Below are 112,763 nucleotides of genomic sequence, written 5' to 3'. Positions count from 1 at the left end.
TCCACCGTCATGTCCAGCACGTCGGCGATGGTCTTGCCCTTGAACAGGATGTCCAGGGTCTCGCGATTGTAGCGCTGGCCCTTGCAGACGTCGCAGGTGACGTAGACGTCGGGCAGGAAGTGCATCTCGATCTTGATCAGGCCGTCGCCCTGGCAGGCCTCGCAGCGGCCGCCCTTGACGTTGAAGCTGAAGCGGCCGGGGCCGTAGCCGCGCGCCTTGCTCTCCGGCAGCTGGGCGAACCAGTCGCGGATCGGCCCGAAGGCGCCGGTATAGGTGGCCGGGTTCGAGCGCGGGGTGCGGCCGATCGGCGACTGGTCGATGTCGATGACCTTGTCGAAGTTCTCCAGCCCCTCGATCCGCTCGTGCGCGGCCGGGGCGTCGCTGGCGTTGTTCAGGCGGCGGGCGGCGGCTTTGTACAGGGTCTCGATCGTGAAGGTCGACTTGCCGCCGCCCGACACGCCGGTGATGCAGGTGAAGGTCCCCACCGGGATCTCGCCGGTGACATCCTTGAGGTTGTTGCCCTTGGCGCCGACGACCCGCAGCATCTTCTTCTTGCTGATCGGGCGGCGTTGTTCAGGCACCTCGATCTCGCGCACGCCGGTCAGGTACTGGCCGGTGATGCTGTTGGGATTGGCCATGATGTCGGCCGGCTTGCCCTCGGCGACGATCTCGCCGCCGTGCACGCCCGCCGCCGGACCCATGTCGATCACATAGTCGGCGGTGAGGATGGCCTCCTCGTCATGCTCGACCACCAGCACGGAATTGCCGAGGTCGCGCAGGCCCTGCAGCGACTGCAGCAGGCGGGTGTTGTCGCGCTGGTGCAGGCCGATCGACGGCTCGTCCAGCACGTAGAGCACGCCGGTCAGGCCGCTGCCGATCTGGCTGGCCAGGCGGATGCGCTGGCTTTCGCCGCCCGATAGGGTGCCCGAGCCGCGCGATAGGTTCAGATAGTCCAGGCCGACGTCGACCAGGAACCGCAGGCGGTCGTTGATCTCCTTCAGGATCCGCCGGGCGATCTCCATCTGCTTGTCGCTCAGGTGGCCTTCGAGCGCGGTGAACCAGTCGCGGGCCGGACGGATGGCCAGGTTCGAGACCGCGGCGATGTCCTGGCCATGGATCTTGACCGCCAGGGCTTCCGGCTTCAGGCGCTTGCCGTGGCAGACCTCGCACGGCGTGTCGGACTGGTAGCGGCCCAGCTCCTCGCGGACCCACGAGGAGTCCGTCTCGCGCCAGCGGCGCTCCAGGTTCGGCAGCACGCCCTCGAACGGCTTGGCCACCTCGTATTTGCGAGCGTTGTCGTCGTAGACGAACTTGATCTTCTCGCCCTTGGAGCCCTGCAGCACCACCTGGCGGGCGCTCTCGGGCAGCTTGTGCCAGGGCTCGTCCATCGAGAAGCCGTAGTGGCGGGCCAGGGCCTGCAGGGTCTGGGTGTAGAGCGGCGAAGGCCCCTTGGCCCACGGCGCGACGGCGCCCTTGTGAAGCGAACGGTCCTTGTCGGGGATCACCAGGTCGGCGTCGAAGGCCAGCTTGGCCCCCAGGCCGTCACAGGCCGGGCAGGCGCCCGCCGGGTTGTTGAACGAGAACAGTCGCGGCTCGATCTCGGCGATCGTGAAGCCGCTGACCGGGCAGGCGAAGCGTTCGGAGAACAGCAGCCGGCGCGGCTCCTTCTCGCCCTCCTCGACATTGGCCCACTCGGCCACGGCCAGGCCGTCGGCCAGGCGCAGGGCCTGCTCGATCGAGTCGGCCAGGCGCTGCTCCATGCCCGGCTTGGTGACGATGCGGTCCACCACCACGTCGATGTCGTGCTTGAACTTCTTGTCGAGGACCGGGGCGTCCTCGATCGGATAGAATTCGCCGTCGATCTTCAGCCGCTGGAAGCCGGCCTTCTGCCACTCGGCGATCTCCTTGCGGTATTCGCCCTTGCGGTCGCGGACGACGGGGGCCAGCAGGTAGAGGCGCGTGCCTTCCGGCAGGGCGGTGATCTTGTCGACCATCTGGCTGATGGTCTGGCTCTCGATCGGCAGGCCGGTGGCCGGCGAATAGGGCACGCCGACCCGCGCCCACAGCAGGCGCATGTAGTCGTGGATCTCGGTGACCGTGCCCACCGTCGAGCGCGGGTTGCGCGAGGTGGTCTTCTGCTCGATCGAGATGGCCGGGGACAGGCCCTCGATCAGGTCGACGTCCGGCTTGCTCATCAGCTCCAGGAACTGGCGGGCGTAGGCCGACAGGCTCTCGACGTAGCGGCGCTGGCCCTCGGCGTAGATGGTGTCGAACGCCAGCGAACTCTTGCCCGAGCCCGACAGGCCGGTCAGCACCACGAGCTCGCCCCGGGGGATGTCGACGCTGACGTCCTTGAGATTGTGCTCCCGCGCGCCGCGCACGCGGATGAAGTTCAGTTGTTCAGCCATGTTTTCCGGAACGCGTAGGGCCGTGGGAGGAGCCACGGCGAGACGGCTATATGTAGGGCTCAGACCGGCGATTAACACAAGAACAAGGTGCGAACAAATGTCGCGATGGCGGCAGGTGGCGGCGGACTGCTGACATCAGGTGTCAGCAGGGGCTACGGCCGACGCCGCCGCCAGGATCGGCCAGTGTCGCGAACCTGGACCGGCGTCGCCGTGGGCGGGGCTCGGCCGTAGCGCGGACGACGGCGTTCACCAACAATAAACCGCCTTTGGAAGCGCAACCTTCAGCACCTCTGGCGTCTATGGCGGAGGGGGTGCGCGTCGGGCGCGCCGGGCGAGGACGACGGGCGTGGCCAAGGCGGCGGCGAAGAATAATGCGAAGGCGCCCGCCAAGGGCAAGGCGGGCAAGGCCGCCCGCCAGCGCTCGGAGATCGACGACGTCATCACCCTGGTGGTCTGCGTCGCCTGCACGATCTGGGCCTTCAAGATCATCGTCGACCTGGGCGTGCTGAGCTTCTAGCCGGCGCGGTCGATCCGCGCGGCGTAGCAGCCGGGCTTGGCGTAGTGGGCGTGCAGATAGGCCACGCCCGGATCGGCCAGCATCCGCTCGATCACTGGCGCGGCCGCCTCGCCCTCGACCACGTCGGCGTCGCGCAGCATGCCCGCCGCGTCGAAGCCGCGCAGCGACAGCAGGCGGCGGCGCAGGGCCGGGGGCAGGGCGCCGGTGGTCGAGGTCGGCGCTTGCGCGGCCTCGCGCACATAGATGGCGTGGCGCGAGCGGAACGGGGTGTCTGCGGCCTGGTGCTCGTGGTTCAGCAGGATCAGGGTCTCGCCCGGCGCGGCGTCGTCCAGGGTGACGCGGCAGGGAAAGGCGAACGGGGCGTCGGCGACGACGCGAAGCACGCCCCGCTCGGCGAGGGTCGCGTCGTCGAGGGCGAACAGCGGCGCGAACGGCTCGATCGGCAGGCTGGAAACGGTGAAGGACATGGGGATCTCCTGGTCTGGAGGCCCGTTGTGACGCCGCTGCGGGGAGGTCGACACCCGATCCTTGCGGTTGCGTCGAAACTTGCCGAACGCTGGTCGTTCGCCTAGAACGACTGTGCCCGAAACCCCGGGCCAACCGATGGAGGCAGCCATGGACATTGCGATGGACGACCGTTTCGCCCTTCCCGCAAACCTGATCGTGGTTTCCCATGCCCGCCTTCATCACCCTGGATTCCGTTCGCGCCGACACGCCTGACGGCCGCGTTCTCTTCGACAACCTGAACCTGACGATCGGGGCCGAGCGCATCGGCCTGGTCGGCCGCAACGGCGTGGGCAAGTCCACGCTGCTGTCGCTGATCGCCGGGACCGCCGCGCCCGCTTCCGGAACGGTCAGCCGCGCCGGCGTGGTCGGGGTCTTGCCCCAGCTGCATGCGCCGCCGCCGGGCGCGCGCCTGGCCGACCTGCTGGGCGTCGGCCCCGCCTGGGACCGGCTGTGCCGCATCGAGGCGGAGGAGGGGACCCCGGAAACCCTCGAAGAGGACCTCATCGAGGCCGACTGGACCCTTCCGGGCCGCGTCGCCGCCGCCCTGGGCGAGGTCGGGCTGTCGCGCTGGGACGCCTCCTGCCCCGCCGCCAGCCTCAGCGGCGGCCAGATGACCCGGGCGGCCCTGGCCGGCCTGCTGGTCGCCGCCCCCGACATGATCCTGCTGGACGAGCCGACCAACAATCTCGACGCCGCCGGCCGCAGCCTGCTGGCCGACGTGCTGCGGCGCTGGAAGGGCGGGGCGGTGGTGGTCAGCCACGACCGGGCCCTGCTGCGCGGCATGGACGGCATCGTCGAGCTGTCCGGCCTGGGCGCGACCCGCTACGGCGGCGGCTACGACCTCTATGCCGAGCGCAAGGCCCAGGCCGTGGCCGCCGCCGAGCACGACCTGGAGGCGGCCGAACGCCAGGTGCGCCAGGCGGCCCGCGAGGCCCAGGTCGCCCGCGAGCGCAAGGCGCGCCGCGACGCCGCCGGCCGACGGTTCGCCGCCAGGGGCAGCGAGCCGAAGATCCTGCTGGGCGCCCAGGCCGAGCGGGCCGAGAACACCGGCGCGCGAGAGGACCGGCTGGCCGATCGCGCCGCCCAGGACGCGGCCCTGGCGCGCGAGGCTGCCGAGGCCCGGGTCGAGCGCCTGCGCCGCCTGGCCTTCGACCTGCCGTCCTGCGGCCTGCCGGCGGGACGGATCGTGCTGGAGTTCGATGGCGTGGGCTTCGCCTATCCGGACGGCCCACCGGTGCTGGCGGACCTGAGCTTCCGCCTGGTCGGGCCCGAGCGCGTGGCCCTGGTCGGCGGCAATGGGGCGGGCAAGTCGACCCTGATCCGGCTGGCGACCGGCGGCCTGGAACCCACGGCGGGCGCGGTCACGCGCGGCGTCCGGGCGGCCCTGCTGGACCAGCGGGCGGCGGTGCTGGACCAGACCCAGACCATCCTGGAGAACTTCCGCCGCCTGAACCCGGCCGCCGGCGCCAACGAGGCCCACGCCGCCCTGGCCCGGTTCCTGTTCCGCAACGTCGCCGCCCATCAGCCGGTCGCCACGCTGAGCGGCGGCGAGCGCCTGCGCGCGGCCCTGGCCTGCGTGCTGATGGCGGCCGACCCGCCCCAGCTGCTGGTCCTGGACGAGCCGACCAACCACCTGGACCTCGACTCCATCGAGGCGGTGGAAGGCGCCCTGGCCGGCTATGACGGCGCCCTGCTGATCGCCAGCCACGACGAGGACTTCCTCGACGCGGTGGGGGTGGAACGGCGGATCGCGCTGTAGCCGCTCACGTATGTGTCATGGTTTGTTGCTAATCACTCTCAACAGCAGCTATACGGCGCCATCTTCTGATTTGCCGGGGCGTCGATCATCATGCGGACCATCTCAGCCAACGGCCGTCGCGCCTCCGCCCTGGCCGGGCTCAGCCTGCTGGCCCTGGCCGCCGCGACCGCCGCTCGCGCCGAGGACAGCGCGGCCGCCACCGACGTCGACCAGCTGGTGGTCACCGCCGCCCGCACCATCCTGCCGGCCAGCGCCCTGCCGCTGACCGTCGACGTGATCGACTCCGAGGCCCTGACGCAGCAGGTCAGCATCGGCGGCTCGATCGTCGACGCGGTCTCGACCCTGTCGCCGTCGTTCTCGCCCACCCGCCAGAAGCTGTCGGGCGCCGGCGAGACCCTGCGCGGCCGCTCGCCGCTGTACGCCATCAACGGCATCCCGCAGTCGACCCCGATCCGCGACGGTTCGCGCGACGGCTACACGATCGACCCGTTCTTCATCGACCGGGTCGAGGTGATCTACGGCTCCAACGCCCTGCAGGGCGTCGGCGCCACGGGCGGCGTGGTCAACCAGGTCACCGTCGGTCCGCCGCGCTCGGACGGCGTCAGCGGCAAGGTCCTGACCCAGGTCACGGCCGGCCACGACCTGGGCGACAGCGTCGGCGGCAAGGTCGCCGGCCTCGTCGCCTGGCGCGGCGGCCCGTTCGACGCCACGGCCGGCGTCGCCTACGACGTGCGCGGCGCCTATTACGACGGCGACGGCCGGCGCCTGGGGATGGACAACACCCAGGGCGACGTCCAGGACTCCAAGGCCCTGTCGTTCTTCACCCGCCTGGGCTGGCAGCTGGGCGACAACACGCGGCTGGACGTGGTGGCCAACCGCTTCGAGCTGAAGGGCGACGGCGACTACGTCACCACCACGATCAGCAAGACCAATCCCGTCCCGGCGACCAACGGCAATCGGCTGACCCACCTGCCGACCACCAGCTTCCGCGGCGTCCAGCCCGGCGAGCCGGCCGCCAACCGGGTCGAGACGGTCTCGGCCTCCCTGACCAACAGCGACCTTCTGGGCGGCAACCTGATCGCCCAGCTGTTCTTCAACCGCTCGCGCGACACCTTCGGCGGCGACGTCAATCCCACGTTCCAGGACGCCAGCATCGCGCCGGACGGCACGCTGTTCGACCAGTCGTCGAATCGCTCGCGCAAGCTGGGTGCGCGGGTCAGCTACGAGCGGGCGATCCCGGGGATCAAGGGCCTGACCGGCACGCTCGGCCTGGACGCCATCAACGACCGCACCGAGCAACTGTTGATCGAGACCGGCCGCGCCTGGGTGCCGCCGACCAAGTTCCAGAGCGTCGCGCCGTTCGTGCAGGGCAATCTGTCGCTGTTCGACGACAAAGTGCACCTGGCCGGCGGGGTGCGCTTCGAGAACGTCGAGCTGAAGGTCGATGACTTCACCACCCTGGCCTTCTACGGCTCGCAAAAGGTCGGCGGCGGAAATCCCGACTTCAAGGCGACCCTGGCCAACGGCGGGGTCGTGGTCGAGCCGGTCCGGGGCCTGCGCCTCTATGGCAGCTACGCCGAGGGCTACACCGTCCCGGACGTCGGCCGGATCCTGCGGGGCATCAACGAGCCCGGCAAGGACGTCGACACCTATGTGAACATCGCGCCGATCGTGTCGAACAACCGCGAAGTCGGCGCCGAACTAAAGCGCGGGCCGTTCGATGCGAGCCTCAGCTACTTCTGGTCGGCCTCGAAGCTGGGCCAACTGCTGGTCCGGAACGCCGGCGCGGTGTTCGACGTCCAGCGCCAGCGGATCGAGATCGAGGGCCTGGAGGCCAACCTCAAGGCCCGTACGCCCGTGCCGGGCCTGGTCGTCTCGGCCGGCTACGCCCACCTGAAGGGCAGGACCGACACCAACAAGGACAACCGGGTCGACACCGACCTGGACGGCGCCAACATCTCGCCCGACCGCCTGAACCTGGCCGCCGACTACCAGGGCGACAAATGGGGCCTGCGCCTGCAGATCCAGTCCTACATCAAACGCGACATGCAGGACGCCCTCGTGAAGGACGACTTCACCGGCTACACCCTGGCCGACGCCTTCGTGCGCTACAAATTGCCGATGGGCGCGCTGTCGCTGGGGGTGCAGAACCTCTTCGACAGCCAGTACATCTCGTACCATTCCGACACCACGGCGCCGGCGATCGACCGCTATTTCGCCGGGCGCGGGCGGACCGCGACCCTGGGCTGGGAAGCGCGCTTCTGATGAAGGTCGTCCGGCAGATCCATCGCTGGACCGGCGGGCTGATCGGCCTGCTGCTGGCCCTGCTGGGCCTGACGGGAACCCTGCTGCTGCACGAGGACGCCTTCCTGCGCGCCACCGTGCCCCACGCCGCCGACGTCCAGCGCCAGGACGCCGCCACCCTGGGCGCGGCCGCGACGCGGATCTTCGGCGCCCAGGACCGCCCGCGCTCCATCGTGCTGGCGACCCAGCGGCTGGGCCTGCACAAGCTGGCCTATAAGGGCGAGCAGGGGGCCTATGCCGACCAGGACGGCGCGATCGTCCAGAGCTGGACCTCCAACTGGGCTCGGCCGGAGGTCTGGCTGTTCGACTTCCATCACCACCTGTTCAACGGCGACGCGGGCGAGGTCGTCGGCGGGATCGCCGGCCTGGCGGGGCTGGGCTTCGTCGCCACCGGCCTGTGGCTGTGGTGGCCGACCCGGCGGATGTTCCACGTCCGGCCCTGGCCGCGGATGATGAAGCGGGCGGCCATCGTCCACCATCACCGCGACCTGGGCGCGCTGGTGGCGCCGCTGCTGATCCTGTCCCTGACCACCGGGGCGGCGATGAACCTGAAATGGTTCTCCGACGCGATCCGCGCGCCGTTCTCCTCCGCCGCCACGATGAAGGCCGCCTCGGTGCCGCCGAAGATCAAGGGCGGCAAGCTGGCCAGGGACCTGGACTGGACGGCGGTGATCGCCCAGGCCCAGGCCCGCTATCCCGGCGCCGAGATCCGCACGATCGGCCTGCCGGCCAAGCCGGGCGGACTGATCAGCGTTCGGATGCGCCAGCAGGCCGAGTGGCTGCCCAACGGCCGCACCATGGCCTGGTTCGACCCGGCCACCGGCAGGATGGTCGCCGACCGCGACGCCCAGGCCCTGCCGCTGGGCTCGCGGATCGCCAACCTCGACTATCCGCTGCACGCCGCCAAGGTCGGCGGACTGCCCTACCGGCTGGTGATGACGGTGTCGGGCGTCGCCCTGACCCTGCTGGGCACGCTGGCGGTGGTGACGTTCTGGGGCAACCCGACGGGAAGCCTGAAGCGACGGAAGCGGGCGGTGAAGGCGGCGGCGCCAGCCGAGGCCTGACGCCCCCTCCGTCGGCTTCGCCGACACCTCCCCCGTTTCACGGGGGAGGAGAGACCGCGCCGACCTGCTCCTCACCCGCAACGCGGGGGAGGTGGCGCGATGCGGATACGCGTCGCGACGGAGGGGGCGTCCCTCCGCCTCGCCAAATCCTACGCCCGCTGGTTCAGCGTGATCGCGGTGCCGTTCTGCCGGTAGGCCGCGCCCTGGGCCCCAGGGCCGTACCCTGACGCGGTGGGGCGCTGTTCGGCGACTTCCGCGGCGATGGCGCGGACCAGGCCCTCGGTGACGGTCTTGGCGGCGGCCACCGCGCGGCCCTGGCGGGCCAGAACGGCGTCGAAGGCCTCGGTGGCGCGCACCAGGCGCTGGCGGCGCTGGAGCGCGGCCCCCGACACCAGGGCGACATTGCCGCGCACCCGGGTCGACTCGTGGCGATAGAGGTTGGCCAGCTTGGCCACCTCGTCGACATACTGCGCCGCCTCATGCGGACGGCGGGCCTCGAAGGCGGCCGACTGCCGGGCGATCAGGTCCGTCAGGCGCTCGGTCAGGATGATCAGCTGTTCGACGCGGTCGTCGCAATCGAGGGCGGTGAGGGCCATGGGCTACTCCTTCAGACCTTGCATCTTCAGCATTTCCTTCTGGACGGCGGCGGCCACGCCGATCCCGCCGGCCTTGGAGACCTGCTTGGCCATCTCCTCGGCCAGAAGGGACTTGAACATCTCCTCGCCGGTCCCGCCGCCGCCGATCTCCGGCGTCTTCATGCCGGCCGTCATCGACTGCATCATCACCGACAGGAACGAGGCCTCGAACTTCTGGGCCGTCTCGCGGATCTTGCCGCGCTTGAGCAGCTCGGCGGTCGAGGCGGCGGTCGGGCCGACGGTGTCGACGGCGGGGGCGGCGAGGGTGGAGACGCTCATCACATCACCTCGATGTCGGCTTGCAGGGCGCCCGAGGCCTTGATGGCCTGCAGGATCGAGATCATGTCGCGCGGGGTCACGCCCAGGGCGTTGAGGCCGCCGACCAGGCTCTTGAGCGAGGCGCCGCCGCCCAGGGTCAGCAGCTTGCGGCCCTTCTCCTCCTCGACGCTGACGGTCGATTGCGGGACGATGGCGGTGCGGCCCTGGCTGAACGGGGCCGGCTGGCTGACGGCCGGGCTCTCCTGGACCGAGATGGTCAGGTTGCCCTGGGCGATCGCCACCTGGCTGATGCGGACGTCGTCACCCATGACGATCACGCCGGCCACCTCGTCGATGATCACCTTGGCGGGGGCGTCGGGCTCGACCTCCAGGTTCTCGATGGCGGTCACGAAGCTGATCATGTCCATGCCGGCCGGCGGGCGGACCGCGACGATGGTCGGGTTCTGGGCCTGGGCGCAGTTGGCGAAGCGCTGGTTGATGGCGTCGGCGATGCGGCGCGAGGTGGTGAAGTCCGGGTTGCGCAGGGTCATGCGCAGCACGTCCATGCTCACCATCTGGAAGCCGGTCTCCTTCTCGATGATGCCGCCGGCGGCGATCCGGCCCGCGGTCGGCACGCCCTTGGTGACCGACGAGCCCGAGGCCCCGCCGGCCGAGACCGAACCGGTCTGCACCGAGCCCTGGGCCACCGCGTAGGTCTGGCCGTCGGCGCCCTGCAGCGAGGTGACCAGCAGGGTGCCGCCCAGCAGGCTCTTGGCGTCGCCCAGGGTCGAGACCGTGACGTCCATGCGCGCGCCCGTCGCGGCGAAGGCCGGCAGGTTGGCGGTGACCATGACGGCGGCGGTGTTCTTGGTGTTGAGGTTGCCGTCGCGGACGTTGACGCCCTGGCGCTCGAGCATGGCCTCCAGGCTCTGCTTGGTCATCGGGGCGTTGCGCAGGCTGTCGCCCGAACCGTTCAGGCCCACGACGATTCCGTAGCCGACCAGCTGGTTGTCGCGCACGCCCTCGAAGGCGACGATGTCCTTGATCCGCGACTTGGCGTCGGCGGGAGAGGCCACCAGGGCGACGGCGGCGAGGGCGAGGCCCAGAACGGAGGCAAAGAATGAACGAGACATGGCGATCCTGCGGCGGGGTGGCATCCCCGCGCTGCCCCATGCCAGATCCGGGCCAACCGTTCGTGGATGAAAAGTTCAATGAAATCAGTCACGGCGCGGCGATTTTCTGCCTGCGACATTCCGCTTCGGCAGATTCTGCCCGGCATTAACCATACCGCAAGCGCCGGCCCGCAAGATGTGGTTAACGGGGAGGGATGAATCCCTCGGATCGTCGTCGGAGCAGCGTTTCGTCATGAAGGTTTCCAGCACGGGAGGCGCGGGTGCGGTTGGCGCGTCACGGGCCAGACCGACGGGCGGCGGATCGGGCTTTTCCCTGCCTTCGGTCGGGGGCGCCAGCGCGGCGAGCGGCGTGGCCCAGGCGGGCGGCGTGGCCGGGGTCGGCTCGCTGGACGCCCTGCTGGCCCTGCAGGCCGACCTGGACCCGATGGAGCGCAAGCGCCGCGCGGTCAAGCGGGCCGGCGGCCTGCTGGACCTGCTGGACGCCCTGAAACTGGCCACCCTGGACGGCGAGGTCTCGACCGGCACGCTGTCGCGGCTGAAGAGCGCCGTCCGCGAGCATCGCGAGACCACCGACGATCCCAAGCTTGAGGCGATCCTCAACGAGATCGAGACCCGCGCGGCCGTCGAGGCGGCCAAGCTCGAGCAGGCGCGGCGGGGCTGAGATCACGAATGAGGCCCCCCGTTGAAGAACATTGTTCACCGACTATCCCCAGGATCGGGACATCCGTGCACGGTGCTGAACACGCCGCTCACGCGAGGTTCATTGAACCGGGCTATCGTTTTGGTATAAGCACCCCGCCTGACCTGGGCGGAGTTCATCGGGGCGTGAGGCGTTAATGCAAACGGCCACTGTTCTTAAGGTACCAGACTCGTACCGTCCTTCGGACGACGAGCCTTTCATGAACGAGCGTCAGCTTGAGTATTTCAAGCAGAAGCTCCTGGCATGGAAAGAGGAGATCCTTCGCGAATCTCGTGAAACGGTCTCCCATCTGCAAGCTGAAACTGAAAACCATGCCGACCTCGCCGATCGTGCGTCGTCGGAAACTGACCGGGCGTTGGAACTTCGCACCCGGGACCGTCAGAGAAAGCTCATCTCCAAGATCGACCAGGCGTTGCGCCGGGTCGAGGACGGTTCCTATGGCTACTGTGAAGAGACCGGCGAGCCGATCGGTTTGGCGAGACTGGACGCGCGGCCCACCGCGACGCTCAGCCTGGAAGCCCAGGAACGCCATGAACGCCGGGAACGGGTTCACCGCGACGACTGAGGGTCTTACCGACCTTCGACTTCGATGTGTTTCAAGCGGCCTCGCCCCACCCGGGCGAGGCCGCTTTCGTTTCTTCCTTCTCCCCTTGCGGGAGAAGGTGTCAGCGAAGCTGACGGATGAGGGGGCGAAGGCGAGGGCGACCGCGAACGGCGGCGGAAAGGTCTGAGAGACCCCTCCGACCTCCTTCGGAGGCCACCTTCTCCCGCAAGGGGAGAAGGAAACTCTACCACAGCGTCGCCGCCGCCCGTTCCGGCCAGGCCTTGTCGTAGGCCTCCCCGCCCTCGGCGTCCTGGCTCATCGCCGCCAGCATGGCGCCGGGCGTCGGCAGGGATCGGGAATCGACCTGAGCCTCCGCCGTCCACAGGCCCGACCGCACGATGGCCCGGGCGCACTGGAAATAGGCCTCGACCACGGTGACCACCAGGCAGGTGCGCGGCGCCTTGCCGTCGACCGCGAAGCTCGCCAGCAGACCGGGATCGGCGCTGATCACGGCGCGGCCGTTGACCCGGAAGGTCGTGCCCGAGCCGGGGATCAGGAACATCAGCGCCACGCGCGGGTCGCGGACCACGTTGCGCAGGCTGTCGATGCGGTTGTTGCCGCGCCGGTCGGGCAGGATCAGCGTCCGCTCGTCCTGGACGCGGACGAAGCCGGGCTGGTCGCCGCGCGGGCTGCAGTCCAGGCCCTCGGGGCCGACGGTGGCCAGGGCCAGGAACGGCGAGGCCTCGATCAGGGCGCGATAGTGCGGGGTGATGCGGTCGGCGACCTTGACGGTCGAGGCCGGGGCCGGGGCGGGCGTGTATAGCGCCTCGAGGGCTTCGAGCGTGTCGACGATCATGGGCGGCTCCCCCTGCGGACCGCCAGCATAGCCGCCGGCAGACGGGGGCGCCTAGGCGGCGCTCTGGACCATGGCGCAGGCCTCGGCCAGGCGGTGGGGCGAGATCGGCTTGTCGACCACGGCGCGGGTGCGCGCGCCCAGCTGGTCGGCGTTGCCGGTCACATAGACCACGGGGATCGGCCCCAGCCGGGCCAGGATCGCGGTGACGGCTTCCACGCCCGTGCCGCCGACGATGCGGTAATCGGCCGTGATCAGGTCAGGCGGACGCCGCAAGGCGCAGTCCAGCGCCTCCTGCGGGCTTTCCGCGATATCGAAGCTGTCGAATCCCTGCTCGCCAAGCAGGGCCTCGACCTCCATCGCGATGAGGATTTCATCCTCGATGATCAAAGCATGTCTGTGGGACATGAGCACTGCACGCCACCGCTTTTCAAAATCGTCCCTGGTTTTAGTAGAAACCTATGATTCTCTTCTGCGCTAACGGTTTTTATGGCTCAGCTTGTCTAAAATGTCGCAGGCTTGCTGTTGCGTCTTGTTCTCAGCGCGAAAGATCTTCCAGGTGTTGTGTGTGATCACAAAAAGAAGCGCAGAGTCTTGTCCGTTCTGAACCAAGTCAGGGATTAACCTTAGTTTGTAGAACGTCGTCCGATGGACGTTGGTCTCTTGCCTCTCCCTGCGGGATTTGCGCTATGCAGGGCCAAACACCCGGAGCCGCCCGCATGTCGCAAGACCCCCTGATCCTGACCGAGAAGCGCGGCCACGTCGCCATCCTCACCCTCAACCGGCCGGACGCCCTGAACGCCCTGGGCGCGCCCGGCGACGGCGACCAGGTCGCGGCGGCCTGCGAGGCGATCAACGACGACCAGGACATCCGCTGCGTGATCCTGACCGGCGCGGGCCGGGCCTTCTCGGCCGGCGGCGACGTCAAGGCGATGAAGGCGCGGGAAGGGGCGTTCGGCGGCAACGGCGTCAAGGTCCGCGACGGCTATCGCAAGAACATCCACCGCATCGTGCGGGCCATCTACGGCCTGGAGGTCCCGTCGATCGCGGCGGTCAACGGCGCGGCCATCGGCCTGGGCTGCGACGTGGCCTGCATGACCGACATCCGCATCGCCGCCGACACGGCGAAGTTCGGGGTGACCTTCCTGAAGCTGGGCCTGATCCCCGGCGACGGCGGGGCCTGGCTGATGCCGCGCACCATCGGCATGAGCCGCGCCGCCGAGCTGCTGTTCACCGGCGACGTGATCGACGCCGCCAAGGCGCAGGACTGGGGCCTGGTCAGCAAGGCCGTGCCGGCCGACACCCTGATGGACGAGGCCCTGGCCCTGGCGACCCGCATCGCCCAGCAGCCGCCCCACGCCCTGCGCATGGCCAAGAGCCTGCTCAAGCACGGCCAGACCGCCAGCTACGACACGCTGATGGAAATGAGCGCGGCGGCCCAGGCCATCGCCCACCACACCGACGACCACATGGAGGGCGTCGACGCCATCCTGGAGAAGCGCCAACCCAACTTCCGGGGGTCGTGATGGGCAAGGAGGCCAAGGGCGTCTGGGGGCAGCTCTCCGACGGCGAGAGCGACGGCAAGCTCCTGTGGGAGCCGCCCAAGCTGATCTTCCGCGGCGCCGTGCGCGGCATCTTCCAGGGCCACGCCCTGCGCGACCTGCGGGTCGAGGGCGACGACCTGGTGCTGACCGACGGCACGCGCTTCACGCTGGAGCCGGGCCAGGCGGCCAAGTGGCTGCACGCCATCCAGAACCCGCCCGGACGCCTGGACAAGCTGGGCGTCAAGGCCGGCCAGACCGTGGTGGTCGAGGGGATCGACGACGCCGAGTTCCTGGACGAGCTGTCGACCCGGGTCGAACCCGTCGAGGCCTGGGAGGACATCGACCTGCTGTTCCTGGGCGTCGAGGACCTGGCCGACTTCGACCGGCTCGAGGACCTAGTCGGCGGGCTAGGTCCCAAGGGCGCCCTCTGGATCGTCGCCCAGAAGGGCAAGGGCGCGCCGCTGAAGGACGTCGAGATCCTGGCCGCCGCCCGCGAGCAGGGCCTGGTCGACACCAAGGTCTGCGCCTTCTCCAAGACCCACACCGCGCTGCGCTTCGTGCGGCGCAAGGGCGGGGCGGCGGTGAAGGCCGCGCCGGTGGAGGAGGACGACGCGGGGTTCGACGAGGAGGGCTAGCGTCGGAACGGCCGGCTGGCGGCTTTCGACCCACGGCGAACATTCCCCATCGCAGCAATCTACGTTGAAATCTGAGTATTGGAGGCGTCGATGGATCTTGCCGATGAGCACTGGGCCGTCCTTCAAGGAGGCTATCGACGGCCCTATGACGTCAGGCCCGCGCTTCAACGGTTCACTGCGGGAGACATGGCTGTGTGGGAGGAGTTCTGGCAGGAGTTGCACCACCAGGGCGACGTTGGCGAAGCCTCCTACGCCGCAATCATCGAGATCGTGCGTGCCTATGCGACGCATGTCCGGCCAGATTGGAATGTCTTCGCGCTAGCGGCCACGGTCGAGGAGGCGCGGCATGGCGCCGGCAATCCTGCGCTGCCCGCCTGGCTGGCCGACGACTACGAGTCCGCGTGGAGGCAATTAGAGGTCCGTGCTTTGGCTGATTTTCCAGTAGCCAGTAACGACGAGTCGGTAAGCAGCATCCTGGCTGTGCTAGCCCTCGCTAAGGGGAAGCGGACGCTTGCTCGGATGGCCCTGCTCACCGAGGACGAACGCGAAGAGATGCTCGGCGAAGCTGGGTGGGGCTGAGCCACGACGCCCGATAACCACCGAGGCTGTGTGAGAACGCTTTTCGGACCATCAAGCGCCTTTGGCCGTGCCATCAAATGGCTGATCTGGCGCTCTGTCGCGCATAACGGCCGATCGGGACGCGAAAGCTGTCCTCCGCGAGAGGGCTCAGCCCTGTGTTTCCACACAGCCTCCACCCAATGCGGACTTTGTCACGCCGCCCACGTCTCCATTTCGTGGAGTGCTTGGAGTCCGGGATAGTCGCGTTTCTGAGGGTATCGCTGACGGTGATAGGCATCCCAATAGCTGGTTGCCCTCGCACGGAGCCTCTGCACGGTCTGCCGGTTCTCGCGGACGAAGTTTGCATAGACCGATTGATCCAGAACGGGGAGCGCGTCTCGGATGTCTTCGACGATCTCGATTACATATTCACCGAGCAACATGAGGACAAATGGCGCGACCCACGGGTTTTGGTGGTCGATTACCGACCGGACGGCGTGCTGACGTAGGTGGCCATCTGTTGCACGGGTAACGAGGCAGCGGGATGCCGGGTTGAGCTGGTCAAGCGCCTCGCTACCTGCGGACAGGCCGACGAAATGTAGTCGGCGAGGAATGGCGATCATCTGTCCCATAACATCGATGGCCTCAGATCGCTGCCGATAGGTATCGTCGACGAAAGGCGATAGCTCCGACGCAGCTTCATCCGCCAAAGAGGCTATGCCGAATGGAAACGCTTGAGATGCGGCCTTCTTGAACGGCCTAGGGGAAAGAGTATCCATAGCGCGGTTTATGTGGGCGGAAGCGAATGTCTGCAAACCGCCCCTTCTCCGACGTCCGAAACGTCCGCTTGGCGCAAGTCTCCATCCGCCTCGGATGGGTCACGCCTTAAAGCCTTGGTGGACGCCAGAGCAGGCTCGCCATCAAGGTTTCAAGGCGAGGCCTCGCCGCGGGCGAATGGCGGAAGGGGGCAAAGGCCTTTCCCTTTTTAGAACCGTCATTCCCGCCCTTGTGGCGGGAACCCCTTTGTCCGTCGCAGGTGCAGCGGTGTGGCGCGCCGGCGCGCCAAGGCGTCTCACCGTCGGCTGAACCAGGGGTTCCCGCCACAAGGGCGGGAATGACGGCGGGATTGGGGATGGGCGTGGCTGGATCCCCGTCGGCTCCGAGAAAAACTCCAACTCTTTCAACGCCCTGAGAATTCTTCAGCGTCACCGGTCCTCGGCGCCGAAACCGCCCGTATCCTTGACTCACCTCGTCGCGGGGAAGGGCGCATGGCCAGCGACCGATGCGGCGGCGGGGGGCGATCGAGCGGGTAGCTCCGTCGGCGGTGCTGTCCGCGTGCGTAAAGGACAGGACCAACCTTGCGTCTCTGGTGCCGGTCGGGCCTGTTATACAGATACGACGTGACGTAGGGGCCGGTTGAGCAGCAGGCGAGCGGTGAAAGGCTCGCGGTCCGGGATCGGGTGTCGTTGACCTGGCCCGCCCGTCGGAGGCTTCAAGGCGGCGAGGCCCGAACAGGGCTCAGCGCCGCAGGCTTCCGGATAACGACCGCGCGGAGCGATCTGGGCTTCGTCGAAACGGTTACTCTTCAAACACTCCGGACGTCGTCCGGCGCTCCGCGACCCTTTCCATCGACTCAGCGGGTTTCCGCGTGAGGACGAGAGATCGTGCCGGTGAACACTTGCCCCCACCTGGCGGCTTCGCCGCCTGTCCGCCCCCATAGGGGGCGGAGCCTACGCGGCGACCTTCGCCGCCGCCGGGGCGCGGACCTTGGAGAACTCCATCACCCCGTCGTCGACCTTGCCGTAGCGCAGGGCCACCAGGTCCAGGGCGTAGTTCTGGTGCACCTTCCAGGGCGTCTTGGCGCCCTGCCGGGGCAGGACGGCCAGGGCGCGCTGGACGTAGCCCGACGAGAAGTCCAGCCAGGGCTCGATCTCCATCTCGCCCTCGGGCAGGCGCGGGGTGCAGATCCGGGTTCCCGTGCGGTCCATGTGCTTGAGCAGGCGGCAGACATATTCGGCCGTCAGGTCGGCCTTCAGGGTCCAGCTGGCGTTGGTGTAGCCGAAGGTCGAGGCCAGGTTCGGCACGTCGCTGAACATCATGCCCTTGTAGCTGGTGGTCTCGTGCGGCGCGATCCTTCGCCCATCGACCACCATCTCCATCTCGCCCAGCAGCTGCATGCGCAGGCCCGTGGCGGTGACGATGATGTCGGCCTCGAGGGTCTTGCCGGACTTCAGCAGCAGGCCGGTTTGCGTGAAGGTCTCGATCTGGTCGGTGACCACCGAGCAGGTCCCGGCCTTGATCGAGTCGAACAGGTCGGCGTCGGGCACCAGGCACAGCCGCTGGTCCCAGGGATTGTAGCGCGGCGTGAAGTGGGTCTCGATGTCGTAGTCGGGGCCCAGGTGCTCGCGCACCAGGCCCAGCAGCTGCTGCTTGGTCTTTTCCGGCTTCCTGCGGGCGATCCGGAAGAACAGCATCTGCATGGCCACGTTCTTCCAGCGGGTGATGTTATAGGCGGTCATGGCCGGCAGTCTGGCGCGCAGCCAGTTGGCGATCCCGTCCTCGGCCGGGCGGGAGACCACATAGGTCGGCGAGCGCTGCAGCATGGTCACGTGGCCGGCGGTCCTGGCCATTTCCGGCACCAGCGTCACGGCCGTCGCGCCGCTGCCGATCACCACCACCGTCTTGCCGGCGTAGTCGAGGTCCTCGGGCCAGTGCTGCGGGTGGACCAGCCGGCCCCGATAGCGATCGACGCCCGGGAAGTCGGGCGTGTAGCCGGCGTCGTAGTTGTAGTAGCCGCTGCACATCGACAGGAAGCCGCAGGTGAGCTTCACCGTCCGGCCGTCGTGCTCGGCCTCGACGGTCCAGGTGGCGGTCTGCGACGACCAGCTGGCCCGCCGCACCTTGTGGCCGAAGCGGATGCGCGGGGTGATCCCGTTTTCGTCGGCGGTCTCGCGGACATAGCGCAGGATCGAGGGGCCGTCGGCGATGGCCTTGGCCTCGCGCCACGGCTTGAAGGCGTAGCCCAGGGTGTACATGTCGCTGTCCGACCGGATGCCGGGATAGCGGAACAGGTCCCAGGTGCCGCCGATCGCCCCCCGCGCCTCGAGGATGGCGTAGGTCTTGCCCGGGCAGTCGCGCTGCAGGTGATAGGCCGCGCCGACGCCCGACAGGCCCGCGCCCACGATCAGTACGTCGAAATGCTCGATGGCCATCGTGCTTCCACCCTGAAGTCCACCCGGTCCGGTGGTCCGGACGCTCGCTTATGTGAACATTGTTCACCAGCAAACGACCGTTTAGGCCATCCGTCAACCGCGGCGGCGTCGGAGGCGACGTCCGCGCCGCCCGGTTTTCATTGCAAACCTTCCTCGGCGGCGCGTATGCGCTATCGTCATGTCCCTGCGCGACTTCGGCGTGCTGGTCCTGGTCTGCCTGGTCTGGGCCTGCAACAACATCATCTCCAAGATCGTGGTCGCCCACTGGGGCGTGCCGCCGCTGTTCTATGCGGCGGTGCGCTTCGCCATCGTCGCGGCGGTGACCCTGCCGTGGCTGCTGCCCGCGCCGCGGCCCGCCTGGCGGATCGTGGCGGTCGGCCTGCTGATGGGGGCGGGCAACTTCGCCCTGCTGTTCATGGGGTTCAAGACCGCCTCGCCGTCGGCCTCGGCGGTGGTGATCCAGCTGGGCGTGCCGTTCACCACCCTCCTGTCGATGCTGATGCTGGGCGAGAAGGTGCGCTGGAAGCGCGGCCTGGGCATCGCCCTGACCCTGACCGGCGCCGTGGTGGTGATGTGGAACCCGCAGGGGCTGCGGCTGTCGCCGGGCCTGTGGTTCATCGTCGCCTCGGCCTTCACCGGCTCGCTGGGGGCGGTGATGATGAAGCAGATCGAGGGGGTCAAGCCGCTGCAGTTCCAGGCCTGGGTCGGCGCGACCTCGGTCCTGCCGCTGGCGCTGCTGAGCTTGGCCACCGAGCCCGGCGGCCCGGACCTGGCCCTGAAGGCCGGCTGGCCGTTCCTGGCGGCCCTGCTGTTCTCGGCCCTGGTCGTCTCGGTCCTGGCCCACACCGCCTATTACGGCCTGATCCAGCGCCACGACGCCAACCTGGTCGCGCCGCTGACCCTGATGACCCCGCTGATGACCATTGGCCTGGGCGTGCTGATCACGCACGATCATTTCGACGCCCGGATGGGACTCGGCACGCTGCTCGCGCTAGTGGGGGTGCTGATCATCGCCCTGCGTGGGAACCAGGTGATGCCGCTGCTGATGCTGACGAGGAACCGCTCTCAATGACGTCGCCCAAGGGCCTGATCGACGCCCCGTCGCCGAACTTCGACGCGCGCAAGGCCGTGCCCGACACTGTCGTCCTGCACTATACCGGCATGGAGACCGGCGAGGCCGCCCTGGCCCGGCTGCGCGACCCCGAGGCCAAGGTCTCGGCCCACTACATGGTCGAGGAGGACGGGCGGGTCTTCCGACTGGTGCCCGAGGAGCGCCGCGCCTGGCACGCCGGCGCCGCCTTCTGGAAGGGCGTCAAGGACATCAACTCGGCCTCGATCGGGATTGAGATCGTCAATCCCGGCCACGAGTTCGGCTACCGCCCCTTCCCCGACGCCCAGGTCGCCGCGGTGATCAACCTGCTGGCCGACATCCGCTCGCGCTGGACCATCGACGATGACAGGATCATCGGCCATTCCGACATCGCCCCGGGCCGCAAGATCGACCCGGGCGAGCTGTTCCCCTGGAAGCGCCTGGCCCAGGCCGGCCACGGCCTGTGGGTCGAGCCGCCGCCGTCGCCCGGCGCGCCGCTGGGCCGGGGCGAGGAGGGGACCGGCGTCTTCGCCCTGCAGGCTGGCCTGACCCGCCTGGGCTACAACTGCGCGCCGTCGGGCCAGTACGACGAGTGGACCGAGACCGTGGTCGCGGCCTTCCAGCGCCACTGGCTGCAGACCCGCTTCGACGGCGTCGCCGACGGCGAGACCCGGGCGCGGCTGGTCGCCCTGCTGCGGGCGGCGGGCTGATGCATCCGGCCAAGCCCTTCCGGGTCGAGGATCGCGACGCGTTGCTGGTCTTCCTCCGCGCCCATCCGTTCGTGACGATCGCCGCCGCCGTGGGCGGCCGGCCGTTCACGGCCCAGGCGCCGGTGGTGGTCCGCGAACTGGACTTCGGCGAGGTCGCGCTGGACTTCCACCTGTCGCGCGGCAACGCCCTGGCGCCGTACGTCGTCCAGGGCTTTCGCGCCGTGGCCCTGGCCGTCGGCCCGGACGCCTATGTCAGCCCCGACTGGTACGGCAGCGAGGACCAGGTCCCGACCTGGAACTACGTCTCCGTCGAGGCCGAGGGCCTGATCGCGCCGCTCAGCGACGCCGAGTTCGTGGCGCTTCTCGACGACCTGTCGGCCCAGGAGGAGGCGCGCCTCCTGCCCAAGACACCCTGGACCCGCGACAAGATGAGCCCGGGCCGCTTCGAGGCCATTAGGCGCGGCATCATCGGCTGCCGGCTCGGCGTCGAGCGGCTGGAGGGGACCTTCAAGCTGTCGCAGAACAAGACCGACGCCGACCGCGCCGGCGTGGTCGCGGCCCTGGGCGATCATCCGATCGCGGACCTCATGAAGACGCACGACGCTTGACCCCGCGCCCCGCGGACGTCACTTAGGCCCCGGACCAGATGGTCGGGCGGCCGCGGTCTTCGCAAGAAGGTCGAGGAAAGTCCGGGCTCCACGGTGACAAGGCGGCGGGTAACGCCCGCCGGGAGCGATCCCAGGGATAGCGCCACAGAAAGCAAACCTCCTCCCCACGGGGCGGGAAGGGTGAAAGGGTGGGGTAAGAGCCCACCGCGGACCTGGCAACAGGGACGGCATGGCAAGCCCCGCCTGGAGCAAGACCGAATAGGGACCCCGCGCCGGCCTCGCGTCGGATAGGCCGTCACTGGCCGAGAGGGTCCGGGTAGGTCGCGAGAACCGTCCAGCGATGGGCGGTCCAGAGGAATGGCCGTCTCGCGGCCGTCTTTCCTTCGGGAGGGGCGGGCGTCAGACAGAACCCGGCTTACAGACCATCTGGTCCATTTCGTCCCCCGCCCGGGACGCGCAAAAAAGTGGGTTTCAGCCCCACCTCTCCCCAAGAACTCGTCAGCGTGGCCACGCGGTCCCCTTGCCAGCAAGGTCGCTCGCAGAGTCTAGGGTCGGCGAAATCTTAATAAGTTCCATGTATGTTCTGTGGATAGATTCTGGCGATCTGTGAAAGAGCGTCGCGACACCTTTGTTTTGACGGTCAAACGGCCGTTGGTGTCATTGTGTCCCAATCAATCCCATGTTAACCCATCTCGTGTCGGGGCGGTCGTGGCAGGGCGTCCGGCGGCGGGCTTTAACAGGGGTAGCGAGGTGTTTCTCTCGACGTTCGAGAAGCAGCTGGACAGCAAGCGGCGCATCGTCGTGCCGCAGGACTTCCGCGCCGCGCTCTCGGGTCCGTTCGACGGGATCTTCTGCTTCCCCTCCATCGAGGCCGACTGCCTGGAAGCCGGCGGAAAGGCCCTGTTCGACCGCTATCAGGGCGTGATCGACGAGCTGCCGTTCGGCGATCCGCTGCGCTCGGCCCTGGAGACCAGTGTGCTGGGCGGCATGGCCCGGCTGTCGTTCGACACCGCCGGCCGCATCACCCTGCCCGACACCCTGTGCGAGATGTTCGGCCTGACCGACTGGGTGGCGGTGGTCGGCCTGGGCGAGCGGTTCCAGATCTGGTCGCGCGAGGCCTTCCAGGCCCATCGCGCCGCCCAGCGCGAACTGGCCCGCGACGGCCTGGCCGCCCTGCGCGCCCAGCAGCGCGTCGCCCGGATCGGGGGCGCGGCATGACCGACTTCGAAGCCGTCCAGCAAGCCGGCGCGCCGCACGTCTCGGTGCTGCTCGACGAGGTGGTCTCGGCCCTGGCCTCGGGCCCTGGCGACGTGGTCGTGGACGGCACGTTCGGAGCTGGCGGCTACACCCGCGCCATCCTGGCGACCGGGGCCTCGGTGGTCGCCTTCGACCGTGATCCGAGCGTCCAGCGCTTCGCCGCCGAGTTTTCCGCGACGGATGGTCGCTTTCGGCTGATTCAGGACCGGTTCTCGCAAATCACCGCGTATCTGGAGGATGCGTCGGTGGACGGCGTGACCCTGGATCTTGGCGTGTCTTCCATGCAGCTCGATGAGGCTGAGCGCGGCTTCTCCTTCATGCGCGACGGTCCGCTGGACATGCGCATGGGCGACGACGGCCCCACCGCCGCCGACCTCGTCAACGAACTGGACCCGGTCGAGCTGGCCCGCATCCTCTATGTCTACGGCGAGGAGCACGCCTCGCGCCGCATCGCCAGCTTCATCGTCAAGCGCCGGGCCGAACGACCGTTCACGCGGACCCTGGACCTGGCCGCCGTGATCGAGCGCGCCCTGGGCGGCCGCAAGGGCGCCAAGGTCCATCCCGCCACCCGCTCGTTCCAGGGCCTGCGGATCGCCGTCAACGCCGAGCTGGAGGAGCTGGAGGCCGGCCTCGCCGCCGCCGAGCGCGTGCTCAAGCCGGGCGGCCGGCTGGCGGTGGTCACCTTCCACTCGCTGGAAGACCGTATCGTCAAGAATTTCCTGGCCGAGCGGGCCGGCCGCACGCCGGGCGGGTCGCGGCACGCGCCGCCGGTCGCGGCCGGCGCGCCGGCCAGCTTCCAGCTGATCTCGTCCAAGGCGATCGCGCCGGGCGAGGCCGAGCTGGCGGTCAATCCGCGCGCCCGCTCCTCCAAGCTGCGCGCTGCCGTGCGCACGCCGGCTCCGGTCTGGAGCGCCGCATGAGCCTGTCGAGCATGTTCGACCGCCGCGTGCGGGGCTTCCGGGTCGTGGAGCTGGTCTGCCTGACGATCCTGCTGGTGCTGGTGCTGGGCGTCTACATGGCCAAGACCTTCGCCGGCCGCGAGCGAGCCCAGATCGCCGAGGTCGAGCGCCAGATCGACGACGAGAAGATCCGCGTGCGCCTGCTCAAGGCCGAGGTCGCCTATCTGGAGCAGCCGCGCCGCATCGAACAGCTGGCCCAGCGGCTGCAGCTGGCCCCGATCAAGCCCGAGCACGAGACCACCGAGGACGCCCTGATCGACGTGGCGCGCCACGCCCCGGCCGCCCACGCCCCGGCCTCGCCGACCGCGGCGGCCAATACCGAGGCGGCGGCCGCCGAGGCTCCCGAGGCGACGCCCGACGACGATCCGACGCCGGAACAGGCCACGGAGGCGCCGCGATGAGCCTGGCCAATCTCGCCCCCGGCGGCGCGCCCGCGGCCTGGCGCTGGCTGATCGAGCGGGTCTGGCGGCTGGAGCACGCCTTCGAGCGCTCGCGCGCCGCCGCGCGGCCCGAGGACGACACCCGCATCCGCATCTTCTTCGTCATGGCCATCTTCGGCCTGGCCTTCACCGTGCTGGCCCTGGGCGCCACCTGGGCGGCGGTGTTCTCCAAGGTCGGCGGCAACGGCTACCTGGCCTCGACCGACGGGGCGCGGGGCGACCTGGTCGACCGCAACGGCCAGCTGCTGGCCGTCGACCTGACCCACTACGCCCTCTACATCAATCCCAAGGACGTCTGGGACGCCAAGGCCACGCGCAAGGCCCTGGCCAAGGCCCTGCCCCAGGTGCCGGCCAAGCGCCTGGACCAGGTGGTGTTCGCCGACCGCCGCGGCTTCCTGGTCGGCGGCATGACCCCGGCCGAGAAGGACGCGGTCTTCGACCTGGGCCTGCCCGGCGTCGAGTTCGAGGAGCAGGCCGCCCGGGTCTATCCGCTGGGGGCCAGCGCCGCCCACTTCATCGGCTTCGTCGACAAGGGCGGCAAGGGCCTGTCCGGCGCCGAGAAGGCCCTGGACGAGCCGGTGCGCGAGGCCGCCGCCAAGGGGCCGGACGGGGCGATCCCGCTGTCGATCGACCTGCGCGTCCAGGCCGCCCTGGAGGACGAGGTCCGCAAGGCCGCCATCGAGTTCCAGGCCAAGGACGCGGTCGGCATCGTCACCAACGTCCATACCGGCGAGATCCTCGGCCTGGTCAGCTATCCGGACTACGATCCCAACCAGCTGAACCAGGCGTCCGCCGAGCAGATGACCAACCACGCGGCCGCCTCGGTCTACGAGATGGGCTCGACCTTCAAGGCCTTCACCGTGGCCATCGGCCTGGACACCGGCGCGGCGACCCCGGCCTCGACCTTCGACGCCCGCGAGCCGTTCAAGCTGGGCTACCGGACGATCCACGACTTCCACGCCGCCCGGAAGATCCTGACCCTGGTCGAGGTGTTCCAGCACTCGTCCAACATCGGCACCGCCATGCTGGCCGAGCGGATCGGCGGCGAGCGCCTGAGTCGCTACTTCAACGCCCTGGGCCTGACCAAGCCGGCCAAGGTGGAGCTGCTGGAATCGGCCCGGCCGCTGACCCCGAAGAAGTGGGACGACGACGCCGTCGCCTCCACCTCGTTCGGCCACGGCATCAATGTCTCGCCCCTGGCCCTGGCCCAGGCGATGGGCGCGCTGCTGAACGGCGGCACGCTGCAGCCGCTGACCATCCACAAGCTGGCGCCCGGCGTGCGTCCGGAGGCGCCGCGCGCCATCTCGGAGGAGACCTCCCAGCAGATGCTGCAGATCATGCGGGCCAACGTCACCGGCGGCAGCGGCAAGTCGGCCAACATCCCGGGCCTGTCGGTCGGCGGCAAGACCGGCACCGGCGAGAAGTACGACCCGGCCATCCGTGGCTACAACCACCAGCGCCAGGTCTCGTCGTTCGCGGCGGTGTTCCCCACCAACAACGCGCTGGAGGCCGACCGCTATTTCGTGCTGGTGCTGCTGGACGAGCCCAAAGGGAGCGCCGCGTCGAAAGGTTTCTCGACCGGCGGCTGGGTGGCCGCGCCGGCCGCCGGCCGGGTCATCGACCGCATCGCCCCGTTCCTCGGCGTGCGCCGCCAGACCGACATCTTCACCGTGGCCCAACAGCCGAAAGCCGCACCGGAGGCGGGACTTTGAGCAAGACGCTTTCGCAGATCCTGAACCGGCCCTGCGCGGTCGACCCCGTGATCGCCGGGGTCACCGCCGACAGCCGCAAGGTGCGTGACGGCTTCCTGTTCGCCGCCCTGCCGGGCAGCAAGGTCGACGGCCGCGACTTCATCCCCGGCGCGATCGCCTCGGGCGCGGCCGCCATCCTGGCGCCGGACGACGTCGAGGGCTTGTCCGTGCCGGTCGTCCACGCCGGCGACCTGCGCCGCGCCTACGCCCTGGCCGCCGCCCAGTTCTGGGCCGAGCAGCCGGCCACCTGCGTGGCGGTGACGGGCACCAACGGCAAGACCTCGGTCGCCGGCTTCTGCCGCCAGATCTACGCCCGGCTGGGCCGCAAGGCCGCCAGCATGGGCACCCTGGGCGTCGTGGTCAGCGAGGCCGGCAAGCCGGACCGGCAGCTGACCCCGCCGGGCCTGACCACGCCGGACGCCGCCGACGTCGCCGAGATGATGGCCCGCCTGGCCGCCGAGGGCGTCACCCACCTGGCGGTCGAGGCCTCGTCGCACGGGATCGACCAGCGCCGCCTGGACGGCGTGCGCCTGGCCGCCGCCGGCTTCACCAACTTCACCCAGGACCACCTGGACTATCACGGCACCATGGGCTGCTACCGCGCGGCCAAGCTGCGATTGTTCGAGACCCTGCTGCCGCGCGCCCGCACCGCCGTGCTGAACGCCGACAGCGACGCTTTCCCGGCCTTCGCCTCGGCCGCCGTGACCTCGGGCCAGACCGTGCTGACCGTCGGCCACGACGGGCAGGGGTTGAAGCTGGTCGAGCGCACGCCCGTGCCGCAGGGCCAGCGCCTGAAGATCGCCGCTCGGGGCCGCGCGTTCGACGTGCTGCTGCCGCTGGCCGGCGACTTCCAGGCGTCCAACGTGCTGGTCGCGGCCGGCCTGGTCCTGGCCACCGGCGAGGACCTCGAGGCGACGATCGCCGCCCTGGAGCACCTGGAAGGCGCGGCCGGCCGGCTGCAGCGGGTCGGGACCGGCGCGCGCGGCGGCGAGGCCTATGTCGACTACGCCCACACTCCCGACGGCCTGGAGACGGTGCTGGCCGCCCTGCGCCCGCACACCCGCGGCAAGCTGATCGTGGTGTTCGGGGCCGGCGGCGACCGCGACCGCGGCAAGCGTCCCCTGATGGGCGAGATCGCCGCGCGCCTGGCCGACGTGGCCATCGTCACCGACGACAACCCGCGCTCGGAGGAGCCCGCCTCGATCCGCGCCGCCATCCTGGCCGCCGCGCCCGGCGCGAAGGAATATGGCGACCGCCGCGAGGCGATCCGGGCCGGCGCGGCCCTGCTGGCCGAGGGCGACGTCCTGGTGGTGGCCGGCAAGGGCCACGAGCAGGGCCAGCTGGTGGCCGGGGTGAACCATCCGTTCGACGACGTGACCGAAACGGCCCAGGCTCTGGAGGCCGTCCATGCGTGAGATCCTCTGGACCGCCGACGAGATCGCCGCCGCCACCGGCGGCCAGGTGCTGGCCGACTTCGAGGCCACGGGCGTGTCGATCGACAGCCGGAGCCTGGAGCCCGGCGACCTGTTCGTGGCGCTGACCGGCGCGCGGGACGGCCATGAGTTCGTCGTCCAGACCGCCGACAAGGGCGCGGCCGGGGCGCTGATCTCCAGGCCGGTGGCCATCCCGGCCGTGCTGGTCGAGGACACCTTCCGCGGGCTGGAGCGCCTGGGCGTCGCCGCCCGCGAACGCGCGCCCCAGGCCCGGCGCGGCGCCGTGACCGGCTCGGTCGGCAAGACCAGCGTCACCCGCGCCGTCGAGGCCGGCCTGCGCCGGGCGGGCAAGGCCCACGCCTCGGTCAAGTCGTACAACAACCATATCGGCGTGCCCCTGACCCTGGCCCGCATGCCGCGCGACACCCAGCGGGCGGTGTTCGAGGTCGGCATGAACCACGCCGACGAGATCACCCCGCTGTCGGGCTTCATCAAGCCGCACGCGGTGGCGATCACCACCGTCGGCCCCGTCCACCTGGAGAACTTCGCCGACGGCGAGGAGGGCGTGGCCCGGGCCAAGGCCGAGATCTTCGCCGGCCTGGAGCCGAACGGCGTGGCCGTGCTGAACGCCGACAATCCGTGGTTCGGCCTGCTGAAGGCCGAGGCCGAGAAGGCCGGCGCCCAGGTCTGGAGTTTCGGCACGGGCGAGGGCCTCACCGCCCAGCTGACCGTGTTCGCCGCCGGTGCGAACGGCGCCCAGGTCACCGCCGTCCTGCGCGGCGAGACCATCCATTTCCCGATCCTGCAGACCGGCGTCCACTGGGGCCTCAACAGCCTGTGCGTGCTGCTGATGCTGGAGGCCCTGGACGTCGACCGCGAGACCGCCCTGGCGGCCCTGGCCGAGTTCGAGCCGATCGAGGGCCGCGGCGCCGAGCGCCTGGTCAGGGTTCCCGGCGGGACCTTCACCCTGGTCGACGAGAGCTACAACGCCAATCCGGTCTCGATGCAGGCCGCCCTGAAGACCCTGGGCGCGCGCGCGGTCGCCGGCCGGCGCATCGTCGTCCTCACCGACATGCTGGAGCTCGGCCCGCAAAGCGCCCGATTCCACGGCGATCTAGCCGACCCGATCGCGGCGGCCGGCATCGACCTGGTGTTCTGCGCCGGACCGTTAATGAAATCTTTATGGGAAGCGCTTCCGCCGACTCGGCGAGGCGCGTACGCCCAAAGCGCCGCCGAACTCGCGCCCCAGGTCGCTTCGGCGATGCGGGCGGGCGACGTGGTGATGGTGAAGGGTTCGAACGGGTCGAAGGCGGGGGCCGTGGCCGCCGCCCTGGGCGCGCTCGACCTCGAAGGACAGGACTGATGCTGTATTTCCTCTACGAGTGGCTGTCGCGGGGCGGGCACGAGCATGTGCCGGTCCTGAACCTGCTCAAGTACCTGACCTTCCGCACCGGCATGTCGATGCTGACGGCCTATATCGTCGCCGTCGCCATGGGCTCGCGCTTCATCCGCTGGATGAAGGCCAAGCAGGGCAAGGGCCAGCCGATCCGCACCGACGGCATCGCCCGCCACGTCACCGAGAAGGCCGGCACCCCCACCATGGGCGGCTTCATGATCCTGGCCGGCCTGTTCGTCGGCTCGCTGCTGTTCGGCGACCTCAAGAACGTCCACGTCTGGGTGGTGCTGGGCATCACCGCCGCCTTCGGCGTGCTGGGCTTCATGGACGACTACGCCAAGGTCACCAAGCAGACGACCGCCGGCCTCTCCAGCGGCCAGAAGCTGGTCGCCCAGTTCATCGTCTCGATCCTGGCCGCGGTGGTGCTGATCCTCTTCGCGCCGCAGTCGCCCACCACGCCGGGCCTGGAGACCTCGGTGGTCTTCCCGATCCTCAAGAACCTGGTGATCAACCTCGGCTGGTTCTACGTGGCCTTCGCCGCGATCACGATCGCCGGCTTCTCCAACGCCGTGAACCTGACTGACGGCCTGGACGGCCTGGCCATCGTGCCGGTGATGTTCGCCGCCTCGACCTTCGGCCTGATCGCCTACCTGGTCGGCAACGTGAAGTTCGCCGACTATCTGAACCTGCACTACGTGCCCAGCGTCGGCGAGCTGGCCGTGCTGTGCGGCGCGATCATCGGCGGCGGCATGGGCTTCCTCTGGTACAACGCCCCGCCGGCCAAGATCTTCATGGGCGACACCGGCTCGCTGGCCCTGGGCGGCGCCCTGGGCTCGATCGCCGTCTGCGCCAAGCACGAGCTGGTCCTGGGCATCGTCGGCGGCCTGTTCGTGGCCGAGGCGCTCTCCGTGATGATCCAGGTCGCCTACTTCAAGAAGACCGGCAAGCGCATCTTCCTGATGGCGCCGATCCACCACCATTTCGAGAAGCTCGGCTGGGCCGAGAGCACCGTCGTCGTCCGCTTCTGGATCGTGGCGATGATGCTCAGTTTCGTCGGCCTCGCCACCCTGAAGCTGAGATAGGAAGGGGCGCGCCATGATCCCGGTCCGCGGTTTCGAGGGCAAGACCGTCGCCGTGTTCGGCCTTGGCCGGACGGGGCTGACGGCCGCGCGCGCGCTGATCGCCGGCGGGGCCAAGGTGGCGCTGTGGGACGAGAAGCCCGCCAGCCGCGAGGCGGCCGTGGCCGAGGGCCTCAGCGTCGTCGACCTGTCCACGGCCGACTGGAGCCAGTTCGCCGCCCTGATGCTGTCGCCGGGCGTGCCCCTGACCCATCCCAAGCCGCACTGGACGGTGACCAAGGCCAAGGCGGCCGGGGTCGAGGTGCTGGGCGACATTGAGCTGTTCGCCCGCACGGTCAACGCCGCGCCCGAGCACAAGAAGCCCAAGATCGTCGCCATCACCGGCACCAACGGCAAGTCGACCACCACCGCCCTGATCGGCCACCTGTGCCGCCAGGCCGGCCGCGACACCCGGGTGGGCGGCAATATCGGCGAGGGCGTGCTGGGCCTGGAGGACATGCACGGCGGCGCCGTCTACGTGCTCGAGCTCTCGTCCTACCAGCTGGACCTGACCTCCAGCCTCAAGCCCGACGCCGTCGTGCTGCTGAACATCTCGCCCGACCACCTGGACCGCCACGGCGGCATGGACGGCTATATCGCCGCCAAGCGCCGGATCTTCCTGAACCAGGGCAAGGGCGACACCGCGATCATCGGGGTCGACGATCCCTGGTGCCAGCAGATCTGCACCGAGATCACCGCCGCCAACCGCCGGACCATCTGGCCGATCAGCGCCGGCAAGGCCATGGGCCGGGGCGTCTACGCCCTGCAGGGCGTGCTGTACGACGCCACCGGCGAGCGGGTGACCGAGATGGCCGACCTGCTGCGCGCCCGCAGCCTGCCCGGCCGCCACAACTGGCAGAACGCCGCGGCCGCCTACGCCGCCGCCCGCGCCCTGGGCGTCCCGTCGCACCAGGCGGTGGACGGCCTGATGACCTTCCCGGGCCTGGCCCACCGGATGGAGACGGTCGGCAGGATCGGCAAGGTCCGCTTCGTCAACGACAGCAAGGCCACCAACGCCGACGCCGCCCGCCAGGCGATGTCGTCCTACCCCAGGTTCTACTGGATCGCCGGCGGCGTGCCCAAGGTCGGCGGCATCGACGACCTGGTCGACCTGTTCCCGCGCGTCGCCGGCGCCTACCTGATCGGCCAGGCGGCCGAGGACTTCGGCAGGACGCTGGAGGGCAGGGCCCCGGCGCGCCAGTGCGGCGACATCGAGACGGCGGTGGCCGCCGCCTATGCCGACGCCACGGCGTCGGGCGAGGAGGCCATCGTCCTGCTGTCGCCGGCCTGCGCCTCGTTCGACCAGTTCGCCGACTTCGAGCAGCGGGGCGAGGCGTTCCGCGCGGCGGTCATGGGGCTGGGCAAGGCGCCGGCTTCGGCGGCCAAGCGGGCTTAGAATTATAGATCCGCTCATCCCGGCGAATGCCGGGACCCAGATGGGATGGCTTTGGGGCTGACGCCAAGAGCGCTGAGTTCGTCCAATCAGCCACCCAGCTTTGGGATCTGGGTCCCGGCTTCCGCCGGGATGAGCGGAATGAAAGGATGGGTACAGGTGAAAAAGGTCACACCTCGCGTAACCGCCACAACAACACTCGATTAACCCTAAGCTCCGACTCTCCGGCCATGACGTTCCAGACCACCCACGCCTTCGCCCGCACCGACCGCTCGCGGCTGGGCGTCTGGTGGTGGACGACCGATCACTGGCTGCTGGGCGCCACGGCGGTCCTGATGACGGTGGGCGTGCTGCTGTCGTTCGCCTCCAGCCCGGCGGCCGCCGCGCGGATCGGCATCGACGACCAGTTCCACTTCGCGGTGCGCCAGTGCGTGTTCGGCCTGGGCGCGGCGATGATCGTGCTGTCGGTGTCGATGCTCAGCCCGCGGGGCATCCGCCGCTCGGCCTTCTTCATCTACATCATCGCCATCGGGGTGATGGCGGCCCTGCCGTTCATCGGCCACAGCGCCAAGGGCGCGGCCCGCTGGCTGCTGATCGGCGGCTTCACCTTCCAGCCGTCGGAATTCATGAAGCCGGCCCTGATCGTGCTGGTCTCGTGGATGTTCGCCGAGGGGCAGAAGGGCGAGGGGGTGCCGGGGGTGTCGATCGCCTTCGCCCTCTATTTCATCGCCGTGGCCCTGCTGCTGGTCCAGCCCGACGTCGGCCAGACCGTGCTGATCACCATCGCCTTCGGGGCCGCCTTCTGGATGGCCGGGGTGCCGATCTCGTGGATCATGGGTCTGGGCGCCGTCGCCGTCGGCGGCCTGATGTCGACCTACTTCCTGTTCGACCACGTCCACGCCCGGGTGCAGAAGTTCCTCAGCCCCGACCAGGCCGACACCCACCAGATCACCCGCGCCGCCGAGGCCATCCACGCCGGCGGCCTGTTCGGGCGCGGCCCGGGCGAGGGGGTGATGAAGCGCCACGTGCCCGACCTGCACACCGACTTCATCTATTCGGTGGCCGCCGAGGAATACGGGCTGGTGTTCTCCCTGGCCCTGATCACCCTGTTCGCCTTCATCGTGGTGCGCGGCCTGTACAAGGCCATGAAGCTGACCGACACCTTCGAGCAGGTGGCCGCCTCGGGCCTGTTCGTGCTGGTGGGCCAGCAGGCCTTCATCAACGTGGCCGTGAACCTGAACATGATCCCGACCAAGGGCATGACCCTGCCCTTCATCAGCTATGGCGGCTCGTCGATGCTGGCCATGGGCCTGACCCTGGGCATGGCCCTGGCGTTGACGCGCAAGCGTCCGGGGGCCTATGGCGGGGCGGGAGAGTTCGACCAGGCGGGGGGCCTGGCCTAGGAGTCTCCGAGGAGAGCCGCCTTGCCCGTCATTCGCTCGCGTACCGGAGCCGTCCCACAATGAGCAAGCTGGCTGTCGTCGCCGCCGGGGGCACCGGCGGACACCTGTTCCCCGCCCAGGCCCTGGCCGAGGCCCTGGCCGCCCGCGGCTGGCGCATCGTGCTGGCCACCGACGAGCGCGGCGCGCTCTATGCCGACAAGTTCCCGGCCCAGGAGCGTCTGGCCCTTTCGGCCGCCACCGCCAAGGCCGGCGACCCGGTCGGCATGCTCAAGGCCGGCGTGGCGGTCTGGCGGGGCGTGAACCAGGCCAAGGCTGCGTTCAGGCGGCTGGACCCCGCCGTGGTCGTGGGCTTCGGCGGCTATCCCGCCCTGCCGGCCCTGCTGGGCGCCCTGGCCCAGAAGCGGCCCACGGTGATCCACGAGCAGAACGCGGTGCTGGGCCGGGTGAACCGCTTTCTGGCGTCCCGGGTCGACGAGGTCGCCTGCGCCTTCCCGACCCTGCAGCGGGCCAAGCCCTCGGTGAAGGCCCGCGCCCACGTCGTGGGCAACCCCGTGCGGCCGCCGGTGCGCGCCCTCTACGACGTGCCCTACCTGCCGCCCGAGGTGCAGCTGCGCATCCTGGTCACCGGCGGCAGCCAGGGCGCGCGCCTGCTGTCCGAACTGATCCCCGAGGCCGTCGCCAAGCTGCCCGAGGAGATCCGCGGCCGCCTGAAGGTGTTCCAGCAGGCCCGCGCCGAGAGCATGGAAGGGGCCCGCAAGACCTATCGCAACGCCATGGTCGAGTGCGAGGTCGCGCCGTTCTTCCGCGACATGGCCGGCTATCTGCGCCAGGCCCACCTGGTGATCGGCCGCTCGGGGGCCTCGACCTGCACCGAGCTGGCCGTGGCTGGCCGCCCGTCGATCCTGGTGCCGCTGAAGATCGCCGCCGACGACCACCAGCGCTTCAACGCCCGCCTGCTCGAGGAGGCGGGCGGCGCGGCGGTCTGCCTGGAGGACGAACTGACCGTCGACGCCATGGCCGGCGCCCTGAACGCCCTGCTCAAGGACCCGGAGCGCCTGGCCAAGATGGCCGAGGGCGCGCGGTCGGTCGCGAAGCCGGATGCGGCGGAGGACCTGGCGGATCTGGTGGAGAAGACGGCGCGGTAGGGACCGTCGCGGCTCCGAAAGATTGTAATGTAAGGAATGCTCTCCAGGATTGATCTGGGGCTTGATCTGATGGACGGTCAAGCTGCGCGCCTGTCGCGCTTTTCAGATGGGAGAGTTTCGATGACCATCCGCATCAAGGCGGTTCTCGCCGGCGTGGCGACCGCCTTCGTCGCCCTGGGCGCTCCGGTCGCCATGGCCGAGGATCCGCTGACCGCCTACACCTACACCTACTACGCCGACGCGGCGAAGACGCAGGTTCTCGGACAGGTCAGCGACCAGGGCTGCGGCCAGGTGGGCGACTACGTCTATGTCGTCCGCGCCAATGTTCCGTCTCCGTACTATGACGCCGAACCGATCTTCGTCTGCACGGGCGGCGGACCGACCCTCCCCGGGGACTGGTAAGGGGCCGGCGACCCGCCGCGCCTTCCGAGGCGCGAACGCCAGGCCGGTCGCGGGAAGTCGCGATCGGCCGATCGCCCCGGCGTGTCGCCGGCGCCGATCTAGGGTTCGGCGCCGGTCTCGATCAGGGGGCGGCCGACCTTCACCGCGTCCTCGACGCTGGTCATCACGGGAACCTTGGCGAACGGCCGCCAGCCGTCGCAGGCCACCTTGGCCACCGCCTCGTCCGCGCCGCCCGCCGGGATCGCCGCCGCGGGCCGCTGGTCGCCCGTCACCGGTCCTTCACGTCCGCCCGCCCGGATGCTGCCGAAGCCGGCGTGGGCGATCGTCCGCGCTTCGCAGTCGATGACCTCGTGGCGCCAGCCGCCCCAGAAGGCCTCGCTCCCGGCGGTGAAGCCGTCCTCGGCCACCTGCAGCACGCGCAGGCGCGCCGTCCGCCCCGTCCAGGCGATCCCGCCCATGTCCACGAAGGTGGCGAACCGGCCGACGTCGGCCAGGCGCAGCTCAAGCGGGGGCTGCGCCAGGGCAGGCGAGGCGAGGGCCAGGGCCAGAATGGCGGCTGACAGGCAGAGCGGCGGAACTCGTCCTTCGACAGGCTCAGGATGAGGTCTATTGATCGGCTTGGGGTTCCTGCGGCCGCGCATTGAAATCCTCATCCTGAGCCTGTCGAAGGACGAGGATTTTCACGCACTGACCGGCAAAATCCACGCGATCTGCACCAAACAGCCCGTTCCACCCCGTCGCCAAATCGTCTAATCGGGCTGGATGATCCAGCGTCGACGACCCGTCCCCTTCGAACTTGGCCCCGTGCACTTCATCGGCATCGGCGGCATTGGCATGTCCGGCATCGCCGAGATCATGATCCGCATCGGCTACACCGTGCAGGGCAGCGACGCCAAGGCCAGCGCCAATACCGAGCGGCTTTCGAGCCTGGGCGCGCGGATCTTCATCGGCCACGACGCGGCCCATGTCGAAGGCGCCTCGGCCGTCGTCTATTCGACCGCGGTCAAGGCCGACAATCCCGAGATGGTGGCCGGCCGCGACAAGCGCCTGCCGCTGGTGCGCCGCGCCGAGATGCTGGCCGAGCTGATGAGACTGCAGTTCTCGGTGGCCGTGGGCGGCACGCACGGCAAGACCACCACCACCTCGATGGTCGCCGCCCTGCTGGACGCCGGCGCCCTGGACCCCACCGTGGTCAACGGCGGCATCATCAACGCCTACGGCACCAACGCCAAGGTCGGCGAGGGCGACTGGATCGTGGTCGAGGCCGATGAGAGCGACGGGTCGTTCCTCAAGCTGAAGTCCACCGTGGCCATCGTCACCAATATCGACGCCGAGCACCTGGACCACTGGGGCGACTTCGACGCGGTCAAGAAGGGCTTCCGCGACTTCGTCGAGAACATCCCGTTCTACGGCTTCGCGGCGGTCTGCACCGACCATCCGGAGGTCCAGGCCCTGACCGCCCGGATCGAGAACCGCCGGCTGGTCACCTACGGCACCAATCCCCAGGCCGAGGTCCGCGTCAGCAACATCGCCATGGGGCCGGACGGCGCGACCTTCGACATCGTCGTCTCGCCGCTGTCGGGCGAACAGATCCGTTACGAAGGCCTGAAGATGCCGATGGCGGGCCACCACAACGTGCTCAACGCCACCGCCGCCGTGGCCGTGGCCCGCGAGCTGGGGGTCGACGCCGAGGCCATCCGCGCCGGCCTGGCCGGCTTCGGCGGGGTCAAGCGCCGCTTCACCACCACCGGCGTGGCCAATGGGATCCGGATCGTCGACGACTACGGCCACCATCCGGTCGAGATCGCCGCCGTGCTGAAGGCCGCCCGCGCGGTCTCGACCGGCAAGGTGATCGCCGTGGTCCAGCCCCACCGCTTCACCCGCTTGCGCGACCTGATGACCGAGTTCAGCTCGTGCTTCAACGACGCCGACACGGTGATCGTCGCCGACGTCTACACGGCCGGCGAGCAGCCGATCGAGGGCGTCGACCGCGACCACCTGGTCGACGGCCTCAAGAAGTTCGGCCACCGCCGCGCCCTGGCCCTGGAAAGCCCCGCCGCCCTGCCGGCCCTGGTCGCCGCCGAGGCCCAGTCCGGCGACCTGGTCGTGCTGCTGGGGGCCGGCGACATCACGTCGTGGGCCTATGCTCTGCCGGGTCAGCTGGAAGCGCTGGCCAAGTGAAGCGGGCGCTCCTGAATCCCTTCTCCCCTTGCGGGAGAAGGTGGCGCGAAGCGCCGGATGAGGGGTTGAAGGCCAAGACAACCGCGTACAGCATCGCCGCCGGTGCGACCCCTCATCCGTCGGCTGCGCCGACACCTTCTCCCGCAAGGGGAGAAGGAGAGAGTTTCCGATGACCTGGAAAACCCAACTCCCCGCCGTTCGCGGCAAGCTGCTGGTCGACGAGGCTCTGGCGCCGTTCACCTGGTTCCGGGTCGGCGGCCCGGCCGACGTGGTGTTCCTGCCGGCCGACGAGCAGGACCTGGCCGATTTCCTGAAGGCCCTCGACCCCGCCGTGCCGGTGCTGGCCATCGGCGTGGGCTCCAACCTGCTGGTCCGCGACGGCGGCGTCGAGGGGGTGGTGATCCGGCTGGGCAAGGGCTTCAACACCGTCGAGGCCCTGGGCGACCATCGCATCAAGGCCGGGAGCGCCGTGCCCGACGCCATCCTGGCCCGCAAGGCGGCCGACGCCGGCGTCGCGGGGCTGGAGTTCTACGCCGGCATCCCCGGCACGGTCGGCGGCGCGGTGATCATGAACGCCGGGTGCTACGGCTCGGAGACCGTCAACGTCGTGAAATCCGTCCGGGTCATGGACCGGGCCGGCCAGGTGCGCGAGCTGACGGTCGAGGACCTGCACTACACCTACCGCCACAGCGCCTTGCAGGACGGCGAGACCATGATCGTGCTGGACGCGATCTTCGAAGGAACGGCCGACGAGCCTTCCGAGATCAAGTCCCGCATGCGCGCCATCACCGAGCGTCGCGAGACCACCCAGCCGATCCGCGAGAAGACCGGCGGCTCGACCTTCAAGAACCCGCCGGGCCATTCCTCCTGGAAACTGGTCGATGAGGCCGGCTGGCGCGGGCGGCTCTATGGCGGGGCGATGTTCAGTCCGCTGCACAGCAACTTCCTGATCAACACCGGCGAGGCCACCGCCGCCGACCTGGAAGGCCTGGGCGACACCGTCCGCGCCGACGTGCTGGCCAAGACCGGGATCCAGCTGGACTGGGAGATCAAGCGGATCGGGCGGCTTTAGCCTTTCAACCCGCTCATCCCGGCGAATGCCGGGACCCAGATCCCATAGCGGGGTGGATGATTGGAAGAGCTCAGCGCTCTTGGCTTTAGCCACGCCGCCATTCCATCTGGGTCCCGGCATTCGCCGGGATGAGCGGAGGTGGGGATTGTGCGCAAACCCCAAGCACCTCAAAGGTTACGGATAGTTCATCCGGTTGTTGCCTATTCCCGGCGCATAGCGGTGCTATGAACCCCTCGAACGAGGGAGATTTCATGCGCCTGCTCCGTACCCTGCTGACCGCCGCCGCCGTTTCCACCCTGATGGCCGGGGCCGCTCAGGCTCAAGACGCCAAGACCGCGGAGGCCCTGCGCGACAAGGCCCTGCTGGACCGCACCGCCTGGGACGTCACCGAGGACCTGACCACCAATATCGGCCCGCGCCTGGTCGGCTCGCCGGCCATGGCCCGCGCCAAGGACTGGTCGGTGGCCAAGTTCAAGGCCCTGGGCTTCACCAACGTCAAGGTCGAGGAATTCGCCAAGCCGTCGTGGACGCGCGGCGAGGAGAGCGCCGAGCTGGTCGCCCCCTATCCGATGAAGCTCGACATCGTCGGCCTGGGCCGCACGGTGCCGACCCCCGCCGCCGGGATCGAGGCCGAGGTGGCGCTGTTCAAGACCTATGCCGAGCTGATCGCCGCGCCGGAAAGCGCCGTGAAGGGCAAGATCGTGGTGATCACCCAGCCGATGGTCCGCGCCCAGGACGGGGCCGGCTACGGCGTGGCCGGCATCTCGCGCCGATCCGGCCCGGTCGAGGCCGCCAAGCGCGGCGCCGTCGGCCTGCTGATCCGCTCGATCTCGACCTCGGACTCCACCGTGCCGCACACCGGCGTCACGGCCTTCGGCGACGGCGTGGTCTCGATCCCCTCGGCCGCCCTGGGCGTGCCCGAGGCCGAACAGCTGGAGCGCCTGGCCGCCAAGGGCCCGCTGCGCATCAAGCTGAAGCTGGTCTCGACCGTCGATCCGGCCGATGTGGCCTGGAACATCTCGGGCGAGATCAAGGGCTCGGAGAAGCCCGACGAGGTGATCGTCATCGGCGGCCACCTGGACAGCTGGGATGTCGGCACCGGCGCCCTGGACGACGCCACGGGCATCGCCATCACCACGGCCGCGGCCAAGCTGATCGGCGACCTGCCCAAGCATCCCAAACGCACCATCCGCGTGGTGATGTTCGGCTCGGAAGAGAGCGGCGGCTCGTCGGAGGCCTATCTGGCCGCCCACAAGGACGAACTGCCCAAGATCGTCCTGGCCGGCGAGAGCGACACCGGCGCCGACCGCGTCTACAGCCTGCAGATCGCAAAGGGCGCGGCCGAGCATCCGGCCATGAAGACCGCCGTGCGCGTTCTGGCCCCGCTGAAGATCTACCTGGACCGCAACCCGCCGGCCCACGCCGGCGCCGACATCGCCGGCTTGGAGGAGTCGGGCGTGCCGGTGGTCGCCCTGAACCAGGACGCCAGCCGCTACTTCGACTACCACCACACCATGGACGACACCCTCAACAAGGTGCGCCCGGACGAACTGGCCCAGAACGTCGCCGCCTGGGCCAGCTTCATCTACCTGGTGGCCGACAGCGACATCGACTTCCGGGCCCTGAGCGCGGCGGCCCCGCCGGCTCCGGCGCACTGAGATCCGCTGGGGACTGGCGCCTATGCCTGTCCCCGGACGGGGCTCAATCAAGGTTCGTTTTCAAGGTTGTCATCCCGGAAAGCGCGCAGCGCTTGTCCGGGACCCAGGTGAACCGCAAGGCATAAGCCCAGTCCCCTGGGGCCCGGACAGCCTCTGCGAGGCTTCCGGGATGACAACATTTGTGAATGGCGAAGACTTCATCTTCACCGAGAAGGGGTTCACGCAAACGCCTTCGGCTCTCCCTCACGCCTCCACATCTCGAGGCTAACGCTGGGGCCATGACCCCCAAACCCCTCGCCAATCACCACATCGTTGTCCTGCTCGGCGGACCCTCGGCCGAGCGCGAGGTCAGCCTGGTCACCGGGGCGGCTTGCGCCGCCGCGCTGGAGCGGCTGGGGGCGCGGGTCAGCCGCGTCGACCCGGGTCCCGACATCGCCCAGGTCCTGGCCGCCCTCGCGCCCGATCTGGTGTTCAACGGCCTGCACGGCCGCTGGGGCGAGGACGGCTGCGCGCAGGGCGTGCTGGAGACCCTGGGCCTGGCCTACACCCACTCCGGGGTCCTGGCCTCGGCCCTGGCCATGGACAAGGCCAGGTCCAAGGCCGTGCTGGCGGCCGCCGGAATCCCGGTGCCCGGCGGCGGCCTGTTCAACCGCCACGATGTCGCGCGCGACCATGTGATGCAGCCGCCCTACGTGGTCAAACCCAACGCCGAGGGCTCGTCCGTCGGGGTGTTCGTCGTGGGCGAGGGCGCCAACGGGCCGCCGCGCGACGTCGGCGCGCCGGATTGGACTTTCGGGGAAGAGGTGATGGTCGAGCCCTACATCCCAGGATTGGAGCTGTCGGTCGCGATCCTGGACGGGACAACGGGTCCCAGGGCCCTGGCGGTCACCGAAATCCGCTCGTCCACAGGTTTCTACGACTACCACGCCAAGTACGCGGAAGGCGGTTCGATCCACGTCCTGCCCGCCCCGATTCCGGACCACGTCAGAGATCGGGCCCTGCATCTGGCCAAGCTTGGCCATGCAAGTCTTGGTTGCCGAGGGGTGACCAGGGCGGACTTCCGTTATGACGGAATTAACGACCTTCTGGTCCTTCTAGAGGTCAATACGCAACCCGGCATGACACCCACTTCGCTCGTCCCCGAGCAGGCGGACCACGCCGGCGTTTCGTTTGATCGTTTAGTGTTCTGGATCGTGGAGGACGCTTATGCCCGCAAGCGTGCGGGGGGGACCGCGTAAGCCAACGCGCCCCCGGGCCGAAGGGCCCGCAAGTCCGAAGGCTCGACCGGCCGCGCGCGGCGCCGCGCCGCCGGCTGGAAAGCTGCAGGCCGCGCGCGGCGGCGTGGGCGTGTCGCCCGGCCTGGCGCTGAGCGTGGCCGGCGGCGCCCTGGTCGTCGCCCTGGTCGCCACCCTGGCCACCGGCCACCGGGCCGAGCGCCTGGGCCAGGCCATGGCCCGCGGCGTCGACGGCGAGTTCGCCGACCTCGGCTTCAAGCTGAAGACCGTGCACATCGAGGGCGCCTCGCCGATGGCCAAGGCCGACATCCTCAACGCCACGGCCCTGTATCAAGACCAGCCGACCCTGGGCCTGGACCTAGCCGACCTGCGCGCGCGGGTCGAGGGCGTGGGCTGGGTCAAGTCCGCCAAGGTCGTGCGCCTGCTGCCCGACACCGTGTTCATCTCCGTCGAGGAGCGCCCGGCCCTGGCCGTCTGGCAGCATTCCGGCGCCATGCGGGTGATCGACGGCGAGGGCCGCATCATCCGCGAGGCCGACGCCGCGCGCTTCCCGCAGCTGCCGCTGGTGGTGGGGCAGGGCGCCGACCAGGCCGCCGGCGCCATCCTGCCGGCCGTCAACGCCCGGCCGCGCCTGCGTGACCGCCTGGAGGCCCTGGTGCGCGTCGACGACCGCCGCTGGGACCTGCGCCTGAAAGATGGTTCGCTGATCCAGCTGCCGGCCATTGACGAAGAGTCCGCGCTGATTCAATTGGATCAACTCGATCAACGACAACGAATCCTCGATCTCGGTTTCGCGCGCATCGACCTGCGCGACCCCGAGATGGTGGCCGTAAGGCCTCGCGACGCGGTGCTGCCCGGGCAGCCCGTGGCCGGAGGGGCCTGATCATGAACTTGTGTGTGAGGTGACTTTAGCGATGTCGCGACTGGATGACCGGAAGCAAGCCCGCGAAGGCTTGAAGGCGACGCTCGTGCGTCAGCCGGCGGTCGCGGCCGTCGACCTTGGCGCGTCCAAGGTCACCTGCTTCATCATGAGGGCCGACGGGGTCCATCGCGACAACCGCACCCTGACCACGGCCGGGGTCGGCTATGTGCAGTCGCGCGGCGTGCGCGGCGGGGCGATCGTCAATCTGGACGAGGCCGCCCAGGCCATCGCCCAGGCCGTCGAGCGGGCCGAGACCGTGGCCGGCGTCAACGTCCAGGGGGTCAGCGTCTGCACGGCCGGCGGCCAGCTGGCCAGTCACCGCGTCCACACCCAGGTGTCGCTGGGCGCCCGGCCGATCGGCGACGGCGACCTGTCGCGCGCCATCGCCTCGGCCCTGGCCCAGGTCCGCATCCCCGGCCGCAAGCCGATCCACCTGCTGCCGATCGCCTGGTCGGTGGACGGCCAGCGCGGCATCCGCGACCCACGCGCCATGTTCGGCCGCGCCCTGGGCCTGGAGCTGCTGGTCGTCTCGATCAACGAGAACGTCTTCCACACCCTGGCCCACTGCGTCGAGCGCGCCCACCTCAGCTTCGAGGGCGTGGTCGCCGCGCCCTTCGCCTCGGCCCTGGCGGCCCTGGAGGAGGACGAGATGGACCTGGGCGCGGTGTGCATCGACATGGGCGGCGGCTCGACCTCGGTGGCGGTGTTCAACAACGGCGCCCTGTGCCACGTCGACAGCCTGGCCGTCGGCGGCGGGCACGTGACCCAGGACATCGCCCGCGGCCTGCAGACCTCGGTCGCCGGCGCCGAGCGCATCAAGACCCTGCACGGCAGCGCCATCGCCTCGGCCAACGAGGACCGCGAGATGATCGAGGCCCCGCCGCGCGGCGACGATCCGGGCGCCGGCCCGGTGATCGCGCCCCGGTCCCTGCTGAAGGGCATCATCCAGCCCCGCGTCGAGGAGACGTTGGAGCTGCTGCGCGAGCGGCTGAAGGCCTCGGGCGCGCCGGTCGAGCCGGGCGCGGGCATCGTCCTGACCGGCGGCGCCAGCCAGCTGGCCGGCGTGCGCGAGGTGGCCGTGCGCGTCTTCGACCGTCCGGTCCGCCTGGGCCGTCCGCGCCGGGTGCCGCACCTGGCCGACGCCGCCTCCGGCCCGGCCTTCTGCGCCGCGGCCGGCGTCCTGCACCGCTCGGCCTTCGGTCCGCGCGAGGTGGTCTCGCCCAAGGCCCTGGCCGGGGCGGCCATCCGCAAGCGCCCGCTCGACCCCAACGCCAGCCCGGTCGCCCGGGCCGCGGCCTGGCTGCGCGACAATCTTTGAAACAGAAGCCCGTCTTCTCGTCGTGAAATGACGCGGATGCGCCGCTACAACGGACACGCTCATCGTCCGCACGGGTGTGGAAATCGGACACAGGGGTGCGTAGCGTGACTTCATGGATACGCGTCCGAAAATCAGACTAGAGCCGTTACGCGAGATTGGTTTTCGAGACTGGGATCCGATCGGAGCAGGCGTGCCAGCGGATGAGTACGATACCTACCTGCTCAAGGCCGCCGGGCAGATCGCCAACGGCAGATCAGACGATGCTGTTGCCGAATACCTCGTGTCAGTAGAAGTCGAGGAGATGGGTCTCGGCTCTGCTCCTGATCTCCAGAAGCGTGCACTCGCTGTGGCTTCCGCCATCCGCTCCTATGTCCAGTCGTTGGGCTATCCAAAGTCTGCTTAGGGTGGGTTACCGACCTTGAACTGATGCCGGACAGCGGACACTCTGTGGCATGACCGTTTCTCTCCTCCATCTCGAAACTGGCTGTTCGCTGGAGTTTGCGGCCTCTGACATTGAGTGTGTCCGGGCTGCCCTTGAGCAGCACTACGGCATCCCCAAAGTCGATAAATCCAGTCCGATCCTTACTGTCTACACGTTCGCCAACGCGACGATCATCTTTCAGAACGAGTGGGACGACCCGTGTCTCATCGCCAATGAGCCGATGGGAGTGGCCATGCTGGAACAGTTGGCGAAAGAACTGGCCTAGGCACCAAGCGTCGCAAAGCAGGCCGTCCTTGTGTCCGTTCAGGGTCGGGTCCGGAAATCAGTCCCGCGCCAGGAACCGGACATCGGCCGCAAGGCGCCTAAGCGGACAGCGCGACCGTCTGTTCGGGGGGGGGGACGGAAGTTGCTCCCTCTCCCAGAGGGAGAGGGTCGGGGTGAGGGGGTACGGCGTCGGACGGAGCGCCGGCACGCCGTCGGACCTCGTAACCCCTCACCCTCCCACCGCTTCGCGGCGGGCCCCTCCCTCTCCCTCTGGGAGAGGGATCAATCGTCCGGCTAGGGTCGAAATAGGAAGATCGCATATCCGCCGATAAGCCGACCCTCAGATCGCCGCCGCCAGGAATTGTTGGTCTCGGTGAACCGGCACCACGAGGACGGGCGACGGCGGCTTGAAGGCGAAACGTCACGCGCCTGCGCCCAACTGTAAATTTTTATGACCGCGAAAATTTTCGTCTTGTCGCATCGGCGGCAAGCAGAGCCGCCAAGTCTTAACAGAATTTAAGCATGACTGTTTACGATCTAAGTGTCGGAAACCTCTGACGGCTTAGTTCTATCCCCTATGAAATTGGGGATTGGCGAGACTTTTTTGGTCAGCGGCGTTCCGTCGCATAACCCCATGGGCTAGGTTGGCGAACCCCAAGAATCCCAAGCGATTCCTTTGGATAACTGGATTTTTTCGGCCGCTTTGGGATCGACCGGGGGCCGACTCAGCTTATGCAGTTAACCACCGATTAAGGTTGGTGGTTGTTCTGTTAACCCGATCGTCGAGATGACTCCCGGCGGTTGATCCGCTCGGTAGTTGACGAATTCGGCGTTTAGGACGCGAGGGTCCCATGGCAATTTCTCTTTCCGCGCCGCGTACCACTGAACTGAAGCCGCGTATCGTGGTGTTCGGCGTCGGTGGGGCCGGTGGCAATGCTGTCAACAACATGATCGAGGCTGGCCTCGAGGGTGTTGAGTTCGTGGTGGCCAACACCGACGCGCAGCAGCTTCAGTTCGCCAAGACGGACCGCCGCATCCAGCTGGGCGTGCAGGTCACGCAGGGCCTCGGCGCGGGCGCTCACCCCGAGGTCGGCATGAGCGCCGCCGAGGAGAGCTTCCCCGAGATCGGCGAGCACCTGGACGGCGCGCACATGGTGTTCATCACCGCCGGCATGGGCGGCGGCACCGGCACCGGCGCGGCCCCGATCATCGCCAAGTGCGCCCGTGAGCGCGGCATCCTGACCGTCGGCGTCGTCACCAAGCCCTTCCACTTCGAAGGCCGCCACCGCATGCGCCTGGCCGACGCCGGCATCGGCGAGCTGCAGCGCTATGTCGACACCCTGATCGTCATTCCGAACCAGAACCTGTTCCGTGTCGCCAACGAGCGCACGACCTTCGCCGAAGCCTTCGGCATGGCCGACCAGGTGCTGCACTCGGGCGTCCGCTCGATCACCGACCTGATGGTCCTGCCGGGCCTGATCAACCTCGACTTCGCCGACGTCCGCACGGTCATGACCGAGATGGGCAAGGCGATGATGGGCACCGGCGAGGGCACCGGCGAAGACCGCGCCCTGATGGCCGCCCAGAACGCCATCGCCAACCCGCTGCTGGACGAAGTCTCGCTGAAGGGCGCCAAGGCCGTGCTGGTCAACGTGACCGGCGGCATGGACATGACGCTTCTTGAAGTCGATGAAGCGGCGAACGCGATCTCGGATCAGGTCGACCCGGAAGCCAACATCATCTTCGGCGCCGCCTTCGACCCGTCGCTGGACGGCGTGATCCGCGTGTCGGTGGTCGCCACCGGCATGGACGGCGCCTCGATCGCCCAGATCGAGCCCAAGCCCGTCTCGCGCAACACCACGGCCCAGCCGCTGATCGCCGAGACGCGCCCTGTCGCGCCGCAGGCCGCTCCGGCTCCGGCCGTTGCCGAGACCACCCGTCCGGGCATGCGCTACGAGCCGCGCCCGATCGAGCGTCCCGCCGCCGCCCCGGCCGCGTCCTACGCCCCCGAGCCGGCCTACGAAGAACCCGCCCCGATCGTCGAGGCCCAGGAAGACCTGCGCTTCGAAGAGCCGGTGATGGAAGAGCCGCGCGTCGCCGCCCCGGCCCCGCGCGTCACCCGCATCGTCGACCCGATGGTCGCCGAGGCCGAGGACGAGCCGCTGTACAGCGAGACCTACGAGGACCGCCGGGCCCAGAAGTCGAGCGGCTGGATGAGCCTGTTCGGCGGCGGCCGCCAGCAGCGCTACGAGCAGCCGGCCCAGCAGCAGCCGCGCCAGACGGGTTCGGCCCGTCCGCAGCTGCAGCCGCTGGACCAGCCGACGGCCGACGAAGGCGAGGATCTGGAGATCCCGTCGTTCCTGCGCCGCCTGGCCAACTGAAAGTCTCCGAAAGTTTAGTGGCGTACCCGTAAGCGTAAACGAGACCCCCGGGGCGAAAGCTCCGGGGGTTTTGCTTTTGGGGCTGCTGGGGTCCGCTCTCAATTGCGTGTCGGTGATACCCAAGCGAAATCAGCGCTCTCATTCGTTGTCATCCCGGAAAGCGCGTAGCGCTTGTCCGGGACCCAGGGGCCGGCGCGGTGCGCTCGCCCCTGGGTCCCGGCTCTACGGTCCGCCAGGCGGACCTTCGGCCGGGATGACAACTGAAAATCAACGATCCAATTGAGACCGGACCCTGGCGGGGACAGGCGCCCGCGCCGGTCCCCGATCGCGTGGGTCAGTGGGTCAGTGGGTCTTGGCGGCCGCGTCGGCGGCGGCGTCGGCCTTGCGCTCGGCGACCCCGACGGCGTCGGCGGTGTTCTTGGCGGCCTGGTCGGCGGCCGCCGCCGTGCTGTCGGCCGCCTTGTCCGTCGCCGCGGCGGTGTTGGCGGCGGCGGTGTTGGCGTTGGCGGCGGTGTCCTGGGCCGCCGAGGCCGTGGCCGCGCCGGCCTGGTCGGCGGCGGCGCCGGCATGGTCCTCGGTCTTTTGCGAGCAGGCCATCAGCGACAGGCTGGCGATCGAGGCGGAAATCAGCAGGGCGATGCGCATGGGGTCTCTCCGTGGCGGCGGGACGTTGATCGTCCTCGCGGTGACCCGGCGCGGATCGGCGCCGGGCGGGGTGGAGGCGGAAGCCTCCGGGTCCCAACGCCCGGCCGAGCCTTAGGCTCCGCCCGATGGTGTCGCGCGGCCGAAAGACAGGCTAGGATCGGCATGGTCTGCCAAGATTTTGGGAAATCAGGTCACGATGAAGCTCACCCGCGCCGATCGGAAGATCCTGGAGATCCTCCAGCAGGACAGCTCGGTCACGAACGTCGAGCTGGCCGAGCGGGTGGGGCTGTCGCCCAGTCCGTGCCTGCGCCGCGTCAAGGCGCTGGAGGCCTCGGGCCTGATCGCAGGCTACGTAGCCCTGCTGGACCGGCGCAAGGCGCGGCTGGACCTGCTGGCCTATGTCGAGGTCCAGGTCGACCGCCACAGCGAGACCGCCGCCGAGGCCTTCAAGGAGGCGGTGCTGCGCGAGCCGATGGTGGTGGGCTGCCACGCCATGACCGGCGGCTACGACTACCTGCTGCGGGTGGTGGCCCCCAACCTTGACGCCTATGCCGACTTCACCATGAAGCGCCTGCTGAAGATGCCGGCGGTCAAGGACATCCGGTCGTCCTTCGTGCTGGAGACGATCAAGGACGCCACGGCGCTGCCGCTGGATTATCTGGAGTAGGGGGAGCTGATTTCGGGCTTCGACCCTAGTCGGACCTTGGAGGAGAGTCTCTTCAGACGACCTCGGGCCTAATACGTGGTGCTCTTAAAATCCCGAGGGCTCAGGGATGTCGCGAAGGACTGACCAGACCGCATGGATTGAATTGTGTCGCCGTCCAGATATCGACCCTCACGCACATAGTGATCAAGCCATGGAAGGGATTGGCCGATGACGCCCCTAGTGATCGGCGCGCGGGTGATACTCAACTCTGCGGCTTGAATTTCGATGCCTATTTCGGGCGTCAAGGGGCGAACGGAAGATGGGTCGGAAGGGTGGGGGAAAAAGACGGCCAGCGGCAAGTCACGCACGGAGATAGAGCGGGTTGGCCCAAGGCCTATAAACGTCTGCAGACGAAAGTTTGGTCCAAACACGTTCTTGGCAATGGCGTCGATCGGCCAACGATCTCCAAAGGCAGCCGGGCGTTGCTCCGTATCCGCGAGAGACAGCACGGCCACGCCATGCGCGCCCATCGGGATTGGAATAGCCTCGCCAATTATTCCCACACCGCCGGAATCCATGGAGCCAAGTGCACGGATGCCGCGCCGAAAGCGATATTGCTGGACGCCGCTGCCGTTGTAGATAGCGTTGAACGCTTTGACCTTTACGGACAGGCGATAGCGATAACCGTAGGGCAGCAATCCGCTCGTTGATGGGGTCGGTGCGCATCCGGCCAAGACCAAACCCATTCCCCCGAACAAGACGGTCCTGCGGGGAATGCGGTTCTGATCGTGCATTTTAGGAGTGTCGCATAGAAAGGCTCAATGAAGGATTGATTGGCCTTATGGTCTGATTTCCACCCTTCTCGGACTCCCGCAACGTCAGCTTGTAGGAACTCCATCCGTTCCGGATGGGGCCGCGCCATCAAGGTTTCAAGGCGCGGCCTCGCCGTTGGCGGATGACGTCAGGGGCGAGGCCGGCAAGCGCGGCCCCCTATGGATCTGCTCTGAAGAAAACCTGTCATCCCGGACAAGCTCGGCGGAGCCGAGCGCCGATCCGGGACCGTCGCAAGCGCTGAGCTCACGCCCCGGTCCCGGATCTTCGCGCTGCGCGCTCGTCCGGGATGACAGCCGTTCCGAGGCATATGCGATAGGGGAGGGAAGGTGGTTTAGGGGGATAGACGCCGCCCAATCCCCGTCGCCGGCGCTATAAACCCCAGCCTTTCCAACGCCCTGAAAAATAATCAGCGTCACGAACGCGCCAGTCCTCAAACCTCGCGCACAATCAGGACTGTCTCCATCGCGGGGGAGGGCTCTTGGTACCGGCCCAAGCAGGCGATGGGGATGGAACCGAGCGGGGCCGCCTGGGCCTGGCGATCGGCTCCCGGCGGGCGGCGGGGCTCAGAAGGCTCCAAGGCTTGTCGGGGACGGTGGCGGGACAGGCGGGGCGACGGGGCCGGGAGGTAAAAACCGGCCTGTTCCAGGATCAGTCGGAGTCGCCAACGGCCCCTTCCGGGCGACTTTGATCCTGCCCGTCCGAGGGGGAACGTCGATCGGGATGAAACAAGCCCTCAGTCGCCGTCCCTCGAGACAAACGGTTCCGCGGAGCGGTCAGGTCTAGCCGAAACGCACACACTAAAACCCACGGTCATCCGGGCTCGGCCCGGACCGCTCCGCGCCTCCCCATCCCGCCGGGTTTTCCGGCCGGGACATGCGCTCGCGCGTGTCCCCAAGCGATGCGCCGCGTCTGTTGCGGACTCGCCCAAGGGCATGGTCTCAGGCTCGGTCGCAAAGATCCGGGAAAAGTCCATGCATTGGCATAAAATGACCGTTATGGGCAGGGAGTTGGCCATCATCGCCAGACATCGCCCCGCACAGCGTCCTATCCTGCCACCGTACCCCTTTCCGGAGCGCGGCGCATGCTGGTTGTCGATCAAAAGTCCCTGTCGCCCGCCGTGGCCTCGCCGGTGCGCCCGGCCCTGGAGGGCGTGGGGGCCTACAAGGCCGGCATGACCCTGGCCGAGGCGGGGCGCCGCGCGGGCCGCGCCGACCTGTCCAAGCTGGCCAGCAACGAGAACCTGCTGGGATGCAGCCCCAGGGTGGCGGCGGCGGTGCAGGAGGCGCTGGCCAGCCCCGAGATCTATCCGGACCCCTATTGCGAGACCCTGCGCGCCGCGATCGGCGGGCGGCTGGGCGTGGATCCGGCCCGCATCGTCATGACCCCGGGCTCCGAGGCCCTGATCGACTACCTGTTCCGCGCCGTGCTGCATCCCGGCGACAGCATCCTGCTGAGCTCGCCGACCTTCCCGGCCTACGAGATCTTCGGCCGCTGCGCCGAGGCCAGCCTGATCGATGTGCCGCGCCTGGCCAATTTCGACCTCGACGTCGAGGCCTTCAAGCACGAGGCGGCCAAGGGCCCCAAGCTGCTGGTGCTGTGCACGCCCAACAACCCGACCGGCGCGGCCCTCTCGGGCGTCGACCTGGCCGAGATCCTGGCGGTCACCCCGCGCTCGACCGTGGTCTTCGTCGACGAGGCCTATCGCGAATACCACGAGCCTTTCGACGCCCTGGACCTGCTGAAGGCCTGGGGCGGGACCTGGGTCTCGGGCCGGACCTTCTCCAAGGCCTATGGCCTGGCCGGCCTGCGGGTGGGCTACGGGATCTGCTCGTCGGCCGAGCTGGTCGGCTACCTGGACCGCATCCGCCCGCCGTTCAACGTCACCGCCGTCAGCCAGGCCGCCGCCCTGGCCGCCTGGAACGACGTCGAGCACCTGGAGCGCACCGTCGCCCTGACGATCGCCGAGCGGGGCCGGGTCGAGGCGACCCTGGACGCCCTGGGCGTGGAGCGCACCCGAAGCGCCGCCAATTTCGTGTTCCTGCGCAGCCCGGCCGGCGCCGAAGCCACCGCCGCGCGTTTGTTGCGCGAAGGGCTTATCGTTCGTCCCACGCCCGTGCCCGGCGGCTGGGTGCGGATCACCGTCGGCCGTCCCGCCGACAACGACCGCCTGATCGCCGCCCTGCCGGCCGCCCTTGCTGTGTGATGCGAGACGACCGTGCCGGAAACCTCGTCCTTCGACAGGCTCAGGATGAGGTTTCTTGCTGACTCCACATTCGCCCTCATCCTGAGCTTGTCGAAGGACGGGGGCGCACCACCTTTCATCAAGATCGCTTCGCTGGAGCCATCCCATGACCCTCAGCCCCCAGAACCCCCTCGGCCTCGACGGCTTCGCCTTCGTCGAGTTCACCAGCCCCGAGCCGGCCGCCATGAAGGCGCTGTTCGAGCAGCTGGGCTTCGTCGCGGCCTCGACCCACCCGACCAAGGCCGTGACCCGCTACAAGCAGGGCCGCATCAACCTGCTGGTCAATGACGAGCCCGCCGGCCAGGCCGCCGAATTCCGCGCCGCCCACGGCCCCTCGGCCAACGGCATGGCCTTCACCGTCGAGAACGTCGAGCAGGCCTATGCCGAGGCCCTGAAGCGCGGGGCGGTGGCGGCCGAGGCGAGCCCGACCCTGCTGGGCCAGGGCGCCAGGGTGCTGGAAGGCATCGGCGGCTCGATGCTGTACCTGGTGGCGGGTCCCGACGCGGTGTTCGCCGACTGGACCCCGGTCCCCGACGCGGCCGAGGCGGAAGCGGCCAACAGCGTGGGCCTGGACCTGCTCGACCACCTGACCCACAACGTCAAGCGCGGCCAGATGCGCACCTGGTCGAGCTTCTACCGCGACGTCTTCGGCTTCGAGGAGCAGAAGTATTTCGACATCAAGGGCCAGGCGACCGGTCTGTTCAGCCAGGCGATGATCGCCCCCGACAAGGCCATCCGCATCCCGCTCAACGAGAGCCAGGACGACCAGAGCCAGATCGAGGAGTTCATCCGCCAGTACAATGGCGAGGGCATCCAGCACCTGGCCCTGACCACGGACGACATCTACGACACCGTCGAGAAGCTGCGCGCCCGGGGCGTCAGGCTGCAGGACACGATCGAGACCTATTACGAGCTGGTCGACAAGCGGGTGCCCGGCCATGGCGAGGACCTGGAGCGGCTGCGCAAGAACCGCATCCTGCTGGACGGCAAGGTCGGCGAGGAAGGCCTGTTGCTGCAGATCTTCACCGAGAACCTGTTCGGGCCGATCTTCTTCGAGATCATCCAGCGCAAGGGCAATCAGGGCTTCGGCAATGGCAACTTCCAGGCGCTGTTCGAGAGCATCGAGCTGGACCAGATCCGCCGCGGGGTGATCACGGTCGAGGCTTGAACCCCTCAAGGGTGTCATCCCGGACGAAGCGCGCAGCGCGAAGATCCGGGACCGACGCCTGAGCGCTGCGCTTGTGGCGGTCCCGGATCTGCGCTTCGCTTGTCCGGGATGACAGCACTAGGGTGCGGTCGAGAAAACGAGCCTGGGACCCAACCATGGACCTCACCTACCAATCCGGCTTCGGCAACCACGTCTCCAGCGAGGCCGTGCCCGGGGCCCTGCCGGTCGGCCAGAACTCGCCGCAGAGGCCGCCCTACGGCCTCTATGCCGAGCAACTGTCAGGCACGGCCTTCACCGCCCCGCGCCACGAGAACCGCCGGTCGTGGCTGTACCGCCTGCGGCCCAGCGCCGGCCACGGGCCCTATGCGCCCTATGTCCAGGACCGGCTGAAGAGCGGCCCGTTCGACGCCGCCGCGCCCACGCCCAACCGCCTGCGCTGGGACCCGATGGAGGTTCCGGCCGAGCCGACTGACTTCGTCGATGGGCTGGTGACGATCGGCGGCAACGGCGACGTGGCGACCCAGGCCGGCATGGCCGCGCACCTGTACCTGGCCAACCGCTCGATGATCGACCGGGTGTTCCAGAACGCCGACGGCGAGCTGCTGGTCGTGCCCCAGCGGGGGGCCTTGCGCTTCGTCACCGAGTTCGGCCGGCTCGACGCCGCGCCCGGCGAGATCGTGGTCATTCCCCGGGGCGTGCGGTTCCGGGTCGAGTTGGACGGCCCGGCGCGGGGCTATGTCTGCGAGAACTACGGCATGGCGTTCCGCTTGCCGGAGCTCGGACCGATCGGCTCGAACGGCCTGGCCAACAGCCGCGACTTCCTGACCCCCGTCGCCGCCTTCGAGGACATCGAGCGCCCCACCGAGGTGATCCAGAAGTTCCAGGGCGGCCTGTGGATGGGAACCTGGGACCACAGCCCGCTGGACGTGGTGGCCTGGCACGGGACCCTCGCGCCCTACAAATACGACCTGGCGCGGTTCAACACGATCAACACGGTCAGCTTCGACCATCCCGACCCGTCGATCTTCACCGTTCTGACCGCGCCCAGCGAAGTCCCCGGCACGGCCAATGTCGACTTCGTGATCTTCCCGCCGCGCTGGATGGTGGCCGAGCACACCTTCCGCCCGCCCTGGTTCCACCGCAACGTGATGAGCGAGTTCATGGGCCTGGTCACCGGCGCCTACGACGCCAAGGCCGGCGGCTTCTCGCCCGGCGGGGCCAGCCTGCACAACATGATGAGCGACCACGGCCCCGACGTCGCCAGCCACAAGGGCGCGACCGAGGCCGAGCTTGCGCCGCACAGGATCGACGGGACCATGGCCTTCATGTTCGAGAGCCGCTGGGTGATCCGTCCGACGAAGTTCGCGCTGGAGACTTCCGCGCTTCAGGCCGACTATGACGCCTGCTGGACAGGCTTTCCCAAGGCCAAGCTGCCCTAGGGACGTCGGTCGGCCCCAACAACGAAGCAAAAGAGGAAGCGCCCATGAAGCTTGCGTCCCTGAAGGGCGGCCGCGACGGCCGGCTGGTGGTGGTCTCCAACGACCTGGCCTGGTTCACCGACGCCGGAACGATCGCCCCGACCCTGCAAGCCGCCCTCGACGACTGGGAGCGCTGCGAGCCGATGCTGAGGGCCCTGGCCGAGAGCCTCGAGCACGGCGGCGTGCCGCAGGAGCGCTTCCACGAGCACGAGGCCGCCAGCCCCTTGCCCCGGGCCTATCAGTGGCTCGACGGCAGCGCCTATGTGAACCACGTGCAGCTGGTGCGGCAGGCGCGGGGCGCCGAGATGCCGGAGAGCTTCTGGACCGATCCGCTGATGTACCAGGGCGCCTCGGACGGGTTCCTGGGACCGCGCGACACCATCCCGCTGGCCAACTCCGCCTGGGGCTGCGACCTGGAGGGCGAGGTGGCCGTGATCGTCGGCGACGTGCCGCTGGGCGCGACCCGCGAGGAGGCCCTGGCCGCCATCTGCCTGGTCATGCTGTGCAACGACATTTCCCTGCGCGGCCTGATCCCGGCCGAGCTGGCCAAGGGCTTCGGCTTCGTCCAGTCCAAGCCGGCCAGCGCCTTCTCGCCCGTGGCCGTGACGCCGGCCCGGCTGGGCGAGGCCTGGAAGGACGGCAAGCTGCACGGCGCGCTGCTGGTCACCCTGAACGGCGAGGACTTCGGCAAGGCCGACGCCGGCGTCGACATGACCTTCGACTTCGGGACCCTGGTGGCCCACGCCGCCAAGACCCGCGCCCTGTCGGCCGGCACGATCATCGGCTCGGGCACGGTCAGCAACCGCGGCCCGGACGGCGGCCCGGGCAAGCCTGTCAGCGAAGGCGGCCTGGGCTATTCGTGCCTGGCCGAGGTCCGCACGATCGAGACCCTGCAGACCGGCCATCCCAAGACGCCGTTCCTGATGGGCGACGACACGGTCCGCATCGAGATGCGCGACGCCAAGGGGCATTCGATCTTCGGGGCCATCGAGCAGACGGTCGAGCGCATTTGAGCCAGGAGGCCACGCCGGAAGCCGAGATCGGCGAGCGGGTCTGGACCACGCCGGCGGGCGTCAAGCTGGGCCCGCTCGACCAGATCGCCGATCCCGGGGCGCGGAACTACGTGCTGCGGATCGGCGACAAGCGCTTCCACGGCTTCGTGGTGCGCCGGGGCGAGGCGGCGTTCGGCTATGTCGACCGCTGCCCGCACGCCGGCTTGCCGCTGGCCCAGGTGCTGGACCGCTACCTGACGCACGATGGATCGCTGATCGCCTGCTCCTGGCACGGAGCGCTGTTCGAGCCGGAGACGGGCGCCTGCGTCGGCGGGCCCTGCGTCGGGGCGCGGCTGTCGCCCTGGCCGGTGCGGGTCGAGGACGGGCGGATCGTCACGGCCTGAGGCCTGCACGAAAACTCCACGGCCCCTTTCCCGTTCGTGGAAACCCGCGCCACGACCGCGAAACCTCGCGCCTTTAGGTCTGTCCTTGCAGAACAGGGAGCCGACCGATGCCTTTCGCCCAGATCCAGGTGCGCGACTACGCCGTGGTGGTCCATGCCGGCAACGACGAATGGACCTGGCAGGTGATGGATTTCGAGGCCCGCGTCGCCGCCAGCGGCGCGGCACCGGATCGCGAGAGCGCCTGGCGCAGCGGCCTGTTCGCGGCGGGAGCGGTCGGGGCCTTCGCCCGGATCGGGCGGCGGGCCTGACCGGCGGGCAAAAGAAAGGCCGCCTTCTACAGGAGAAGAAGACGGCCGAAAGTCGCATAGGAGGAAACGCCCAGAAGGGCCGAAACCTCTATAGCGCAACACGCCGTTCGTGACAACGTTGTCATGTAATTTTTTACAGGCAGAGCTGAAAGCCCCGGTTTTGTTGGGTCAAAGACCTTGGCGAAGGCGGGACGGGCCGCCAGGTTCGGGGGGATTCAGACTGGAGACCCCCGTGAGCCTGACCCTCCGCCTCGCCGTTCCCGAGGACCTGTCCGCCCTGCGCGACCTGATGAACGCGTCGATCGGCGAACTGCTAAGGCCCTTCCTGGCGCCGGACGCGGTGGCGGCCTCGTTCGACATCATGGGGCTGGACAGCCAACTGATCGCCGACGGCACCTATTTCGTGGTGGAGGACGACGGAGCCCTGGCCGGCTGTGGGGGCTGGAGCCGGCGCGCCACCCTGTTCGGCGGCGACCATTCGGCCGGCCGCGACGCCGCCCTGCTGGATCCGGCCCGCGACGCGGCCCGGGTGCGGGCGATGTACACCCACCCCGACCACGTCCGCAAAGGCGTGGGGCGGGTCATCCTGGAAGCCTGCGAAGCGGCGGCGGCGGGCGAGGGGTTCACGCGCTGCGAACTGGCCGGGACCCTGGCCGGCGAGCCGCTGTACCGCGCCTGCGGCTATCACGAGATCGAACGGTTCTCCGCGCCGACCTCCAGCGGGGTCGAGGTGCCGCTGGTGCGGATGGGCAAGGCCCTGCCGGGGGCGGTCCAATAGAAAAAGGGCGGGTCCGGGGACCCGCCCTTTCTTACGCTTACTCGGTACGCGACGCCTATCGGAACAGGCTGAGGATCGACGAGGACGACTGGTTGGCGATGGAGAGGGCCTGGATGCCCAGCTGCTGCTTGGTTTGCAGCGACTGCAGCTTGGCGCTTTCCTTGGCCAGGTCGGCGTCGACCAGGTTGCCCACGCCGGCGTCGAGGCTGTCCTGCAGCTTGCCGACGAAGGTCAGGTGGGTATCCAGGCCGGTCGAGCTGGTGCCCAGCGAGGCCAGCTTGTTGGTCGCCGTGCCCAGGGCCTTGCTGACGGAGTCGATCATCGTCTTGGCCGAGGCCGCGTCGGTGAACGAGGCGGCGGCCGACAGGCCGATGCCGGTCAGCGACAGGGTCTTGGCGCTGACGGTGAACTGCGAGCCGTCCGCGTTGGCCAGGAAGGCCAGCTTTGTGGTCGAACCGTCGGCGATCGAGACGCCGTTGAACTTGGCGTTGGTGACGGCCTTGGTGATCTGGTCGCGCAGGCTGTTGAAGTCCGACTTCAGGGCGTTGAACGAGGCGGTGTTCAGCGAGGTGTCGGAAGCGGCCAGGGCCTTTTCCTTCATCTTGCCCAGCAGGTCGGTGACGGTGTCGCCGGCGGCCAGGGCCACGTCGATGGTCGACTGGCCGCGCTGCAGCGAGTCCTTCACGGCGTTCAGCGAGCTGGCGGTCGACGATTGCGTCTTGGCCATCGCCCAGATCGCGCCGTTGTCCTTGGCGTTGCCGACCTTCTTGCCGGTGTTGATACGCTGTTGCGTAACACCCAGCTCGTTGTTGGTGGCGTTCAGGTTCTGCAGGGCGATCATCGCGCCCGAGTTCGTATTGATGCTGTTCAGAGCCATTTCGGCGGTTTCCCATTCAAGGTTGCCGACGTCATTTTGACGGTCGGGAGCATTTTGCTCGCCGCCAGCATCCACGGTCGTGCTTTCGATATTGTAAAAGTGTCGCAGCTATTTTCGCGACGTAACTAATGTCTCGTTAGTCATTCCGATTCGGCGAAAGTCAGCGGTGCTGAATGGAGTTCTTTTGACCGAGAGTCCCGAAGGTGAATCTTAACCCGGGATTGACTCTGTCGAATGGTCGACTGTTCCTGGCTATATGCGGGTTGATGGCGCCCACCCGTCGCGGGGTGAGTCTTGCCGGGCGGTCCAATAGAAAAAGGGCGGGTCCGAGGACCCGCCCTTCAAGGTGCTGAACTCGAAGACCGAACCGCTTAGCGGAACAGGCTGAGGACCGACTGGGACGACTGGTTGGCGATGGAGAGCGCCTGGACGCCCAGCTGCTGCTTGGTCTGCAGCGACTGCAGCTTGGCGCTTTCCTTGGCCAGGTCGGCGTCGACCAGGTTGCCGACACCCGCATCCAGGCTGTCCTGCAGCTTGCCGACGAAGGTCAGGTGGGTGTCCAGGCCGGTCGAGCTGGTGCCCAGCGAGGCCAGCTTGTTGGTCGCCGTGCCCATGGCCTTGGTGACGGTGTCGATCATCGTCTTGGCCGCGGCGGCGGTCGTGAAGGTCGAAGCCGCCGACAGGCCCAGGCCGACCAGCGACAGGGTCTTGGCGGCGACGGTGAACTGGGTGCCGTCCGCGTTGGCCAGGAAGGCCAGCTTGGTGGTCGAGCCGTCGGCGATCGACACGCCGTTGAACTTGGCGTTGGTGACGGCCTTGGTGATCTGGTCGCGGAGGGAGGTGAAGTCCGACTTCAGGGCGTTGAACGACGCGGTGTTCAGCGAGGTGTCGGAAGCCGCGAGCGCCTTTTCCTTCATCTTGCCCAGCAGGTCGGTGACGGTGTCGCCGGCGGCCAGGGCCACGTCGATGGTCGACTGGCCGCGTTGCAGCGAGTCCTTCACGGCGTTCAGCGAGCCGGCGGTCGAGGACTGGACCTTGGCCATCGCCCAGATCGCGCCGTTGTCCTTGGCGTTGCCGATCTTCTTGCCGGTGTTGATGCGTTGTTGCGTGACCTGAAGTTCGCTGTTGGTGGTGTTCAGGTTCTGCAGGGCGATCATCGCGCCCGAGTTGGTATTGACGCTATTCAGCGGCATCCGACGTATTCCTATTCAAGGTGTCCGACGTCATTTTGACGGCCGGGAGCATTTTGCTCGTGATCAGGATGTCGGTCGCCTGTTTAAAATGGATGAACCCGGAGCTTCTTGCTCAATTGTGACTGCATGGTGGGAAAAATCTGCAGGGTTATATTTTCAATCCAAAGGTCGTGTGTCAATTTGACGCAATAACCGTGCTCGCCCGCAAATACTTTGGGTTTCGGCGACTTGCGGGTGAAATCGTCTGGGTGGTCCCTGCGGCCAAATGTCCACCTGAACGCCGTCAGGCGCACAGCCGCTGCGGCGCCAGGTCGCGGTCGTCGGCTTCGAAAAGGTCGAAAGCCTCCTCCCAGGCGGCTTGCCGCGAGGCGCGCAGGGCCGCGTCGTCGATGATCCGGACGATCTGGTCTTCGCGGTCGTTCCACACCAGGCCGATGTCGGCGGCCCGCCCGGCGTCGCGGCCGAGCAGCAGGATGATGTCGGCCCGCAGCACCCGCTCGGGGCTCAGTCGCATCAGGGTGCGTCCGCCGCCGAGGTCGCGATGGATGTCGGCGAAGGCGAGCACGGCCGAGATCATGGCGGCGCTGACCGGGGCCACGTGCCAATCCTGGGTGAGGAGATGGGCCTGGGTGAGGAGACGGGTCATGAGGCGGAGCTCCAGATCGGGCGTCTTGCCCTGCGGCTCCCCTTTTGTGGGTGTTCTGCGTCAAAAACGGTCGTATAGAGTCGCGCCATGCGACACGACAAGGCGACCCGACTGCTGGACCTGGCCCGGATGCTGGCCGGATCGTCCGAGGGCCTGACCCTCGACGAGATGGCCCGCGCCATGGGCGTCGGCCGGCGTACGGCCGAGCGGATGCGCGACGCGGTCTGGGCCGCCTTCCCGCAGATGGAGGCGATCGAGGATCCGCCGACCAAGCGCTTCCGCATCCCTTCGGGGCTGGACAGCCTGTTCCAGACCCCCACCGCCGAGGAGCTGGCGGCCCTGCGCACGGCGGCCGACAGCTACGCGGCCGGCGGGGCCGAGGGGCGGGCCGCCGCCCTTTACGCCCTGGAACGCAAGCTGCTGTCGGCCCTGCGCGGCGCGGCGCGGCGCAAGGTGGCCCCGGACGTCGAGGCCCTGGTCCAGGCCGAGACCATCGCCGTCCATCCCGGCCCGCGCCCGTTCGAGAGCGAACAGGTGCTGACCGCGATCCGCACCGCGGTGAAGGGCCTGCAGGCCCTGTCGTTCCGCTACGAGGGCGGCAGCGCGCCGGGGCGGACCCGCAAGGTCACGCCCCTGGGCATCCTGTTCGGTCACAGCAACTATCTGGTGGCCACCGAGGGGCGGGACCCCAGGCCCCGCACCTTCCGCCTGGACCGCATGCAGGCGGTGGCGGCGCTGGACGAGCCGGCCCCGCCGCCGGCCGACTTCTCGCTGCAGGCCTTCGCCGACGAGAGCTTCGGCATCTATCACGGCCAGATCGAGGACGTGGTCCTGCGCATCGGGCCGGCCCGCGCCGAGGACGCCCTGCGCTGGCGCTTCCATCCCAACCAGGTGGTGACCCAGGACCCGGACGGCGCGGTCACCGTGGCCTTCCGGGCCAGCGGCATGCTGGAACTGTCCTGGCACCTGTTCACCTGGGGCGACGCGGTGCGGATCGTCTCGCCGCCAGGGCTGCGGGAGATGATGGTCGAGGAACTGCGGACGGCCCTGAAGGCGCACGAGGGGGCGTGAGGCATGGCTAGGGCGCCTTTCCGCCGGCTTCGTCCACGAACGCGCCCACCGTCTCCGCGAACGCGTCGGGCCGTTCCAGATAGATGAAGTGGCCGCCGCCCGTCATGACGATCCGCCTGGAGCCGGGGATCAGGGCCTCCAGGGCTCCGGCGTGGGCGTGGATGTCGGGCATGTCGACCTCGCCGGTGATGATCAGGGTGGGAACCTTGATCTCGCCCAGGCGGCCCATGACCTCCGGTCCGTCCTTGACCATCCGCGACGCGCCGAAATTGCCGGGATGAGCCGTCAGGTCGGCGGCGACGAAGGCGCGCTGGGCCTCGGCGCCGAGCGTCAGGATGTAGGGGTCCTTGACCGCGTCGGCGAGACGGCCCTGGGACAGCAGGCCGACCAGCTTCATGGTCCGGTCGGTGAAGTGCTGGGACGGCCGAAAGCCGTTCACCGCCGCCCCGACCAGGACCAGGCCGTCCACTGTTTGGGAATGGGCCAGGGCGTAATCCACCGCGATCCCGCCGCCCGAGGACGATCCCAGAAGGACCGCGTGGCCGACCCCGGCGGCCTTCATCACCGCGTCCAGGTCGGCGACGGCGTCGTAGGGCGCGGTCGCGGCCGGCGAGTTTCCATAGCCTCGGCGGTCATAGCGGACCACCTTGAACCGGGCGCACAACCGGGGCCAGGCGGCGTCGAAGGCCGAGCCGTCCAGGATGCCGTCGTGCAGCAGGACCAACGCCTTGGGCCCGGCCCCGCAGGTTTCGTAGGCGACCTTGCCGCCTTCGACGGGGGCGAAGGTCGGGGTCGCGAGGACGGGCGTTCCGCTGAACAGCAGGCAGCCGGCCGCGATCGCCGCGGCGGGCGTTGAAAACGGTCGCATCGATGTCTCCGGGGTTGAAGCGCCGTCAGCCGGCGCGCTTGAACTCGTCTTGTTCGCGTTCGGGCGTGTCTTCCGGCGCGTATTCCAGGATGTCGCCCGGCTGGCACCGCAGGTAGGCGCAGATCGCCTCCAGGGTCTCGAACTTCATGCCCTTCACCTTGCCGGACTTCAGCAGCGAGAGATTGGCCTCGGTGATGCCGATGGCGCGGGCCAGGACGTTGGAGCGCACCTTGCGCCTGGCCAGCATGACGTCGAGACGCAGGATGATCGGCATCAGACGAACGCCTCGCGGTCTTCCTCGATCTCGCGTCCCACCCGCATGACCTGGCCGATCACGAACACCAGCAGGCCCAGCACCAAGGCCTGGACACTGGCCATGTGGGCCCAGTTCTTGTCGATCTCGTAGCCCGTGGCGCTGAGGAACAGGTGGCAGACGAAGGGCGACAGGGCGTAGGCGCACAGCCAGCCGCCGATCCGGCTGAAGCCTCGGCCGTTCTCGGGCGAGAACACCCGGCCCCGGGCATAGAGGCCAAAGAGCGAGCGCAGGCTCCAGAACAGCATGATGATCGGCGTCGCGCGCACGATGCCGACCAGGCAGTAGATCAGCCGGTGGGGCAGGGGCAGCGAGCCGAAGGCGACGGAGTTGGGCGGCCCGTCGCCGATGTAGCAATTGTCCGGCCCGATCCGGACCAGTTCGCCCTTGTAGAACAGCATGGCGGCCAGGGCGGCGACGAGAATGGCCGCCGACAGGGTCAGCAGGCCGGTGAACAGCCAGGCCAGGGCGCGGCTGCCCAGCCGCACGCGGCGCTGGGCGGCGGTTTCCGGCGCGGCGATCGTCTCGGCGCGCGGCTTGAGTTTGACGACGGTGCTCATGGCGTCCTCCCGTGACGCCAACCTCGTTCCGAAATTTCTTTCTGTCAAACGATAATACTCTGCCTAGCTATCCACCAATCGCAGCAATGCCAGCTCTCGAGCCCTTGGCGACGCCGCCCGCCGGCTCGGCAACCGGCTGGTTTCGAACGCCTCCAGCACCTTGGGGTGGATATAGGCCGCGCGGCAGACGGCGGGGGTGTTGCCCAGCAGGCCGGCCACGGCCTTGACGCAGGTGTTGAGCGCGCGCCGGGCCTCGGCCTGGGTCGTCGGCCTGGGGCTCAGGCTCAGGGCCTCCAGCGCCGCCAGCGAGCCGTACCAGGTGCGGAAGTCCTTGGCCGAGAAGTCGTCGCCACAGGCGGTGCGGATGTAGTCGTTGACGTCGCTGCTCTCGACGGCCCGCCGCTGGCCGTCCTCGTCGACGTACTGGAACAGGCGCTGGCCGCGCAGCTCCTGGCAGGCGGCGACGATGCGGGCCAGGCGACGGTCGCGAAAGCCCGTCCTGTGCATCTTGCCGCTCTTGCCCTTGAACTCGAACACCGCGCCGCCGCCGGCCAGCTTCAGGTGGCGCTTTTGCAGGGTGGTCAGGCCGAAGCTCTTGTTGGCCTTGGCGTACTCGTCGTTGCCGACCCGGATCAGGGTCAGTTCCAGCAGGCTGACCACGGCGGCCAGCACCTTCTCGCGCGGCAGGCCTCGGCGCGCCAGGTCGGCGGCCACGCGCCGGCGCAGCCGGGGCAGGGCGCGGCCGAAGGCGGCCATGCGGTCGTACTTGCGCGCGTCGCGGTCGGCCCGCCATTCGGGATGATAGCGATACTGCTTGCGGCCCTTCTGGTCGCGGCCGACCGCCTGGATGTGGCCGTTCGGGTCGGGGCAGATCCAGACGCTGGTCCAGGCGGGCGGAATGGCCAGGGCCTTGATCCGCGCCAGGGTGGCCGGATCGCTCACAGGGCGGCCGTCCTCGTCGACATAGGAAAAGCCCTTGCCGCGAGCCAGCCGTAGGAGGCCCTGCTCCTGGTCGTTGACATAGGCCAGCAGGGTGCGTTCGGCGGGCGGGGTCTCGAGCGTGTCGCGGGGCACGATCATCGCCTCGCTGGACGGCCCGAGCCGCCGTTCTCGGAAATATCCCGGTCCATCGCCTCGCTCCCAACCCTATCGTCGGCCAACGTGGTAGACGGAGCGCCGGTTCCGGGAGCGATGCGCCAGACATGAACTACCGACACGCCTTCCACGCCGGCAATTTCGCCGACCTGCAGAAGCACGCGATCGTGCTGGCCCTGCTGAAGGCGCTGACCGCCGACGAGGCCCCGTTGTCGGTGATCGACACCCATGCCGGGGCCGGGGCCTACGACCTGGGCGGCGACATGGCCCTGCGCTCGGGCGAGGCGGCGGCCGGGATCGGGCGGCTGCTGGCCATGGACGAGGCCCCCGCGGTGTTCGCGCCGCTGGTCGCGGCGGTGAAGACCTTGAACGGCGGCGCGGCGGGGGCGCTCTATCCGGGTTCGCCGCTTCTGGTCGCCCGCCATCTGCGCAAGACCGACCGCTACGCCGGATGCGAGCTGCGGCCCGACGACTTCGACAGCCTGCGCCGGACCCTGGCGCCCTACGCCTTCGCCCAGGCGGTCAAGGCCGACGGCTACGCCACGGCCGCGGCGCGGGCGGGGAAGGGCGGGCGCACCTTCGTCCTGATCGACCCGCCGTTCGAGCGCAGCGACGACTACGCCCAGATCGTCGCCACCACCCGGGCGGTGCTGGCCACGGACAAGGACGCGGTCATCGCCGCCTGGATGCCGCTGAAGGACCTGGAAACCTTCGACGCCTTCATGCGGGCGATGGAAACCGTCACGAAGGACGCGCTAGCTGCGGAGCTGCGCCTGAGACCCTTGACGGATCCCATGAAGATGAACGGTTGCGCGATGGTCATGGTCGGGGCGCCCCGGTCCACGGAAGGCGCGATCACCGAGGCCACCACGTGGCTGGCCGACACGCTGGGCGAGGCCGGCGCCAAGGCGCGGATCTGGCGGGCGTGACGGCGGCGGCTCCCAGTTTCCGGGAGGCGTTCTGGGTCTGGCTCAAGGTCGGCTGCCTGGGCTTCGGCGGTCCGGCCGGCCAGATCGCCTTGCTGCATCGCGAGGTGGTCGAACGGCGCGGCTGGGTCGACGAGGCGCGCTTCGCCCATGCCCTGAGCTTCTGCATGCTGCTGCCCGGGCCGGAAGCCCAGCAACTGGCGACCTGGCTGGGCTGGCGCCTGCACGGCGTGCGCGGCGGCGTCGCGGCCGGCCTGCTGTTCGTTCTGCCGGGCCTGCTGGTGATGCTGGGCCTGTCGGCGCTGTACGTCGCCCATGGCCGCGCGGCCTGGGCCGGACCGGCCCTGCTGGGCCTGAAGGCGGCGGTGGTGGCCCTGGTGCTGCAGGCCCTGATCCGCATGGGCGGCCGGGCGATCCGGGGCGTGGCCGGAGGGTGGGCCGCGGGCCTGGCCTTCGCCGCCCTGACCTTCACCGTCCTGCCCTTTCCGCTGATCATCCTGGCGGCCGGCGCGGTGGGCTGGGCCCTGGGCGGCGGCGCCGTCGCGATCGAGCCTCCGCAGGCCACGGCGCGGACCCCCTGGCGCACGGCCCTGGTCTGTCTCGCCGTCTGGCTGGCGCCGGTGCTGCTGGCCCTGACGGTTTCGCCGGCCTCGACCCTGGCCCGGATGGGCGGGGTGTTCAGCATCCTGGCGGTGGCCAGCTTCGGCGGCGCCTATGCGGCCCTGGCCTATGTCGGCCAGGCGGCCGGCGCGTTCGGCTGGCTGGCGCCGGGCCAGATGCTGGACGGCCTGGGCCTGGCCGAGACCACGCCGGGACCGCTGGTGCTGGTGCTGGTCTTCGTCGGCTTCGTCGGCGCCTATCAGAACGCGCCGCCGGACCTGGCCTGGGTCGCCGCCCTGGCCGGCGGGCTGATGGCCGCCTGGACGACGTTCGCGCCGTCGTTCCTGTGGATCTTCGCCGGCGGGCCGTTCTTCGAGCGCCTGCGGTCCCGCCCGCGGCCCGCCCGGGCCCTGGCCCTGGTTTCGGCGGCCGCCGTCGGGGTGATCGCCAACCTGGCCGTCTGGTTCACGGTGCACCTGCTGTTCCGGGTGGGCGCGGTCCACGCCTGGGGGCCGCTGCGGGCGGAACTGCCGGACCTGGCCAGCATCAACCTGCCGGCGGCCGGCCTGACCATCCTGGCGTGCGGCCTGGTGTTCGCCCTGCGCGCGCCGATCCTGGCGGTGGTGGGCGCCATGGTCGCCGCCGGCCTCGCCCTAGACGCGATCGGACTGATTTAAGCGCGCGCTGCGATTTTGCGACTCGCCAAGCCGAGAACCGTGTTATGCTGCACCGCAACAAAACGGTTGTTGGAGCTCGGCCATGACCCTGTCATTCCTTCCCGAACTGCCCAAGATCGATCCTGAAAAGGGCCCGAACCTGATGGCCGGCGCGGCCTCGCCCCTCTGGTTGATGTTCGGCGGCGCGGCCATGGCCGGGGCGACCTGGTGGTGGTGGGCCACCCGCTGGCGCGAGGCCGTCAATGTCGAGGCGCTGATGGCGCCGGCGCCGGCGCCGACCGCGACCTTGCCCACGCCGGAGCCCGTCGAGCTGGCGCCGGAACCGGCCGTCGCGGCGCCGATCGACCCCGTCACGGAAGCGCCGATCCTCGCGCCGGTCGATCTGGAGACCCCCACGCCGATCGCGGCGGCCGAACCCGTGGTCGAGGCCGCCGTCGAAACCGCTGTCGAAACCGCCGAAACCGCTGTCGAAACCGCTGTCGAAACCGCCAAGTCGGTCGCCGACGACCTGACCCAGCTGGTCGGGATCGGCCCCAAGCTGGCGGCGTCGCTCTCCGAGCTGGGCGTGACGCGCTTCGAGCAGATCGCCGCCTGGGGCGTCGAGGACCTGCTGGACTTCGACGCCAAGCTGAACCTCAAGGGCCGCGCCGAGCGGGACGCCTGGGTGGCCCAGGCCAAGCGGCTGACGACCGGCGCCTGATCCCTTCCGACCGCTCGTCCCGGCGTCGCCGGGATGGGCGGGGCGGACTATTCCAGCCCGAACGCCGCCAGCAACCGGTCGGCCGCCGCCGAGGCGGGCAGGTCGCCGGCCCGCACCGCCCGCTCGACCTCCGCCGCGATGGCCGCCACGGCCGGCGCCTCGCGAAACGCGACGGACAGGCGGTCCTGGACCATGGCCCACATCCAGCGGCTGTCCTGGTCGGCCCGCCGCGCGGCGCGCGCGCCATTGGCGGTCATGATCTCGCGATGGCGGCGGATCTGGGACCAGAGCGCCTCGAGGCCCGCGCCGGTCAGGCCCGAAGCGGTCAGCACCGGCGGCGTCCAGTCGGGCGAGGCGGGCGTCAGGATGTGCAGGGCGTTGCGATAGTCGCGGGCCGAGCGCTCGGCCCTGGCCGGATCGGCGTCGGCCTTGTTGATCACCAGCAGGTCGGCCAGTTCGATCAGGCCCTTCTTGATGCCCTGCAGCTCATCGCCGCCGCCGGGGATCAGCAGGGCCAGGAAGATGTCGACCATGTCCGACACCACCGTCTCCGACTGGCCGACCCCGACGGTCTCGACGATGATCACGTCGAAGCCGGCCGCCTCGCACAGCAGCATGGCCTCGCGGGTCTTGCGAGCCACCCCGCCCAGGACGCCGCCGGACGGCGAGGGGCGGATATAGGCGTTGGGATCGACGCTGAGCCGTTCCATGCGGGTCTTGTCGCCGAGGATCGAGCCGCCGTGCCGTCCGGACGACGGATCGACCGCCAGCACCGCCACGCGATGGCCGGCGGCGGTCAGCATCGTGCCGAAAGCCTCGATCGTGGTCGACTTGCCAGCCCCCGGCACGCCGGTGATCCCGATCCGCTGGGCGCCGCCGGTGCGCGGCATCAGCCGTTCGAGCAAGGCGCGGGCGGCCTTCTGGTGGTCGCGCCGCCGGCTCTCGACCAGGGTGATGGCGCGGGCCAGGGCGGCGCGGTCTCCGGCGACCAGGCGGGTCTCAAGGTCGGCGATGTCGATGGGCGGGCTCACCCGTCCCGCTTAGAGGACGACGGCGGCCGCGGAAACCGAAACCGTCATCGCGCCTTGCCGGAACGACCCCGGGGCGGCAGGCTTGTGCGCCGGGATCGACAACCAACGGCGGGCCGGAGCGTTGACCTGACATGACCGAACGCACCGCCGAGACCGTCGAGGGCTACGTCGTCGACGAGGGACCCGCCAGCCAGCGCCAGAAGGCGCACCAGGCCTGGCGGCGGGCCGAGACCATCAAGCGGCTGTCCGACCGGCTGATCGGCCTGGGTCCGTTCGGCCTGGGGCTGGACGGCGTGCTGGCCTGGGTCCCGGGCGCGGGCCTGGCCTACGGCCTGGGCGCCGGCGGCCTGCTGCTGTTCCACGCCGTGCAGGCCAAGGCCTCGGCGCCGACCCTGGCGCGGATGGCGGCCTATCTGGCCGCGGACAACCTGTCCGACACCGTGCCGGTGCTGGGTTGGGCCGTCGACACCCTGTTCCCAGGGCACCTGATGGCCGCCAAGGCGCTGCAGAAGGACATCGAGTCCAAGCACGGCCTGCCCGACGAGATCGACGCCCGGACCCGCAAGCCGAAACGGGTGAAAAAGGCGCGGCGATAGCCGATCAGCCGATCAGCGGATCGGCGGCAGGTCGGCCAGGCACAGGGTCAGCGCTGGAAAAGCCAGGGAGGCTACGGTGTCGCGCGCCGAATATTGCACGATCGCGCGATAGCCGCCGCCGCTTGGGTCGCGATGGACCGTGGTCGTGCTGGTATTGACGTCGACGACCCAATAATCGCGCACGCCATGCAGGGCGTAGAGTTCGGCCTTGATCGAGAGATCCTTGCTCACCGTGCTTTGGGCGACCTCGACGACAAGTCCCAGGTTGGCGCCGTTCACCTGCTCCAGCGGCAGCGACGCATCATAGAGATAGAGGTCTGGGTCCGGGGCATAGGTGGGGGCCAGGCGCAGCGTGGAATCAACGATGACGACGATCTCGCCTCTGGCCTGGGCCATGAAGGCGTAGGCGATCTGCATCTTGGCGCGCGTGTGCGCCGCGCCCTCCGAAGCCATCTCGACCAGCCCCCCGTCGATCAGTTCGACCCGGGCGTCTGCGTCGAGAATTCCAGCGTCCTGCATGCGCAGCACGTCGTCCAGGGTGAACCGGTGCGGCTGGGAGGTTTCGAGTGCGCGGGCCAGGGCGTTCATGGTCGCCAACCTAACACGGGCGAACCTTGTTCGGAACGCCGGCTCGGTCGCTTGGGGGGCGAGCTGGCGGCTCTCAGGCCGCCTCGCCCTGGGTGTAGCCCAGCTGCTGGTTCAGCTTGTCCAGCAGCTCGATCACCGCCTCGGCGATCACCGTGCCGGGCGGGAAGATCGCCGCGGCCCCGGCGTCGCGCAGGGCCTGGAAGTCCTGGGGCGGGATGACGCCGCCGACCACCATCATGATGTCCGGCCGCCCCTGCCGGGCCAGTTCGGCCTTCAGTTCGGGGGCCAGGGTCAGGTGGCCGGCGGCCAGGGAGCTGGCGCCGACGATGTGGACGTCGTTCTCGACCGCCTGCTTGGCCGCCTCGGCCGGGGTCTGGAACAGCGGGCCGATGTCGACGTCGAAGCCCAGGTCGGCGAAGGCGGTGGCGATCACCTTCTGGCCGCGGTCGTGGCCGTCCTGGCCCATCTTGGCCACCAGGATGCGCGGCCGGCGGCCGTCGGCCTGTTCGAAGGCCTCGACCATGGCCTTGGCCCGGGCGGCGACCGGATCGGCGCCGGCTTCCTTCATGTAGACCCCCTGGATCGACTGGATGGTGGCGCGGTGGCGGCCGAAGACGTTTTCCATGGCCTGGCTGATCTCGCCGACCGTGGCGTGGGCCCGGGCCGCGTCGACGGCCAGGGCCAGCAGGTTGCCGCTTCCCCGCGCGCCGTCCTCCAGCGCCTTCAGCGCCGCCGCGGTCCTGGCCGGATCGCGCTCGGCCTTCAGCCGGGCCAGCTTCTCCAGCTGCTGGTTGCGCACCGAGGTGTTGTCGACCTTCAGCACCGGGATGTCGTCGGCGATCTCGGGCTTGTAGCGGTTGACCCCCACCACGCTCTGCTTGCCGCTGTCGATGCGGGCCTGGGTCTTGGCGGCCGCCTCCTCGATGCGCAGCTTGGGCAGGCCTTGCTCGATGGCCTTGGCCATGCCGCCCAGGGCCTCGACCTCCTCGATATGGGCCAGGGCCCTGATGGCCAGGTCGTGGGTCAGCTTCTCGACATAGTAGCTGCCGCCCCACGGGTCGGCGACGCGGGTCGTGCCGCTCTCCATCTGCAGGAACAGCTGGGTGTTGCGGCTGATCCGGGCCGAGAAGTCGGTGGGCAGGGCCAGGGCCTCGTCCAGGCTGTTGGTGTGCAGGCTCTGGGTCTGGCCGTTGACGGCCGCCATGGCCTCCACGCAGGTGCGGGCGACGTTGTTGAACACGTCCTGGGCTGCCAGCGACCAGCCCGAGGTCTGGCTGTGGGTGCGCAAGCTGAGCGAGCGGTCGTCCTTGGGCTCGAACTCGCGCTTCATCAGCCGGGCCCACAGCAGGCGCGCCGCGCGCATCTTCGCCACTTCCATGAAGTAGTTCATGCCGATCGCCCAGAAGAACGACAGGCGCGGGGCGAAGGTGTCGATGCTCATGCCGGCCGCGACGCCGGCCCGGGCGTACTCGACCCCGTCGGCCAGGGTATAGGCCAGTTCCAGGTCGGCGGAGGCTCCCGCCTCCTGCATGTGATAGCCGCTGATCGAGATCGAGTTGAACTTCGGCATGTTGGCCGAGGTGTAGGCGAAGATGTCCGAGATGATCCGCATCGAGGGGCCGGGCGGATAGATGTAGGTGTTGCGGACCATGAACTCCTTGAGGATGTCGTTCTGGATGGTCCCCGACAGCTTGTCGGGCGAGACGCCCTGTTCCTCGGCGGCGACGATGTAGAGGGCCAGGATCGGCAGCACCGCGCCGTTCATGGTCATCGACACGCTCATCTTGTCGAGCGGGATGCCCGAGAACAGCGTGCGCATGTCGAGGATGGAGTCGATGGCCACGCCGGCCATGCCGACATCGCCCTTCACCCGCTCATGGTCGGAGTCGTAGCCGCGGTGGGTGGCCAGGTCGAAGGCCACCGACAGGCCCATCTGGCCGGCGGCCAGGTTGCGCCTGTAGAAGGCGTTGCTGTCCTCGGCGGTCGAGAAGCCGGCGTACTGCCGCACCGTCCACGGATTGGTCACGTACATGGTCGGGTAGGGGCCGCGCACGAACGGCGCGACGCCGGGATAGCCGCCGGTGAAGTCCAGGCCAGCGGTGTCGTCGGCGGTGAAGGCCGGCGGCACGTCGACGCCCTCGGGCGTGGCCCAGGCCGCGCCGTCCGGCGCCGCGACGGTCGCCGCGGCCTGGAAGGCGACGTCCTTGAAGTCGGGGAACTTGCTCATGCCTGGGCTTCCTCGAAGGCGGCCGAGAACCGCATGGGCGTCAGGGGCGGGCATCGGGAGTCCGGCCCGGGCAGGCGCGCGCTGGGCGGATCAACGGCGAAGTCGGCCGCGTCGGGCGTGGCGACCTCCACCGGCTTGTCGTCGGCGTTGGGGAAGGCGGTGACGCCCAGGATCTTGCGGCTCCTGTCGGCGAAGGCGGCTTCCTGGGCCGTGCGGGTGGCCCCGACGATGTCGGCGACCAGGCCGCTTTCCAGCGCCTTGACGATCCCGCCGGCGGCCTCGATGGCCTGGAAACCGCCCCAGGCGGCGCGGGCCAGCTGGTCGGTCAGGCTGTCCAGGTACCAGGACCCGCCGGCCGGGTCGGCGACGCGGCCCAGGTGGCTTTCCTCCATCAGGACCAGCTGGGTGTTGCGGGCCTGGCGGCGGCCGAAGGCGGTGGGCAGGCCGATGGCGTCGGTGAAGGCGCCCAGGACGATGGCGTCGGCCCCGCCGACCGCTCCGGCGAAGCCGGCGGCGGTCAGGCGCAGCAGGTTGGTCCAGGCGTCGGCCCGGGTCAGCATGCGCTGCGAGGAGCGGGCTTCGATCACGGCCGGAACCGAGACGCCGCAGGTTCCCGTGATCCGCGCCCACAGGGCCCGGGCGGCGCGGACCTTGGCCACGCCGGTGAAATATTCCGCGTCGAGGCTGACGCCCAGGACGATCCGCGAGAACGCCTCTTCCTGGGAAAGGCCGGCGCGCACCAGGGCCTTGGCGTAGGCCAGGGCGCAGGCGGCCATCACGGCCAGTTCCTCTGTGTTGGAGCCGCCGGCCTCGTGCGCGGCCCGCCCCGTGGCCAGGACCAGGCTGGCCTTGGCGTAGGTCTGGGACAGCCGCGCCCCGACCGTGGCGGCCGAGATCAGATGGCTTTCGATCGGCCCCGGGCTGGCGCCGGCCTGGGCGAAGGCGGTCAGCGGGTCCATGTGGAAGGCCAGGGGCGCATTGGGCGCGGCCTTGGCCAGGCCGCCCAGCCAGTCGGCGGCCTTGGGGCCCAGGAAGCCGGCGTCGAGAGCCACCGGGGCCAGGTCCAGCAGCACGCCGTTCAGCGCCTGGGCCAGGTCCTGCAGCGAGCCGACCGCGACGCCGTTCGCGCCCGTGCCGTCGAGGGACAGCAGCACCGAGGCCGCGCCGCCCTCGAGGTCCTTCGTGATCTCGGCGGCGGCCTGGCGGGGATCGGGATGGGCGGCGCGCATGCGCAGGTCCCAGGGACGGTCGGCGTCGCGGGCCCGCAGGTCGCGCGCCACGACCACGCCGTCCTCGGAGGTGTAGAGCGGCTGGATGGCGACGCCGTCGGGAGTCCGGGTGATCAGGGCGTCGTCGAAGGTCTGGCCTTTGAGGGTCTTCTCGACCAGGGCCATCCATTTCGACCGATCCGGGGCGCCAAAATCCTCGGCCAGCGGGGTCGGCGGGTGATTCACGACGTCTGTCTCCTGCACCGCAGCATTTTCTTGTTTTGACCAGCAGATGCGCTTGTGCCCCAGGGTAGGTCAAGCGCTTGCGCAGGATGCGAACGACCGTTTAAGCTAACGCTGTTTACATGAGCGGCCCGGAGCGGCCGCCCCAAAGGAGACGTCTCTCATGGCCTTGCCGCCGATCCTGCGCGACCGCCTGCGCCTGCCCGTCATCGCGTCTCCGCTGTTCATCATCAGCAATCCCGACCTGGTCATCGCCCAGTGCAAGGCCGGCGTGGTCGGCTCGTTCCCGGCCCTGAACGCGCGGCCGATCTCGCAGCTGGACGAGTGGTTGGCCCGGATCACCGAGGAGCTGGCGGCCCACGACAAGGCCAATCCCGACGCGCCCTCGGCCCCGTTCGCGGTCAACCAGATCGTCCACAAGAGCAACAACCGGCTCCAGGAGGATGTCGAGCTCTGCGTGAAGTACAAGGTCCCGGTGGTCATCACCTCGCTGGGCGCGCGCGAGGACCTGAACGCCGCCATCCACAGCTACGGCGGGATCACCCTGCACGACGTGATCAACGACAAGCACGCCCACAAGGCCATCGAGAAGGGCGCCGACGGCCTGATCCCGGTGGCGGCCGGGGCCGGCGGCCATGCCGGAACCCTGTCGCCGTTCGCCCTGGTCCAGGAGATCCGTCAGTGGTTCGACGGCCCGGTGGCGCTGTCGGGCTCGATCGCCTCGGGCCGCTCGATCCTGGCCGCCCAGGCCATGGGCGCGGACCTGGCCTATGTCGGCTCGGCCTTCATCGCGACCAAGGAGGCCAACGCGCCCCAGGGCTACAAGGACACCATCGTCGAGGCCCGCGCCAACGACATCGTCTATTCGAACCTGTTCACTGGCGTGCACGGCAACTATCTGCGCCAGTCGATCGTCCGGGCGGGGCTGGACCCGGAGAACCTGCCGGTCAGCGACCCCTCGGCCATGAACTTCGGCTCGGGCGGCAACCAGGAGGCCAAGGCCTGGCGCGACATCTGGGGCTCCGGCCAGGGCGTCGGCGCCATCGACGCGGTGCTGTCGGCCGCCGAATTGATCGCCAAGTTCGCGGAGCAGTACGAGGACGCCAAGGCGGAACTGGCGGCCAAGACCGCGCTGACTTCGGGCAACCGCCTGGCTTTCGCGGCGCAGTAGGCGGGGACAGGCAGGGGGATCGACAGCGGTCGATCCTCCGGGACTCGCGGCGGGGCGACACTGGGGGCGTCGAAACCCTCCAGGAGTTCCCATGTCCAACGATACGACGCCCCGCCTGTCGCTGCCCTTCGTGGCGGCCGGCCAGGCCCAGAAGCACATCACCGTCAACGAGGCCCTCGGCAAGCTGGACGGCCTGGTCCAGCTGGCGGTCCAGAGCCGCACGACCACCGCCCAGCCGGCCTCTCCCGCCGACGGGGCGATGCATATCCTGCCGACGGGAGCGACCGGCGCCTCGTGGTTCGACAAGGCCGCCGGTCTGTTGGCCCGCTATGTCGACGGCGCCTGGGAGGCCCTGACGCCCAAGGCCGGCTGGCTGGCCTGGATCATCGACGAGGGTCTGGCCCTGATCCATGACGGCGAGAACTGGACCCCGCTGTCCTCGACCTTCAAGGCCCTGACCGCCGCCCGCTCGCCGTTCTTCGCCGCCACGCGGTTCGAGATCCTCGAGCAGGAGGTGGCTCTGTCGGGCGCCTCGGTCGCCACCACGGTGACCATCCCCGGCCGGGCCATCGTGCTGGGCGTCTCGACCCGCACCAGCGCGGCGATCACCGGGGCGACCTCCTACAGCTGCGGCGTGGCCGGCGAGGCGGGCAAGTTCGGCGCGTCCCTGGGCGTGGCCAAGAACGCCAGCAATGTCGGGGTGATCGGCCCGACGGCCTACTATGCCGACACGCCGGTGGTGATCACGGCGGCCGGCGGCGCCTTCACCGGCGGCAAGGTGCGGGTGTCGATCCACGCGATGCGGTTCGATCCGCCGGCGGCGACCTGACTGGACGGGGACAGGCGCCCGCGCCTGTCCCCAGCCGCGACTTGACCCCACCCGCCTGGGCCGCTACCAACCCCGCACCTTTGGGGAGTAGCCGCCCGCGCCGATCAGCGGGGCCCGTCGTCAACACACTTGCCTTTCTTTCTTGAGTGGAAGGGGCATGGCGCGGGTGAAGGAAGCAGCAGCTTCCGCGGCGAGACCAATGGCGTCGGTTTCCGTTCCGGGCTGGGCGGGGTTTCCGACGCTATTGGCATGCGCTCGGCCCGGACGGTTCTTGATCCATGGACTCCCTGCTCGTTTCGGCCCTCGTGGTGGCCATCGCCGAGATCGGCGACAAGACCCAGCTGCTGGCCATCATCCTGGCCACCCGCTTCAAGAAGCCCATGCCGATCATCCTGGGCATACTGGTCGCCACCCTGGCCAACCACGCCCTGGCGGCCCTGGCCGGCTCGCTGGTCTCGGGCCTGTTCGACGGCGCCTGGTTCAAGTGGGCCATAGCGGTCTCGTTCGTCGCCATGGCCGCCTGGGCCCTGATCCCGGACAAGGCCGACGACGACCTGGCCGGCGGCGCGGGCCGTTACGGCGTGTTCCTGACCACCACCATCGCCTTCTTCCTGGTCGAGATGGGCGACAAGACCCAGATCGCCACCGTGGCCCTGGGCGCGCGCTTCCACGACGTGCTCCGGGTCGCGGCCGGCACCACCCTGGGCATGATGGCCGCCAACATCCCCGCCGTTTATCTGGGCGAGGCGGCGACCAGGATCGTGCCGCTGAAATATGTGCGCCTGGGGGCGGCCCTGATCTTCCTGGGCCTGGGCGTCTGGGCCGGGATCGAGGCTTTCAGGGGTTAGGAAGCCGGCGCTTGATGCGGCCGCGCAACGCCGCCAAAACAGTCGCCGGCAAAGGGGACCTTGATGACCGAGCGCGGCTGGGAGTTCTGGATCGACCGCGGCGGCACGTTCACCGACATCGTCGCGCGACGCCCCGACGGGTCCCTGCTGACCCACAAGCTGCTGTCGGAAAACCCCGAGCAGTATGACGACGCGGCCGTGGCCGGGGTGCGGGCCCTGCTCGGCGGCGCGGGCGCCATCGACGCGGTCAAGATGGGCACCACGGTGGCCACCAACGCCCTGCTCGAGCGCCAGGGCGAGCCCACGGTCCTGGCCATCACCAAGGGCCACGCCGACGCCCTGCGCATCGGCTACCAGGCGCGGCCCAGGCTGTTCGACCGCCATATCGTCAAGCCCGAAGCCCTCTACACCCGCGTGGTCGAGATCGACGAACGGATCAGCGTCGAGGGCTCGGTGCTGCGTCCGCTGGACGAGGCCGCCGCCCGGGCCGGCCTGCAGGCCGCCTTCGACGACGGCTTTCGGGCCGTGGCCATCGTGCTGATGCACGGTTTCCGCTTCACCGACCACGAGGCGCGGGTCGCGGCGATCGCCCGGGCGGTGGGCTTCACCCAGGTGTCGGTCAGCCACGAGGTCAGCCCCCTGATGAAGCTGGTCGGGCGCGGCGACACCACCGTGGTCGACGCCTACCTGTCGCCGATCCTGCGCCGCTATGTCGACAAGGTCGCAGACGCTCTGGGGCGCGAGACCCGGCTGCTGTTCATGCAGAGCAACGGCGGGCTGACCGACGCCCACGCCTTCCGGGGCAAGGACGCGATCCTGTCCGGTCCGGCTGGTGGCGTCGTGGGCATGGCCAGGACGGCGGCCCAGGCCGGGTTTGAGCGGGTGATCGGCTTCGACATGGGCGGCACCTCCACCGACGTTTGCCATTTCGCCGGCGAGTACGAGCGGGCCTACGAGACCGTGGTGGCCGGGGTGCGGATGCGCGCGCCGATGATGAACATCCATACCGTGGCGGCCGGCGGCGGTTCGATCTGTTCGTTCGACGGCGCGCGGTTCCGGGTCGGGCCGGCGTCCGCCGGCGCCAACCCCGGCCCGGCCTGCTACCGGCGCGGCGGCCCGCTGACGGTGACCGACTGCAACGTCATGCTGGGCAAGCTGTCGCCGGACTTCTTCCCGGCGGTGTTCGGCCCGAACGCCGACCAGCCGCTGGACCGCGACGTCGTCGTGGCGAAGTTCGAGGCGCTGGCGGCCGAGATCCTGATGGCCACCGGCAAGGCCATGACCCCGGTCGAGGTCGCCGAGGGCTTCGTGACCATCGCCGTGGAGAACATGGCCAAGGCCGTGCGGCAGATCTCGATCCAGCGCGGCTACGACGTCACCCGCTATGTCCTGGCCTGTTTCGGCGGGGCGGGCGGCCAGCACGCCTGCCTGGTGGCCGACGCCCTGGGCATGACCGAGGTGATGATCCACCCGTTCGCCGGAGTGCTCAGCGCCTATGGCATGGGCCTGGCCGACCTGCGGACCCTGCGCGAAGCGACGGTGGAGCAGCCGCTGGTCCAGGCCGCCGACGGCCTCGCCGCGCGCGCCGCCGCCTTGGCCGACGAGGCGAAGGCGGCGCTGCTGGTCCAGAACGCGCCGCTGATCCGCGTCGAGACGATCGCCAGCCTGCTGGTCAAGTACGCCGGGACCGACACCCCGTTGCGCGTGCCGCTGGGCGACGCGAGGACGGTGCGGGAGGCCTTCGAGACCCTGCACCAGCGGCGGTTCGGCTTCGTCTCGCCGGGTACGGCGTTGGTGGTCGAGGCCCTGGCCGTGGAGGCCGTCGGACACGCCGACGCCGGCGAGGCGCCCGACCTGGGGCGCGGCGCGGAGACCAGGCCTGAACCGCTGGCGATCCTGACCACCCGTATGGCCGGCGCCGAGCACGCGGCGCCGGTCTTCGACCGCGCCGCCTTGCCGATCGGCGGCGAGGTGACCGGCCCCGCCATCGTCCGCGAGGAGACCGGCACCACGGTGATCGAGCCGGGCTGGCGGGCGACCGTCGACCGCCACCTGAACCTGATCGTCGATCGCGTCGCCGCCCTGGCCCCGCGCCAGGCGGCCGGGACCGGGGCCGATCCGGTGATGCTGGAGGTGTTCAACAACCTGTTCATGGCCGTGGCCGAGGAGATGGGCTTCGCCCTGCAGAACACCGCCTATTCGGTCAATATCAAGGAGCGGCTCGACTTCTCCTGCGCCCTGTTCGACCGCGACGGGAACCTGATCGCCAACGCTCCGCACATGCCCGTGCACCTGGGCTCGATGGGCGACAGCGTGCGGGCGATCCGCGACGGGCGCCTGCACGACGGCCGGGGTCTTTTGCCCGGCGATGTCTACATGCTCAACGCCCCCTACAATGGCGGCACCCATCTGCCGGACGTGACGGTGGTGATGCCGGTGTTCGACGCGGCCGGGGCCCTGACCTTCTACGTCGCCGCCCGCGGCCACCAGGGCGACATCGGCGGAATCACGCCCGGCTCGATGCCGCCGGGCAGCCGGACGGTCGAGGAGGAGGGGGTGCTGATCGAGAACTTTCTGCTGGTCGAGGGCGGGCGGTTCCGTGAGGCGGAGGTCCGGGCCCTGCTGGCCTCGGGCAAGTGGCCGGCCCGCAATCCCGACCAGAACATCGGCGACCTCAAGGCCCAGGTGGCCGCCTGCGCGCGCGGGGCCGAGAGCCTGACCGGCCTCGTCGCCGAGTTCGGCCAGGACGTGGTCGAGGCCTATATGGCCCACGTGCAGGACAACGCCGAGGAGGCCGTGCGGCGGGTGCTGGCGACCTTGGCGGACGGCGCCTTCGCCTATGAACTGGACGACGGCTCGGTGGTCAGGGTGGCGATCACCGTCGACCGCGAGGCCCGCACGGCGCGGGTCGACTTCACCGGCACCAGCGACCAGGTCCCGACCAATTTCAACGCCCCGGCCTCGATCTGCCGGGCGGCGGCGCTCTATGTGTTCCGCACCCTGGTCGATGACGAGATCCCGATGAACGACGGCTGCCTGCGACCGGTCGAGCTGGTGATCCCCGAGGGCTCGATGCTGCGCCCGCGCTATCCGGCGGCGGTGGTGGCCGGCAATGTCGAGACCAGCCAGGTGGTGGTCGACGCCTTGTACGGCGCGCTGGGCGTGATGGCGGCGGCCCAGGGCACCATGAACAACTTCACCTTCGGCGACGACCGGCGGCAGTACTACGAGACCATCTGCGGCGGGGCCGGGGCTGGGCCCGGCTTCGACGGCGCCGACGCGGTCCAGACCCACATGACCAACAGCCGCCTGACCGATCCGGAGGTGCTGGAGAGCCGCTATCCGGTGCTGGTCGAGGCGTTCTCGATCCGGCGCGGCTCGGGCGGGGCGGGCGCGCATCGCGGTGGGGACGGGGTGGTGCGGCGGATCGGCTTTCGCGAGCCGATGACGGCGACCCTGCTGTCCAACCGGCGACGAGTGGCGCCGTTCGGTCTGGCGGGCGGTGGCGTCGGGAGGCTGGGCGCGGCTCGGGTCGAGCGGGCGGACGGCTCGGTGCAGGCGTTGGGCGCGACCGACGCCGTGGACGTCGCGGCGGGGGATTCGATCGTGATCGAGACGCCGGGGGGCGGGGGGTACGGGGTGAGCTAATTCAGGTCCTCTCCCAGTGGGGGAGGCGGCCGAAGGCCGGTGGGGGGAGTTTTAGGATCATCGATCCGGGGCCGGCGGCCTGCCGATCACTCCCCCCACCGTCGGCTTCGCCGACACCTCCCCCACAGGGGGAGGGTCTTAGAACGACCGGCGCTTAAGCCAGCACGACCTTGCCATCCACCCGGCGCGCGATGCCCAGCGGGTTGGCGTCCTGCAGCTCGGCCGGCAGCAGGGCGGCTGGCAGGTTCTGGTAGCTGACCGGACGCAGGAAACGGAAGATCGCCAGCGAGCCGACCGAGGTGGTGCGGCTGTCGGAGGTCGACGGGAACGGGCCGCCGTGGACCATGGCGTGGCCCACCTCGACGCCGGTGCCGAAGCCGTTGACCAGCACGCGGCCGGCCTTCAGCTCCAAGGTCGGCAGCAGGGCGCGGGCTAGGTCGGTGTCGGCATCGTCCATGTGCACAGCGATGGTCAGCTGGCCTTCCAGGGCGGCCAGGACCTGGGTCAACTGGGCCAGGTCCTTGGCGCGGACCACCAGCGAGGCGGCGCCGAACACCTCGTCCTGCAGGTGCGGGGTGGCCAGGAAGGTCGCGGCGTCCACCGAGAACAGGGTCGCGCGGCCCTGGCCATGACCGCCCTCAAGGCCGTGGGCCACCTCGGTGACGCCCGCCGTCTCGGCCAGGGCCTTCACGCCGCCGGCATAGGCCTTGCAGATGCCGGGGGTCAGCATCTGGCCGGCCGGGGCCTTGGTGATGACCTCGGCGGTGGCCGCCAGGAAGGCGTCCAGCTCGGGGCCGTCGATGCCCAGGATCAGGCCGGGATTGGTGCAGAACTGGCCGGCGCCCTGGGTCAGGGCGGCGACGAAGTCGGGGGCGATGGCCGGGCCGCGGGCCTTCAGGGCGGCGGGCAGCAGCAGGACCGGGTTGATGCTGCTCATCTCGGCGTAGAACGGGATCGGCTCGGGACGGCCCTGGGCGATGGCTGTAAGGGCCAGGCCGGCGCGGCGCGATCCGGTGAAGCCGGCGGCCTTGATGCGGGCATCGGCGACCAGGCCTTGCGAGATCTCGATCCCGGCGTCGTGCAGCAGGGCGAAGACGCCCGAGGGCAGGCCGCAGGCCTTGACGGCCTCCTGGACGGCGCGGCCGACCAGCTCGGAGGTGCCCGGATGGGCCGGGTGGGCCTTGACCACCACGGGACAGCCGGCCGCCAGGGCCGAGGCGGTGTCGCCGCCGGCCACCGAGAAGGCCAGCGGGAAGTTCGATGCGCCGAACACCGCCACCGGGCCCAGCGGCACGTTGCGCAGGCGCAGGTCTGGACGCGGCAGCGGCGTACGGCCCGGCTGGGCCGGGTCGATGCGGGCCTCCAGCCAGCCGCCGTCGCGCAGCACGCCGGCGAACATCTTCAATTGGCCCATGGTGCGGCCACGCTCGCCTTCCAGACGCGCGCGGGGCAGGCCGGTCTCGGCCATGGCGCGGACGATCAGGGCGTCGCCGATCGCCTCGATCTTGGCGGCGATGGTTTCCAGGAACACCGCGCGCTGCTCGGGCGAGGTGGCGCGGTACGGGCCGAAGGCCGCCGCCGCCAGGGCGGCGGCCTCGTCCAGGTCGGCTTTGGTCGCGCCGCCGAAGGTCACGTCCAGCGTGTCGCCGGTGCTGGGATCGACCGCATGGATCGCGCCACCGGCTCCGGCGCGGGCGCCGCCGTCGATCAGAAGTTCTCCGGTGATGGTCATGGCGCGGTCCTTCGTGTCGTCGTTGAAGGGGTCTTAGATGATACCGCTCCCATCGACGTCAAGCCGATGACGTCGGTCGCCCGCCGACTTTGAGATTTTTCACGAGCGATCTTGACCAATTCATAACTTCGTAGTTATGAGTAATTCATAGCCAACGGGTTATTAGTTCCCATGACCGACGCTCACGACGTGCTCTTCAGGACGCTCGCCGATCCCACCCGGCGGGGGATCTTCGAGCGGCTGTGCCGCGACGGCGAGCAGACCGTCGGGGCCCTGACGGCCGTCGCGGGGGTCTCGCAGCCGGCGGTCTCCAAGCATCTGGGTGTGCTCAAGCAGGCCGGCCTCGTCAGCGATCGTCATGAAGGCCGCCAGACGCACTACAGCGCCCAGCTGAACGCCCTGGCCCCGTTGGTGGACTGGACAAGCCGCATGGCCGGGTTCTGGGAGACCCGGTTCGACAGCCTCGAAGACCTGCTCAACAGGATGGACCAATGACCAGCACCGCGACGCAAACCCGTTCCGTCGTCGTCGAACGCGACATCGCTCATCCGCCCGAAAAGCTCTGGCGCGCCCTGACCCAGCCGCACCTGATGGAGGAATGGCTGATGAAGAACGACTTCAAGCCCGTGGTGGGCCACGGCTTCCAACTGCGCGGCGAGTGGGGCGGGGTGCTGGACTGCGAGGTCCTGGCCGTCGAGCCTCACAGGATCCTGTCCTACACCTGGAACCACGCGCACGAGGACGCGGCCTACAACCTCCAGAGCGTGGTGACCTTCACCCTGACCCCGACTAGCACGGGCACGCGCCTGCGCGTGGAGCAGGCCGGTTTCCATCCCGACCAGAAGCAGGCCTACGGCGGCGCTCACGCTGGTTGGAAGTCGTTCCTGGGCGCGCTGGACCAGGTCCTGGACCGGCTGGACTGAGCCGCGGCCTCCCGCCTGTCTTCACAAGGCCCATCTTCAGAAGGAGAGTCCCTTGAGCGCCCTCATCCGCCAGATCCATCGCTGGCTGTCCATCCTCTTCACGGCCGGCGTCATCGGCTACATGATCGTCATGACCCAGGGCCAGCCTCCATACTGGGTCGGCCTGTTCGCCCTGGTTCCGCTGATCCTGCTGCTGGTCAGCGGCCTGTACATGTTCGTGCTGCCCTATGTCGCCAAGGGGCGCGGACGGGCGAACGGGTAGGAGGACGCACCGTGGCCGAGGAGCGGTCCGAGCCTAAACTGCTGTCGGGCGGCAATCCCCAGATCGCCAAGGGCCACGGCGACGCGCCGGTGCAGGCCTATATCGCGGCCATGCCGGGCTGGAAAAGCCAGGTCGGGCGCAGGCTCGACGCCCTGATCGAAGGCGCGGTTCCCGGGGTGCGCAAGGCGGTGAAATGGAACTCGCCGTTCTATGGCGTCGAGGAGAAGAGCTGGTTCCTCGCCGTCCACTGCTACGCGAAGTACGTCAAGGTGGCCTTCTTCCGGGGCGCGGCGCTGCAGCCCCCGCCGCCGGTCGCCTCCAAGCAGAAGGATGTGCGCTATTTCCACGTCCACGAGGACGACACGATCGACGAGGCCCGTTTCACCGACTGGGTGAGACAGGCCAGCCAATTGCCCGGTGAACGCATGTGAGCCGCCAGTACAAGGTGAGACAACTATGAAGAAGACCATGGGCGGGACGCCGGAAGGGCCGCCTTCCGAACTGATCGACAAGGCCATCGCGGCGCTGGACGACTGGCGCGGCGAGACCCTGGCCCGGATCCGTGAGCTGATCCGCGAGGCCGACCCAGACGTGGTCGAGGAGTGGAAATGGGGGATTCCGGTCTGGTCCCACGACGGCATCGTCTGCACCGGCGAGACCTACAAGGCCGCCGTGAAGACGACGTTCGCCAAGGGCGCGTCGGTGGAGGATCCCTCGGGTCTGTTCAATTCCAGCCTGGAAGGGGCCACCCGGCGGGCCATCGACTTCCGCCAGGGCGAGGCGATCGACGAGGCGGCGTTCAAGGCGCTGATCCGCGCCGCCGTGGCGCTGAACGTCTCGACGCGGAAGGCGCCGAAGAAGCGCGCCTGAAGGGCACGCCTGGGAGGTTGGGCCTGCCCCGGTCGCGGGGGCAGGCCCGGTCGCCTCGGTCAAGCAAGGGTGGTGGTGACGTCGATATTGCCGTGGACCGCCTTGGAATAGGGGCAGATCCCATGCGCCGCCTCGATCAGGCGCTGGGCCGTCTCGCGGTCGACGCCCGGCAGGCTGACGTCGAGGCGGGCGCGCAGGAAGAAGGCGCCGGCGTCGTTGACCAGGTCGATCTCGGCGTCGACCGAGGGCTCGACCGGCAGCGTCACCTTCTGTTGGCCGGCGGCCAGCTGGAGGGCGCCGATGTAGCAGGCCGACCAGGCGGCGCCGAACAGGTTTTCAGCGGCGGGGTGAGGTTGCGCCAGCTTGATGTCCAGGAAGCCGTCGCTGCTGCGCGCCGCGCCGTCGCGGCCGGCCGTGATGTGGGTCTTGCCGGTGAAGAGAACCTTGGCGGTCATGGGAAATCTCCTTTCAATGTCATGTTAACTCGTATCCGTTTTAATCGGATACGAGTTAACTGGGCGTGACCTCCCGCATCGTCAAGTCTGTCGATTAAATCGGATGCGATTTATTTCGCGGCACGGCCGGTGCATCCGGCCTGGGCGCCGGTTTCCCGGGATCAGTCCGGCGTCGTTCCCGGGAGGCGCAGCCTCAACCGCATGAACACCGTGCCGTCCGGCGTCGGCGCGTAGTAGGGGCCGGTGCGTTCGAAGCCCAGGGTGTCGTAGAGCCGCATGGCGGTGGTCATGCTGGGCAGGGTGTCCAGCCGAAGCTCGTCGTAGCCGAGGGCGCGGGCCGCCTGGATCACCGCCTGAGCCAAGGCCTTGCCCAGCCCCAGACCCCGCGCGGCCGGCGAAAGATAGAGGCGCTTCATCTCGCAGCAGCCGTCGGGCGGGATCGGGCGCAGGCCCACGCAGCCCAGCGGCGCGCCGGCGGCGTTGCGCGCCAGCAGCAGCTCGCCCTTCGGCGGAGCGTACTGGCCGGGCAGGCCGGCCAGTTCACGGCTGAAGTCCTGGTAGCCCAGATCGACGGCCAGGGTGGCGACATAGGCCTCGAACAGCGCGACGACCGCCGCCAGGTCGCCGGCGGCGCGGACGGGGCGGATGGAGAAGCCTGTCGCCATGCGGGGATGGGAACAGACTTCTCCGCCGTCCGGCAAGGCCGCTCTATTTCTTGTCGGTCGTCAGCTTGAAGATCATGACGTTGCTGTACTTCTGGCCCGGGTCCAGCCGCACCGACGCGAAGGCCGGCTTGTTGGGGGCGTCGGGGAAGTGCTGCGGCTCCAGGGCGATGCCGTCGCCCTGGCGATAGATCTTGCCGCTCTTGCTGACCGTGGTGCCGTCGATGAAGTTGCCGCTGTAGAACTGGATGCCCGGCTGGTCGCTGAGGATCTCCAGCACCCGGCCGCTCTTGGGGTCGGCCAGGCGCGCGGCCAAGCGCGGGGCGCCGCCAGCCTTGCCGGTCAGCACCATGTTGTGGTCGTAGCCGCGGCCGATGACCATCTGCGGATCGCTGGCGTCGCGGACGCGGTCGCCGATCACCTGGGGCTTGCGGAAATCGAACGGCGTGCCGGCCACGGGCGTGATCTGGCCGGTCGGGATCAGCTCGGCGTCGACCGGCGTGTAGCCGTCGGACGCCAGGGTCAGCACATTGCCCATCGCCCCGTCGGCCGAGCCTTCGCCCGCGACGTTGAACAGGGCGTGGTTGGTCAGGTTGACGATGGTCGGCTTGTCGGTGGTGGCGCCGTAGGTGATCGTCAGCTGGTTCGCTTCGTCCAGGGCGTAGGTCGCCGTGGCGGTCAGGGTTCCGGGATAGCCTTCCTCGCCGTCGGGGCTGACATAGGTGAAGGTGACCGAGGCGACCGGGCCGCGCTTGACGTCGGCGACCTTCCAGACCTGCTTGTCGAAGCCCTTGGGCCCGCCGTGCAGGGCGGCCACGCCGTTGTTGTTCAGGGCCAGTTGGTAGGTCTTGCCGTCCAGGGTGAAGCGGCCCTTGCCGATGCGGTTGGCGAACCGGCCGACCGAGGCCCCGAAATAGCTGGCGTTCTTGGCGTAGGCCTCGGCGTCCTTGAAGCCCAGGGCGATGTCGGCCTTGGTCCCGTCGCGGCCCGGCGCGACCAGCGACTGCAGGGTGGCGCCGTAGGTGATCACCGTGGCGCTGACGCCCTTGCCATTGGTCAGGGTTATGGCCTCGACCTCGGCGCCGTCGGGCGTCTTGCCGAACGGGGCGCGGGCGTAGTCGGCCGCGAAGGCTCCCGCCGGAAGGGCGATGGCGGTGGCGGCCAGGAGGGCGCCGGTCAGTTTGCGGCCTGAAGTCTTCATGGGGTTCCTCGTTCCAACGATCGCGAGCGGCTCTGTATGGCGCTTGGCGATCATATAGTCCGACAATTGGAGCCTGTGCAATCGAAGCTCGGCGGAAAGGGCGAACGCCCGTCCCAGATCGGGCCAGGTCCATGCGGGAGAAGGATTCAGAGGGCCACCGGCCACCCGTCGTCGGTCCAGCCCAGGGGCTGGATGCGCAGGGTGGGGACGCCGCCCTTCCGGGCGTCGTAGGCGTGGTAGACGATGTGCTCGCGGCCTGCGTCGCGCAGCACCGCGACGTGGCCCGGCCCCTTGAAGCGCCTGGCCGGATCCAGGTCGGCGTGCAGCACGATGAAGCCACCCCCCTTCATCATCGCCTTGCCGTCGCGGTCGACATAGGGGCCCGCCACGGCCTTCGCGCGGCCGACCACGGTGTAGTAGGTGCTGTCGGCGCCCCGGCAGCAGAAGTCGAACGAGGCGAACAGGTAGAACCAGCCGTCGCGCTCGACGATGCAGGGCGCCTCGATCGCGCCGGGGCGGGGCCGGGCGGCGATCGCCGCCGGGGTCGCGCCGGGCCTGGGCTTGCTGGTCGTCGGATCGATCTCGACCAGCTTGAGGCCCGACCAGAAGCTGCCGAAGCTCATCCAGACGCGGCCATCGCCCGTGGCGACAATGTTGGGGTCGATGGCGTTGAAGTCGTCGCCCGGTCCGGACGCGAAGACGACGCCCTCGTCGCGCCAGCCGAAGGCCGGGTCGGCCCGGTCCAGGGTCGCGGTGGTCTGGAGGGCGATGGCCGAGCGGTTCTTCCCGAACGTCGAGAGCGCGTAATAGAGGTGGTAGCGGCCGTTGATCAGGCTGATGTCCGGCGCCCAGGCCCCGCGCACGCCCGGAACCTCGCGCTGCGCCCAGTCGGGCAGGGTTGGCATGACCGCGCCGACCAGGGTCCAGCTCACAAGATCGGGCGAGGTGCGCCAGTGGATCAGGCCGGGCTTCTGGTTGGCCTGGCTGGTGCAGAACAGATGATAGGTTCCGCCTTGCCGGATGATGCAGGGATCGTGGACGGGCGCCAGGTCGCCGGTCATTCGGTCGTCGAGGCCGGCGGCGGCGGCCGGATAGGCGACCGGCGCGGTGGCGGCGACGGCGGTCGCGCCGAGGGCCCCGGCTAGCGCATTTCGGCGGGTCAGCATCGCGCGGCCCTCGGGCTTGAACGTCGCCCGGCGGCCCAGCCGCCGGGCGCGCGCACCTAGTTGAACGAGTAGCGCAGGCCGACCGCGAAGGTCCGGCTCAGGATGGTCGAGCCGAAGTTGTCGGTCTTGGGACCGCCCGCGTCGCCGAAGGCGTAATAGGACTGGCTCAGCTCGTCGGTCAGGTTCACCGCGTCGAAAGTCACGGAGATCTTGTCGCGGATCTGGTAGCTCAGCTGGAAGTCCAGGCTTTTCTCCGGCTTGCGCCAGATGCCGATCGGGTTGGCGAACAGCGCGGCCTCGTTGTTGTTGAGGAAGTCGTCGCGCCAGACATAGGACAGGCGCGCGCCGATCGGGCCGCGCTCGTAGGCCAGGGTGACGTTGTAGGAGAGGTCCGAGACGCCGAAGAACGAGGTCTCCTGCTCGCCGATGATGTCGCCGGCCGCGTTGGTCAGCGGGACGTTCTGCGACGACTTCAGCTTGGTCAGGCTGCCCTGGACGCCCAGGCCCTTGAGCACGCCGGGCAGGTAGTCCGGGAAGTAGATCAGGCCGACCTCCAGGCCCTTGAGCACGCCATCCGACGCGTTGACCGGCTGGCTGATCACGAACGAGTTGGTGTTCTGGCCGCTGTTGGGGATGGTCTGCAGGCGGCGCAGCGGCACCACCAACCCGTCGATCTCGCGGCGGAAGGCCGTGGCGTAGAGGGCGCTGCCCCGCGAGAAATACCACTCTGCGGTCAGGTCGTAGTTGGTGGCCCGGGTGGCCTTCAGGTCGGGATTGCCGCCCGAGCCCGAGCCGTAGCCGACATTGGTCAGGTCGCCGGTCAGGTTGTAGTTCGGGTTCAGGTCGGTGAAGTTTGGCCGCCGCAGGGTCTTGCCGTAGTTGAAGCGCAGGGTCACGTCCTCAGCGATGTCGTAGCGCAGCGTGAAGCTGGGCAGCAGGTCGTCGACCTTGGCCGAGGCCAGCTTCTGGGCGCCGGTCAGCTGGTCGTTGAACGCCATGTCGGTGTCGACATCGACATAGCGCAGGCCGGCTTGGGCTTTCAGCGGACGGCCGAACAGGTCGTGCTCAAGGTCGACCTGGACGTAGGCGGCGGTCGTGGCCTCGTCGATGTTGAAGTTCGTGAACAGCCGCAGCTGATCGGTCGTCCTGAAGTTCGGATTGACCGTCTTGTAGAGCGCCCGGATCTCGGTGGCGTGGTCGCGCAGATAGTAGCCGTTGGCCAGCACCCACGAGGTCGGCACGTCCGAGCGGCCGTCGAAGAAGTCCTTGTTGGTGAACCGCAGACCGGGATCCAGCGTGCTGAGCGGACGGCCCAGGAAGCCGTCCTGGTTCCGCTGGGCTTCGGAGGCGCCGCGGTCGTCGAAGCGATAACCGAACTTCAGTGTCTTCAGCGGCCCCCATTCAGCGTCGTAGACGCCGTCGAACGACAGGGTGATCGCGTCGCCCTTGTTGCGATTGGCGTTGTCATAGAACTGGGCGACGTTCCACTGGGCCGGGTCGGTCAGCAGGGCGTTGTTGTCGAACTTGAAGGCCGTCACCCCGTTGCCGGGGTTGAAGTCGACCGAGATCGAGTTGGCGACGCGGTCGGTGCGCATGGCCAGGAACTGCGAGCTGAACTCGCTGTTCTGGTACGAGAAGTCGCCGGTCACCCGCAGCCGGTCGCCGATGTCCCACTTTCCGTTCAGGGCGTAGACGTAGCTGTCGGTCTTGGCGCTGGTCAGGTCGCCGCTGTTGAAGCCGTAGACCGAGCCCACGGTGCGCGACTTGATGATGTTTGTGCCGGGATACAGCGTGTAGCTCGAGGCCGGATTGGCGCCCAGGTCGCCCCACCAGTCGACGAACGAGAACAGCAGGCTGTTGAACGTGGTGTTGCGGTAGCCGTCGTAGAAGAATTCGAACGTGTATTCCGAGCGGTCGTTCGGCGCGAACTGCAGGGCCAGGTTGACGGCCGGGCGCTTGCGATCGCCATAGAAATCGCTGGCGAACACCGCGTCACGGGACAGCAGATAGGGCGTGGCCACGCCGTTGATGGTCATGGTCGAGCCAGCGGCGCTGGGCAGGCCGCTGTTCGAACCGGGAACCCACAGCTGCTGGCCGGGCGCGCGGCCGTCCGTGGGCTGGATGCGCTCCAGCGGGGTCCAGCCGGCGGCCGGGGTGGCGGTCATGAACGGCACCAGGGCGCCCGCGGTGACGCTCTGATCGCGGAACTTGGTTCGAGCGTAGCTGACGCTAAGCAGGGCGCCGACCTCGCCCGCCCCGACCTGCCAGCGGTTGCTCGCCAGGGCGCTGAGGTTGGGATTAATCTTGTCGGCCTGCTCGTGCCAGATGCCTCGCGCCGCCAGGGAAAGGGCCGGGCCATTGAAGTCGAACGGGCGGCGCGTGGCGACGTCGACCTGGCCGGCGATGCCGGTCTCGATCTGCTCGGCGGCGCGGGTCTTGTAGACGTCGATCCGCTTGACCAGGTTGGCCGGAATGTCCTGCAGGGCGAATTGGCGGCCCGAGGCGGTGAAGACGTTGCGGCCGTTCCAGGTGGTGGTGATATCCGGCATGCCCCGGATCGAGATCGCCGCCGCCTCGCCGCCGGAACGATTGGTCACCTGCACGCCGGCGACCCGCTGCAGGGCCTCCACGACGTTGTTGTCAGGCAATTTACCGATGTCCTCGGCCACCACCGATTCGACGACCTGACTGGATTGGCGCTTGATCATCAGGCCTTTTTCGAGGCTGGCCCGGATGCCCCGCACCACGACTTCCTCGACCTCGGTCGGGTCATCCTTGGGAGCGGCCGCGCCCTGCTGGTCTTGGGCTTGAGCGCCGCTCGCGGCGCCGAGCACCAGCGCCGAGACCGCCGCCGAAAGCAGCCATGCGCGCCGCTCGGTCGCCTGACGGCGCGTGGATGTAGAGTGGATCGTCATCAATTTCCCTCCCAGGTCACCATCACCCCGTCTGTGCGGAGTTGTTCAATCCGGTCATCTTGTCTGACAAATGCAGTTACCGCAAGGCTGTTGCCTCTTCGACGTCAGCCGATCGAGTGGAACGAAATTCCCCTGGTTTGGCCCACGGCGCGGCGATGATCTCGACCGATCAAGGGCGAACACCGCCAAGACCATGTGAGTTCGGAGAGTCGATCGCGATTTGCGCCTCGGGCGCACGGGTCCCGAGCGGGATGCGGGGCTGAGGCTTGAACGACCGCTTTCCTGGTCAGACAAATATATCGCCCGGCCCCTGATTGGTCAGGCCAGAAACCGTTGCGTCACCCCCGCGCCAGGCTGATCACGTTCCAGGACTGGCGCTTCAGCGTCGCCGTCAGGCGGCCGCCTTCCAGCCTGGTGGTCGGGTTGGCGACCGGCGAGACGGCGTCCGGCGCAGCCTTGGTGTTGGTTCTCTTCAGGTCCGGATCGTGCAGCTGGGTCGAACTGGCGATCACCAGGTCGTCGGCGACGCCCCGCAGGTCGACGGACAGGTCCATGTCGTCGGTGACGCTGCGGTTCAGGGCGAACAGGGCAGCCGCGCCGGTGTCGGGATCGCGGACGATCGTGGCCAGCAGGCTGGGGACCTCGCCGTGGGCCTTGGTCGGGAACGTGCCGGTCTCGACCTTCAGCCGCAGCACCTCGCCGCGGCCGTGGCGGGCGCAGTCGGCGAACGGGTGGAAGATGGTCTGGCGCCAGGCCGGGCCGCCGGTCTCGGTCATGATCGGGCCGATCACATTGACCAGCTGGGCCAGGCACCCGGCCTTCACCCGGTCGGCGTTGTTCATCATCACGATCAGGCAGCCGCCCACCACCAGGGCGTCCTCGTGATTGTAGACCTCCTCGATCAGCGGCGGGGCTTCCGGCCAGCCGGGCTGCTTCAGGTCGTCGGGGCCGCTGGCCTTGTACCAGACGTTCCATTCGTCCAGCGACAGCATGATCCGCTTCTTGGAGCGGCGCTTGGCGGCCACGGCGTCGGCGATCGACGCCACCTCGCGGATGAAGTGGTCCAGGTCGTCGATCGTGGCCAGGAACTCGTGGATGTCGTCGGAATCGTTGCGGCAGTAGTGGTGCAGCGAGATGTAGTCGACCTGGTCGAAGCACTGGTCCAGCACCTCGTATTCCCACTTGCCGTAGGTGGGCATGGCCCGCTGGGACGAGCCGCAGGCGGTCAGCTCGATCGTGGGGTCGACCCACTTCATCACCTTGCCGGTCTCCTGGGCGATGCGGCCGTACTCGGCCGAGGTCTTGGCGCAAATCTGCCAGGGGCCGTCCATCTCGTTGCCGATGCACCAGAACTTGACGCCATGCGGCTGCTCGTAGCCGTGCGCGCGGCGCAGGTCTGAATAGTGGGTCCCGCCCGGGTGGTTGCAGTATTCCAGGAAGTGGCGGGCCTCGTCGGTGCCGCGCGTGCCGACGTTCACCGCGAACATCGGCTCCAGCTGCGCCTTGCGGCACCAGGTGATGAACTCGTTGGTCCCGAACTGGTTGGTCTCGGTCGAGTGCCAGGCCAGGTCCAGGCGGACGGGACGATCCTCCTTGGGCCCGACGCCGTCTTCCCAGTTGTAGCCCGACAGGAAGTTGCCGCCCGGATAGCGGACGAGGGTGACGCCCAGCTCCCGGGTCAGGTCCAGCACGTCCTGGCGGAATCCCTCGGGCGTGGCCGTGGGGTGGCCGGGCTCGTAGATGCCGCCATAGACGCAGCGGCCCATGTGCTCGACGAAGGTCCCGAAGATCCGGCGATCCAGCGGGGCCACCACGAAGTCGGCGTCGGCGATGATCTTGGCGGTCAGCATGGCGGGCTCGTCTGGCTACAGAAGGTGGAACAGCAGGTCGTTGACGCGTCGCTCGGCGTCGACGAGGGCGGTGTCGATCGGTTTGCGGCCGGTGATGGCGCTGGCCATCTCGTCGCCGATGATGTCCTGGATGGCGAACTGGCGCTGCACCTGGGGCGGCAGGGTCTGGCCGATGGTCGCCAGGGGCGCGATGGCTCGGCGGTGGGGCAGGGCCGCGAAGCGCGGGCTGTCGATCACCGCCTGCATGGCCGGCAGGTGGCCGGTGCGCGACCAGTCGTAATCGTGGTCGGCCAGGAACTTCGCCAGGCGGTAGACCGCGGCGCGCTGCTGGGGCGTCCGGTCGCGATGCGGCACGACCCAGGCGTGGCCGTCGACGAAGGCGGCGTCCCGGGTTCCGAACAGGCGGGGATAGGGAACGACGGCATAGCCGCCCGACAGGGGCCGGCCCGGCGTGTGCGACTCCGCCTCGAACGTGCCGATCATCCAGGTGCCGACCAGATAGACTCCGCCGTCGCCGTTCATGAAGCCGCTGGTGGCGGCCGGATAGTCCTGGTCCTTGGTGGTCAGGTTCTCGTCGTAGAGCTGCTTGAACAGCGCCACGATCCGATGGGCTTGCGGCGTCGTCAGCTTGATGTGCTTGGGGTCGGGGAAGAACGCCGCGTCCTGGGTCATCAGCCAGGTGTAGAGGTTGCGGGTGTAGCTGGCCGTCTCGTTGGCCATGGCCTGGACCAGATAGGGCTTGCCGGTGGCGGCCCTGAACTGGCGGGCCTGGGCCAGCAGCTCGTCGGCGCTGGTCGGCAGGACCGGCTGGCCGTCCCTGACCAGCCCCGCCTGGCGGAACTGGTTCAGGTTGATGTGCCAGAGCGGCGCCCAGTTGTCGAAGGGCAGACCCCAGACCTGGCCGTTCTTGGTCACCCCCTCGCGGGCGGCGCGGGTGAAGGCGGCGGGGTCGACCCCGACGCTTTCCAGCCCCGGCCCCATCGGCTCGATCAGGCCGCGCGACTGGTAGTCGGAGATCGCCGACATGTGCATGGTCACCAGATCCGGCGGATCGCCGGCCGCGAACTGGGCCGACAGCTGGTCGTAGCCGGGCCAGGCGGCGATGTTGACCTTCAGCCGGATGTCCGGGTTCTCGCGCTGGAACTGATCCAGCAGGCCGGTGATGATCTCGCACTCGCCGTCGGGATTGCGCGCACCGGCCCCCGCCGAGCGGCACTCGCCGAAGATCCGCTGGACGGTGATCCGGGTGACGTCGTCGGGCTTGGCGCAGCCGAACAGGCTGAGGGCGGCGGCGGCGATCATGAAAATGCGGGGCAGGCGGCTCATCGCACCGCCGCTCCCGACACGGCCCGCACGATGTACTTCTGGAAGAACACGTAGACGACCAGGATCGGCGCGCTGGCGAACACCGCCTGGGCCATCAGGAAGCCCAGGCCGCTGGTCTGGGCGAAGTTGATCTGCGAGCTGGCCACGCCGACGGTCAGGGTGAACATCTCGCTGCGCGTCGCCGAGATCAGCGGCCACCAGTAGTCGTTCCACGACGACAGGAAGGTGAAGATGCCCAGGGTCGCCTGGGCGGGCAGGGTCAGGGGCAGCAGCACCTTCCAGAACACCTGCCGGCGACTGGCGCCGTCCAGCATCGCCGCCTCGTCCAGCTCGACCGGGATGGCCTTGAAGTACTGGGTCATCAGGAACACCCCGAACGGCGCGGCCAGGCCCGGCAGGATCAGGCCGGGATAGGTGTTGTGCAGGTGCAGGGCGGAGAACAGCTGGTGGCGGGTGATGATCACCGACTGCTCGGGCACGGCCAGGCCGAACAGCACCAGGGCGAACAGCCACCTGCGGCCCGGGAACTCCAGCCGAGCGAAGCCGTAGCCGGCCAGGGACGACAGGGCCAGCACGCCGGCGGTCGTGCACAGCGAGACCAGCAGGCTGTTGGCCAGCCAGCGGAACACCGTCGCCCGGGCCAGGATCGAACCGTAGTTCTCCAGGGTGTAGGGACCGCGGAACACCGAGGCCGTGTCGCGCAGCAACTCGCCGTTCGACTTCAGCGACAGGCCCACGGTCCACGCCAGCGGCAGGACCATGGCCACCGCGGCCAGGGTCAGGGCGGCCCAGCCCAGGGGGGCGATCCAGGGATTGCGCCCGGCGGCGCGGTCCAGGGCGCTCATCGGACCGCCGCCCCGTCACGCGGTGTCCTGTCACGGGTGGTGACGTACTGGAGGATCGTGGCGACCAGGATCAGGCCGAACAGGATCTCGGACGCGGCGGCCGCGTAGCCGATGTCCCAGCGCCGGAAGCCGACCTCGTAGATGAACAGCACGATCGGCCGCGAGGCGCCGTTGGGGCCGCCCTGGGTCAGCAGTTGGGCCTGGCCGAACAGCTGGAACTGCAGCACGCACTGGATGATCACCACCAGCACCAGGGTCCGGCGGATCGAGGGCAGGGTGATGCGGGTCAGGGTCTTCCACGGCCCGGCCCGGTCGAGGGCGGCGGCTTCGTAGAGCTCGGCCGGCACCTGCTGCAGGGCCGCCAGGTACAGCATCATCGGCAGGCCCAGGCACCACCAGACGGTGGTCAGGGCGATGGCGGGCAGCACCAGGTCGGGATGGCTGAGCAGCGGGATCGGTGGCCGCCCGACCGCGTGCAGCAGGTTGGCGATCAGTCCGCCGTCGGGGATCAGCACCAGTCGCCAGATCAGGGTGACGATGGTCACCGACAGCACCGACGAGCTGAAAAACACCCCGCGGAAGATGGCGGCGGCGCGGGTGGGGCGGTTCAGGGCGATGGCCAGGCCCAGGGCGATCACCGCCAGCGGCGGCACGGTCAGCAGCACGAACCAGAAGGTGTTGCGCACCGCCTGCAGGAACACCGTGTCGCGCAGCAGCCGGCCGAAGTTCTCGAGCCCGACGAACGCCTCGCCGCCGAACAGGTCGGCCTTGTGCAGGCTCAGCCACACGCCCGCCAGCAGCGGGTAGAGCAGCAGGGTCAGGTAGGCCAGCAGGTACGGCCCGACGAACAGGCCGTTGGTCCAGCGGCTCTTGCGGGGCGAGGCGGCGGTCATGGGCGGCCGTCCGCTGGCGACGGGCCGCGGTGGGCGCGGTCGTCGGCGTCGAACAGGTGCGTGGCGCTGTCCAGGGCCAGGCCGACCAGGTCGCCCATCGCCGCGCGGCTGGTCCCGGCGTCCTCAGCCGTGATCGCCGCGCCGTCGGCCAGGCGCAGATAGACCAGGGTGCGGTCGCCCAGCCGCTCGACGAACTCGACCCTGGCGTCGACCTGGCCAGCGCCCGGCGCGACGACCTTCACGGCCTCGGCCCGCAGGCCCAGGCGCCAGGCGGTGCTGGCGGGCAGGGCGGCGAGGGGGACTTCGGTGTCGATGCTCGCGCCGCCTGGCAGGGTCGCGCGGGCCAAGCCGTTGGGGCCCTCGCCCAGCGTCGCGTCCAGGAAGCTCATCGGCGGCGAGCCGACGAACGTGGCCACGAAGCGGTTGGCCGGACGGGCGTAGATCTCCATCGGCGTCCCGACCTGCTGGATGCGGCGGTCGCTCATCACCACGATGCGGTCGGCCAGGGTCATGGCCTCGACCTGGTCGTGGGTGACCAGGATCATCGTCGCCTGGACCCGGCGGCGCAGCTGGGCCAGCTCCAGCCGCGTGCGCATGCGCAGGGCGGCGTCGAGGTTGGAGAGCGGCTCGTCGAACAGGAACAGGTCGGGCTTCTTGACGATGGCCCGGCCGATGGCGACGCGCTGGCGCTGACCGCCCGACAGCTGGCCGGGCTTGGAGCGCAGGAAGCGCTCGATCTCCAGGATGCGGGCGGCCTCGGCCACGCGCGTCTCGATCTCGGCCTTGGGGACCTTCGCGTTGCGCAGGCCGAACGCCATGTTTTCGAAGATCGTCATGTGCGGGTAGAGGGCGTAGTGCTGGAACACCATGGCCACGCCGCGGTCGCCCGGCGGCAGCGGATCGACGCGCCGCTCGCCGATGTGGATCTGGCCCGTCTCGACGGTCTCGAGCCCGGCGATCATCCGCAGCAGGGTGGACTTGCCGCAGCCCGACGGGCCGAGGAAGGCGATGAACTCGCCGGAAGCGATGTCGAGGCGGATGTCGTCGAGCACGGCGACGGAACCGAAACTCTTGCTCAGATGGTCAAGCCGCACGCGCGCCACGCATCCACTCCCCGGACGGCCCGGCGGCGCGCAAGACGGAAGGGCGGCGTGAAGCCGTCGTTTCCTCCCGATCGCGCGGCGCCGAGCGCCTTTGTTTCCGCCCGCCTTGGCGGAGGGCTGGTTTGTCTGGGCTATTTACTCAGACAAAACGAGGATGGCGTTGAATCTCGCGTGGCGCAAGACGAAAAGTGGATGCGATCAAAGGGAACGCGGCCGGCGCTGGAACGCGCGAAGGCGAACATTACAATTGTCGGACTTAATATCCGCCCGGAGGCGGCGCGGGGATAGGCGCCTGCGCCCACCCCCGCTTCCGGATGAGCCGAGAGCCGCTCTACAGCACTCCGTCGATGGCCCGCCGCACGCCCAGCGGGTTGTCGGCCTTCAGCGCGGCCGGCAGCAGGGCGTCGGGGATGTCCTGGTAGCAGACCGGCCGCAGGAAGCGCTCGATGGCGCGCGTGCCGACCGAGGTGCCGCGCGGGTCGGAGGTGGCCGGGAACGGGCCGCCGTGGACCATGGCGTTGGAGACCTCCACGCCGGTGGGCCAGCCGTTGGCCAGGACGCGGCCGGCCTTGCGCTCCAGGATCGGCAGCAGGGGACGGGCGGCCTCGACGTCGGCGGGATCCATCTGCAGGGTGGCGGTCAGCTGGCCCTCCAGGCTTTCCAGCACCGTCGCCAGCTGGGCGGCGTCCTTGACCCGCACGATCAGCGACGACGAGCCGAACACCTCGTGGCTGAGCACCGCGTCGCGCTGGAAGGTCTCGGCGTCGACCGAGAACAGCGCGCCGACCGCCTGGTTGACGCCGTCGCCGACGCAGCCGCGCGCCAGCAGCTTGACCCCGTCGCGGTCGAGCAGCTGGTTCACGCCCTGCTCATAGGCGCCGAAGATGCCGGGCGTCAGCATGACCTGCGGCTGGGCGGCGGTCAGGGCGGCGATGGCGGCGGCCTCGAAGCGGTCGAGGTCGGGGCCATCGAGGGCGAAGATCAGGCCGGGGTTGGTGCAGAACTGGCCCGCGCCCATGGTCAGCGAGCCGATGAAGGCCGCGCCGAGGGCCTCGGCCCGGGCGGCCAGGGCGGCGGGCATCAGCACCACCGGATTGATGCTGCTCATCTCGGCGAAGACCGGGATCGGCTCGCGACGCTCGGCGGCGATCCGCATGAAGGCCACGCCGCCGGCCCGCGAGCCGGTGAAGCCCACGGCCTTGATGCGCGGATCGGCGACCAGGCCAGCGCCCAGGGTGCGCTGCTGGCCGATCAGGATGGAGAACACGCCGGCGGGCAGGCCGGCCGTCTTGATCGCCTTGTCGATCGCGCTCCCGACCATCGCGCCGGTGTTGGGGTGGGCCGAGTGGCCCTTGACGATCACCGGGCAGCCGGCCGCCAGGGCCGAGGCGGTGTCGCCGCCGCCGGTCGAGAAGGCCAGGGGGAAGTTGCTGGCGCCGAACACCACCACCGGGCCCAGCGGGATGAAGCGCTGGCGCAGGTCGGCGCGGGGCAGGGGCGTGCGCTCGGGCATGGCCGGGTCGATGCGCGCGCCGATCCAGTCGCCGCGCCGCACGACCTGGGCGAACAGCCGCAGTTGGCCGCAGGTGCGGCCGCGCTCGCCGGTGATGCGGGCCTGGGGCAGGCCGGTCTCGGCCATGGCCGTCTGGATCAGGTCATCGCCCAGCGCCTCGATCTCGGTGGCGATCGCCTCGAGGAAGGCGGCTCGGGTCTCAAGATCCGTCTCGCGATAGGTGTCGAACGCGGCGGCGGCGGCGGCGCAGGCCGCCTCGATCTGGGCGGCGCTGGGCTCTGGGAAGCTGGGGCCGAAGTGTTCGTTGGTGGCGGGGTTCAGGGCCCGCAGGGCGGCTTCGGCCATTAGCTGTCTCGCTCTATTCGATGAACGCTGGAGCGACGACCCGTCGACCCAGCAGGAAGGCGTCGGCGACGTGACGCAGCGGGCTGACGTCGACATCGCTGGCGGCGCCGGCCACCAGGCGCGCGAAGGCGTCGTAGAGGCCGGCATATTCGGCGTCCGGGCCCTCATGGAGCAGTTCGCCGTCGATGAACAGCTTGGCGCCGCCATGCGACAGCTTCAACACGCCGGCGTCGGTCTCGACGGCGATGTCCCAGCTCTGGGGCCCCGTCTGCAGGAAGTCGAACTCGGCCCGGACCGGGGCGCCGGCGGCGTCGACGAAATCCAGCTCGGCCTGGATTGGCGACTGGCAGTTCTCCGGCACGTGCAGCACCGCGCCGGTCAGGAAGAACGGCCGGGGCAGGATGGCGGTGGCGATCGACAGGGCGTTGATGCCGGGATCGAACACGCCCAGGCCGCCGGCCTCCCAGATCCAGGTCTGGCCCGGATGCCAGACGCGCACGTCCTCGCGCCAGTCGATGCGCACGGCCTTGATGGCCTTGTCGGCCAGCCAGGCGCGGGCGGGCGCCACGCCCTGGGCGTAGCGCGAGTGCCAGGTGGTCTGCAGGGTCAGGCCGCGCTCGGCGGCGGTCAGGCGCAGGTCCTCGACCTCGCTCAGCGTCGCGCCGGGCGGCTTCTCCAGCATCACGTGCTTGCCGGCCGCCAGGGCCAGGTGGGCCAGGGCGTGGCGCGGCTGCGGCGGGGTGCACAGCGACACCGCGTCGACCGCCACGTCGCTGGCCAGGAGATCGGCCAGGGTCGTGAAGTGGGCGACGCCGTCGAGGTCGGCGTTGCGGCTGACGATGGCGACCAGCTCGAAGCGGTCGTCGGCGGCGATGGCGGGCAGGTGCTGGTCGCGGGCGATCTTGCCCAGGCCAACGAGAGCCAGGCGGATCTTGCTCACAGGCTGCGCACCGTCACCGGCTTGTCCTGCGCCTGGGCCAGGGCGTTGTGGGTCGGATAGAGGAACGGCGCGGCGCCGATCTCGAACACGTCGCCGACCTGGGTCTGGAAGCCCTCCGAGAACGACAGGGTGGCCGTGCCGAAGAAGTGCACGTGAACGTCGCCCGGCTTGCGGAAGATGTCGTACTTGAAGTGGTGGTGCTCGAGGTTGGCGATCGTGTGGGACATGTTCGCCTCGCCCGACAGGAAGGGCTTTTCCCAGACCACCTGGCCGTCGCGCAGGATCTTGCTGGCGCCGCGCACGTCGGCCGGCAGGTCGCCGGTCAGCAGTTCGGGGCCCAGGGCCGCCTGGCGCAGCTTGGAGTGGGCCAGCCACAGATAGTTGCCGCGCTCGATGATGTGATCGGAGAACTCGTTGGCCAGGCAGAAGCCCAGGCGATGGGGCGTCCCGTCCGGGCCGATCAGGTAGACGCCGGCGATCTCCGGCTCCTCGCCGCCGTCCTTGGCGAAGGCGGGCGAGGTCAAGGCGGCGCCGTGGCCGACCACGTGCGAGCCGTCGCCCTTGTAGAACCACTCGGGCTGGGCTCCGACCTGGCCGGCGGCGGGCTTGCCGCCCTCGACGCCCATCAGGAACATCCGCATGGAATCGGTCAGCTGTTCCCCCGCCTGGGCGGCCTTGTGCATCTTGTCGCGGCCCTCGGCCGAGCCCAGGTGGGTCAGGCCGGTGCCGGTCAGCACCAGGTGGGCGGGATCGGGATGGTCGATCGGGGCCAGCACCCGGCCCTCGGCCAGGGCGGCGGGGATGTCGACCTCGGCGCCGAGCGGGTGGGCCTGGGCGGCCTCGGCCAGGGTGGCGCCGGCCGCCAGGGCGGCTTGCGCCAGGGCCAGCAGGGTGTCAGCCACCTCGACCTTCCGGGCCAGGCCCGAATCGTTGACCGCCGCGAGGATTCGCGCCCCGTCCTTTTCCTTCAGTTGCACGAACCGCAGCACCATGGCTGTCGCGACCTCCCAGCGGGTTTGGCTATTAAGTCGGACAAATAGCGATCTGCTGGGCGGTGTCAAACCCGGATCGACGCGGCGCGGCCAGGGGTGTCGCCAGGCCGGACGCCGTGATAGCACGGGAACCAGCGCAAACCCGCGCCGCGCCGGGGTTTGGCAATCATCGTACTTTTGGCGGGGAATTTGGCGGCGCGATCGACGGCCGGCTGCGAAATTCCTTGTCGGCGCATAAACTGTCTCGCTAGTGTCGCGCTGCGCCGGAGCGGCGGACGGGCGGGGGTCCATCCATCGACCGGGCAGGGAGCGAAGCGCGCGTGCGGAAGAAGAAGGACAAGGCCGGGGACGGGGACTTCGCGCGGGAGGGGGTGGCCAACAGCCGGATCCACGGCTCGATCGCCCGCACGCTCGGCGTGGCCATCGTCTCGGGCCAATACGCGCCGGGCGACATCCTCAACAACGAGATCGATTCCAGCGAACAGCTGCAGGTCTCGCGGAGCGCCTATCGCGAGGCCATCCGCATCCTGGCCGCCAAGGGGCTGGTCGAGAGCCGCCCGAAGACCGGCACCCGGGTCACCGAACGCAATCGCTGGAGCCTGCTGGACCCCGAGGTGCTGGCCTGGTTCTTCGAATCCGAGCCCAGCGAGGAGTTTCTCAAGGGCCTCTACGAGCTGCGGATGATCGTCGAGCCGGCCGCCGCGGCCCTGGCCGCCGAGCGCCGCGACGACGGCCAGCTGGAGCGCATGCGCAAGGCGCTGATCCAGATGGAGAGCCAGACCCTGGCCACCGACGCCGGCCAGGCCGCCGACCGCGACTTCCACGACACCGTGCTGGAGGCCACCGGCAACGCGCCGCTGTTCACCCTGTCCAGCAGCATCGGCGCGGCGGTGCGCTGGACCACGATCTTCAAGCAGCGCAAGCGCGAGCTGCCGCGCGACCCGATGCCCGACCACTGGAAGGTGTTCGACGCCATCGCCGCGGCCAGGCCCGACCAGGCGCGGCAGGCGATGGAGAAGCTGGTCGGCTTGGCCCTGGAAGACACCCGGGCGGCGATCGACCCCAAGGACTGAGTTCGGAGACCCGCGATGCGTTTCGATTTTCCGCCATCGCGGCGCGCCGTGATGGTCGGCGCCGGCGCGACCGTGCTGGCCGCCGCGGCGTCGGCCGAGGCCAAGGCCCCCGGCGGCGGCGCGCGCAATCCGCTGGTGCGGCAGCGAGCCGACGCCCAGGTGTTCCGCCACGACGACGGCGACTACTACATGACCGCCTCGGTCCCCGAATATGACCGGCTGGTCCTGCGTCGCGCGCCCACCCTGGCGGGCCTCGCGACCGCGCCCGAGGCGGTGATCTGGCGACGGCCCGCGCAGGGCAAGCTGGGCGGCTATATCTGGGCGCCCGAGCTGCACTGGATCGACGGGCGCTGGCACATGTACTTCGCGGCCGGCGACGCGGGCGAGCCCTTCCACATCCGCACCTACGTCCTGCGCTGCCTGGACCGCGACGCCCTGGCCGGCCGCTGGGAGGTGCTGGGCCAACTGCAGACGCCGTGGGACACCTTCACGCTGGACTCCACCGTCTTCAGCCATCACGGCGTGCGCTACCTGTGCTGGGCGCAGCAGGAGCCGGGGATCGCGACCAACAGCAACCTCTACCTGGCCCCGCTGGCCACGCCGCTCACCCTGGCCCGTCCGCCGGTCCGCCTGAGCGTCCCGACGCTTCCGTGGGAGATCGAAGGCTTCAAGGTCAACGAAGCCCCGGCCTTCCTGGCGCGCAACGGCCACGTGTTCATCGCCTATTCCGCCAGCGCCACCGACGCCCGCTACTGCCTGGGCCTGCTGACCGCGGACGCCGGCGCCGATCTGATGTCGGCGGCTGCCTGGAGCAAGTCCCAGGCCCCGGTCTTCGTCTCGTCGGAAGAGACGGGCGTCTATGGCCCGGGCCACAACTCGTTCACCGTCGACGAGCGGGGCCGCGACGTGCTGGTCTTCCATGGCCGCGACTACAAGACCATCCAGGGTGATCCGCTGTTCGACCCGAACCGGCACACCCGGGTGCAGCGACTCTATTACCATCCGGACGGAACACCCGACTTCGGCGTGCCCGTCGGGGCCGGCGAGATCCCCGACCGCTTCGCGCCGCTGGACCGGCCGGGCGCCTATCTTCGCCTGGACGGGACGCGGCTGGCGGTCGGCGACGGCCCTCTGGCGACCACCCAGTTCCGCCAGAAGCCCGGAGCGGCCGGCGCCGTGGTCCTGGAGCCGATCCTCAAGCCCGGCCATGTGCTGCAGGCGGCGTCGGGCGGCGCGGTGGCGCTGGCCGGCGCGAGCGACGATCCCGCGCGGAGCGGCTTTCGCCGGGTTCCCGGACTGGCCGGCGGACGCGGGGTCTCGTTCGCGGCGCCAGGCGGTGGCTATCTGCGCCACCAGGACGGGGCGGTCGTGGTCGGGCCGGCCAAGGACGCCGCCGGCAGGGCCAGCGCGACCTTTCTCGTCGGTTGAAGGACGTCCGTCCGGGCTCGCCCGGCCCTGCCTTGGTGGCGGAAGGCGAGGGAATCAGCATTGCGGGCGGTCCCCGCAAGCCCGGCATGCGGCGCCGATCGGCGCGCGACGCGCGGATTTTCCGAGTCCGCCGCCGCCAGCTGCGCCACCTATCGTCCGACAACTGCGAATGAATGATTTCCTCATCCGTTCAAACGGAAAGCGCGGCTTGTCGCACCCGTCGAACGGCGCAGCTCTCACGTTGACGCCGCCTTGCGGGCGGTATAGTCAGACAAATGAACAGGAGTGAAACGAACGGGACGTCGATCGCTCCGCCCGGATGGCGGACAATCCTCCTGATGTCCCGCCAAGCCCTCCCGCCGTCGCCGACCCAAGGCCCCCTCTTCTATCAAGGGCCGCCTTATCAAGGACTGTCATGAGCTCTGCCGCCGTTCCGCCTCGCGCCCTTCGCTCGCGCGCCTGGTTCGACAATCCCGACAACGCGGACATGACGGCGCTCTACCTGGAGCGCTACCTGAATTTCGGCCTGTCGCTGGAGGAACTGCAGTCGGGCAAGCCGATCATCGGCATCGCCCAGACCGGCAGCGATCTGTCGCCCTGCAACCGTCACCACCTGGTGCTGGCCGAGCGGATCCGCGAGGGGATCCGCACCGCCGGCGGCATCGCCCTGGAGTTCCCGGTCCACCCGATCCAGGAGACCGGCAAGCGTCCGACGGCGGGACTGGACCGCAACCTGTCGTATCTGGGCCTGGTCGAGACCCTGTACGGCTATCCGATCGACGGCGTGGTGCTGACCATCGGCTGCGACAAGACCACCCCCGCCTGCCTGATGGCCGCCGCGACGGTCAACATTCCGGCCATCGCCCTGTCGGTGGGCCCGATGCTGAACGGCTGGCACAAAGGCCAGCGCACCGGCTCGGGCACGATCGTCTGGAAGGCCCGCGAGATGCTGGCGGCCGGCGAGATCGACCGCGCCGGCTTCATCAAGCTGGTGGCCAGTTCGGCCCCGTCGACCGGCTATTGCAACACCATGGGCACGGCCACGACCATGAACTCGCTGACCGAGGCGCTGGGTATGTCGCTGACCGGCTCGGCCGCCATCCCGGCCCCGTATCGCGACCGGCAGCAGAACGCCTACGAGACCGGCCTGCGGATCGTCGAGCTGGTGCAACAGGACATCAAGCCGTCCGACATCCTGACCCGCGACGCGTTCCTGAACGCCATCGTCGTCAATTCGGCGATCGGCGGCTCGACCAACGCCCCGATCCACCTGAACGGCCTGGCCCGGCACATGGGCGTCGAGCTCTCCGTCGATGACTGGCAGACCTATGGCGAGGAGGTGCCGCTGCTGGTCAACCTGCAGCCGGCCGGCGAATATCTCGGCGAGGACTATTACCATGCCGGCGGCGTGCCCGCCGTGGTCAACCAGCTGATGGGCCAGGGCCTGATCCGCGAGGACGCCCTGACCGTCTCGGGCAAGACCATCGGCGAGGCCTGCCGCAACGCGACCATCGAGGACGAGGCGGTGATCCGTCCGTTCGACAAGCCGCTGGTCGAGCGCGCCGGCTTCGTGGTCATGCGCGGCAACCTGTTCAATTCGGCGATCATGAAGACCAGCGTGATCACCAAGGAATTCCGCGACCGCTACCTGTCCGATCCCGACGACCCGGACGCGTTCGAGGGCCAGGCCGTGGTGTTCGACGGGCCCGAGGACTACCACCACCGGATCGACGATCCGGCGGTCGGCATCACCGAGCGCAGCGTGCTGTTCATGCGCGGGGCCGGCCCGATCGGCTATCCCGGCGCGGCCGAGGTCGTGAACATGCGGGCCCCCGATTACCTGATCAAGAAGGGGATCCACCAGCTGCCGTGCATCGGCGACGGGCGTCAGTCGGGCACCTCCGGTTCGCCCTCGATCCTCAACGCCTCGCCCGAGGCGGCGGCCGGCGGCGGTCTGGCCCTGCTCAAGACCGGCGACCGGGTGCGGGTCGACCTGCGCAAGTCGCGGGTCGACGTGCTGGTCACGCCGGAGGAGATCGTCGCGCGGCGCAAGGCGCTCGAGGCGGCCGGCGGCTACCAGTATCCGGAAAGCCAGACGCCCTGGCAGGAGATCCAGCGGGCCATCGTCGGCCAGATGGAGACCGGGGCCGTGCTGGAGCCGGCCGTGAAGTATCAGCGCATCGCCCAGACCAAGGGCCTGCCGCGCGACAACCACTGATCCAACCACCGAAGACAACGCCGACCAACGGCGACCTAGGGAGAATATCGTGAAGCTGACCACGCTGAAGCACGCGCTCGTCGCGGGCCTTGCTGTCGCCGCGCTGGCGACGACCGGGGCCGCCGTCGCCCAGACCACCGTGACCGGCGCCCTGCGGGCCGACCAGCCCGGCGCGGTGATCCAGCCGGAAGTCTACGGCCAGTTCGCCGAGCACCTGGGCCGGGGCATCTACGAAGGCGTCTGGGTTGGCGAGGACAGCAAGATCCCCAACACCCGGGGCTATCGCAACGACGTGGTCGCGGCGCTGAAGGCCATCAAGGTGCCGGTCGTGCGCTGGCCCGGCGGCTGCTTCGCCGACGACTATCACTGGCGCGAGGGTGTGGGCCCGCGCGACAAGCGCCCCGTGAAGGTCAACGTGCTGTGGGGCGGCGTCGAGGAGCCCAACAGCTTCGGCACCAACGAGTTCATGGAGTTCGCCGAGCTGATCGGCACGAAGACCTATGTGGCCGGCAATGTCGGCACCGGCACGCCGCAGGAAACGGCCGAGTGGGTCGAGTACATGACCTCGCCGACCCAGTCGACGATCGCCAACATGCGCCGCGCCAACGGCCGCGACAAGCCCTGGAAGCTCGACTACTTCGGCGTCGGCAACGAGAACTGGGGCTGCGGCGGCCAGATGACGGCGGCCCACTACACCAACCTCTATCGCAACTTCGCCGAGTTCGTGCGCGTGCCGCCGGGCACCACGACGGTGAAGGTCGCGGGCGGCGCCAACAGCGACGACTACAACTGGACCGAAACCCTGATGGCCGGCGCGGCCAAGAACATGAACGCGCTCAGCCTGCACTACTACACGATCCCCACCGGCAAATGGGACAAGAAGGGTTCCGCGACCCAGTTCGACGAACAGCTCTGGGCCGACACCATGGTCCAGGCCCTGAGGATGGACGAACTCGTCACCAAGCACAGCGCCATCATGGACAAGTACGACCCGGAGAAGAAGGTCGGGCTCTACGTCGATGAATGGGGCATCTGGCACGACGGCGAGCCGGGCAGCAATCCGGGCTTCCTCTACCAGCAGAACACCATGCGCGACGCGGTGGTGGCCGCCGCCACCCTGAACATCTTCCACAAGCACGCCGATCGGGTGCGGCTGACGGCCATCGCCCAGATGGTCAACGTGCTGCAGGCCATGATCCTGACCGACAAGGAAAAGATGGTCCTGACCCCGACCTACTGGGTCTACGACCTCTACAAGCCGTTCCAGGGCGCGACTTCGCTGCCGCTGGCGGTCAACAGCCCGAACTATACGTTGGGCAAGTCCAGCGTCCCGGCGGTCAGCGCCTCGGCGGCGCGGGACACGGCGGGCGTGGTGCACCTGGCGCTGGTCAACATGGATCCGAACAAGTCGGCGACCGTGACGGTCAAGCTCACGGGCGTGACCGGCAAGACGGCCAAGGGCCGGGTGCTGACCGCCGCGACCATGGCCGCCCACAACACGTTCGACGCGCCCAACGCGGTCAAGCCGGCGGCCTTCACCGCCGCCTCGATCAAGGGCGACGTGCTGACCGCCACCCTGCCGAGCAAGTCGGTGGTGGTGCTGGACCTGAACTAGGCTGAACGGGGACAGGTCCATGGGCCTGTCCCCGACCGGGCCCCAGAATTTCGCCCGTCCCGGCGTTCGCCGGGGCGGGCGATCTTTTTTTGGGGTCAGAACACCTTCATCTCGACCAGCCGCATGTCCTTGCCGGGCGCCAGGTCGAACACCGCCCGCAGCTTCGAGGTCGTGACCGGCGTCCAGGCCGTGCGGTCGACGCCGTTGGCGAGCGGGGCGGGAGCCTTGGCGACCTCCACCCACCGGTCGTTCCGCCAGGCCTCCAGCCGATAGCGGGCCGGCCCGGCGAAGGCCTTGCCGTCGGCGAAGAAGCTGAGCTCGGCCGAACGCACCGACACCGGCTTGCCGAAATCCACCGCGAACCAGGGCTGCTTGGCGCCGGTCCCCGGCGACCAGCCGTTGGCCATCTCCGGGAAGAACCACACCCGCCCGTCCAGCGCCTGGTGCACGGTCTTGGGGTCGTCTCCGGCCGAGGCCGAGCCCTTGGGATAGTCCGAGCGCACCAGGTTGACCGCCAGGTCGATCGGCCGGGCGATCGGCGCGGCGGGCTTGCGGGCCAGCGGGATGGTGAGCCTGGCCAGGGTCGGCGAGGCGGCCGCCTCCTGGCCGTCCACCGTCACGACCAGCCCTCGGCGGCCGTAGCGCGAGCCGTCGGCGTCCCAGGCGATCCCGACCAAGTGGCCGTGATAGGGCGCGTCCTGCAGGCTGAAATATCTCAGGAAGTTGGGATCAGCCGGGTCGGCCGGGGCCAGCGGATTGACCTCCAGCACGTCGTCGGCGCGCGGCCGCAGGCCGACCAGGCCGCTGATCACCAGGTCGACATAGCCGGAGTGATTGTAGTGGTGGCTGCGGGCCAGGCCGACGATGGCCTTGCCGGTGGCGGGGTCATAGTCCTCCTCCAGGTTCGGCTTGCCGTCCTTGAAATGCAGCTGGGTGTATTGGGCCAGCATGCGGGCGTAGTCCGAGCGCGTGACCACGTCCTGGCGATAGTCGTTGAGCAGGTTGGCCAGGCCGGTCAGCACCTGGGTGGTCTGGAACGGCCAGATCGGACCGTTCCACTGGCATTCGGGCGCGGTCCCTTCGTAGCGGTACTGGCGCATGTAGTAGGGGTACGACGGCTCGACCGTGCGCAGGCCGGCCGGGCCCGCCAGTTCCTTGGGGTCGATCGCGTGCTTCCAGGCCTGGGCGTAGGCGGGGGCGTCGTCCGGCAGGCCGAAGGTCCAGGGCACGTAGCCGACCAGTTCGCGGCCGCGGATCGGGTCCCAGTACTTCACGTGCTCGTTGCTGACCTTGTAGCGGTCGATGAAGTGAGCGAAGTCGCCGCTCCACAGGCTCTTCTGCACCTGCGCCTTCAGGTCGTCGGCGCGTGCGGCATAGTCCGCGGCGGTGGCCGCGTCGCCGGTCAGGGCCGCCAGCCGGCTGATCGCCCGGGCGTTGGCGTACATGTAGCTGTTGATCGAGGGTCGGAAGGCCTGGCCGCCGGTGAAACCGTCCTTGCCGCCCGAGGCGTCGATCGAGCTGATCGTGTACTCGGTGGCGTCCAGCAGCGGCTCGATCCAGTACAGCTTCTTGTCGAAGTCGTAGTGGTCGTCCCACAGCGCGTAGATGTGCTTCATCGCGCCGAGGTGGCGGGTGGCGGCGTCCTGGTCGCCGTCGACCAGGAAGCGGGCGAAGGTCGCGTCGGCGATGGCCTCGGCGAAGTGGCGGTCGTTGCCGCCGCCCTCGTACATGAAGTCGACATAGTCGCCGGCGTAGCGCCGGTCGCGCAGCCAGCGTCCCTCCTGGATGTGGAAGCCGGTGGCGTCGTTGAGGCTGGCGTAGGGCTCGCGCTGCCAGCCGACGTCGTCGAGGAACTCGGTGGTGATGTAGCCGCGCGGACCCAGGTCCCGCTGGTGGGCGCGGAACACGCTCCAGCGATAGTAGTAGATCTGGTCCAGCTTCGGGTCCGAGGATTCGAACAGCGGGATGTTGCCTTCGTACCAGGCGGCGTCGGCGCCGAACCGGGCCGCGGTGATGGCGCGGGCGTCCAGCTTTGGCGAGGCCGCCATGGCGGACGGCGCGACCAGGGCGGTCGTCGCCCACAGCGCCAGGGCCAGTCGCGCGCCCCCTCTCGATGTCGCCATTCGCATCCCCCTCGATCCTATTTTGTCTGAGTATTTAGCCGAGGGGCGGCGGCGATCGCCAGCGTTTCCTTGGGGGCGTATGGTCGTCGCGCTGAACCGGCCCCTGAAACGGCCCGAGGAGGAAATGGCGATGAAGACGTTCCTGGCGCTCTACATGGGATCCGACACGCCGGTGGATCCGAGTTCGCTCGACCAATCCACCATCGACAGGGGCATGGCCGCCTGGGGCCGGTGGATGGCCGATCACGCCGCGGCGGTGGTCGACCATGGGGGCCCGCTGGGCAAGACCAAGAAGGCCGCGGCCGGCGGCGTGAGCGACATCCGCAACCGGGTGGCCGGCTATGTGATCGTCCAGGCCGAATCCCACGCGGCGGCGGCGGCGATGTTCGAGGACCATCCGCACTTCGCGATCTTCCCCGGCGAGTCCGTGGAGATCATGGAGCGCCTGCCAATCCCCGGGCAGGGCTAGAGCCCCAACCTGATTGCATCAGGCCGGGGCTCTAGAGATTTGTTTTAACGCATTTTCTTTACGCGAACCGGAATCCACTTCGCTCGAAAATGCTCTAGCCGCGCCCCCACAGCCGCTCGAAGCGCCAGCCGGTCAGGTTCTCGACGATCGCCTTGGATTCGGCGCTCTCCGGTTCGGTCTCGCCGGCCCGCAGACGTTCGACCTCGTGGATCAGCACCTCGTGGGTCCTGGCGTTGAGGCGAAACGACCACGACATCCACAGCCCCCAGAGCATGACCAGGATCGGTCCGCCCACCATCACCAGCACCACGGCGCGCACTGCCTCGGGAGACTGGACCACGGCCACGCCGGGGTGGGCCTTGTCGGCCGAGACATAACCGCCCAGGCCGATCAGAGAGGTGGTGACCACGATGGCTCCGGACTGGGCGATCTTGCGCACGAAGGTCATGACCCCCGCGAAGATCCCCTCGCGGCGCTGGCCGGTCACGGCCTCGTCGATGTCGGGCAGGTAGTTGTAGACGCTCCAGGGCACGAAGTTCAGCGTGCCGCGCCCCAGGCCCGCCAGGATGATCGGCGCGAACAGCCAGAACGCCACCATCGGATTGAACGCCGCGCTGGTGGGGATGAAGGCCGCGAAGGTGTCGCCGCCCAGCGCCGACAGTCCCTCGGCGAAGCCCGCCGGCTTGATCAGGTAGAAGGCCAGGAACAGCAGCAGGGCCGCGCCGACGAAGCTGATGGCCATGCGATAGGCGGCCGTCGGTCCGGTGCGGATGACCACGTTGATGGCGATCATCACCGAGACCAGCTGGGCGAGGTACATTGTCGTCATCAGCTGGGAGATCACCAGGGTGGCGCCCATCATCACCGTGGCCACGAACAGCGGGAAGGCGGTGTTGAAGATGTCCTGCGAGATGTAGCCGCCCAGATAGAGCGACAGGTGCTGGCGGAAGGCCTTGATGCGCAGGGTCGAGAACAGGTCGCGGAACATGTTGACCGGGATCAGCGCCGCCTTGCCCCAGTCCATGGGCTCGGGCTGGATCCGCATCTCGGCCTCGGTGTAGGGGCGCTCCCAGGTGAACAGCACTACCAGCAGCACGACCAGGCTGAACAGGCCGCCGAAGATCGCGGCCATGATCAGGAAGGTGCCGGACGAATCCTTGCCGCCGAAGTGGTTGATGATCAGGGTCGGCAGGTAGGAGGCCAGGATCGCCGAGCTCTGGGCGATCAGCATCCGCGCGCCGGCGAACTTGGCCTTCTTCTTGTAATCCTTGGTCATTTCCGCCGCGAGGGTTTCCCACGGAATCAGGAACATCGTGTAGAGGAACTCGAAGAAGATGAAGGTCGTCAGGTAGTAGGCGAAGGTCTGGCCCGTGACGAAGATCAGGGCGAAGCTGGGCAGCAGCGGGATGGTGATGATCAGGAAGATCTTGCGCCGCCCGATCTTCCGCCCGACCCAGGTGTGGCGCAGGTTGTCGGAGATGTAGCCGATCAGCGGGCAGGTGATCGCCTCCAGCAGGCGCGGCAGACCCAGGATCAGGCCGGTCTCGACCGCCGACAGGCCGCAGAAGGTGATGAAGAAATAGGCCAGCCAGCCGGTGATCACGGCCTGGGCGCCGGCCCCCAGCATGTCGCCGGAACCCCAGCCCCAGTAGTTGATCCAGGTGGGTGTGCGGAGTTCCGGCGTCGCCATCTGCGTGTCATTCCCGAATGAAGAGGGGTCTTGTCGCCCCGTCCGATCCGGTCTCGCGACCGGATCGGGTCAAGTCCGCCGAAGCTAGATGAAGGCGCGCTGGAACTCGCCCAGGGCCAGGATGGCCAGCGACTGGCCGTAGGGCATCGAGGTCAGGGGGATGTCCTTGTAGCCCTGCAGGGTGTCGAACACCGGGGTGCCGAACGACACCTGCTGCAGCTCGCCCCTGTCGTCGATATGGGCCAGGACGCCCTTCAGCGCCTTGATCCCCATTTCCTGATACTCGCGGCCGACGTAGCGCTTGCGCACGGCCTTCAGGATTCCATAGGCGAAGCCGGCCGTGGCCGACGCTTCCAGGTACGAGGTCTTGTCGTCGACCAGCGTCCGCCACAGGCCCGTCTCGGCGTCCTGGTAGCGGGCCAGGGCCTTGATCTGGGCTTCCAGGGTGTCGATCAGGAAGTCGCGCAGGGCGTCGCCGGGCTTGAGGTCCAGGAGTTCGATGAACTCCGGGATGGCGATCGTCACCCAGCAGTTGCCGCGCGCCCACAGGGCGTCGGCGAAGTTATGCCGGCCTTCGAACGTCCAGCCGTGGAACCACATGCCGGTCTTGCGGTCGGCCAGGTATTTGACGTGCACCATGAACTGGCGCTTGGCCTCCTCGACGAAGTCGTCGCGGCCCAGCAGCAGGCCGATCTTGGCCAGGGGCAGGACGCTCATCATCAGCGTGTCGTCCCACAGCTGCTGGGGGTTCTCGCTGTTGAAGACGATGTGCTGGAAGCCGCCTTCCTCGGTGCGCGGGCCCTCGTACATCACGTAGTCGGCCCAGGTCTCCAGATAGGGCAGGTAGGTGTGGTCGCCGGTGGCCTCGTAGAGGTAGGCCAGGGTCAGGAACGGCGAGACCGTGTTGATGTTCTTGGTCGGGGTGCCGGCCTCGAAGCGGTCGGCGAACCAGGTCGTCATGATCTCGAAGGCCCGCGGGTCGCCGGTCATCTCGTACTGCTTCCACAAGCCGTACAGGCCCACGCCGTGGGTCCATTCCCAGTCGTTCCAGCCCTTGGTGTCGATCACCCGGCCGTCGTCCAGGCGCAGCAGGAACTCGCCGGTCTCGTCCTGGATGTCGACCAGGTTGCTGATCAGCAGGGCGATCTTGGCCTTGATGTCCTTGGCCTCGAGGCCGTGGGCGAGATTGGGCACGATAGTCTCCTTGGAAGTCTTTCAGGCGCGGACGGGGGGAGCGTCCGGTCAGGGTTTGAAGTCGGGCGCGGGAACGCGGGCGACGGGAAGGCCGCCGCGCACGGTGCGCAGGTTGACGAGCTTGACGGTCTCCAAGGCGTCGCCGGGCGCGCCGTCGCTGGTCACCGCCAGGGCCAGGGTGTTGCGGCCATGCAGGTCGACGATGCCGGTCGGCAGGACGAAGGTCCGCTGCGGGCCGACATGGGCGATGAACTGGCCCATGTTCCAGCCATTGACGAAGATCAGCACCCGGTACCGGCCCGGCGAACGCGGCTTGTCCGGATCGCCGATGGTCAGGCCCAGGGTGGTGTCCTGGTCCTTGGGCAGGTCCAGGTCGAAGCTCGTGCGGTACCAGGTCGTGCCGGCGTAGGGCCTGGTCGCCGCCATGTCGGCCTTGGTCCATGAGGCGTCGGGGAAGCCCGGCAGGTGCCAGCCTTCGCGTTCGCCGTACTGGCCGCCGTTGTTGGCGTTGCCGCGCACGGTATCCTGGATGTCCTCGCCGCCCAGGTTGCCCTGGATCTTCCAGGCGATCGGCACGGCGAAGCTGTAGGTCCCCGGGCCCGACAGCGAGGCCGAGACCAGGCCGCGGGCTTCCTTGTGGAAGTCGTCGGCGTCCAGGTCCCAGTTGTGGCCGTTGTTGCGGACCATCACCGAGATCACGTGCTCGCCGGTTCCGCGCAGGTCCTCGGGCAGCTTGAAGGTCGCGACACCCATGGTGATCGGGCGGGGCAGGCCGCCGTCCAGCTCGTGCTGGCCCAGGAACCGGCCGTCCAGCCAGACCTGCAGCATGCCCGCCCCGCCGCCGCCGTAGTGCAGGGTCAGGGTGTCGATGTCGGGCTTGCCCTGGTAGCGGCCGCGATACCAGACGTCGCCCTGGTGGAAGCCATGGGCGCTCATGTCCAGCACCGGCTGGCCGGTGGGACCGCGCACGGTCGAGCCGCCGCGGCGGCCCTCGGTCTTCAGCCAGGCGCTGTCGTCGAACCTGGGGTCGGCTTCGGGCGAGCCCGGCGCCGTCTTCCAGTCCAGCTTGGCCAGGTCGGGCAGGGTGATCGCCGCGGGGCCGGCCAGGGGCTTGTCGGCCAGCAGGCTGCCCGAGGCCGTGGCCTTGGCCGCGACCTTGGCGCCGTTCCAGCGGATGGCGGTCACGCCCCTGGGCGCGAACACCTCCAGCGGGCTGTCGGTCTCGGTGTCACCGGTCAGGCTAAGCACGCCGCCCTTGGTCGCGTCGCCGCGCACCAGGCCCGGGCCGCGCACCAGCAGGGCCCCATGGGACGCATCGCGACGCCAGAAGGTCTGGCCGGTCTCGGCGTCGGCCAGCAGCAGGGTCAGGGGCGGGCGACCGCCGCCGGTGATCCGCACGCGGGCCAGGCCCTTGTGGACGTAGGCCAGCTTCAGGTCGCCCTTGGCGGCGTCGAAGGCCGATTGGACGTCGCCCTCCAGCACCTCGACCTTCGGCGCGGAGGCGTAGCGCAGCACCGTCTCGCCCGCCTCGCCGGCCCGGCCGTACAGCAGGGCCAGGTCGCCGTCGTTCCACTTCAGGTGCGTCTGGATCTCGGACGTCGAATAGACCAGCCGCTGACCGCCCAGGTCGTAGCTGGCCATCAGCATCTTGCTGTCCTGGCCCTTGATCCGCGAGGGGACCTCGTACGCGCCGTCGCGGGTCTTGACCTTGAAGGTGAAGGCCTCGTCGCCGGTGGCGCTGCTGGGGTTGTGGACCACGACGTAGAGGTGGCTTCCGGTCTCGGCGTTGACGTTGTGATAGACGCGGACCTTGTCGTTCGACGGAACGACGGCCTCGCCCTTGTCCATGCGGCGCAGGTCCGGCACGGCGGCGATGAACTCGCCCATCTGCTTCATCACGCGGGCCTTGTCGCGCAGGCCCCGGGCCTCGTCGATCGCCGAGCCGTAGTCGTAGGAGGTGAACACCACCGGGGCCGGCAGCCAGCCCCAGCTGGTCCCGCCATAGGTCATGTAGAAGCTCTGGATCGTCAGGCCGTTGGCGATGTTCGTGCCGTAGAACACCCGCTGGTAGCCGACGCCGCGATGGATGGCCGTGCAGTCATAGTCGCCGTTGCTGCCCCAGTAGTCGAACCAGCCGCCGCCGAACTCGGCCGCGAAGCCGGGGGTGTTGGGGCTGGCCGAGGCGCCACCCTTGGCGCCGCCCGGACCGTACAGCCCCCAGTCGGGCGCGACGCCCGGGCTGGACGGCGTGGAATCGACCTTGCAGCTGCCGCCCGGATAGCCGTCGAAGGCATAGAGGTCGTTGGGGCCTTCCACCGTGCCCGGCACGTTCGAGCCCTTGGGGACCCAGTAGCCGTTGCGGCCCTTGTCGTTGTGGAAGATCGGGACCGTGATCCCGTCGGCCTTGGCCTTGTCGTCCAGCCATTGCATGTAGCGCTGCTGCGGGGCGCCGACCACGTCGAGCTCGTTCTCGATCTGGTGGGCGATCACCGTGCCCTGGCCGGTGGTCAGCTGGTGGCGGGCGATGACGGCGTTGATCTGGGTCAGCCATTCGTCGGCGGCGGCGATGTATTCCGGCGCGTCGGTGCGGGCCCGGGCCTGCTGGTTGACCAGCCAGCCCGGGAAGCCGCCGCGCGTCAGCTCGGCGTTCACATAGGGGCCGGCGCGGGTGATGACATAGAGGCCTTCCTCCTTGGCCATGGTCAGCACGCGGTCCATGTCGCGCACGCCCTGGAAGTCGTAGACCCCCTGTTTTGGCGAGTGGTAGCCCCAGTCGAAATAGATGGCGACGGTGTTGTAGCCGCTGGCCTTCATCTTCTGGAGGATGTCGCGCCACAGGTCGGGGCTGGGCACGCGGAAGGGATGGAATTCGCCGCCCCACGAGAAGACGCGCTCGCCGTCGACCTTCAGCGAATACCTGTCCCAGGTGATCTGGTGGACTTGCGCGGGCTTGGCCGCGACCGGGGCGTCGCCGCCTTCCTTCAGCACCGTGAAGTGGCGCACCGTGCCCGACAGCGCCGGCAGTTCGGCCTTCGGCGTCCAGGTGCGGAAGCCGTCCTTGCTGTCGCTGTACCAGTAGCGCTTGGCCGAGTACTCGTCGAAATAGATCCGCCAGCCGCCGTCCGGCGCCCGGACCATGGCGGGGCCTTCGACCCCCTTGCCCCAGCCGGCCCAGTCCCCGGTCCCCTTGGCCTGCCAGGGGCCGTCCAGCGAGGGGGCGGTCCACAGCTCGATGACCTTGCTGGTCTCGTTCTTGGCGAAGGCGTTGTAGAGGCCGCCCTCGCGCACCACGAAGGTGTCGATGAAGTTGGGCCCCAGGCCCGCCAGGGGCTTGGGCGCGGACCAGGTCGCCAGCGAGGCGTCGGTCGCGGTGATGCGATAGGGCCGGAACTGGCCGGCGATGCCGGTGGTCGAGACCGACAGGATCAGGTTCACCGACCCGTCCTGATCCACGAACCATTCCGGCGCCCAGCTGTTGGTCGGGTCGGGGGCCGCGCCGGGAAGCTTGATGGTCACGTCGCGCAGGAAGGTCCAGTCGGTCAGGTCCTTGGAACGGGCCAGGCCGATGGTGTTTCCGGTCCAGCCGGTGGTGTAGGCGACGTAGTACCAGCCGTCCGTATGCTTGATGACGCTGGGATCGCGGATCAGCCCCTGGGGCGGGGTGTAGGCCAGCGGCTTCTTCAGGGTGAAGCGCGCGCCGTCGGCCGAATCGTAGACGCTCATGTTCGACTGGCTGGCGTTGGTGAACGCCGTCATCGTGTAGCGCACCGGTTCAGCCCCAAACGACTGAACGGGGGCGCTGGTCGCCAGCAGGGCCGCGGCCAGCGACCCAAGGCCAGGAAGGCGGGCGCGGAGGGGGAGGCGGGTCATCCTAGCCCTCGAAATAGAAGACGGGCTTCAGCGGCCATTCGACCGGCCGATTGTCCGGATGGACCTCCATCAGGTCGGCCATGTAGTCCCACCAGCGTTGCATCACCGGCTCCAGCGGCAAGGCGTCCTTGGTGTTGTCGGGCCTGAGGCGCAGCACGGCGAACAGGCTCATCGTCTGCTCGTCCAGGAAGATCGAATAGTCGTGGATCCCCGCCTTGCGCAGGGCGTCGGCCAGGTCGGGCCACAGGTCGTCGTGGCGGCGCTCGTATTCGGCGGCGACGCCGGGCTTGAGCTGCATGCGGAAGGCGAGGGGCCGGTCCTGGTCTTTGCTCATCGTATCCTCCCGTTTCTTGCTCTTGTCGTTGGTCAGGTCGTCGGCGGCGGCAAGCGGTAGATTCGACTGGCCGTCCCGGAGAACATCAGGTCTCGCTCGGCCGGGCCGAAGTCGGCCGTGATCGCGTCATAGGCGGC

General features: G+C 69.1%; 103 protein-coding genes, 1 other RNA gene and 1 pseudogene (2 of these 105 running past the window's edge). 61 read left to right on the top strand and 44 right to left on the bottom strand.

The window, feature by feature from the left end; translation table 11 throughout:
* Window positions 1-2,408: the 5' portion of an excinuclease ABC subunit UvrA gene (uvrA, locus tag AC07NX_RS01800; protein WP_494638575.1), read on the bottom strand. The gene continues 502 nt to the left of window position 1, outside the view; 2,408 of the gene's 2,910 nt are visible here — the first part of the coding sequence; the start codon lies at window positions 2,406-2,408; the stop codon falls past the left edge of the window.
* A gap of 346 nt (window positions 2,409-2,754) precedes the next feature.
* Here uvrA and AC07NX_RS01795 point away from each other — a divergent pair, with 346 nt between their 5' ends.
* On the top strand, window positions 2,755-2,925 hold the full coding sequence (locus AC07NX_RS01795; protein ID WP_494638573.1) for a hypothetical protein: 171 nt from the start codon (window positions 2,755-2,757) through the stop codon (window positions 2,923-2,925).
* On the opposite strand, the gene AC07NX_RS01790 is transcribed toward AC07NX_RS01795, so the two are convergent.
* On the bottom strand, window positions 2,922-3,392 hold the full coding sequence (locus AC07NX_RS01790) for a DUF1203 domain-containing protein (protein WP_494638571.1): 471 nt from the start codon (window positions 3,390-3,392) through the stop codon (window positions 2,922-2,924). The genes AC07NX_RS01795 and AC07NX_RS01790 overlap by 4 nt on opposite strands.
* 206 nt (window positions 3,393-3,598) lie before the next feature.
* Here AC07NX_RS01790 and AC07NX_RS01785 point away from each other — a divergent pair, with 206 nt between their 5' ends.
* From AC07NX_RS01785 to AC07NX_RS01775, 3 genes are all read left to right on the top strand, one after another.
* Window positions 3,599-5,191 carry an ABC-F family ATP-binding cassette domain-containing protein gene (locus AC07NX_RS01785; protein ID WP_494638569.1) on the top strand — a complete coding sequence of 531 codons (1,593 nt, stop codon included), beginning with the start codon at window positions 3,599-3,601 and terminating at the stop codon, window positions 5,189-5,191.
* 90 nt (window positions 5,192-5,281) lie between these two features.
* Window positions 5,282-7,456 carry a TonB-dependent receptor gene (locus AC07NX_RS01780; protein ID WP_494638567.1) on the top strand — a complete coding sequence of 725 codons (2,175 nt, stop codon included), beginning with the start codon at window positions 5,282-5,284 and terminating at the stop codon, window positions 7,454-7,456.
* Window positions 7,456-8,559 (top strand): PepSY-associated TM helix domain-containing protein, encoded by a 1,104-nt coding sequence (locus AC07NX_RS01775; protein WP_494638565.1) that lies wholly within the window; start codon window positions 7,456-7,458, stop codon window positions 8,557-8,559. Before AC07NX_RS01780 ends, AC07NX_RS01775 begins: the two co-directional genes overlap by 1 nt.
* 149 nt (window positions 8,560-8,708) lie before the next feature.
* On the opposite strand, the gene AC07NX_RS01770 is transcribed toward AC07NX_RS01775, so the two are convergent.
* Genes AC07NX_RS01770 through AC07NX_RS01760 form a run of 3 tightly spaced genes read right to left on the bottom strand, consistent with a single transcriptional unit; the run spans window position 8,709 to window position 10,585 of the window.
* Window positions 8,709-9,155 (bottom strand): hypothetical protein, encoded by a 447-nt coding sequence (locus AC07NX_RS01770; RefSeq protein ID WP_056759278.1) that lies wholly within the window; start codon window positions 9,153-9,155, stop codon window positions 8,709-8,711.
* Window positions 9,156-9,158: 3 nt separating this feature from the next.
* Window positions 9,159-9,473 (bottom strand): rod-binding protein, encoded by a 315-nt coding sequence (locus tag AC07NX_RS01765; RefSeq protein WP_494638564.1) that lies wholly within the window; start codon window positions 9,471-9,473, stop codon window positions 9,159-9,161.
* Window positions 9,473-10,585, bottom strand: coding sequence for a flagellar basal body P-ring protein FlgI (locus AC07NX_RS01760; RefSeq protein WP_494638562.1), 1,113 nt, complete (start codon window positions 10,583-10,585; stop codon window positions 9,473-9,475). Before AC07NX_RS01760 ends, AC07NX_RS01765 begins: the two co-directional genes overlap by 1 nt.
* A 232-nt stretch (window positions 10,586-10,817) precedes the next feature.
* Here AC07NX_RS01760 and fliX point away from each other — a divergent pair, with 232 nt between their 5' ends.
* Both fliX and dksA read left to right on the top strand, forming a co-directional pair.
* Complete coding sequence (gene fliX / locus AC07NX_RS01755) at window positions 10,818-11,246, top strand: flagellar assembly regulator FliX (RefSeq protein WP_494638561.1); 429 nt, start codon at window positions 10,818-10,820, stop codon at window positions 11,244-11,246.
* A 175-nt stretch (window positions 11,247-11,421) separates the two neighbouring features.
* A complete protein-coding gene (gene dksA / locus AC07NX_RS01750) occupies window positions 11,422-11,850 on the top strand; it encodes an RNA polymerase-binding protein DksA (protein WP_012287706.1) in 429 nt (142 codons plus the stop codon).
* Between the two features lie 223 nt (window positions 11,851-12,073).
* Here dksA and AC07NX_RS01745 read toward each other — a convergent pair whose 3' ends face one another.
* On the bottom strand, window positions 12,074-12,685 hold the full coding sequence (locus AC07NX_RS01745) for a pyridoxamine 5'-phosphate oxidase family protein (protein ID WP_494638558.1): 612 nt from the start codon (window positions 12,683-12,685) through the stop codon (window positions 12,074-12,076).
* Window positions 12,686-12,736: 51 nt separating this feature from the next.
* The gene (locus AC07NX_RS01740; protein WP_035078630.1) at window positions 12,737-13,090 is read right to left on the bottom strand and encodes a response regulator; all 354 of its coding nucleotides are present in this window, start codon (window positions 13,088-13,090) and stop codon (window positions 12,737-12,739) included.
* A 311-nt stretch (window positions 13,091-13,401) separates the two neighbouring features.
* Between AC07NX_RS01740 and AC07NX_RS01735 the strand changes: the two genes are divergently transcribed.
* The 3 genes from AC07NX_RS01735 (at window position 13,402) to AC07NX_RS01725 (ending at window position 15,440) form a co-directional block, all read left to right on the top strand.
* Window positions 13,402-14,208, top strand: a complete 807-nt coding sequence (locus AC07NX_RS01735) for a crotonase/enoyl-CoA hydratase family protein (RefSeq protein ID WP_494638555.1) — start codon at window positions 13,402-13,404, stop codon at window positions 14,206-14,208.
* The gene (locus AC07NX_RS01730) at window positions 14,208-14,861 is read left to right on the top strand and encodes a DUF3052 domain-containing protein (RefSeq protein WP_494638553.1); all 654 of its coding nucleotides are present in this window, start codon (window positions 14,208-14,210) and stop codon (window positions 14,859-14,861) included. The genes AC07NX_RS01735 and AC07NX_RS01730 overlap by 1 nt, the downstream gene beginning before the upstream one ends.
* A gap of 90 nt (window positions 14,862-14,951) precedes the next feature.
* Window positions 14,952-15,440, top strand: coding sequence for a hypothetical protein (locus AC07NX_RS01725; RefSeq protein WP_494638552.1), 489 nt, complete (start codon window positions 14,952-14,954; stop codon window positions 15,438-15,440).
* Between the two features lie 191 nt (window positions 15,441-15,631).
* Here the strand turns inward: AC07NX_RS01725 and AC07NX_RS01720 are convergent, their stop codons facing one another.
* Both AC07NX_RS01720 and AC07NX_RS01715 read right to left on the bottom strand, forming a co-directional pair.
* Window positions 15,632-16,198: a hypothetical protein gene (locus AC07NX_RS01720; RefSeq protein WP_494638550.1), complete on the bottom strand. Its 567-nt coding sequence runs from the start codon at window positions 16,196-16,198 to the stop codon at window positions 15,632-15,634.
* Window positions 16,199-17,149: 951 nt separating this feature from the next.
* A complete protein-coding gene (locus AC07NX_RS01715; protein ID WP_494638548.1) occupies window positions 17,150-18,631 on the bottom strand; it encodes a flavin-containing monooxygenase in 1,482 nt (493 codons plus the stop codon).
* 178 nt (window positions 18,632-18,809) lie between these two features.
* Here AC07NX_RS01715 and AC07NX_RS01710 point away from each other — a divergent pair, with 178 nt between their 5' ends.
* The 15 genes from AC07NX_RS01710 to AC07NX_RS01640 all read left to right on the top strand — a co-directional run bounded on the left by AC07NX_RS01710 (window position 18,810) and on the right by AC07NX_RS01640 (window position 33,736).
* The gene (locus tag AC07NX_RS01710) at window positions 18,810-19,703 is read left to right on the top strand and encodes a DMT family transporter (RefSeq protein ID WP_494638546.1); all 894 of its coding nucleotides are present in this window, start codon (window positions 18,810-18,812) and stop codon (window positions 19,701-19,703) included.
* The gene (locus AC07NX_RS01705) at window positions 19,700-20,431 is read left to right on the top strand and encodes an N-acetylmuramoyl-L-alanine amidase (protein WP_494638544.1); all 732 of its coding nucleotides are present in this window, start codon (window positions 19,700-19,702) and stop codon (window positions 20,429-20,431) included. Before AC07NX_RS01710 ends, AC07NX_RS01705 begins: the two co-directional genes overlap by 4 nt.
* Window positions 20,431-21,039, top strand: a complete 609-nt coding sequence (locus AC07NX_RS01700) for an FMN-binding negative transcriptional regulator (RefSeq protein WP_494638542.1) — start codon at window positions 20,431-20,433, stop codon at window positions 21,037-21,039. The genes AC07NX_RS01705 and AC07NX_RS01700 overlap by 1 nt, the downstream gene beginning before the upstream one ends.
* A 34-nt stretch (window positions 21,040-21,073) precedes the next feature.
* Window positions 21,074-21,473: RNase P RNA component class A (gene rnpB, locus AC07NX_RS01695), an RNA gene on the top strand.
* Between the two features lie 316 nt (window positions 21,474-21,789).
* On the top strand, window positions 21,790-22,257 hold the full coding sequence (locus AC07NX_RS01690) for a division/cell wall cluster transcriptional repressor MraZ (RefSeq protein ID WP_132091201.1): 468 nt from the start codon (window positions 21,790-21,792) through the stop codon (window positions 22,255-22,257).
* Window positions 22,254-23,216: a 16S rRNA (cytosine(1402)-N(4))-methyltransferase RsmH gene (gene rsmH / locus AC07NX_RS01685; protein ID WP_494638540.1), complete on the top strand. Its 963-nt coding sequence runs from the start codon at window positions 22,254-22,256 to the stop codon at window positions 23,214-23,216. Before AC07NX_RS01690 ends, rsmH begins: the two co-directional genes overlap by 4 nt.
* Window positions 23,213-23,656, top strand: coding sequence for a cell division protein FtsL (ftsL, locus tag AC07NX_RS01680; protein WP_494638538.1), 444 nt, complete (start codon window positions 23,213-23,215; stop codon window positions 23,654-23,656). Before rsmH ends, ftsL begins: the two co-directional genes overlap by 4 nt.
* Window positions 23,653-25,407 carry a peptidoglycan D,D-transpeptidase FtsI family protein gene (locus tag AC07NX_RS01675; RefSeq protein WP_494638536.1) on the top strand — a complete coding sequence of 585 codons (1,755 nt, stop codon included), beginning with the start codon at window positions 23,653-23,655 and terminating at the stop codon, window positions 25,405-25,407. Before ftsL ends, AC07NX_RS01675 begins: the two co-directional genes overlap by 4 nt.
* Entirely contained in the window at window positions 25,404-26,861 is a 1,458-nt protein-coding gene (locus tag AC07NX_RS01670) for a UDP-N-acetylmuramoyl-L-alanyl-D-glutamate--2,6-diaminopimelate ligase (protein ID WP_494638534.1), read from the top strand. Before AC07NX_RS01675 ends, AC07NX_RS01670 begins: the two co-directional genes overlap by 4 nt.
* Entirely contained in the window at window positions 26,854-28,242 is a 1,389-nt protein-coding gene (locus AC07NX_RS01665; protein ID WP_494638532.1) for a UDP-N-acetylmuramoyl-tripeptide--D-alanyl-D-alanine ligase, read from the top strand. The genes AC07NX_RS01670 and AC07NX_RS01665 overlap by 8 nt, the downstream gene beginning before the upstream one ends.
* A complete protein-coding gene (gene mraY, locus AC07NX_RS01660) occupies window positions 28,242-29,357 on the top strand; it encodes a phospho-N-acetylmuramoyl-pentapeptide-transferase (protein WP_494638530.1) in 1,116 nt (371 codons plus the stop codon). Before AC07NX_RS01665 ends, mraY begins: the two co-directional genes overlap by 1 nt.
* 13 nt (window positions 29,358-29,370) lie before the next feature.
* Window positions 29,371-30,789 carry a UDP-N-acetylmuramoyl-L-alanine--D-glutamate ligase gene (murD, locus tag AC07NX_RS01655; RefSeq protein ID WP_494638528.1) on the top strand — a complete coding sequence of 473 codons (1,419 nt, stop codon included), beginning with the start codon at window positions 29,371-29,373 and terminating at the stop codon, window positions 30,787-30,789.
* A gap of 227 nt (window positions 30,790-31,016) precedes the next feature.
* Window positions 31,017-32,189 (top strand): putative lipid II flippase FtsW, encoded by a 1,173-nt coding sequence (ftsW, locus tag AC07NX_RS01650; RefSeq protein WP_494638527.1) that lies wholly within the window; start codon window positions 31,017-31,019, stop codon window positions 32,187-32,189.
* A gap of 59 nt (window positions 32,190-32,248) precedes the next feature.
* Window positions 32,249-33,334 carry an undecaprenyldiphospho-muramoylpentapeptide beta-N-acetylglucosaminyltransferase gene (gene murG / locus AC07NX_RS01645; protein WP_494638525.1) on the top strand — a complete coding sequence of 362 codons (1,086 nt, stop codon included), beginning with the start codon at window positions 32,249-32,251 and terminating at the stop codon, window positions 33,332-33,334.
* 120 nt (window positions 33,335-33,454) lie between these two features.
* Window positions 33,455-33,736 (top strand): hypothetical protein, encoded by a 282-nt coding sequence (locus AC07NX_RS01640; RefSeq protein WP_494638523.1) that lies wholly within the window; start codon window positions 33,455-33,457, stop codon window positions 33,734-33,736.
* 98 nt (window positions 33,737-33,834) lie between these two features.
* Here AC07NX_RS01640 and AC07NX_RS01635 read toward each other — a convergent pair whose 3' ends face one another.
* Window positions 33,835-34,377, bottom strand: coding sequence for a hypothetical protein (locus AC07NX_RS01635; RefSeq protein WP_494638522.1), 543 nt, complete (start codon window positions 34,375-34,377; stop codon window positions 33,835-33,837).
* 121 nt (window positions 34,378-34,498) lie between these two features.
* Here AC07NX_RS01635 and murC point away from each other — a divergent pair, with 121 nt between their 5' ends.
* The 10 genes from murC to ftsZ all read left to right on the top strand — a co-directional run bounded on the left by murC (window position 34,499) and on the right by ftsZ (window position 45,209).
* Window positions 34,499-35,917: a UDP-N-acetylmuramate--L-alanine ligase gene (murC, locus tag AC07NX_RS01630; RefSeq protein WP_494638520.1), complete on the top strand. Its 1,419-nt coding sequence runs from the start codon at window positions 34,499-34,501 to the stop codon at window positions 35,915-35,917.
* A gap of 169 nt (window positions 35,918-36,086) precedes the next feature.
* Complete coding sequence (gene murB, locus AC07NX_RS01625) at window positions 36,087-36,989, top strand: UDP-N-acetylmuramate dehydrogenase (protein ID WP_494638518.1); 903 nt, start codon at window positions 36,087-36,089, stop codon at window positions 36,987-36,989.
* Between the two features lie 251 nt (window positions 36,990-37,240).
* Window positions 37,241-38,647: a M28 family peptidase gene (locus AC07NX_RS01620; RefSeq protein WP_494638516.1), complete on the top strand. Its 1,407-nt coding sequence runs from the start codon at window positions 37,241-37,243 to the stop codon at window positions 38,645-38,647.
* A gap of 278 nt (window positions 38,648-38,925) precedes the next feature.
* Window positions 38,926-39,885, top strand: coding sequence for a D-alanine--D-alanine ligase (locus tag AC07NX_RS01615; RefSeq protein WP_494638514.1), 960 nt, complete (start codon window positions 38,926-38,928; stop codon window positions 39,883-39,885).
* Window positions 39,854-40,765, top strand: coding sequence for a cell division protein FtsQ/DivIB (locus tag AC07NX_RS01610; protein ID WP_494638512.1), 912 nt, complete (start codon window positions 39,854-39,856; stop codon window positions 40,763-40,765). Before AC07NX_RS01615 ends, AC07NX_RS01610 begins: the two co-directional genes overlap by 32 nt.
* Before the next feature lie 31 nt (window positions 40,766-40,796).
* Window positions 40,797-42,122, top strand: a complete 1,326-nt coding sequence (gene ftsA, locus AC07NX_RS01605; protein ID WP_494638511.1) for a cell division protein FtsA — start codon at window positions 40,797-40,799, stop codon at window positions 42,120-42,122.
* 112 nt (window positions 42,123-42,234) lie between these two features.
* Window positions 42,235-42,525, top strand: coding sequence for a hypothetical protein (locus AC07NX_RS01600; protein WP_494638509.1), 291 nt, complete (start codon window positions 42,235-42,237; stop codon window positions 42,523-42,525).
* Between the two features lie 49 nt (window positions 42,526-42,574).
* Window positions 42,575-42,829 carry a hypothetical protein gene (locus AC07NX_RS01595; protein WP_494638507.1) on the top strand — a complete coding sequence of 85 codons (255 nt, stop codon included), beginning with the start codon at window positions 42,575-42,577 and terminating at the stop codon, window positions 42,827-42,829.
* A gap of 118 nt (window positions 42,830-42,947) precedes the next feature.
* A complete protein-coding gene (locus tag AC07NX_RS01590) occupies window positions 42,948-43,160 on the top strand; it encodes a hypothetical protein (RefSeq protein WP_494638601.1) in 213 nt (70 codons plus the stop codon).
* A 519-nt stretch (window positions 43,161-43,679) separates the two neighbouring features.
* Entirely contained in the window at window positions 43,680-45,209 is a 1,530-nt protein-coding gene (gene ftsZ / locus AC07NX_RS01585; RefSeq protein ID WP_494638505.1) for a cell division protein FtsZ, read from the top strand.
* Between the two features lie 138 nt (window positions 45,210-45,347).
* Here the strand turns inward: ftsZ and AC07NX_RS01580 are convergent.
* Window positions 45,348-45,489 (bottom strand): annotated as a pseudogene (locus AC07NX_RS01580) (hypothetical protein).
* A 62-nt stretch (window positions 45,490-45,551) separates the two neighbouring features.
* Window positions 45,552-45,854 (bottom strand): hypothetical protein, encoded by a 303-nt coding sequence (locus AC07NX_RS01575; RefSeq protein WP_494638503.1) that lies wholly within the window; start codon window positions 45,852-45,854, stop codon window positions 45,552-45,554.
* Window positions 45,855-46,050: 196 nt separating this feature from the next.
* Here AC07NX_RS01575 and AC07NX_RS01570 point away from each other — a divergent pair, with 196 nt between their 5' ends.
* Window positions 46,051-46,521, top strand: coding sequence for an Lrp/AsnC family transcriptional regulator (locus AC07NX_RS01570; RefSeq protein WP_494638501.1), 471 nt, complete (start codon window positions 46,051-46,053; stop codon window positions 46,519-46,521).
* A gap of 68 nt (window positions 46,522-46,589) precedes the next feature.
* Here AC07NX_RS01570 and AC07NX_RS01565 read toward each other — a convergent pair whose 3' ends face one another.
* Window positions 46,590-47,294 (bottom strand): hypothetical protein, encoded by a 705-nt coding sequence (locus AC07NX_RS01565; protein WP_494638499.1) that lies wholly within the window; start codon window positions 47,292-47,294, stop codon window positions 46,590-46,592.
* Between the two features lie 1,121 nt (window positions 47,295-48,415).
* On the opposite strand from AC07NX_RS01565, the gene AC07NX_RS01560 reads away from it, so the two are divergent.
* The 7 genes from AC07NX_RS01560 to AC07NX_RS01530 all read left to right on the top strand — a co-directional run bounded on the left by AC07NX_RS01560 (window position 48,416) and on the right by AC07NX_RS01530 (window position 54,704).
* Window positions 48,416-49,537, top strand: coding sequence for a pyridoxal phosphate-dependent aminotransferase (locus tag AC07NX_RS01560; protein ID WP_494638497.1), 1,122 nt, complete (start codon window positions 48,416-48,418; stop codon window positions 49,535-49,537).
* A 145-nt stretch (window positions 49,538-49,682) separates the two neighbouring features.
* On the top strand, window positions 49,683-50,744 hold the full coding sequence (hppD, locus tag AC07NX_RS01555; protein WP_494638496.1) for a 4-hydroxyphenylpyruvate dioxygenase: 1,062 nt from the start codon (window positions 49,683-49,685) through the stop codon (window positions 50,742-50,744).
* Between the two features lie 155 nt (window positions 50,745-50,899).
* Entirely contained in the window at window positions 50,900-52,183 is a 1,284-nt protein-coding gene (hmgA, locus tag AC07NX_RS01550; protein WP_494638494.1) for a homogentisate 1,2-dioxygenase, read from the top strand.
* Window positions 52,184-52,227: 44 nt separating this feature from the next.
* Entirely contained in the window at window positions 52,228-53,235 is a 1,008-nt protein-coding gene (locus AC07NX_RS01545; RefSeq protein WP_494638492.1) for a fumarylacetoacetate hydrolase family protein, read from the top strand.
* Window positions 53,232-53,618 carry a Rieske (2Fe-2S) protein gene (locus AC07NX_RS01540; protein WP_494638490.1) on the top strand — a complete coding sequence of 129 codons (387 nt, stop codon included), beginning with the start codon at window positions 53,232-53,234 and terminating at the stop codon, window positions 53,616-53,618. Before AC07NX_RS01545 ends, AC07NX_RS01540 begins: the two co-directional genes overlap by 4 nt.
* A 107-nt stretch (window positions 53,619-53,725) precedes the next feature.
* Complete coding sequence (locus tag AC07NX_RS01535) at window positions 53,726-53,926, top strand: hypothetical protein (protein ID WP_494638488.1); 201 nt, start codon at window positions 53,726-53,728, stop codon at window positions 53,924-53,926.
* Window positions 53,927-54,158: 232 nt separating this feature from the next.
* A complete protein-coding gene (locus tag AC07NX_RS01530) occupies window positions 54,159-54,704 on the top strand; it encodes a GNAT family N-acetyltransferase (RefSeq protein WP_494638486.1) in 546 nt (181 codons plus the stop codon).
* 55 nt (window positions 54,705-54,759) lie between these two features.
* Here AC07NX_RS01530 and AC07NX_RS01525 read toward each other — a convergent pair whose 3' ends face one another.
* The 3 genes from AC07NX_RS01525 to AC07NX_RS01515 form a co-directional block, all read right to left on the bottom strand.
* A complete protein-coding gene (locus tag AC07NX_RS01525) occupies window positions 54,760-55,581 on the bottom strand; it encodes a flagellin (RefSeq protein ID WP_494638484.1) in 822 nt (273 codons plus the stop codon).
* Between the two features lie 371 nt (window positions 55,582-55,952).
* Window positions 55,953-56,774, bottom strand: coding sequence for a flagellin (locus AC07NX_RS01520; RefSeq protein ID WP_494638482.1), 822 nt, complete (start codon window positions 56,772-56,774; stop codon window positions 55,953-55,955).
* Between the two features lie 283 nt (window positions 56,775-57,057).
* Complete coding sequence (locus AC07NX_RS01515) at window positions 57,058-57,420, bottom strand: hypothetical protein (protein ID WP_494638480.1); 363 nt, start codon at window positions 57,418-57,420, stop codon at window positions 57,058-57,060.
* Window positions 57,421-57,507: 87 nt separating this feature from the next.
* Between AC07NX_RS01515 and AC07NX_RS01510 the strand changes: the two genes are divergently transcribed.
* Window positions 57,508-58,491 carry a helix-turn-helix transcriptional regulator gene (locus AC07NX_RS01510; protein ID WP_494638478.1) on the top strand — a complete coding sequence of 328 codons (984 nt, stop codon included), beginning with the start codon at window positions 57,508-57,510 and terminating at the stop codon, window positions 58,489-58,491.
* 7 nt (window positions 58,492-58,498) lie between these two features.
* On the opposite strand, the gene AC07NX_RS01505 is transcribed toward AC07NX_RS01510, so the two are convergent.
* From AC07NX_RS01505 to AC07NX_RS01490, 4 genes are all read right to left on the bottom strand, one after another.
* Window positions 58,499-59,359, bottom strand: a complete 861-nt coding sequence (locus tag AC07NX_RS01505) for an alpha/beta fold hydrolase (RefSeq protein WP_494638476.1) — start codon at window positions 59,357-59,359, stop codon at window positions 58,499-58,501.
* Between the two features lie 25 nt (window positions 59,360-59,384).
* Window positions 59,385-59,633: a helix-turn-helix domain-containing protein gene (locus AC07NX_RS01500; protein ID WP_494638474.1), complete on the bottom strand. Its 249-nt coding sequence runs from the start codon at window positions 59,631-59,633 to the stop codon at window positions 59,385-59,387.
* Window positions 59,633-60,232 (bottom strand): DUF2975 domain-containing protein, encoded by a 600-nt coding sequence (locus AC07NX_RS01495; protein ID WP_494638472.1) that lies wholly within the window; start codon window positions 60,230-60,232, stop codon window positions 59,633-59,635. The genes AC07NX_RS01500 and AC07NX_RS01495 overlap by 1 nt, the downstream gene beginning before the upstream one ends.
* A gap of 63 nt (window positions 60,233-60,295) precedes the next feature.
* Window positions 60,296-61,312 (bottom strand): DNA topoisomerase IB, encoded by a 1,017-nt coding sequence (locus tag AC07NX_RS01490; RefSeq protein WP_494638470.1) that lies wholly within the window; start codon window positions 61,310-61,312, stop codon window positions 60,296-60,298.
* 122 nt (window positions 61,313-61,434) lie between these two features.
* Here AC07NX_RS01490 and rlmJ point away from each other — a divergent pair, with 122 nt between their 5' ends.
* The 3 genes from rlmJ to AC07NX_RS01475 all read left to right on the top strand — a co-directional run bounded on the left by rlmJ (window position 61,435) and on the right by AC07NX_RS01475 (window position 64,230).
* On the top strand, window positions 61,435-62,256 hold the full coding sequence (gene rlmJ, locus AC07NX_RS01485; protein ID WP_494638468.1) for a 23S rRNA (adenine(2030)-N(6))-methyltransferase RlmJ: 822 nt from the start codon (window positions 61,435-61,437) through the stop codon (window positions 62,254-62,256).
* Complete coding sequence (gene chrA, locus AC07NX_RS01480) at window positions 62,253-63,530, top strand: chromate efflux transporter (RefSeq protein WP_494638466.1); 1,278 nt, start codon at window positions 62,253-62,255, stop codon at window positions 63,528-63,530. Before rlmJ ends, chrA begins: the two co-directional genes overlap by 4 nt.
* Before the next feature lie 82 nt (window positions 63,531-63,612).
* Complete coding sequence (locus AC07NX_RS01475) at window positions 63,613-64,230, top strand: helix-hairpin-helix domain-containing protein (RefSeq protein ID WP_494638464.1); 618 nt, start codon at window positions 63,613-63,615, stop codon at window positions 64,228-64,230.
* Between the two features lie 47 nt (window positions 64,231-64,277).
* Here the strand turns inward: AC07NX_RS01475 and meaB are convergent, their stop codons facing one another.
* Complete coding sequence (gene meaB, locus AC07NX_RS01470; RefSeq protein WP_494638462.1) at window positions 64,278-65,261, bottom strand: methylmalonyl Co-A mutase-associated GTPase MeaB; 984 nt, start codon at window positions 65,259-65,261, stop codon at window positions 64,278-64,280.
* A gap of 131 nt (window positions 65,262-65,392) precedes the next feature.
* Here meaB and AC07NX_RS01465 point away from each other — a divergent pair, with 131 nt between their 5' ends.
* Complete coding sequence (locus AC07NX_RS01465) at window positions 65,393-65,857, top strand: DUF4112 domain-containing protein (protein ID WP_494638460.1); 465 nt, start codon at window positions 65,393-65,395, stop codon at window positions 65,855-65,857.
* A gap of 12 nt (window positions 65,858-65,869) precedes the next feature.
* Here the strand turns inward: AC07NX_RS01465 and AC07NX_RS01460 are convergent, their stop codons facing one another.
* The 3 genes from AC07NX_RS01460 to AC07NX_RS01450 form a co-directional block, all read right to left on the bottom strand.
* Window positions 65,870-66,445 (bottom strand): Uma2 family endonuclease, encoded by a 576-nt coding sequence (locus AC07NX_RS01460; protein ID WP_494638458.1) that lies wholly within the window; start codon window positions 66,443-66,445, stop codon window positions 65,870-65,872.
* A gap of 73 nt (window positions 66,446-66,518) precedes the next feature.
* Complete coding sequence (scpA, locus tag AC07NX_RS01455; RefSeq protein ID WP_494638456.1) at window positions 66,519-68,672, bottom strand: methylmalonyl-CoA mutase; 2,154 nt, start codon at window positions 68,670-68,672, stop codon at window positions 66,519-66,521.
* A complete protein-coding gene (locus tag AC07NX_RS01450; protein ID WP_494638599.1) occupies window positions 68,669-70,066 on the bottom strand; it encodes a methylmalonyl-CoA mutase family protein in 1,398 nt (465 codons plus the stop codon). Before AC07NX_RS01450 ends, scpA begins: the two co-directional genes overlap by 4 nt.
* A gap of 220 nt (window positions 70,067-70,286) precedes the next feature.
* On the opposite strand from AC07NX_RS01450, the gene AC07NX_RS01445 reads away from it, so the two are divergent.
* The 4 genes from AC07NX_RS01445 to AC07NX_RS01430 all read left to right on the top strand — a co-directional run bounded on the left by AC07NX_RS01445 (window position 70,287) and on the right by AC07NX_RS01430 (window position 76,619).
* Entirely contained in the window at window positions 70,287-71,294 is a 1,008-nt protein-coding gene (locus AC07NX_RS01445) for an NAD(P)H-dependent flavin oxidoreductase (RefSeq protein WP_494638454.1), read from the top strand.
* 91 nt (window positions 71,295-71,385) lie between these two features.
* Complete coding sequence (locus tag AC07NX_RS01440; RefSeq protein ID WP_494638452.1) at window positions 71,386-72,123, top strand: DUF2793 domain-containing protein; 738 nt, start codon at window positions 71,386-71,388, stop codon at window positions 72,121-72,123.
* A 278-nt stretch (window positions 72,124-72,401) separates the two neighbouring features.
* The gene (locus AC07NX_RS01435; protein ID WP_494638450.1) at window positions 72,402-72,971 is read left to right on the top strand and encodes a TMEM165/GDT1 family protein; all 570 of its coding nucleotides are present in this window, start codon (window positions 72,402-72,404) and stop codon (window positions 72,969-72,971) included.
* Between the two features lie 63 nt (window positions 72,972-73,034).
* Entirely contained in the window at window positions 73,035-76,619 is a 3,585-nt protein-coding gene (locus AC07NX_RS01430) for a hydantoinase B/oxoprolinase family protein (RefSeq protein ID WP_494638448.1), read from the top strand.
* A 154-nt stretch (window positions 76,620-76,773) separates the two neighbouring features.
* Here the strand turns inward: AC07NX_RS01430 and AC07NX_RS01425 are convergent, their stop codons facing one another.
* Complete coding sequence (locus AC07NX_RS01425) at window positions 76,774-78,351, bottom strand: aldehyde dehydrogenase (NADP(+)) (protein WP_494638446.1); 1,578 nt, start codon at window positions 78,349-78,351, stop codon at window positions 76,774-76,776.
* Window positions 78,352-78,522: 171 nt separating this feature from the next.
* Here AC07NX_RS01425 and AC07NX_RS01420 point away from each other — a divergent pair, with 171 nt between their 5' ends.
* From AC07NX_RS01420 to AC07NX_RS01400, 5 genes are read left to right on the top strand one after another with little or no spacing between them, the layout of a single operon-like run.
* Entirely contained in the window at window positions 78,523-78,846 is a 324-nt protein-coding gene (locus AC07NX_RS01420; protein ID WP_494638444.1) for an ArsR/SmtB family transcription factor, read from the top strand.
* Window positions 78,843-79,274: an SRPBCC family protein gene (locus AC07NX_RS01415; RefSeq protein ID WP_494638442.1), complete on the top strand. Its 432-nt coding sequence runs from the start codon at window positions 78,843-78,845 to the stop codon at window positions 79,272-79,274. The genes AC07NX_RS01420 and AC07NX_RS01415 overlap by 4 nt, the downstream gene beginning before the upstream one ends.
* A gap of 52 nt (window positions 79,275-79,326) precedes the next feature.
* Window positions 79,327-79,536 carry a hypothetical protein gene (locus tag AC07NX_RS01410; RefSeq protein WP_494638441.1) on the top strand — a complete coding sequence of 70 codons (210 nt, stop codon included), beginning with the start codon at window positions 79,327-79,329 and terminating at the stop codon, window positions 79,534-79,536.
* 11 nt (window positions 79,537-79,547) lie between these two features.
* On the top strand, window positions 79,548-79,967 hold the full coding sequence (locus AC07NX_RS01405; RefSeq protein WP_494638439.1) for a DUF1801 domain-containing protein: 420 nt from the start codon (window positions 79,548-79,550) through the stop codon (window positions 79,965-79,967).
* A gap of 25 nt (window positions 79,968-79,992) precedes the next feature.
* Window positions 79,993-80,406, top strand: coding sequence for a DUF1801 domain-containing protein (locus tag AC07NX_RS01400; protein ID WP_494638437.1), 414 nt, complete (start codon window positions 79,993-79,995; stop codon window positions 80,404-80,406).
* A 59-nt stretch (window positions 80,407-80,465) separates the two neighbouring features.
* Here the strand turns inward: AC07NX_RS01400 and AC07NX_RS01395 are convergent, their stop codons facing one another.
* From AC07NX_RS01395 to araD1, 13 genes are all read right to left on the bottom strand, one after another.
* Window positions 80,466-80,861: an Ohr family peroxiredoxin gene (locus AC07NX_RS01395; RefSeq protein WP_494638435.1), complete on the bottom strand. Its 396-nt coding sequence runs from the start codon at window positions 80,859-80,861 to the stop codon at window positions 80,466-80,468.
* 161 nt (window positions 80,862-81,022) lie between these two features.
* A complete protein-coding gene (locus AC07NX_RS01390) occupies window positions 81,023-81,526 on the bottom strand; it encodes a GNAT family N-acetyltransferase (protein ID WP_494638433.1) in 504 nt (167 codons plus the stop codon).
* A 43-nt stretch (window positions 81,527-81,569) separates the two neighbouring features.
* On the bottom strand, window positions 81,570-82,724 hold the full coding sequence (locus tag AC07NX_RS01385; RefSeq protein ID WP_494638431.1) for an aldose epimerase family protein: 1,155 nt from the start codon (window positions 82,722-82,724) through the stop codon (window positions 81,570-81,572).
* Between the two features lie 146 nt (window positions 82,725-82,870).
* Window positions 82,871-83,890, bottom strand: a complete 1,020-nt coding sequence (locus AC07NX_RS01380) for an arabinan endo-1,5-alpha-L-arabinosidase (protein ID WP_494638429.1) — start codon at window positions 83,888-83,890, stop codon at window positions 82,871-82,873.
* Between the two features lie 56 nt (window positions 83,891-83,946).
* Window positions 83,947-86,805, bottom strand: a complete 2,859-nt coding sequence (locus AC07NX_RS01375) for a TonB-dependent receptor (RefSeq protein ID WP_494638427.1) — start codon at window positions 86,803-86,805, stop codon at window positions 83,947-83,949.
* 338 nt (window positions 86,806-87,143) lie between these two features.
* A complete protein-coding gene (arfA, locus tag AC07NX_RS01370) occupies window positions 87,144-88,655 on the bottom strand; it encodes an arabinosylfuranosidase ArfA (RefSeq protein ID WP_494638425.1) in 1,512 nt (503 codons plus the stop codon).
* 15 nt (window positions 88,656-88,670) lie between these two features.
* Window positions 88,671-89,981 (bottom strand): extracellular solute-binding protein, encoded by a 1,311-nt coding sequence (locus tag AC07NX_RS01365; protein WP_494638423.1) that lies wholly within the window; start codon window positions 89,979-89,981, stop codon window positions 88,671-88,673.
* On the bottom strand, window positions 89,978-90,826 hold the full coding sequence (locus AC07NX_RS01360) for a carbohydrate ABC transporter permease (RefSeq protein ID WP_494638421.1): 849 nt from the start codon (window positions 90,824-90,826) through the stop codon (window positions 89,978-89,980). Before AC07NX_RS01360 ends, AC07NX_RS01365 begins: the two co-directional genes overlap by 4 nt.
* Entirely contained in the window at window positions 90,823-91,719 is an 897-nt protein-coding gene (locus AC07NX_RS01355; RefSeq protein WP_494638420.1) for a carbohydrate ABC transporter permease, read from the bottom strand. Before AC07NX_RS01355 ends, AC07NX_RS01360 begins: the two co-directional genes overlap by 4 nt.
* Entirely contained in the window at window positions 91,716-92,813 is a 1,098-nt protein-coding gene (locus tag AC07NX_RS01350) for an ABC transporter ATP-binding protein (RefSeq protein WP_494638418.1), read from the bottom strand. The genes AC07NX_RS01355 and AC07NX_RS01350 overlap by 4 nt, the downstream gene beginning before the upstream one ends.
* 340 nt (window positions 92,814-93,153) lie before the next feature.
* Window positions 93,154-94,680 (bottom strand): aldehyde dehydrogenase (NADP(+)), encoded by a 1,527-nt coding sequence (locus tag AC07NX_RS01345; protein WP_494638416.1) that lies wholly within the window; start codon window positions 94,678-94,680, stop codon window positions 93,154-93,156.
* A 13-nt stretch (window positions 94,681-94,693) separates the two neighbouring features.
* On the bottom strand, window positions 94,694-95,620 hold the full coding sequence (locus AC07NX_RS01340) for a Gfo/Idh/MocA family protein (RefSeq protein WP_494638414.1): 927 nt from the start codon (window positions 95,618-95,620) through the stop codon (window positions 94,694-94,696).
* Window positions 95,617-96,612 carry an AraD1 family protein gene (araD1, locus tag AC07NX_RS01335; RefSeq protein ID WP_494638412.1) on the bottom strand — a complete coding sequence of 332 codons (996 nt, stop codon included), beginning with the start codon at window positions 96,610-96,612 and terminating at the stop codon, window positions 95,617-95,619. Before araD1 ends, AC07NX_RS01340 begins: the two co-directional genes overlap by 4 nt.
* Before the next feature lie 320 nt (window positions 96,613-96,932).
* On the opposite strand from araD1, the gene AC07NX_RS01330 reads away from it, so the two are divergent.
* From AC07NX_RS01330 to AC07NX_RS01315, 4 genes are all read left to right on the top strand, one after another.
* Complete coding sequence (locus AC07NX_RS01330; RefSeq protein WP_035082189.1) at window positions 96,933-97,685, top strand: FadR/GntR family transcriptional regulator; 753 nt, start codon at window positions 96,933-96,935, stop codon at window positions 97,683-97,685.
* Between the two features lie 15 nt (window positions 97,686-97,700).
* Window positions 97,701-99,113: a family 43 glycosylhydrolase gene (locus AC07NX_RS01325; protein ID WP_494638409.1), complete on the top strand. Its 1,413-nt coding sequence runs from the start codon at window positions 97,701-97,703 to the stop codon at window positions 99,111-99,113.
* Window positions 99,114-99,528: 415 nt separating this feature from the next.
* Window positions 99,529-101,331 carry an IlvD/Edd family dehydratase gene (locus AC07NX_RS01320; protein ID WP_494638407.1) on the top strand — a complete coding sequence of 601 codons (1,803 nt, stop codon included), beginning with the start codon at window positions 99,529-99,531 and terminating at the stop codon, window positions 101,329-101,331.
* A 49-nt stretch (window positions 101,332-101,380) separates the two neighbouring features.
* Window positions 101,381-102,946, top strand: a complete 1,566-nt coding sequence (locus AC07NX_RS01315) for an alpha-N-arabinofuranosidase (protein WP_494638405.1) — start codon at window positions 101,381-101,383, stop codon at window positions 102,944-102,946.
* 95 nt (window positions 102,947-103,041) lie between these two features.
* Here the strand turns inward: AC07NX_RS01315 and AC07NX_RS01310 are convergent, their stop codons facing one another.
* A complete protein-coding gene (locus tag AC07NX_RS01310) occupies window positions 103,042-105,069 on the bottom strand; it encodes an MGH1-like glycoside hydrolase domain-containing protein (RefSeq protein ID WP_494638404.1) in 2,028 nt (675 codons plus the stop codon).
* A gap of 130 nt (window positions 105,070-105,199) precedes the next feature.
* Between AC07NX_RS01310 and AC07NX_RS01305 the strand changes: the two genes are divergently transcribed.
* Window positions 105,200-105,538, top strand: coding sequence for a hypothetical protein (locus AC07NX_RS01305; RefSeq protein WP_494638402.1), 339 nt, complete (start codon window positions 105,200-105,202; stop codon window positions 105,536-105,538).
* A 94-nt stretch (window positions 105,539-105,632) separates the two neighbouring features.
* Here the strand turns inward: AC07NX_RS01305 and AC07NX_RS01300 are convergent, their stop codons facing one another.
* The 5 genes from AC07NX_RS01300 to AC07NX_RS01280 all read right to left on the bottom strand — a co-directional run.
* Entirely contained in the window at window positions 105,633-107,228 is a 1,596-nt protein-coding gene (locus tag AC07NX_RS01300; RefSeq protein ID WP_494638400.1) for an MFS transporter, read from the bottom strand.
* Between the two features lie 84 nt (window positions 107,229-107,312).
* On the bottom strand, window positions 107,313-108,422 hold the full coding sequence (gene bglB / locus AC07NX_RS01295; protein WP_494638399.1) for a beta-galactosidase BglB: 1,110 nt from the start codon (window positions 108,420-108,422) through the stop codon (window positions 107,313-107,315).
* A gap of 48 nt (window positions 108,423-108,470) precedes the next feature.
* The gene (locus tag AC07NX_RS01290) at window positions 108,471-112,292 is read right to left on the bottom strand and encodes a beta-galactosidase (RefSeq protein ID WP_494638397.1); all 3,822 of its coding nucleotides are present in this window, start codon (window positions 112,290-112,292) and stop codon (window positions 108,471-108,473) included.
* Between the two features lies 1 nt (window position 112,293).
* Window positions 112,294-112,626 (bottom strand): L-rhamnose mutarotase, encoded by a 333-nt coding sequence (gene rhaM, locus AC07NX_RS01285; protein ID WP_494638395.1) that lies wholly within the window; start codon window positions 112,624-112,626, stop codon window positions 112,294-112,296.
* A gap of 32 nt (window positions 112,627-112,658) precedes the next feature.
* Window positions 112,659-112,763, bottom strand: partial view of an amidohydrolase family protein gene (locus tag AC07NX_RS01280; RefSeq protein WP_494638393.1) — the end only. It continues 813 nt past the right edge of the window; the window shows 105 of its 918 coding nt (coding positions 814-918); its start codon lies off the right edge, out of view; it ends in the stop codon at window positions 112,659-112,661.

Source organism: Caulobacter sp. GW821-FHT09A05 (genome assembly GCF_059418465.1).
This window is presented reverse-complemented; position numbering and strand designations above follow the sequence as displayed.

Coding starts and splice junctions, on each gene's coding strand:
- AC07NX_RS01790 (WP_494638571.1), bottom strand. CDS start 3,392: ATGTCCTTCACCGTTTCCAGCCTGCCGATCGAGCCGTTCGCGCCGCTG.
- AC07NX_RS01785 (WP_494638569.1), top strand. CDS start 3,599: ATGCCCGCCTTCATCACCCTGGATTCCGTTCGCGCCGACACGCCTGAC.
- AC07NX_RS01780 (WP_494638567.1), top strand. CDS start 5,282: ATGCGGACCATCTCAGCCAACGGCCGTCGCGCCTCCGCCCTGGCCGGG.
- AC07NX_RS01775 (WP_494638565.1), top strand. CDS start 7,456: ATGAAGGTCGTCCGGCAGATCCATCGCTGGACCGGCGGGCTGATCGGC.
- AC07NX_RS01770 (WP_056759278.1), bottom strand. CDS start 9,155: ATGGCCCTCACCGCCCTCGATTGCGACGACCGCGTCGAACAGCTGATC.
- AC07NX_RS01765 (WP_494638564.1), bottom strand. CDS start 9,473: ATGAGCGTCTCCACCCTCGCCGCCCCCGCCGTCGACACCGTCGGCCCG.
- AC07NX_RS01760 (WP_494638562.1), bottom strand. CDS start 10,585: ATGTCTCGTTCATTCTTTGCCTCCGTTCTGGGCCTCGCCCTCGCCGCC.
- fliX (WP_494638561.1), top strand. CDS start 10,818: ATGAAGGTTTCCAGCACGGGAGGCGCGGGTGCGGTTGGCGCGTCACGG.
- dksA (WP_012287706.1), top strand. CDS start 11,422: ATGCAAACGGCCACTGTTCTTAAGGTACCAGACTCGTACCGTCCTTCG.
- AC07NX_RS01745 (WP_494638558.1), bottom strand. CDS start 12,685: ATGATCGTCGACACGCTCGAAGCCCTCGAGGCGCTATACACGCCCGCC.
- AC07NX_RS01740 (WP_035078630.1), bottom strand. CDS start 13,090: ATGTCCCACAGACATGCTTTGATCATCGAGGATGAAATCCTCATCGCG.
- AC07NX_RS01735 (WP_494638555.1), top strand. CDS start 13,402: ATGTCGCAAGACCCCCTGATCCTGACCGAGAAGCGCGGCCACGTCGCC.
- AC07NX_RS01730 (WP_494638553.1), top strand. CDS start 14,208: ATGGGCAAGGAGGCCAAGGGCGTCTGGGGGCAGCTCTCCGACGGCGAG.
- AC07NX_RS01725 (WP_494638552.1), top strand. CDS start 14,952: ATGGATCTTGCCGATGAGCACTGGGCCGTCCTTCAAGGAGGCTATCGA.
- AC07NX_RS01720 (WP_494638550.1), bottom strand. CDS start 16,198: ATGGATACTCTTTCCCCTAGGCCGTTCAAGAAGGCCGCATCTCAAGCG.
- AC07NX_RS01715 (WP_494638548.1), bottom strand. CDS start 18,631: ATGGCCATCGAGCATTTCGACGTACTGATCGTGGGCGCGGGCCTGTCG.
- AC07NX_RS01710 (WP_494638546.1), top strand. CDS start 18,810: ATGTCCCTGCGCGACTTCGGCGTGCTGGTCCTGGTCTGCCTGGTCTGG.
- AC07NX_RS01705 (WP_494638544.1), top strand. CDS start 19,700: ATGACGTCGCCCAAGGGCCTGATCGACGCCCCGTCGCCGAACTTCGAC.
- AC07NX_RS01700 (WP_494638542.1), top strand. CDS start 20,431: ATGCATCCGGCCAAGCCCTTCCGGGTCGAGGATCGCGACGCGTTGCTG.
- rsmH (WP_494638540.1), top strand. CDS start 22,254: ATGACCGACTTCGAAGCCGTCCAGCAAGCCGGCGCGCCGCACGTCTCG.
- ftsL (WP_494638538.1), top strand. CDS start 23,213: ATGAGCCTGTCGAGCATGTTCGACCGCCGCGTGCGGGGCTTCCGGGTC.
- AC07NX_RS01675 (WP_494638536.1), top strand. CDS start 23,653: ATGAGCCTGGCCAATCTCGCCCCCGGCGGCGCGCCCGCGGCCTGGCGC.
- AC07NX_RS01665 (WP_494638532.1), top strand. CDS start 26,854: ATGCGTGAGATCCTCTGGACCGCCGACGAGATCGCCGCCGCCACCGGC.
- mraY (WP_494638530.1), top strand. CDS start 28,242: ATGCTGTATTTCCTCTACGAGTGGCTGTCGCGGGGCGGGCACGAGCAT.
- murD (WP_494638528.1), top strand. CDS start 29,371: ATGATCCCGGTCCGCGGTTTCGAGGGCAAGACCGTCGCCGTGTTCGGC.
- ftsW (WP_494638527.1), top strand. CDS start 31,017: ATGACGTTCCAGACCACCCACGCCTTCGCCCGCACCGACCGCTCGCGG.
- murG (WP_494638525.1), top strand. CDS start 32,249: ATGAGCAAGCTGGCTGTCGTCGCCGCCGGGGGCACCGGCGGACACCTG.
- AC07NX_RS01640 (WP_494638523.1), top strand. CDS start 33,455: ATGACCATCCGCATCAAGGCGGTTCTCGCCGGCGTGGCGACCGCCTTC.
- AC07NX_RS01635 (WP_494638522.1), bottom strand. CDS start 34,377: ATGCGCGGCCGCAGGAACCCCAAGCCGATCAATAGACCTCATCCTGAG.
- murC (WP_494638520.1), top strand. CDS start 34,499: ATGATCCAGCGTCGACGACCCGTCCCCTTCGAACTTGGCCCCGTGCAC.
- murB (WP_494638518.1), top strand. CDS start 36,087: ATGACCTGGAAAACCCAACTCCCCGCCGTTCGCGGCAAGCTGCTGGTC.
- AC07NX_RS01620 (WP_494638516.1), top strand. CDS start 37,241: ATGCGCCTGCTCCGTACCCTGCTGACCGCCGCCGCCGTTTCCACCCTG.
- AC07NX_RS01615 (WP_494638514.1), top strand. CDS start 38,926: ATGACCCCCAAACCCCTCGCCAATCACCACATCGTTGTCCTGCTCGGC.
- AC07NX_RS01610 (WP_494638512.1), top strand. CDS start 39,854: ATGCCCGCAAGCGTGCGGGGGGGACCGCGTAAGCCAACGCGCCCCCGG.
- ftsA (WP_494638511.1), top strand. CDS start 40,797: ATGTCGCGACTGGATGACCGGAAGCAAGCCCGCGAAGGCTTGAAGGCG.
- AC07NX_RS01600 (WP_494638509.1), top strand. CDS start 42,235: ATGGATACGCGTCCGAAAATCAGACTAGAGCCGTTACGCGAGATTGGT.
- AC07NX_RS01595 (WP_494638507.1), top strand. CDS start 42,575: ATGACCGTTTCTCTCCTCCATCTCGAAACTGGCTGTTCGCTGGAGTTT.
- ftsZ (WP_494638505.1), top strand. CDS start 43,680: ATGGCAATTTCTCTTTCCGCGCCGCGTACCACTGAACTGAAGCCGCGT.
- AC07NX_RS01575 (WP_494638503.1), bottom strand. CDS start 45,854: ATGCGCATCGCCCTGCTGATTTCCGCCTCGATCGCCAGCCTGTCGCTG.
- AC07NX_RS01570 (WP_494638501.1), top strand. CDS start 46,051: ATGAAGCTCACCCGCGCCGATCGGAAGATCCTGGAGATCCTCCAGCAG.
- AC07NX_RS01565 (WP_494638499.1), bottom strand. CDS start 47,294: ATGCACGATCAGAACCGCATTCCCCGCAGGACCGTCTTGTTCGGGGGA.
- AC07NX_RS01560 (WP_494638497.1), top strand. CDS start 48,416: ATGCTGGTTGTCGATCAAAAGTCCCTGTCGCCCGCCGTGGCCTCGCCG.
- hppD (WP_494638496.1), top strand. CDS start 49,683: ATGACCCTCAGCCCCCAGAACCCCCTCGGCCTCGACGGCTTCGCCTTC.
- hmgA (WP_494638494.1), top strand. CDS start 50,900: ATGGACCTCACCTACCAATCCGGCTTCGGCAACCACGTCTCCAGCGAG.
- AC07NX_RS01545 (WP_494638492.1), top strand. CDS start 52,228: ATGAAGCTTGCGTCCCTGAAGGGCGGCCGCGACGGCCGGCTGGTGGTG.
- AC07NX_RS01535 (WP_494638488.1), top strand. CDS start 53,726: ATGCCTTTCGCCCAGATCCAGGTGCGCGACTACGCCGTGGTGGTCCAT.
- AC07NX_RS01525 (WP_494638484.1), bottom strand. CDS start 55,581: ATGGCTCTGAACAGCATCAATACGAACTCGGGCGCGATGATCGCCCTG.
- AC07NX_RS01520 (WP_494638482.1), bottom strand. CDS start 56,774: ATGCCGCTGAATAGCGTCAATACCAACTCGGGCGCGATGATCGCCCTG.
- AC07NX_RS01515 (WP_494638480.1), bottom strand. CDS start 57,420: ATGACCCGTCTCCTCACCCAGGCCCATCTCCTCACCCAGGATTGGCAC.
- AC07NX_RS01510 (WP_494638478.1), top strand. CDS start 57,508: ATGCGACACGACAAGGCGACCCGACTGCTGGACCTGGCCCGGATGCTG.
- AC07NX_RS01505 (WP_494638476.1), bottom strand. CDS start 59,359: ATGCGACCGTTTTCAACGCCCGCCGCGGCGATCGCGGCCGGCTGCCTG.
- AC07NX_RS01500 (WP_494638474.1), bottom strand. CDS start 59,633: ATGCCGATCATCCTGCGTCTCGACGTCATGCTGGCCAGGCGCAAGGTG.
- AC07NX_RS01495 (WP_494638472.1), bottom strand. CDS start 60,232: ATGAGCACCGTCGTCAAACTCAAGCCGCGCGCCGAGACGATCGCCGCG.
- AC07NX_RS01490 (WP_494638470.1), bottom strand. CDS start 61,312: ATGATCGTGCCCCGCGACACGCTCGAGACCCCGCCCGCCGAACGCACC.
- rlmJ (WP_494638468.1), top strand. CDS start 61,435: ATGAACTACCGACACGCCTTCCACGCCGGCAATTTCGCCGACCTGCAG.
- AC07NX_RS01475 (WP_494638464.1), top strand. CDS start 63,613: ATGACCCTGTCATTCCTTCCCGAACTGCCCAAGATCGATCCTGAAAAG.
- AC07NX_RS01465 (WP_494638460.1), top strand. CDS start 65,393: ATGACCGAACGCACCGCCGAGACCGTCGAGGGCTACGTCGTCGACGAG.
- AC07NX_RS01460 (WP_494638458.1), bottom strand. CDS start 66,445: ATGAACGCCCTGGCCCGCGCACTCGAAACCTCCCAGCCGCACCGGTTC.
- scpA (WP_494638456.1), bottom strand. CDS start 68,672: ATGAGCAAGTTCCCCGACTTCAAGGACGTCGCCTTCCAGGCCGCGGCG.
- AC07NX_RS01450 (WP_494638599.1), bottom strand. CDS start 70,066: ATGGCCCTGGTCGAGAAGACCCTCAAAGGCCAGACCTTCGACGACGCC.
- AC07NX_RS01445 (WP_494638454.1), top strand. CDS start 70,287: ATGGCCTTGCCGCCGATCCTGCGCGACCGCCTGCGCCTGCCCGTCATC.
- AC07NX_RS01440 (WP_494638452.1), top strand. CDS start 71,386: ATGTCCAACGATACGACGCCCCGCCTGTCGCTGCCCTTCGTGGCGGCC.
- AC07NX_RS01435 (WP_494638450.1), top strand. CDS start 72,402: ATGGACTCCCTGCTCGTTTCGGCCCTCGTGGTGGCCATCGCCGAGATC.
- AC07NX_RS01430 (WP_494638448.1), top strand. CDS start 73,035: ATGACCGAGCGCGGCTGGGAGTTCTGGATCGACCGCGGCGGCACGTTC.
- AC07NX_RS01425 (WP_494638446.1), bottom strand. CDS start 78,351: ATGACCATCACCGGAGAACTTCTGATCGACGGCGGCGCCCGCGCCGGA.
- AC07NX_RS01420 (WP_494638444.1), top strand. CDS start 78,523: ATGACCGACGCTCACGACGTGCTCTTCAGGACGCTCGCCGATCCCACC.
- AC07NX_RS01415 (WP_494638442.1), top strand. CDS start 78,843: ATGACCAGCACCGCGACGCAAACCCGTTCCGTCGTCGTCGAACGCGAC.
- AC07NX_RS01400 (WP_494638437.1), top strand. CDS start 79,993: ATGAAGAAGACCATGGGCGGGACGCCGGAAGGGCCGCCTTCCGAACTG.
- AC07NX_RS01395 (WP_494638435.1), bottom strand. CDS start 80,861: ATGACCGCCAAGGTTCTCTTCACCGGCAAGACCCACATCACGGCCGGC.
- AC07NX_RS01390 (WP_494638433.1), bottom strand. CDS start 81,526: ATGGCGACAGGCTTCTCCATCCGCCCCGTCCGCGCCGCCGGCGACCTG.
- AC07NX_RS01385 (WP_494638431.1), bottom strand. CDS start 82,724: ATGAAGACTTCAGGCCGCAAACTGACCGGCGCCCTCCTGGCCGCCACC.
- AC07NX_RS01380 (WP_494638429.1), bottom strand. CDS start 83,890: ATGCTGACCCGCCGAAATGCGCTAGCCGGGGCCCTCGGCGCGACCGCC.
- AC07NX_RS01375 (WP_494638427.1), bottom strand. CDS start 86,805: ATGACGATCCACTCTACATCCACGCGCCGTCAGGCGACCGAGCGGCGC.
- arfA (WP_494638425.1), bottom strand. CDS start 88,655: ATGCTGACCGCCAAGATCATCGCCGACGCCGACTTCGTGGTGGCCCCG.
- AC07NX_RS01365 (WP_494638423.1), bottom strand. CDS start 89,981: ATGAGCCGCCTGCCCCGCATTTTCATGATCGCCGCCGCCGCCCTCAGC.
- AC07NX_RS01360 (WP_494638421.1), bottom strand. CDS start 90,826: ATGAGCGCCCTGGACCGCGCCGCCGGGCGCAATCCCTGGATCGCCCCC.
- AC07NX_RS01355 (WP_494638420.1), bottom strand. CDS start 91,719: ATGACCGCCGCCTCGCCCCGCAAGAGCCGCTGGACCAACGGCCTGTTC.
- AC07NX_RS01345 (WP_494638416.1), bottom strand. CDS start 94,680: ATGGCCGAAGCCGCCCTGCGGGCCCTGAACCCCGCCACCAACGAACAC.
- araD1 (WP_494638412.1), bottom strand. CDS start 96,612: ATGGTGCTGCGGTTCGTGCAACTGAAGGAAAAGGACGGGGCGCGAATC.
- AC07NX_RS01325 (WP_494638409.1), top strand. CDS start 97,701: ATGCGTTTCGATTTTCCGCCATCGCGGCGCGCCGTGATGGTCGGCGCC.
- AC07NX_RS01320 (WP_494638407.1), top strand. CDS start 99,529: ATGAGCTCTGCCGCCGTTCCGCCTCGCGCCCTTCGCTCGCGCGCCTGG.
- AC07NX_RS01310 (WP_494638404.1), bottom strand. CDS start 105,069: ATGGCGACATCGAGAGGGGGCGCGCGACTGGCCCTGGCGCTGTGGGCG.
- AC07NX_RS01305 (WP_494638402.1), top strand. CDS start 105,200: ATGAAGACGTTCCTGGCGCTCTACATGGGATCCGACACGCCGGTGGAT.
- AC07NX_RS01300 (WP_494638400.1), bottom strand. CDS start 107,228: ATGGCGACGCCGGAACTCCGCACACCCACCTGGATCAACTACTGGGGC.
- AC07NX_RS01290 (WP_494638397.1), bottom strand. CDS start 112,292: ATGACCCGCCTCCCCCTCCGCGCCCGCCTTCCTGGCCTTGGGTCGCTG.
- rhaM (WP_494638395.1), bottom strand. CDS start 112,626: ATGAGCAAAGACCAGGACCGGCCCCTCGCCTTCCGCATGCAGCTCAAG.